Here is a 115,343-nt window from a genome sequence, read left to right on the forward strand (position 1 = left end):
GAAAAGATTTTGATCCATCAATATTTCCTTTATAATTTATACATTCAGGCTCTGCATAATAATTCACTCCATACCCAACAGGATATTTTGAAACTGCATAAAACCATTCTACATCAAAATGTTTTACATATACCCACTGTTTATCATTGCCTAAGCAAATCATATCTTTATCTGCGTCTTCCCAATAACCATGTAAGACTAAATATGGATTTTTTTGAGTGATTGTACCTGTAAACTGAGGATTCGTAGGATTTTCATATACGTTTATGCCATATCCATCAGGATATTTTGAAACTGCAATACCAATACCCTTTGATTGCTGTATATTCTCTTTGTTAAATTGAATAGATTGATTTACTTGGTCCGAACCTATAAACCAAGAAAGCGACTTATTTCCTATTAATTGATTTAAATCACATTTCCCAATACCAGGAACATTTCCCGCATCAGTATATTGCCAAATATCACACGGATATGCTGGCTTATTTCCTCCATAACGAGGAATCCATACAAAATCAACTTCAATATTACGTGCTCCAAATGATACATACGTGTGATGCCCCACGTATAGTCCTACTTTTTTCGCACCTAAACGGCGTAATTCATCTATAAACGCTTGTGTTCCCCCTTGCATATCCATCATCGTTTGAATTTCTACGTCCACCACCCAAAACTTAGCAGATTTATCGCCACGACTCCAAAAATCTTGTGCCTCTTTCCTTGCATCAGCAATAGATATAAAACGACAAAATGCATAATTACCAAATGGAATACTGCGTTTCTTCATTTCATTCACATAATTTTGATACATAAAATCTACCGTATTCGAGCCATCTTGAACTCTAGCAATAACTAAATCTAGCCGAGATGCTGCAATATCCCAATCAATAGTTCCATTCCATTTTGAAATATCGATAATATACCCCACTACAATTCATCCCCTTTTTAATATCATATTCAAAGCTTGTCTTATTGAAAGCCCCTTATGCCTAATACTAGCTATCTATAATATAAATAAAGAAAATCTATATTTTTTTCAAAATATACGATCTTTTAATTAAGTTTCTACTAGTTTTTCATAATCTAATCACACCATTAATCTCCATATCATTATCAACTCAACTAAAAATTTCATATTATATATTAATACGCCTTTACAAACTCAACAAAAAACGCAGTATACAATACTGCGTCTTAGGAGCTGATTTCATGGAAAAAAAACCTATCGTGGTCAAAGTTCCACCCAATTCAAAACTAAAAATTACATTTTTCGGCCCTTGTAACGAGGTAATTACAAATGTTTCTATAATTAATCAACTTTCCACACCTAAGTGCCAAACTATTACGCAATATCCAAACTATAAGAAATTTGAAACTGAAGTACAATCATTATCCAGTTGTTAATCCGTTTTATTCATACTCCTTACAATTCGGTTAGCTTCGCGACTTTGGTAATAGACCAACATTACTCATTTCATGCTATTCCATTGATAATCTATTGATTTTTTACACGTTTTTATTAGTCGAGCATATATTATCGTATGGAGATTATCCACTCATAAAACCTATCTTTCTTTAGAGCGTACTTTTTATGTATGCTCTTTTTTTATTTACCTCTCATTCTGTACACATAAACCTGCTCACTTTTATATTTCACGGGCAATCAACCTACCTGCTGCTTATAAACAATTTAATCAATGTGTAATCAACAATACTCCTTTATTTATTATACATTCACTACACTGTTAAATTAGTATATTGATTCAATCATCTTTCATTAATATATTCCCCTTCTAAATTGACCATAAATGTATTAAAATTCTTTATATACTCAAGGAGGTCAAATATGTTCAAGTTGTATCCAATACTACTCATCTTAGGATTTATTTTATTTTTATATAGTGTAATCGTCTTAATATTTTTCCTTTCTATACAATAGCAATACCTACACAAACCTATGTTAAATATGTAATTTCTATATAGTAAAGAAAACGCCCGTAATTATACGGCCCTTTATGTATTTATAAAATAAGATGTCTTTTCTATTCCATAAGACGACTAGCAAATATAATGCCTAAGAACTTTCACAACCATGTTACTCGTTTCGTTGTACGCTTTTTATTACCTGCAGAATATCTAATACTCATAATAAGCTAGCACTTTTAACCTTACATCCTAGCATGTGAAATTCTCCTGAAACAAACTATATTTAACCTATTTACTTATATATTTTAGAAAAACAATAATAATCCCCCACCATTTGGTAAAGGGGATTAACTAAACCTACTGAAAAGTAATATATTCTCTTCGTTATTTTATTGGTGAAGGAAATCTTGCAGCTTCAAAATGAACCGTATTCAAACCATTAACATTTTGAACAATTACTCCAGCAACACTACTCTCAGCAAAAACTTCAACTGAATCCCCTGCTTCTAATTGAAGAATAGACGTTACTGAAACATCATTGTTAAAAAATACACCGGTCCCAAAGAAATCATTATCAATTGCTATTGCTGGATTTCCATTCACACGAATTTCTACTCTAGCTCTGTAATTTACATTAAAATCATTTGGAGAGAATGTTATATTCCCTAATACACTATATACCCCTTTAGTCTTCGGAATAAAAATAGATGTTGCTGCATTATATTCATTCGCTAAATCAAACTGTTCATTTTGAAATAATACTTTAACTGAAGTATTTTCCGGAACAGGTTGATTCATTGTATTAACAGCTCTAAATGCAGACGCCCTTACAAGCTTTTCTTTCTTATCATCACAACAATTCACTTGTACATACTTTCTATCACATTGACTATTTTTTCTAAAACAATCGTGACTTTTCTTTTTGTAATCTTTACAATACTTACAGTAATAATAAGACGTAGTAAGTCCCCCTTTAAATTTATTATTACATACTATGCAATATAGATTAGAATAGCTTGGACAAACTGTTACTATTTTCAATAGAATAAAATATCCCCACCATCTTGGTGAGGATTATTCTTTCTCTTTTGTTTACTCGACTTTATTTAATTGGAGAAGGGAATCTTGCAGCTTCAAAATGTGAGCCGTCTTCTGAAGGACTTAAAACTCCGTCTATGCTACTTTGTGCATAAACCTCAACTTGATCTCCTTCATTCAATTGAATAATCGTCGAAACACTTACTACATTTCCAAAACCTATTGGACCGAAAAAGTCATTATCTATAGCTATTGCTGCGTTTCCATTTACACGAATTTCTACACGAGCTCTATAATTTAAGCTAGGATCGTTTGGAAAGAAACCAATCGTTCCAATAATAGAGTAAACTCCTCTAGTCTTCGGAATAAAAATAGACGTTACTGGATTATACTCATTTGCTAAATCAAATTGTTCATTTTGGAACAATACCTTTACAAAAGTATTGGCAGGAACCGTTTGATTCACCGTATTTCTAGCTCTAAATGCAGATGCCCTAACAAGCTTCTCCTCGTTGTCATTACACTTACTCGTGCTCTTACAACAATCATGCTGTTTCTTTTTATACTCTTTACAATACTTACAGTAGTAATAGCAAGACATACTAGTTCCCCTTTCATGCTTATTACTACATATTATGTAAGAGGGATTCGCAATGTTTGGACGAGCTATTGTTTTAGCACTATACTTGTCGCCTATTTATATACACTTGAGAGGAAAACATATTAATAAAAACACAACCTAGATGTATCGTGCAATCCATTCAAATTTAATGGATTGCACGATACATCTATTTTACTTTCAATACAAAAAAGAGCGAATCTACATTCGCTCTTTCCCACATATTTATGGCCCAAAGCTTACCATCCAACCTAACATAAATCCAAATATAGCAAACAGTAGCATAAAAACAAATAAACTACATGCCCACAATGCATATTTTCGACTTTTGCTTTTTGTGATCATACCTACGACTGAGCACACCACTCCAATACCAACTATTTGTAGAAAACCTTTATCTATAAATGTTTCTTGAAAAAGCAATATAATATTTAAATACAATAACGCTAAAAAGGCAATAATTAATGAAAGAGTCCCCATCCACGTTTCCTGTTTATAAATACGATTCTTTCTTTTTTTTAAGAATGCCAATTCCATAACCTCGCTTCACCTACTTTCAATTTTCTAACTTTTTCGTGGCTCATCAATTTTTCAACTTCTACTTTAGGCCCAGTTACAACCATCCCGTATGTTTTTACCCCATTTTTTTCAAGGAAAGAAATACGCTTTGACAACTCTAATACTTTTGCTCTAGATAGCTTCACTGCTAAATTTTCATGCTTCTGTAATGACTTTAACACCTCAATAAATTGTTCCTCATGAGGTGAATCACTCACAAAAGCACCACTTGGTCTTGAAATCATATCTGCCGGAAAGCCAATCGGAGCAACATACATACCCTCGTCATTCGTTTGCTTCTCCTCTAACCCTGTATTAACGGCATACCAGACGATATCAATAGTGGGAAACATATTCGTTACCTCTTGTACACTCAACAATTCTCTAAAAGATATAAATGCTTCTACAACAGATTCTTGCGGAAGACCCTTTAATACCTGCGCTTCTTCACTACTATTATAGGATGCATTATAATTATTAGGATGAGACAATACCTCATTATCTATATATGGGACTTCTGGAATTTTTTCATCTGTTGTATATTCACGGCTAACTTTCGTTGCTCTACTAAATACATAATCTGTTTTCTCTTCTCCTATTCGAATATCTTTCTTCCCTACCCTTTTATACAAATCAAAATGCAATTGTAAACTAAGCGGTAACAATGTTTGCTCCATGTCCCTATCTTTCAAAAATACATTTGGTTCTGTTACACTTAATGTTTGATTTACTACATTCCGTATCTCCATTGCGTTTGTTGGTGCCAATGTATAATATAAGAGTGTTGATATATATAAAATAGGTTGAATAAGTAATAAAAAAGTAAATACAATTAAAACATTCGTAATACGCGCTCTTTTTTTACCTATTTTCAACACTTGCTCTTGTTTTCCATCAGGAAGTGAAGCCGGTCTTTGATGAAGAGCTTCTTGTAACAATTCTTTATAATCATCTTGTTCAGAATGAGGTTTATCATTTTTCATTTTGACTCTTTTCCTCCTTTAACAATTCTTTTAATCTCTTTCTCCCACGAAATATGTGACTTTTATACGTATTTAACTTTAAATCTAGTACAGAAGCACCCTCTTCGTACGTTAATTGATGTACGTCACATAATAAAATAGCTTGTGCCTCTACCACCGGTAAATTATGAATAATCTGAATTAACTTTTCATAACTATTTTTTGCGACTACATACTCTTCTGTAGATTCCCCCGCTTGTATCGTCTCTAATTCCTCAGTTCCTACAAAAGTTACTTTATTTTCTTTCCTAACAAAATCAATAAAAGTATGATATGCCACTTTAAAAAGCCATGATTTTACCTTTTGATTTTCATAGTCTTCTAAATAAAGATACGCTCGATAAAAAGTCTCTTGCGTCAAGTCCTCTGCTACGTGATGGCTACGAGAAAGGGAAAATAAATACCGGTACACATCGTTTATATAAACCTTATATATTTCTTCAATCTCCATCCCCCTCCTCCTCTCATATATAACACGAATAAACAAATTAAAAAGTTGCATTATTTTTCCTATTTTTTTTATTAATAAAAAAATAACATTTACACATTTCAATAACTATTTACAATTATAAACAAAATACTAGATATTATATTTGTCATAATAAGATAATTCTCACTTTTTCTTTAATCGGTATCTTCTCATCAAAAAAAAACACTTGTAGTATGTACGGAGATTATCTCATCGGTTAATTACAAATTGTAGGTGAGGACTATTTGGCGCTTACATATACCCCTCTCCATTTGCGGGTAATAAGGCTCCCAAAAAAATTTCGGAACATGCAAGAAAGGTAGGTAGGAGCCGGATCGTCCGTATATGTCCAATTGGTGAGGACTAATAATCAGTTTGGGATACCTGCCCCCTACTGATTAAACTTTCAATTTATAGATTAAATACAGTTCCATATGGGATAGTAAGAAAAGAACTTCCATACGGTGTGATTTGATGCACTGGGTAAAAATACTCCATGGATGAATAATACGGCTGGATCCCTTGTTGCTGCATTTGTTGTTGCATTTGTTGTTGCATTTGTAACGCTTGTTGAACAGCTTGAACTGTACTTTGTGCTCCGCTAAACGTTATTGATGTACCATACGCTGGGCGAATATCTGCTTGAGAAGCAAAATATGAATAAAACATTTTCCCCACCCACTTCCATATCATTAAATAAATCTGTTAAGCTACTTTACATTCGCTTTATCCCCAAGAGAAATGATAAATATATTCTCCCGTTACACTTTGATTAATCCCATTAATTCTAGCAAACCGCATTAAGTCCGCTCCTTGAAGAAAATACATCGCAAGCATTACTGGCACTTGTGACCACATAAACTGATAAAGCTCCTCGGCTCTCAAGTTTGTCGAAACAATTAAATCATTTACAGGTCCTTGATTCCATACAGAAGTTCTAACTGAAATAAACGGAAGATCCTTTCCATTTACCACTATTCTTGCCATACTTTGAGTTATGTCCACATCAATTCCCTCCATCATTACAAAAATCGGACCTGTGTATTTACTCCTATGGTTATAAATATTCTTGACTTTCATAAATGACTAATGCAAACCTCTATTTTTCGCTTCTATTCAAATGAATTTATTTATTACAGTAAAAAACAAATGAAATTTTAGTATTACTCTCCCTCAACTTCCGTATCATTTAAATATTCCATACCCTTGTTCACTTTAAAAATCTGATATGCAAAATTACATATCTTATTATCTCAATATCACTTTATTAACTACAATTTGATAGAAATTCATTTGAATCACCTGACAAATCAACATTTGTAATTTAATTCCTTATTTAAAATTCTACCTTATTACCCTTAAATACTATATCAGAATAATTATATCGGAATTTCTTGTTGTATACACATCTATCTTTTTCATGTAATATATACGAGAATAGTAAGGTAAGAGTTACTCTTTGCCATTTTAGGAAAGGTCCTGTTGGAAACAACAGGACCTTTTTTTATATAATCTCATTCCCTTTTATTTCCATAATATTATTTATCAAAAACACTATGCCCACGTAACAAATATCTGTAAATCCATGAATATGCATACGCTTTATAAAAAAATATACAAGCACGTTATTCGTCATTTTAACGATAGCGCGCTTCACTCATCTACTTTATTTGGTTTCTTTGATTTTTCATTCTCTTCTTTTTGGTCTTTTCCCACTGCTTTTAAAAACCCTTCCAATGTTTTTTTCGTATTATTATCATTTACTGGGTGTAGATCCATTGCTGTTACCTCCTCTTAGAAAGTATTCCATGAATACCAAGCTCAAGAAATACAATAGCCATTGTGTATGAACATCGGTTTTTCTAGCATCTAGTTCACCTCCTTAAAAATGCAGGATTTCCCTTTCCAATATTGAATTAGTAACATTTGGAAAGGAGGTGTAACATGGCGGAAATTAAAGTGGGACTTACACAATTTTTAGACTTCACACTGAAAAGTAGTGCAGCTAAAACAAATTTTGTAAAGAATTTAAAATCTCAACCTGAATATCACCCGGTTTTTGATTACTGGAAACAATTACGAGAAACTGTTATTAAATTTCATAAAAACGAACTACCTTTTGATTGTTTTGAAACATTAGTACAAACTGTTGATCAGAAGAAAAAGCAAAACTACATTGATGTTATAAAGCAGTACAAAAAATTTATTAAAAACAAAGAAGTCTCTTGGTTTGATCCAGGTAAATCACATTGGTTATCAGATAATTTAATCGTCCGCTCATCACCTGAACTCGGTTTGCTCATTAATGATGAGCCGCATCTTATTAAACTATTTTTCAAAGGAAAAAAAGAGCGAATTGATAAATATAACATCAATTCAACACTGACATTATTAAATGAATCAACATTTTCAAATAAATATAACGATGTGAATTATACTGTCCTTAACATCCAAAAGAACAAAATGTATACAAATAACACTATTAATAATGATCATTTAATAGCTCTTGAATCAGAAGCCCACCAGCTTTCTTATTTATGGAATAAGGTGTAAAAGGGTATAGGTATCTCTTTCAATACCTTGTTCATGCGTAATTCGGGCACAATTTTCACAAATCCAATTCGTTTCTTTTAATTGAAGCTCACCTTCTTGTTTCTCACAAACAATGTGAAGTGAACCCGAATAGTGGTACATGAAAAAAACACCTCCTAAATTCGCATACTAAGTATGCAAATTCAATGGAGGTGTTTTTTCGTATGACGACAAGAGTTCATTACCCAGAAGAAACAAAGTGGAAAGTAATTGAAATGAAGAAAGATGGTTATTCAAATCGTACAATTATGGAGAAACTCGGAATTAAAAATGTTTCCCAAATTAAGACATGGATGAAATGGTATCGTACAGATCAAACATATCGTTTTCAACAACCTGTAGGAAAACAATATTCTTATGGAAAAGGACCAAAAGAGCTCAGTGAATTAGAACAACTACGTCTAGAAAATAAGCATTTAAAAACAAAATTACTTGTATGGGGAAAGTATCTGGAAATCGAAAGAGGCTGAAACCAGAAACTGTAGTTACTTTATGGAAAAATGTAAAAACAAAAATAACGATAAAAGAATTGTGTAACGTATTAGAATTACCCCGTTCCACATTTTATCGCTGGTTACAACGAACGGAAGATCGGAAAGATGATATAGAAGAGAAAGTAAAGGACATCCGTCTTAGGCATAAATTTCGGTATGGATATCGAAGAGTGACCGCTACTCTTCAAAAAATGGGACTGTGTGTCAATCATAAAAAAGTATTACGAATCATGAGACAAAATCACATTCTTTCAAAAGTACGTCGAAAGAAAAAGAAATATATCAATGGTGCGGAACCAATGGTAGCCCCTCATCGATTGGAGCGTGAATTCGATGCATCCAGACCAAATGAAAAGTGGTTTACAGATGTGACGTACCTCTTATTTGGAGAGCGTACCTTGTATTTATCAACGATCATGGATGCCTTTAATCGTGAAATTATTAGTTGTGTCCTCAGCGAATCACAAACACTGACATTAGCGATGAAGACATTGAAACAAGCAATGAGAGGGCGAAGAGTAAAAGATGTCCTTCTTCACTCGGATCAAGGAAGTATTTATACAGCAAAAGAATTTCAAGCGTATGCCAAAGAAAACGGCATTATCACCAGCATGTCCCGGAGAGGAAATTGCCATGATAATGCCGTCATGGAAAGCTTCTTTGGTCATTTGAAAAGTGAAGCTTTCTATTCACAAGAGATAACAAAAGTATCCAACACAACTGTGCGAAAGATTGTGCTAGAATACATTCATTACTACAATTGTGTGCGAATTCAAGAAAAATTAAACCACCTATCCCCTAAAGAATTTAGGGAACAAGTGGTTTAGGTGTTTTGATTGGTGTCCCGTTTTCGGGGTTCACTTCATAACAAACGACGTGCTCTATTCTAAGAGTACGTCGTTTTCGGTTTGAATACCGAGTTTAAGTTGGATGAATTAGTGAATATAAATTAAAAAAAGCCGCCCAATAGGACGGCTCTTATTTATGTTAATCAAACTATTCTTTTATTTAAATGAACCCCAACTACTTACACGTTTTCCGTTTGAAGTTTCACCAGTTGCAATGTAACCATATCCGTTTGAACGTGGTTGACGTATCCATACATAACCGTCTTTTTCATAACCGAATGCATCATACTTTACTTCATCTCCTGCATTAAGTGTAGCGATAATTGGAGCATCAGTTAATGGTGCGGTACGAAGTTTAATAGATGTATTTAACTTAAATACACCGTCTTGTTTTGTAAACCAACTAGAATCATATTGACTATTTGCAATTGTTTCATCTACTCCAGTAAACCATGAAAGTGGTTTATTACCTATTAATTGATTTAAATCACATTTGCCGATACCTGGCACATTACCTGTCTCCGTGTATTGCCAAATATCACAAGGATATGCTGGTTTATTGCCGCCATATCGCGGAATCCATACAAAATCAGCTTGTATATTACGCGCTCCAAACGAATCATACGTATGATGCCCTACATATAACCCTATCTTTTTAGCTCCTAGTCGGCGTAGTTCATCGATAAACGCCTGTGTCCCACCTTGCATATCACTCATTGTTTGCACTTCAACATCAGCTACCCAAAACTTAGCTGATTTGTCACCACGAGCCCAAAAGTCTTGTGCTTCTTTTTTGGCATCGTTGATAGACACAAAACGACAAAATGCATAATTTCCAAAAGGAATATTCCTTGATTTCATCGCTTGTACATATCCATTATACAAAGGGTCTACATAATTCGAACCATCTTGCACACGTGCAATTACTAAATCTAATTGCGGTCCTGCTACATCCCAATTAATGTCTCCATTCCACTTGGAAATATCTACAATATAACCCATTATTCAACAACTCCTTTTTTATTATCATATTCAGAGCTTGTTTTTTTGCTCTTACTACCTAAAACTTCTACTGCGTTTGTTAACGCTGAAGGTAACGGGATTCCCATACGCCCTGCATTTTCTAAAAGTGAAAGCAACTCATTTCCGATAAAGAAAAAGATTGTCGCTTCACGAATAGCACTATTACTTCCAAGTATTGTATCTAACTGAGTCGCGACTCCAACCAAAAGAAAAAGCACCACCTTTTTGGCGATGCCTTTAAAACCAACTTTACTTTTTAGTTCTCCGTTGTATCCTGCTGCTATCATGCCAGTTAAATAATCAATAACTGCCATCGTCACTAAGATTTTCAATGTTGCATTCCATCCTCCTAAAAAATACCAGCAGAATCCACCAAATGCAGCTATAAACGTTTTCGTTAATACATCAATACGATCCATTCTTTCACTCCTTTATGCAAAATAAAAAGCCCACTATTGTGCGCTATCGGTAATTAGATCTGCTCTTCCGTTTTCAGTTAAGTATTTATAGATTCTTTCTTTGTACGCCTTCATTTTTACAATGATAAACGCATAAGTAAAAACTTCATCGATTACTCGTTGTGCCATGTACTCAGCCATTTTGCGTCAGCTCCTTTTTATTGAATACTAATGATGATTAACTCATCTACAGCTTTTTGAATCAGCTATTGCTGCTCCACATAATCAAAATTTGTAATTTCCTTGTATTGCTCTGGTGTAATCTTCTTAGCTTGAACAAATACACCTACATCTTCGTTTGAATAAAAGCGCTTATAATATCTCTTAGCTAGTGCGTAAAAATCTAATTGAGCCATTTATAAAACGCCACCTTTAATTAAATTTAAAACAAGCGCAGATTGTTCTTCTTGCATCAATTCAAGAGTCATTTCTTTTTTTATAGAAGAAAGTACCAATCCCGCATTCTCTTCTTCTAATGTTTCTTGTTTATCCTTCATTTCAGTAATAAGGGCGTTGAGTTTTTCAATTTCACTTGGTTTATGCGGTTGCGGCTTATTCATTTCTTCTAATTCTTCTTCCGTGATCGTTTCAATCCACTTTTCTCCATCCCATACAGGTTTCCAATTTGGCTGCGGTAATGGTATTTCTGTGGCGTTTTCTGGAATGTTTTTGTAAACAGGAATCCATTCAATCATATTCCCGTCATTATCTGTTTTAGTGTCATATGAAGGGAATATAATCACATTTTCTAAATATCTTCCTGTTTGTTTGTCGTACACATAAAATGTTCTCATATTTTTAATCACCGCCTTTAAACAATGTAAGTAAGGGCAAATCTATATAATGATACTGCAGCTTCACTACCTTTACCGGTATATCCTGCGCCACCACCTGGTCCTACTTCACTATTCTTTTGAGTGTAATTCCATCCACCTGGATCTTTAACATATGTATTTTTCATGGCTCCTTTCCTCCTTCTCAATTGGAATCTACAATTATTTTAGCTTATATGTTCTACACCTGTAAATTAACTATTTTGGTATTTTGTAGGATTATACACTTTCATTTTCAAATGAAATATATTAATATACGTATAAATAGTTATAAGGGGCATATTGAATGAATCAAATTGACTTTAGTTCTATACAATCACCTGTCAATCAATTAGTTTTGCAAGCAGCTGTTATGTTTCTTGCCATGGGCGTTACTTTTGGAATAGTTTACAAAATACTGTTAAAAATCCATGCCCCAGAACAGTTAGCTAGTGTGATTGCGACGGTGTGTACTTTGGTAGTTGCCTGTAAAACGATTTCAATTCTGTTTACATGAGTACAACAAAAAAGAGCCATTTGGCTCTTTTTCAATTATACAGTTATTTAAATGCAATTAAGAGAACGTCTTTAAGTTTTTCATCAAACTCCAAATCAAGATCTTCATACATCGCCTTAAATAATTCTATTAATAATTCATTAGCATTCCCATTACATTTAACATTAACATAATCATGAAAAACTACCAATTTTACTAAAACACCTGGACTATCACTAAAAACTATCAATAATGAATTCAGTGCTTTCATAAATTCCAGATAGTTTTCACCAGTCTTATCACCAGTTACGAGCCAAATCCGATGTTCCATCAATTTTTTTAAAACGTCCTTTTTTTCTTCCCAAATTCTATTAGTGAAAAAACTTTTTCTTTCGTTTTTAATTGTTTTTCTTACTCCTAAATAAGTAAGCCCACCGCTAATGAAACCACCTAAAACTCCTCCCCAGAATCCGAGCCAATTTGTGTCTATAGATATCCATTCAAAATTCATAAACTCACTACACTCTATTTTAATTATTATATTATACGTTTAAATGAAATTCTATCAAACCTTTATTTTATCTCAAACAAATTACGTTCCTCCCTTTGTTTTTCACATATGAATCACAATAATTTTCGAACAAAATAAAAAATTACTGACAATCAAATCCTATAACTGAATTTGTTCATATATGGTAAAATGTATCCATCGCTGATATGTCCAACTATGTAATTTTCATAGCAGCAAAATTACAACTAGACTTACACAACATGAATCAAGATGAGATGAAGGAGTGTATACAGTGAAAGGGCATATTATAAAAAGAGGAAGTAAGTACAGTTTCGTTTTAGATATCGGCCCAGATCCAGAGCCAGGTGGAAGAAGACAGAGATGTTTTTCTGGGTATAAAACAAAAAAAGAAGCACAAGCCGACAAAAATGAGAGTACGCGAATTTTTCCTTCAATATCTTGAAGCTAGGAAGATAAACCTTCGAGAAACCACGTACTATAACTATCGAAAACATATTAACAATCATATTATACCAAAACTCGGAAACATTCCAATGCAAAAATTAAAAGGTGTGGATCTTGAAAAGTTCTATGGTGATTTATCCGAAACTATGAAACCTGTCACAGTTCGTAGCATTCATCAAATCGTACGAACTGCATTATCTTACGCTGTACGCCATGAAATTGTAAAAAAGAATGTTGCTGATGTCATTAGCCCTCCTACTGCTGGTGCCGATACGAGAACGGTAAATACTTGGACTGAAGAAGAAGTTCTTCTTTTTTTAGAGAATGCAAAAGAAAGTCGTTATTATATTGCATACCTTCTTGCAATTACATGCGGAATGCGTAAAGGTGAAATCTTAGGGCTCCAATGGAAGGATATTGATTTTGAGAGAAGAACTTTATCGGTTAATCGGTCCCTCTCTCATATCACCAAAGAATTTCATGAACCTAAGACATCTTCAGGAAAAAGATTAATTGTTCTGCCTGAAATTACTTTGCAGGCTCTTCAAGAACACCTACTGAAGATAAATGAAGAAAAAGCACGGTATGGAGATGGATATAATAATTATGATTTAGTTTGTTCAACATATAATGGTAACCCCTGCAATTTCAGAAGTTTGACACAGCTCTGGAAAAAGCTTATAAAGAAATGTGGGGTTCCTGATATTCGTTTCCACGATCTACGGCATACCCATGCGACATTAATGTTGAAACAGGGTATTCACCCGAAAATCGTAAGTGAACGATTAGGACATAAAAAAGTAGGTATCACATTGGACACCTACTCACACGTCGTACCAGGCCTACAAGAAAAAGCAGTCGAAGATTTTGCAAACAACCTATTTCAAAAACACTAATGTTTGCAAAATGTTTGCAATCGCGGATTTTGCATAAAAATACTAGCTTATCCGTGTGACATTGAGAGGAGACAAAAACATGAAAGAAATCAAATCTGAACAGGAATTCAAAGACATCATCGCAAGTGAGGAGCCAGTAGTTGTTAAGTTCTTTACTACATGGTGCCCAGATTGTGTGCGTATGGACAACTTTATCGGAGATGTAATGGAAGAGTTCAATAAGTTTGAATGGTATTCTATTAACAAAGATGAATTCCCAAGTATCGCTGAAGAGTATCAAGTAATGGGTATTCCAAGTTTACTTGTATATCAAAATGGTGAGAAACTAGGCCACTTACATAGTGCTAACGCAAAAACTGAAGAGCAAGTTACTGAGTTTTTAGAAGCATACTAAGATGAAGACCCTCTAAAATATATTTTCTAGAGGGTTTTTATTTTGCCCAATCACCTTTGAGCGGTGTAGTATACGTACGGATTCATCATAATACATCTATCCTTTTCCCTATCCCCTCGATCCAAATCGCGTTCACACCCTAACTTTGCACTTTACAACATATTTTTCCTTAACGAAACTTTGTTATCCCCTTCTTAAAAACCTAAAAAACGTCAACAATGTTTGTATAGACCCACACGAGTTTCGTTTGGTACTCTATTTATAGAAAGAAATTCCTTGTAGAAAGGTGAGTGATCAAAATGGATACTCTTTCTCATAAAGAAGCTGATAAAGGTGCTATTGTCAGCATTATGGCCTACATATTTTTATCCTCTATGAAAATTATCATCAGTTATATTACCCTCTCTAGCGCATTACGTGCTGACGGTTTAAATAACTTAACGGATATCGGTGCTTCTTTAGCGATATTAATTGGTCTAAAAATCTCTCGTAAACCTCGTGACCCAGATCATCCTTATGGGCATTCACGAGCAGAACAAATTGCATCACTTGTTGCTTCTTTTATTATGGCAACGGTCGGTTTAGAAGTTGTTATTAGCGCCATTCAATCTTTTTTTAATCCGAAACAAGCAGCGCCTAATGTACTTGCTGCATGGGTAGCCTTATTTTCTGCTGTCGTTATGTACTTTGTATATTTGTATACGAAAAAGATTGCAGCACGAACAAAAAGTAAATCATTAGAAGCCGCTGCAAAGGATAATTTATCAGATGCTCTCGTAAGTATCGGTACAGTAGTAGGTATTGTCGGTTCGCAGTTCCAAATGCCTATTTTAGATCCTATTGCCGCTTTAATTGTCGGCCTTATTATTTGTAAAACTGCATGGGAGATTTTCGTAGAAGCTTCTCATATGTTAACGGATGGAATCGATCCAGATAAGATGGAAGAGTACGCTGGTGCTATTGAACATATTGGTGGCGTGGAAAACATCGTAGACATTCGCGCGCGTATGTACGGGAATCAAACGTACGTTGATATTACAATCGAGGTAGATGCTCGTATGGAGGTTGGTGAAAGTCATTGTATTACTGACAACATCGAGGCAATGCTTCGGAAAAAGTTTGGCATTTACCATGCACACATTCATGTTGAACCAATGGAAAAAGAACCTATTATGACATAGGTTCTTTTTTAATGAACGCTTTATGAAATATAACACATAAAACGAGCCAGCTACCGCCAGCTGCCCATCCTGCTAATATGTCAGATGGATAGTGAACGCCAAGATATATTCGGCTAACTGAAATAGATAATACAACAAAGCTCGCTATAAAAATAATCAACAATTTTTTATGCAATGTAATACGTTCTTCAGTAATTGTGACGTATGCAATAAATCCTAAAAAAGCAGTAGCATTCATCGTATGACCGCTCGGAAAACTATATCCAGTTGCAGTAACAAGCTGCGTTACATCAGGTCTTGCTCGTTCGTACCATAGTTTAAGCATACTGTTTAAATAACGAGATCCATAATAATTAATTGTTAGAAGTAATGCACTAAGCAACTTTTTTCTAACGAGAAAATACATTACAAGAATGATGAGTAACGGAAAATATATTCTTTTGGAACCGATAAAAGACACCCAAGTAAAGTAAGCTGTCAAGTAATCGTTTCGAAAGCTTTGAATAAAATGCGCGACTATATTGTCAAATTTCTCAATACAAGCGGTATGATACGAAAGTGATAATACGACAAAACAAATGAGTAGCGTAAAACTTAACAAGTATAAATGTCGATATCGTTTCACATACATAACCTCACTATACAAAAAAATGGAGCGGTTGTTTTAGTTTTCCTCTCCATTTCTTTTTTATGCATAGTTTATTTAAAAATATAATTGTTAATTTTTTCTTGCATTGTTGGAATATCTTCATTCGTTACTGTAAAGCGAATCACTTTCTCGTCAAGATCAAGCGCTTCTGCAAATAAACCTGCTAATCCGCGAGATTTTCTGTCTACTTCCATAATAATCTCTAGGCGATCGTAAACGCTTGGTAAGATTAATAATTCTAGTTCATCTAATTTCCCATAATACTCTCCGGAAACAGGAACAAACTCAAATTCTTGTGCAAACGGAACTTGCTTACGTAATCGATATGGTAATTCTTCACATTCTATATGACGCGCTTTAAAACCTAATTGATTTACACTCTCTAACACACTATTTAATAGTGCATTGGGCAACACTTGAATGTAATCACGATCACTTGGATCTATACTTCGTTTAATATCAAGACCTGTATGCACCCAAACTGTTTTCATTCCAAGTGTAAGCGGGGTTTCAACTGGCATTATAAATGAAAATGGAATTTCTTTTTTTTCATTCGGCTCAACAGAAAAAGGTTCTGTTAAACGAACTCGCTCTAAATCATATGTTGCTGTTACTTTTTTATCATCCACTTCTCGTACATACGACGTCGATAATGTTAAGTAAATGCTTTCAATTTGTTGGCTAACTGAACCACCAGTTATATGAACCTTCCCTAGTATCTCTTCTCCAACAATATACTCATCTTTTTCAAGAACTGTATCTACTTTTGCATTACCAATACCAACACTTGCTAAAAACTTTTGAAACACGGAACCTCCATCCTTTCTAAAGCAAAAGCTATATCTTTTTTTAAATCTTGTACATTCTCATAGTACGGCGTTTTTATTTGTAACATTCGCATAAGCATTTCACGGTTATAATTTTCCAAAGTTAATTCGTCATACCATGGTTTTTCATGTTTTTCATTAGATTCATAGCCTGCATATAATAAAAATAACGAGAAATGACCAAGCGCATAAAAATCGCTACGAAAGTGAACTTCTCGCATCAAAGCTTGTTCACCTTCATAAGCTGTAGCTCGTTCATCACCCTCACCCTTCAATTTAGCTAATCCAAAATCAATAATACTAATTTGGTTTTCTTTCATTAATATGTTTGGAATGCGTAAATCTCGGTGAATTATACCTTTATTATGAAACACCGATACAATTTCTAATATTTCATATAAAATTTTTAAAACTTCACGTTCTGTATATACATGCCCATCTAAGAAAATATAATCTTCGAAATTTTTACCAGGCATATATTCCATCACGAAAAAGCTTTTTTTCTCCCATACGAAATGATCATATAAACTAGGAATTGCGTGATGATTTAATGTTTGTAAAATCATTTTCTCTTGTTCAAATGATTTTCTACCAGACTCATATCTTTGTTTACTCTGTCTTAATTGTTTTAAGACTTTATTTCTATTTATTTGTAAATCATTAACGACATATGTAACCCCATAACTGCCCATTCCAATTATTGATTCAATTTTATAACGTTCTGCAACGATTGTATTTTTTCGCAGTGGTCTATCAAATAAAGCTAGTATACGACGCCATTTCATCAGCTACTTGAAAAGAAGCTACGACTTTTACGTTTTCTTTTATAATGCTGATGCCCATAACCAGATGAACGTCGTTTATAATCGCTACTTGAATAAGAGCGACCTCTATGGCGATAATCACTACTAGAATACGAACGATTTTTTTTCCTACCTAATAAAGAATCAATAATTTTTTTGAACATCCCTTCACCTCTTGAGTAAAATTTTCTTTTAATTATACCAATAATTTCCGACTATATTTGTGACAAGTTTGTAAAGAGTAAAAAACGACGAGTTAAGCCCGCCGTTACTTTCACTCATCCTCTTCATCAAAAACTTCATCAATCATACATTTTTCTAATAAATACTCAAATGTAATATCTGCGAGATCTTCAATTTCTTCTCGTTTTGGGACGTACCCTCTTTCAATTAGTTGCTCATAAAAAAACTCCGCAATCTCTTCCGTATCAATTACGACCTCAATTTCCTTCATGAGCATCACTCCTTTATTTCTGTTTTATGAAAAAATCTCAAAATTATGTATATGAGATTAGAAAAATAGTTTTTCTTTTTTTATAGGTCATATCCTTTGGACGAGATGCATACGATGGTAGTACAAGCTATCAAAAAGGGGGATTTAATTATGGAATACCAATATGAGGTAGAACAAGAAGTAGGGCAAACAAAAGAAGAGTTCATGCATGAAGATCAATGGGCAGACTCTCTTATTAAATGGCTTTTTATTTTTTTAATAATTGTAGGCATACCTTATACTGCATATGTTGTTGTTCAATTCATTCTCTCTTTCTAGTTAACTATTTTTTCTCTGTCAATTTAACTAAATAATTATGAACAACATCCATAACAATTTTATATTCTTCATCTTTAAATGTATCGAATAACAATTGATAATCGTTATAAATATCAAGTAATCCATCAATGATCTCTTGACGATTTGTCTTAACACTCACTTTTTTTGAGTTGTTAATTGACTTTAATTTTCCTAAATCTAATTTATTCATACCAGCTTTATCTTGTTTCATTTTCTTCAAAATTGCATTTGCCGTTTGAGCATTGGCAAGTAACGTTAAATCTGATTCATCCGCTTCTAACCATTCACCATCCGTAATTCGTGACAATTCGTATATAGTATCTTCCCATGCGTCATTTTTATATCTCCATACTTCTGTACGAAAACCAACAATTCGAAACACATCTTTATCGTATCCTGTTACTTGCACGAGATCACCAAATGTGAAATTATAATTTAATTCAATCCACTCAGTTTCACCTTTTTTCATATCTTGCTCTGAAACGTGCTGCAACGTTTGCTCTACGTAAAACCCATCGTGATTATTGACTTCGTAAACGTAAACTCCATCTAAAACCTTCATATTTGTGATTTTACCAACGGTTCCATATAGCGTAATCACGACTATGTCCCCTACGTTATATTTAGGTTGCTTTTTTCTCGCCATCTATATCTCTCCTTTTTTTGACGTCGTGATTTTGATAACAGTATATGCAACCTACATAAAAACGCTTATCACAGAAGCGTATATTCATAAATTTTTTCAATAAAAAATATCACCGTATAAAAAAATTATTTACAACGTAAAAAAAGCTAGCAAATAGACTAGCTTCACGTCAAAAATTTCATATAGTTCTTATCTCTCTTGTATGTATAAATCCCAAGCTTCATCAAATATAGACATACTTTCTAGCAATCCACTTAACTCTAAGTATGAACTAATTTCATCATAATCTTCAGATTGCTTTGGAAAGCTTAAATCATCATACATTGCTTCTGCTAAATTCGATACTTCATTACTAAATAAAGCTGCACGATGCTTCATCATATAGTGGTAAAATGTCTTTTTCAAAAATATTCCCTGCCTTTCTAACTTGGATACATTATACAAGGCAAAAAAGAAAAAAACCAGCATAAAAGCTGGTTAAAAGTCGAAATAATTTCTTTTTAATAGACGTGGTCTTCCCATTAATTCTTCATATGTTAGTTGTTTTGGTAAATCTTTCGTATAAATTAGAAACAATTGATCTTCTATTTCTTTCACTGTTTGATCTGCTTGATAGTCCATACCACATGAGGAACAAGAAATGCATGGTGTCTCTTGGATTTCAATGGCTTTCGTACCATCTGGTAATTCCCAATATACAGTATTCAAGCTTTCTTTCGCTTCTGTACTGTCACACCACATACAATTCATACTGCATCACCCTCATTTTTTTTGTCGTTTTCTTCTAATTTAGCCATTTGCGATTGATACTTTTTATCTTTAAGTTGATCACGCTTATCACGTTTATCTTTTAGTGATGCATGAGTGTCATTATCTTCATAGTCTTTACGACGGCTCATACGCTGTAAGTCGTCTGGAACAAGGTTAAATTTCTTATCACTCATAAGACCTGCGATACCAACATCTGAACGTTTTTCTTCGTAGTTTGGATAGATTTCTTTAAAGTACCCTTCTGCTCTTCCTGGGATATAACTCTCTGGCTCTGGATACGTTGTAATAACACCTTCAAAGTTACGAAGCACAACTTTATCTGCACTTTGCGAAATTAAATAGTTTGGTTGAAGCGCAATTTTCCCGCCGCCTCCTGGTGCATCTACAACGAATGTTGGAACCGCATAACCAGATGTATGACCGCGTAAACCTTCAATAATTTCAAGACCTTTAGATACTGGTGCACGGAAATGACCAATACCTTCAGATAAGTCACATTGATAAATATAGTATGGACGTACACGGATTTTTACTAAGTCATGCATAAGTTTTTTCATAATTGGAACGCTGTCGTTAATACCAGCTAAAATTACTGCTTGGTTTCCAACTGGAACACCAGCATTCGCTAGCATTTCACATGCTTTTTTCGATTCCTCTGTAATTTCAATAGAAGTATTGAAATGTGTATTTAACCATACTGGATGGTATTTTTTAATAATATTACATAAGTTTTCTGTAATACGCTGCGGGAATACTACCGGCGCTCTCGTTCCGATACGAATAATCTCGACATGCGGAATCTCTCGTAAATTTTTTAATACATATTCTAAAATTTTATCGTTAATAAGAAGACCGTCACCACCAGAAATTAATACATCTCGTACTTGTGGTGTATCACGAATGTAACCAATTGCATCATCTAATTGTTTCTTAGGCACACCCATTCCAATTTGTCCACTAAAACGACGGCGTGTACAATAACGACAATACATAGAACATTGATTCGTTACTAAGAACAATACGCGGTCTGGATAACGATGTGTTAGCCCTGGAACTGGTGAATCTTCATCTTCATGAAGCGGATCTTCTAAATCATATTTTGTTTTATATAACTCTTCCGAGATCGGTACAGATTGCATCCGAATCGGACAGCGTGGGTCATCAGGATTCATTAGCCAAGCATAGTACGGTGTAATATTTAACGGGATCGTTTTTGTTGAAATTTTAACACCTTCTTCTTCTTCAGGTATTAAATTGATCACTTTCTTTAAGTCATCCAAAGTTTTGATCGTATTCGTTAATTGCCAAACCCAGTCATTCCATTGCTCTTCAGTAACATCCTTCCACAACTCGATATCCTTCCAGTGACGATTTGGTTTGTATACATCATGTAACATTGCTATTCCCCCTTTTTATACGCTCATCCTTTATATAAGCAATAGTTATGCCAACTTTACATTATTGATAAGTAAATGTACGGTGAACGCTATTACATAAACGAAAAAATATTTGTAAGCACTGTATAAAATCCATACATACTATCATATTCATTACTTTTTATATATGTAAACGCTCTTTTATTGGTGCAAACACACAAAAACCGCCAATTATTCGGCGGTTTTGTCGTACTTACTCAATTTATATTGAAGCGTTTGGCGAGGGATACCTAACATTTTTGCAGCTTGTAATATATTCCCTTCCGTTTCAATTAACGCTTGATCTATTAATTCCTTTTCCGTTTGATGAAGTGCTTCTCTAAGTGGCAATATACTCTTATTCTTTGGCAGATTCTCTTTCCGAAATGTACGCGGTAAACAATTGGCTGTTAGTGTATCCCCTTCTGCAATAATGACAGCATGTTCAATTGTATGTTTTAGCTCACGAACATTGCCAGGCCATTGATAAGCTTGTAGTCTTTCTTTCGCTTCCTTATCCATTTGAAGTACACCTTTTTTATAACTTTTATTATATTCGTTCAAAAAATAAGACGCTAATAATAAGACATCCTCAGTTCTTTCACGTAGCGGCGGAATATATAATGAAAAGACATTTAATCGATAATATAAATCAGTACGAATTTTATTCTCTCTTAAACATATTTCTGGTGGCTGATTCATTGCAGTAATAACGCGAACATCTACTTTTCTCGTCTTATTATCACCAATTCGACGAATAACACCATCTTCTAATACACGTAACATTTTCGCTTGTAAATCGAGAGGCATTGAATTCAGTTCGTCTAAAAACAATGTCCCACCATCTACAAGTTCAAATAATCCCGCTCGTTCAATTGCCCCAGTATAGCTACCTTTCGTCGTTCCGAACAATAAACTTTCTAATAGCGACTCTGGCAAAGCTGCGCAGTTTTGTGCAATAAATGGCTTGTTCTTCCGTTTAGAAGCTTCATGAATCGCTTGTACAAATAACTCTTTCCCTGTTCCTGTTTCCCCATATATTAAAACATTTGCATCAGTTGGCGCTACTTTTTGTGCTAATTCTTTCGTCTGTTTAAATCGAGCATCATCCGTCACTATCGTCTCAAATGCAACATGCTTTTTAATTGCTTTTTTTCTAGATGACCGCTTTATTTTTGACTGCAAATCTACAATTGTATCCGTAAGTTTTTGAACTGTGGAATAATCCTTTGCAATTTCAACAGCCCCAGCAATATTTCCATCTATAAAAATAGGTAACGTCGTATTTACTGTACAAATGTCTTCCCCATTTAAATTTTGATAATGCTGAACTTGATGAACGATTGGTTTTTTTGTATCTAACACTTTCATTAACGTACTCGTTTCCCTAGATAAAGAAGGAAACGCTTCTAACAAATGTTTTCCTAACACTTTTTCAATTTTTGACCCATCGTGTTTTGCAGCTACAGTATTATAGAAAATTGTAATACCATTTTCATTTACTGCATGTATAGCCTCATCAATACTGCCCAAAATCGCTTCAATGACTTCTTGTGTCGAAACTGCTAGCAATGTCATCCCCCCTTTTGCCGAAAATTCAGCAATCACATGCCTAATTTCCGGCATACCTATATGCGATTATAAGCATGACGATTCCGTTCCATTTTTTATACCGTACTATTTAGACAAATCTTTCACCCATATATTCATATCTTCCAGCTTATCGAAAATGTAGCAATTGTTCGCCAGTCTTCCTGTATACGTATAACCTAACTGATGAAAGGCCGCATTCATTCCGAAAGAAAGCGATCGAGCAATTGTATAGGAGCAGAAAATCGATTTTTCTTGCAGTTCTTCTTCTAACTTAATTAGTAAACTTTTCATAAACCCATGCTTACGATATTCGGGTAAAGTAGCACAATTCGTTAATTCTGCATTTCCTTCTTTTATATTCATTTCTGCAGATGCTGTACTAATTATTTTCCCCTCGAATTCGTACACATAGTATATTGTATCTTCTTCCTTCATCGTTTGTTTTACATAACTCGCTTCGTTTAAAGGAGTCGGATAAACTTCAAATACTTTTCCAAAGACAGCCGCTAATTCTTCCGCATCCTCTTCTGTCGCTTTTCTTAATAAAAATTTCTCTGGTACTATTTTTTCCTTTACTTCTTTTGCTTTAACACCGCTTAAAATGGTATCTTCCTCAGCCCAATGAATACTATTTCGTCTTTCATCATTAATAAATTTCACGAAGAAGTATGCATCGTGACCTTGAAAATAATGCGGTATTGTTGCTTCCAATAAAAAACCGAAAGAGAGCCATGTAGAAACATGCTCTCCCTTTCCTTTAATAATACATTTAGTGAAAGAATGCTTCTCTGCTAATTCGTCAATTGTTTGGATAATCCTCTCAATATTTCCTGTGTAGTGGTCTACTCGAATACGTTTATTAAAATAGTCTAAAACGCCTTCTACTGTATAGCCATTCGTCTGTTCTCTAAAAGATTCATAGTATCTCATTTTTTCACCTCACACCAATCTAGTAATGTACATGCAATAATTTTTGCGGCAGCTATCATTTTATCAACTTCTATATATTCGTTTGGATAATGTGCTACTTTCGTCTCTCCTGGACCAAATACTATCGTTGGTACACCTGAGATTTGTGTAAATAAACCTCCATCAGTCCCCCACGGAGATGCTTCAATAATCGGTTCATTCCCTTCGATTTCAACAAAGTTATGCTCTAGTGTCGTAATTAACTCATGATTTTCTTCTAGTTCACCAGGAACCCATCTCGCTCCAAACCATTCTACTTCTACAGGATTTTCAACAAACCAATTGTCCACATTATTTAATTCAGCGATCCAATTCTCGAACTCTTCTTTTGCTGCCTCTATAGTCTCATTCGGCGCAATACCACATCTTCCTTCTAAATTTAATGAATCAGGAACAGAACTTGGCCAACTCCCACCTTCAATTTTCCCAATATTAATTGGAATTGGAATGGGGATTCCTTTAAATAACGGGTCTGTAATTCGGTCATTTCTCTTCACTTCCAATTTTCTCAAATGATCTACAACAAACATACTTTTTTCAATTGCACTTACTCCTTCATAACGCGTTCCACCGTGTGCTGCTTTGCCTTTCACATGTAGACGAAACCACATGGACCCTTGTTGTTTCGGGAAAAACTTCATATTTGTTGGTTCTGGAATAATGACACCATCTGCTTTATATCCTCGTAATATAGTCGCTAATGTTCCTGCCCCGCCACTTTCTTCTTCAATTACACTTTGGAAATAAATATCTCCTTTTAATTCAATACCAGATTCAATAATAGCTTCCATCGCAAGCATCAGTGCGACATTGCCGCCTTTCATATCCGTTGTTCCACGACCATATATACGATTCCCTATTTGCTCACCACTATAAGGGTGATGGTCCCACTGATTCACATCTCCTTCTGGTACGACATCAATATGTCCATTTAATATCATAGATTTCCCGTCGCCACTTCCTTTTAAAGTTGCCACTATGTTCGGGCTATCTGAAAAACTTGTACGCGGTGATACAAAATAAGGATGATCTTTCATTTTAGAAAATGAAGGTTCCCAAATATCAAGATCTAAACCTAGCTCACGTAATTTTTCAATCACAATTGCCTGCGCACCACTTTCATCACCAGATACGCTTTTTTCTTGAATTAATCGTTTTAAAAATTTTACGCTTTCCTCTTCATGACTCTCGATATAATCACAAATTTTCTTTTTTAATTGCTCCATATATTACATCTCCCCTCATTCGATTACTAGTAAGTTAGAGCCAATTTTGAAATCAGCTTCTGTATGTTGTTTTATATCTTCCACTGTGTATGGACTCATTAATTCTTGTAAAACGAGTCCACCCTGCGTCACTTCCATAACTGCCATATCCGTAATAATTAAATCTACACATTTCTTTGAAGTTAATGGTAATGTACACTCCGAAACAATCTTTGCATTTCCGTATTTATCGACATGATTCATCACAACAACGACCCGCTTCGCTTTTTGTGCCAAATCCATCGCTCCCCCAATACCTGGAACGCGTTTTCCTGGTACAATCCAGTTCGCTAAATCACCATTCTCACTTACTTGTAATGAACCAAGAATCGTTATGTCTAATAAACCTTTTCGAATCATCCCAAACGCTGTGCAACTATCAAAATAACTCGCTCCTGTAATTAGAGAAGTCGGTAAACCTGCTGCGTTACATAAATTTTCGTCTTCATTCCCTTTTCTTGGCGTAGGTCCCATACCTACAATTCCATTTTCCGCATGAAACATAACGTTTATATCGTCAGGAAGATGATTCGGTACAAGCGATGGTATACCAATACCTAAATTTACAATCATACCATTTTGTATTTCTTTCGCCGCGCGCCTAGCAATCTTATCTCTCACTTCTACGCCCATACCCATTTCCAATTCACTCCTTCCGACGGTACGATATAATTTACAAATACTCCTGGGACAACAATTTCTTCTGGATCTAAACTTCCAAGTGGAACTATTTCTTCTGCTTCTACAATCGTTATATCCCCTGCCATAGCTACGTGAGGATTCATATTACGAGCACTTTTATCAAACACAAGATTACCAAACGGATCCGCTTTTTTCGCATATACAATTGCAACCTCAGCAGTTAATGCTGTTTCAACTAAATATGTCTTGTCATTCATTTCAACTGTACGTTTTCCCTCTTCTACAATCGTATCAACACCTACATCAACTAATACACCTCCAAGTCCTACACCACCAGCGCGAATACGCTCTGCTAATGTTCCTTGAGGAGAAAACTCAATTTGTAACCTTCCTTCGTTTAGCTGTCTTCCTGCATTTGGATTTGAACCAATATGTGAAGTAATTAATGATTTTACTCTTTCATTCGTAACAAGACGACCGATTCCTACATCAGGAAATCCCGTGTCATTTCCTATTAAATTTAAATTTGTAACTCCTTTTTCTAAAATCGCCTGTATTAAAGATGGAGGGGATCCAATCCCCCCAAATCCTCCAAACATTAATGTCATATCATCGTGGAACAAAGAAATTACTTCCTCTATCTCTTTTAATTTATCGAATGTATTCGTAATAGTTGTCATGCGATACTATGCCCTCCTTTTTGCATCATTTCTTCTACACTTTTTGCAAAAATTGAAAGTAATTCATCTAACTCGGAATATGTAGTTGTCATCGGCGGTGCTACAAGCAGTGCACTATCTTCTTTTCCTGCTTGCCCTGAAACAGCTTGGTATAAAAGAAGACCATTTTTAGCTGCAACCGAAATAAGTTCCGACGCTTTTGTAAACGGTTGCAATTCTACTCCAATCAGCAACCCTTTTCCGCGCACATCAGCAATGATTGTCGATTGTTGCTGAACTTTCTGTAGTCCTTTTATTAAATACTCTCCCTTTTCTGCTGTTTTTTCAGGTAGATTATGTTTCTCCATATATTCAATAACAGCTAGAGCTGTTGCTGCAGATAATGGATTTGCACTTAACGTATGCCCACTCATTACAGAACGCGATCCACGTAAAATTGGCTCCATAACACGGTCACTTACAATCGTCGCTGCCATCGGTGTATATCCAGCTCCTAAACCTTTACCAAGAGTCATAATATCCGGTTCTACACCCCAATGCTCCATCGCAAACCATGCGCCAGTACGACCAAGCCCTGTCATTACTTCATCAGCAATAAATAAAATATCGTAATGACTGCAAATATCTTTAATGACTTTATAATATTCTTTCGGCGGAACGACTGCGCCTCCAGCTGCTCCGATAATCGGTTCAGCGATAAAAGCTGCGATATGTTCTGCACCAATTCTTTCAATTGATCTTTCTAGTTCAGTCGCACAAGCAAGCTGACAAGTTGGATATACCTTTTGCACCGGACATCTAAAACAATATGGAGCTGGAATAGTTGGATAATCTTCTAAAATTGACACGAAACGTTGTCTGCGCAGTGGATGCCCAGACATTGATAAGGCTCCCATCGTAATACCGTGATAACTCATCCATCGTGACAAAATTTTATGCTTCCCTTGAATACCTCGCTCTTGAAAATGCTGGATTGCAATTTTCATAGCTGTTTCATTTGCTTCCGTACCACTATTCACAAAAAAGCTCCAGTTCAAATCTCCTACACTTAAATCGCTTAATTTCTTCGCTAATTTTTCAGCTGGTTCACTCGTAAACTGTGATCTATAAACGAAAGCAATCTCCTCTGCTTGCTTTTTTATAACATCTGCAATCTCCTTTACGCCATGCCCAATACCTGCCGTAATTGCCCCTGACGAGCCATCAAAATATTTATTTCCGTTTTGATCATACAAATACACACCTTTTCCATGTGAAATCATTGGATACGGCTGACCAACAAGTGGTTTAATTAAGTAATCGCGCATAGCGCTCCCCCATTTCTCCAATTTGTATATATATATGAAGAAAATTGACGTTTCTTTCATAAAAAAGAACCCTCTGCGAAAGCAGTGATTTTATCAAAAAACTATTATAAAATATACAAATGAGTGCTAAATATTAATTTCAAAAACAGAAAATTCAGAACTTAAAACGAAGACCAACCCTTATCTATACGCTCCAATAACCCTCCTTTATATAAAATAAACGCTTCACTACATATTTTCTTAAAATAATATCAGCTTCCCTAAATTGCCGACATTGTGTAAACTTCGACGAAACTCCCTTTAAACTCCTTCCTATTCTCCTACTTTATATTGCATATTTTCAAACAAATATCGACAATTAATCCTACTAAATGCATAGCAATTATTTTTATAGAAACCTATATTTCACATACATTCTCCTCCGTTTTATACAATAAAAAAAGAACCGATTAACCACATTAATCAGTTCGGCACGACGCTCTTTTATCGGTTAATATTGCCACTTGCTAACGTAAATAGAAAAAATAATGTTACAAATTCAAAATTCATCCTACATCGTAAAGCACAAAATCGTCCATAACTCCATTCACAATTCCTTTTTGGATATCCCCATCCCAATATTTTATTCCTTTCCTTATGTTTAAACTACCTTTCCTTTATAATTTATGTAGGACAATTATCACTTTGTATGTGTATTTGCCCATTATTAAAAAAATCCCTAGTTTCCTAAGGATTTTTGGACATGTTTTCGATGTGTTACTTCATACGCTCTTAAGATTTTTTATTTCGAAATATACATTGTAATCGGTATATCATCATCCAACATAGATGATATATTGCTGTATACTCTAGAAAATTATAAGGCTCTTTCGCCTAAAAAACACTTATCCATAAGCAATACTCTTTATTAATTTTCAACTTTTCTCCTTCAAAAAACAATTTTTTCGCATAACCTCTTTCTTGTTAAGCATATAGTTTTAATGATGACAAAGGAGGAATATTCATGTCTCAATCTGAAATCGAAAAATATGGACAAGAAGCTGCACGTTACGAACAGCTCGCTCGTTACTATCAATTTAAAAATCCGAAAAAATATGTAGAACTATATATGAAATATTACGATGCGCTTACGAAACTTGTACAGGCGTATGAAAAAAGAGATTCACAAGAAGCTGCTTTACCGTCACACATACGTTTTTTTCACTCTGCTTCCAATACACCTGCGGTTGACATTTTAGTAAACGGGCAAAAGGTTATTAAAAATATTTCATTTAAACAATTTAGTCCCTATTTAACATTAGTGCAAGGTAAATACCGTATAGATATTGTCCCTGTTGGAAATGAAACTCCCATCTTTTCAGCTTTAGTACCAATAATGGGGAATCACACTTATACTTTTGCCGCAATAAATAGTGACAATCATCTACAATTACAACCTATGCTTGATAATACACATTTACCAGCTGGTCAAGCAAAAATACGCTTTGCACATTTTTCTCCAGATACCCCTGTTGTAAATGTAGATTTAAAAGGTGGAGATCATTTATTTGAAAATGTACTCTTTAAACAAATAACAGATTTTTTGGAAGTTAGTCCTGGTACAGCAGATATTGAAGTTTCACTCGCCGATAATCCCAGCGTCTTACTAACTATACCGAATTTCAAAGTCGAACCGAACATCATATATACAATTTCACTTTTAGGTTATTCAACTAAAAATCCTAAATTAGAAGCCGTTATACTTACGAATTAAAACAGTCTACACCATTCATTTGGTGTAGACTGTTTATTTTTGAAATACAATTTGAAATTCTGTCCATTCGTTATCTGAACGGCACATGATGGACCCATTATGTTTTTCTACAATTTGTTTACATACAAATAATCCAATACCAGTTCCTAACTTTTTAGTAGTTACAAATGGTTCGAAAATCATTTCTACACTTTCAGCTGGAATCATTGGCCCATTATTTTTTATCACAATTCGAATCGATTGATCTTCTTCAAATACATCAATGATAATTTTCCGCTCTTCTTTCATTGATTCTAGAGCGTCAATTGAGTTCATTAATATATTTAAAAATACTTGTCTCACTTCACTCCGATAGCCAACAAGTGGAATTGGATACGGTAAATTCTTTTCAATCGAAACATTTGCATTGACCAAACTCGGATATAAGAACTGTATAATATCTTGAAACAAATCATTAAGCCAAAATTGTTCTGATTTATTCCACATTTCTTTTTTCGATACGAGTAAAAATTGCGAAATACGAAAATTTAATTGGTCTAATTCATGCGAAATAATATCTAAATAAGATAAACTTGGATGATCTGCCTTTAATAATTTAACAAACCCCATAATTGAAGTGAGTGGGTTACGGAATTCATGTACAAAACTTGCTGACATTTGCCCTAAAATCGTCAGCCTTTCTTTATGTGTTTCATTAATATATTGCTGTTTTTCCTCTAAATTTTTTGATATAATTTCCGAGTATTTTAAAACAGTATAATAAATTAATTTATCAAAACAAGTATGTATTTGGGCCATAATCGGTTTCAATTCACGTGCGCTAACATCTAATTCACACATCGCTTCGAAAAGTTCATTTCTTCCCACATTTGCATTATAAACAAAGTCTCCAATATTCGCATCTGCCCCTGCACGTTCAATAGCAATTTTCTCGCATAATGGCTGAAGATAATCTATATCTTTTTCTTCCATAGTAAGTTCGATAATTAACTCTAATAAATCCTCTCCATTTTGAACTGCTTCTAGTTTAAATGGATCTTTATCGGAAATTATCATTTTGTTTTTCCAGTTCTCAACGAATTGGTGCCTGTTGTTTTTCAAGTGCGAACAAAATACTTCTTTAATATCCTTATCGATTGGAAAAACCCCCATTCCCTCCATTTCCATGCGACGAACACCCTTTATATTTTGAATATTAACACAAAAAATGCGATTCGTTAATAGATTATTGTCACATTTTGTTAATATGTGTTGATAAAATTTTTAATGTCCTTATTAATTGTTTAGATTGATACATTCCATTTTCCTTCCTTTCATTCAAAGTTTTTTACATTCGATGCGACTTTTTTTGCATCCTGCTTCATTCTTTCGTACAATAGAAAATGAAAGGTGTGAAAAATATGGTAAATAAAAATGTGGAAGATTATCTCCAAGAAGGCATTTACGGCCAAAAGCAGAACAAACCAGAAGAACGTAATATGTATTTAACTACGTTACGTGAGCGTGTAGAAATCGCTTTAACTATCGGTCAAGTAATGCAAAGTAATGTATATTCTGAAGTAGCTAGTAGCATGCGCTCTTCTCAATCATTACAAATATTCCTAAATGGTGGCATTGCTTACCCACATTTATCAAAATACATTAAATTAGCAAATGAAAAAAATGTTCCTTTTACAATTGTTCAAAATAAAGGCATAGAAACACCAATCGGTTTAGTATTATCTCATAGCACTGCTGTTGACAAAGAACAAATTTATGTAGAAGATGCTATTTTCAAACAAGAAATGAAGTAAAAGGTACACTTGGTTAAATTAAATCGTTCCGAGAAACGTAAAACAAACAATAAAAAAACGAGTATGGAATCGTAAACATTTCCAGCTCGTTTTTTATTAGGATATTTAAGCTCGCTCTACTTTATTTTTTAATACACACTAATTTCATTTCTGTCATTTCTTCTATTGCATATTTAATTCCTTCACGCCCCGTACCACTTTCCTTAACACCACCGTAAGGCATATGATCTACCCTAAACGTTGGAATATCATTAATCATGACACCACCAACCTCTAGCTCATCAATTGCACGCATTGCTTTAAACAAATTATTTGTAAACACACCTGCTTGTAGACCATAACGTGAATGATTTACTTGCTCAATTGCCTCATCAAATTCTTTAAATGTATTTACTGTCATGAGTGGACCAAATACTTCTTGGCACTGAACAGATACATACTCTGGAACATTTGTTAATACAGTTGGTTCAAAAATCCTTGCATCACGTTTCTTACCACCGTATAAAACAGTAGCACCTTCCTTAATAGCTTCTTGCACCCACATTTCTATTCGCTCTACATCTTTTTTCGAAATTAAAGCCGATACGTCCGTTTCTTCCAGCAATGGATCACCAACAATAACTGTTTCCATCGCTATCTTTAGCTTTGAAAGAAATTCATCCATTCTCTTTTCATGTACAAAAACACGTTGTACCGAAATACAAACTTGTCCATTGTTTACATATGCTCCCCATTTTACACGTTCAATTACTTCATCTGTTAATTCTACATCTTCATCAATAATAACAGCAGCATTTGATCCCAGTTCCAACGTAACTCGCTTTAACCCAGCCTTTGCCTTAATTCCAATTCCAACTTTCGGACTTCCCGTAAAAGTAATGGAAGCAACATCATCATTTGTAACTATCGCCTCACCTACAGTTGAACCGGGACCAGAAATAATATTTAAAGCTCCTTTTGGCAATCCTGCCTCTTCAAATAATTCAACTAATGCGTAAGACGATAATGGTGTTTGATCAGCTGGTTTTAACACAACTGTATTTCCGGCAGCAATTGCAGGGCCGACTTTATGTGCCACTAAATTTAATGGGAAATTAAATGGTGTAATAGCTCCTATAACCCCTATCGGTTTTCGTATTGTGTATGCAATACGCCCATCTGCACCAGGTGCTGCATCAAGTGGCAGTGTCTCGCCGTATATACGCTTCGCTTCTTCCGCTGCAAATTTGTATGTCTGAACGGTACGATCTACTTCTCCCCTCGCAGCACGAATTGGTTTTGCAGCCTCTTTTGCAATAATCTCTGCAAATTCTTCTCTTCTTTCATCCATTTTTTGTGCAACCTTCTCTAAAATAGTCGCACGATCATATGCAGATAATGTATTCATTTTTTTCATTGCATTTTTTGCAGCAGTAACAGCCTCTTGTACATCTTCTTCCGTTCCTTGTGCAATTTCCGCTAACGTTTCTTCAGAATATGGTGCGTATAATGGTTTATAAGTGTTTACAGACTTCCAATCTCCATTTATATATAAATGCTTTTTCATAACTCTTCCCCTTCCAAATATATGTATACAAAAACATTTCACCTAGTGAAAGGTCTGGCTTATGCCATTGTATCATAGCCCTTATTCTGCCAAAAATATTATGCTCAAAAAAACCCTGCCATATAGCAGAGTCTACGAACTAATTTGTTCTTGAAATGAAATTTGTTTTTCATCTTCTAAAATAACAATTGATTCTACAGTTTTTGTAACTTCTAATCTCTTTATATAGTGTCCATCTAATTCTTTTACACAAAACTTATAATTTTCAATTTCAATGAAATCCTCTTCAGCAATTTCTATATTCTTCGTTAAAATCCAACCACCGATTGTATCAACACCATTATCATCAATTGTTAAACCTAATAACGTATTCACTTCACTAACAAGTACTTTTCCCTCTAGTATTGTTTTCGTTTCACTAACTTGTTGAATTTCTGGCTGTTCATCCGTATCAAACTCATCTTGAATATCTCCCACTATTTCTTCTAAAATGTCTTCAACTGTAACAAGTCCAGACGTACCACCATATTCATCTATCAATATAGCAATATGCGTTCTTTCTTTTTGCATTTTTAAAAATAAGTCGTGTATTGGGATAGAGTCGATAACTAAAATGATTGGCCTAATATATTGCTCTACTTTCTTATTACTTACTGCATTATGCTGCACAAAATCTGTGAAAATATCTTTAAAGTTTACAAAGCCTATTACGTGATCTTTGTCCCCATCTACAACTGGATATCTCGTATATTTTTCCCGAGACATTTTTTGCAAAGCTTCTTCAGCAGGCATTTCTTTACTTATAATATGCATCTCAGTTCGGGGTACCATTATTTCTTTCGCTATACGATCATCAAATTCAAAAATTTTATTTACATATTTATATTCAGATTGATTAATCTCTCCATTTTTGTAACTTTCTGAAACTAACAACCGTAATTCTTCTTCTGAATGAACCTCATCGTGCCCTTTCGGTGGTTTCAGCCCTAACAACTTCGTAATAATTCGGGCTGATCCATTTAATAGCCAAATAAATGGAAACGCCATACGATAAAAGAAAATTAACGGTTTAGCAACAAACAAACTCACTTGTTCAGCTTTTTGAATCGCGAATGTTTTTGGGGCCAATTCCCCTACTACAACATGTAAAAATGTAATAAACAAAAACACTAAAATTACAGCAAAAATGTCTGCTAGTTGAGTAGAAATGTTCAAATTTACAAAAAGCGTGTCAAACATTTGCTTTAACGCCGGTTTACCAAACCACCCAATCCCCAGAGCTGTAACTGTTATTCCTAGCTGACAAGCAGATAAATATTCGTCTAAGTTTGTAATGACTGTTTTGACAGATGTTGCGCGATTATTTCCTTCTGCAATTAAATAGTCAATTCGTGAACTTCGCACTTTAACAATTGCAAATTCTGCTGCGACGAAAAATGCCGTTAAGGCAATTAAAACAATCACTATACTTATACTATATATGTCCAAATACTTCTCCTTACTTACATTGTAAGCAAGGAAGCCACCTCCTACTTAATTTTATTCAAGTGAAGTAAGCATTCTAATACTCTAACAAAATTCTACATTAGCAACCACCTTTTTATATATTATATGCATACATAAAAAAGATATTTATCATTATGATAATCTAATTCATTTCCCTTAGTCAAATAGTTCTAAATCTTAAGATAAAACATTTTATATAAACGATATATTCTTCACAGGTTCATTTCGTGAAAAAACACTTTCTTTGCCGATTCCACACTTCTTTTGTCACACTAGAAGGGAACTTCCTTCATAGATCGAAATCATTCAACAGGATATATATAGGAGGGATTATTTTGGAATATAAAACACCATTTATCGCAAAAAAATTAGGTGTTAGCCCAAAGGCTGTTGTCCGGATTGCACAACAATTAAATCTTACGATAGAAAAAAATAAATATGGTCACTTTATTTTCACACAAGAAGATTTAGATCAAATGTTAGAATTCCATCTTTCACAAATAGAGCAGTCTCAAAACTCTCACCCTACTCAAAAAACATCATCAAATGATGTTGAAGAATTAAAAACTCAAGTAAATACAATTGTTCAAGACAAATCATCACATGAATTTGAGCAATTAGCAGCTCAATTAAACACTATTACGCGAAGGCTAGATCGAATGGAAGAACAAATGCAAGATAAGGCAAATGATGTTGTTACGTACCAACTTTTACAACATCGCCGTGAAATGGAAGAAATGTTAGAGCGAATTCAAAAGCTAGAAGCTTCCCTGAAGAAAGAAGAACCAATATATATTACTCCCGATTCAAAACCAACATATGAACGAGAAAAGAAGCCGAAGCGCCGCAAAATGATTTTTAGTATATTTGGATTATAATTTTTAGACCCTTATTAAAATAATAAGGGTCTTTTTTCATGAAGAATGACTTCATATTAAAATAGTATTCTCTTTATTATACATATTCATTTCGCTTTATTTTGTTAACATAATATTCTTACTGTATTCTGCGATTAATGCCTGTGCATGAGCATTCCCTTGAATCACATCTCGAAATTCTTTTAAAGAATACAAATGCGTAGCCCCTTTTCGGGCATGAATTCGCACTGGTACACCTTGTAAAGTATCATGAAACTGAAATGGCTTATCTACCGGTTCAATTGGGAAACCGAGTGTTAATAAATACATATACATTCTTTTTGTCACTGCTGCAATATACCATTCTGCTTTCGTTTCTAATGCATGCATAAATAAAATAGCTGTTAGTCTTTTGAAGTGTCCTCTCCCACGAGACGTTTTCGCAATACTCAACTTGCCTATTTCATACACATTTTTCAAATCTTTCACTAGATCATTTTTAGAAAACGGATAGAAAAACTCAGAATTCGATTGCTCTGGTTCCGTATACTTAATACATTCTACTGTACCAATATGATGTTCATCTTCTATTAATAAAAATCGTGATGGATTTAAATTACGTTCTACGAACATTAAGTTTCTTTCTTCACAAAAATCTCCCCATAGTTGCTCGAACCAAAAATGTTCTTCTTTTGTTTGAACACGCTGGAACATATTTACCCGCCTTTCCCATCGCCGCTCTGTTTTTGATAACGCTTTCACTATCTATCATATAAGAACAAATCTTCGTATGCAACTAAAAATATTTATGACTTATTATATTCTGCAAAACGAATTAAATTCCATCTTAATCGTCTTTTATCCCTCATGTACCGTTCTTCTAACAATATATTTATATTACTTACAAATTCAAATCGTATAAAGCTGTCTTCCATACAGCATATATTTCTTCTTAATCTAAAAAAATCCTTTATAAAAAAGGATTTTTTTACTTCTTCATGCTTTTTAACCACTTCTCAAAAATTTGTACCATTCCATGTTTTCCGGCTAATTTCTCTTCCCCTTGTTTCGTTTTATATGGATATAATTGCAAGAACACACCACATCCAGACTCAATTTTTTTACTATGCATATGACTTCCTGGATATACACAAATAACTTCATAAATGGCCCTTCGATAATAGACTCTCTTTCCATCCTGTTCTTCTACATATTTTATAGACCAGTACTTATACATTTGCTCAGTTGCCTTCGTATTTCCAACGTGCTGAAAAATGTTGTACATTGGGCTATACTTCACTTCAATAATAATAGAAGATTGATATACGTATTTTCCTTCTTCCTTTACATAACAGTCTAAGCGAATGTCTGGCTTCTTCGTATCTTCTCCATTATAAAAATTACTCCCTTTACTTAATGCAATAAGGGGATGAGTTTCAATTAAATCATTAAATGCGACATGTACTCTAATATCATCTCGGTGTAAAACTACTGTCGTTCCATCCTGTAATCCATCTACATAAAAATGTTCTTGAATTTGTTCACGAATGGAATTTCTAGCCTCAAAACCAATTTGCTCTAACATGGAAATAACGATAAAAAAAGCGTAATATTCATACACTAAAAATGTTGGTTTATAAACAAATAATAAAGATGGAGATTGTTCTGTATATTGTGGAAGTACATCTAAATGCTGTAGTAGTTGTTGATGTGGTATCGGTAAATTATGTGAGTACATGTTACCTGTTTCGGAAACTTCTCTCCAAAATGGAGAATGCATTAAAGTTTGAAAGTATTGTACACTTTCATGTACAAAGTGCGCTAATATTTTATATTCTTGTATCTTCATAGAGCTTTTTCGCAAATCCGCCTCTTTTAGTAAATGAATATTTTTATATTTTTGTTTCTCTCTATCGGTCACTGATCCATTACGCTCAATTGTTTGTATAATCGTTTTTACAGCTTGAAATTCTTCTGATTTCTTCCTTTTTGCTCTTTCTAATATTTCAATTGTTTGACGCAAAAAACTTTCAGCTTCAAGTAAATAGAAATAAAATTGCATCGCTTTAAATTTAAGAAATGCATTTTCCTTACTATTTTTTTGTTCTATAAACTTACGATTATAATATTTTGCATACGGTTTTCTTTCCGCCACTATGGCTCCTTTTCTCGTTGCTTTCCGCTCTTTTTCTTCCCATTTATATTCATGTATAAATTTTGAACTCGATTCTATTTTCTTAAAAATTTGCTTTATCTTTTTCATTTTTTGCGGCAACTTTCTAAGTAACACTAAATAAGAAGAATCTTCAATATCACTAAGTGCAGAGAAAGTCTTTTTATAATAACCTCTATCTAAAATCAACTCATTCAAAATTGACTTTACATAGTTTTGAATCATTTCAAATTGATCATCAAAAAAATTTTTGGGAACGATTTGAAATGCGCCATAATATGTTCTATCTTCTATATTCACTTCAAAATGATATAATCCACAACGCCATGGATAAAAGAATTCCGTTTTTCCATGTTCATATATTAATACCTTTTGTTTTTTTTCATTTATTTCATATTTTGACTCTTTTATATTTTTCTGTCCCTCATATACTTTATTCCATATAAAAGTAATATTCATTGGACTTTCATAATGGTAATGCAATCTAATTGGTTTTAATTCTTGTACTTTATAAATACATTGAACTAATGCTGTAGTAGATGTACAAAGACGATTTAATAAAATATATTCCCCCTTCGCCTCAGTTCCAATGATTAACTTTAATACAAAAGGGAGTGTTTCTTTCGTATCAACGATTTCTGTTTCATATCGCCCTTCATTTTGCATAGCCATACAGCTCCAGTTCTCTACGCTTTTCTCTTATATATGCTAAAGAGTGTTCAAATGTAGATACTCTGCTTGCAAGTGGCGATTGCAAAAGAGGTAGTAATGTCGCCCCCCTTTTTACGTCTTCAGAAAGTAAAGACCCAACCATCATTTCAGTACCTCTTATTTTCGTCAATACACGTTGCTTGATTTGTAAATCAAATCCCTCTTCTCTACTGATCATATAGGAATGATTATTTTGGAACGGTATATTTTGCAAGTAAGTAGCGATTGCGTTTGCACATCGAAATGAAATTCCCTTTGACATATCATGTGATGACAATACAACATGTAACTTATCTAATAGTTCTAACTCTTCTTCAGAAAACACCTCAATCATCGCTTTATTCCTGACCCAGCTTATACGAAATTCTCCTGCAGTTACTTTCAAAGGTGGTTGTAATACAATTTTCTCTTGTTCCATACACATCTCACAAAACGGAATCTTTTGTAACGTTATTAAATTCGTCCGATCTAATAATCGATCTGAGAGTTCTTTCGTTGTTTCATCAAAATTTACTGTACCTACAAATATAATATTTTCACCAATTTCAATCGTTGATGGAATTGGATTTTCTTTTTCTTGTACACCTTCATACAAATTTAGAATACGGTTTTGTTTTTCAAGTTGAAGAACAGATAGAAATGGAGTAAACCAATGCTCAATATGTGACATATTCATTTCATCAAAAACGATTATATATAGTTGATTTTGATTTTCTTTTGCCTTCATTAACGCCCTAACTAATTTTGTTTCACTTTCAATAAAAGTACCATTTGGGTGAAGGTAACCAAGTAAATCATGTGGTTCTTGATACGATGGTGAAATCGGAATCCAAACCAATTCTTCCCCATACTGTAATCCAAGTGCTTCTGCATAAGCTTGCACAAATCGAGATTTCCCAGCGCCTGGTATACCACCTAGAATCGTCAACATATTTGTTTTCGCACTTATATGGAAATTATAAATGTCCGTTTCATCCAAATATAGCCCTTTATTACGTACAAAACTTTTTACATACTGTAAAAAGACGGATTCACGCTCATCCCATTCCCATTCATCCTTGTGCACTTTTATTTCCTCTACTTCTACATGCTTACCTTCTTCAGTCATTCGTTTTTTTAATTGCTCATACATGTGATTGCTTACAAAATACAATTGATCTTCTACCGTTATTTCCACATACTTCATCCAGTCATTTAAGTCTATATACTTACATTCCCGCTGCTGTTCAAAATATGCGATTGAACTAATTGATGATGACTTTAAAGATATATTTCCATATAACCTTCCATCGTGCCACAATAATTCGGGAGGCTCAAAGTCTTTCGGATATTTTGGCATTAGAAATGACAAATAGCCATTTCCAAGTTTTCTTTCTAAAGACTCTCCTTTTTTGTATTCGGAAACTTTAGGTACTGGAATCATTTTATAGCCATTGGCCATTTCTTGTGGTTCTTCTGCACAAATTAACTCCACATATATATGTCCTCTTTCATAATAGAGACGAAACATAACCAATTGCTTTTCTAATTTTCTTTTCTTTAATTCCGAAAAGACTTTTTCATTCTTTTTATTGCTACATAAACCTTCAAATACGTATGGTTCATTTTTTAATTGCTCTTGTAACGTGAATGGTATTGGCGATAGGCATTGTACAAAGAAGTTCTCTCCATTCTTCTCTCTCTCTGCTTTTGTAAACTTTCCGATAAACCTCATATAGTACATTCTTTTTATAAAACTTGGCTGAAGAGCTTTATGTAATCTCACCTTCGTCACCTTCTTTTTTTCATACTATTCTTAGTGTATGAAAGAAACGAAAAACTAGAAACAAAAAACCTGACGTTATCCGCCAGGTTCAAAATTAAAACGTATATTAATGAGATGGAAATGCTTTTTTCTCTTGTAAAATGGCATTATGAGCAATTTTCATTTTAGCAAGTACATATCGTAATCGATCTTCAGCGTTTTCATCTGTATTTTGCTGTAATTCCGCCAAATTCTCTACAGCACTCGCTAAATTTTCAATCACTCCTCGTAGTTCAGGATGATGATTAAAAAAGGATTCTTGCACTAATACTTTCCTTACTTCACTCGCTAAATCAACAATTCTGGTTAACTGTTCTTTTTCTTCCATTTTCATCCCTCCTGAATATCTTATGTATTAAATATTCTCTAGACAAAGAAAAAAGCCCTTTTTTTAAAAGGACTTTTACATTTTTATATTTCCAGTTAATAACATATAAAGTGATGTGATAGCTGCGATAACAATTGCCCACATTACATATCTCTCAATACCTTTAAAACAACGATTTCCTTTTTCTTTTCTTGCATACATGTAAACAATAATCCCAATTCCATACACGATTGAAACAAGTAATAAATTTTTCAAACCTGCTGCATATAGAAGCCATACAGAATAAGTAGAAGCAATTAAAGCTAACGAGCCGTTTTTTACTTTTGCATCTTTTAGTTCGTTTGTAATAACTAATTTAAATTGGAATAACGCTGATAATAAATATGGTACTAAAATTGATGTTGAAGCAATAAAATACATAATTTGATATGTTGATTCTGAAAACAGAACGATTATAAATATAATTTGGGCAACGCCATTTGAAATCCATAATGCCATATGTGGCGTTTGTTTTTTATTTGTTTTCGTAAAGACTTTCGGAAACACGCCATCTTTTCCTGCTACGTGGGAAATTTCAGAAACAAGTAAAAACCAGCCTATTAATGTACCTACAAGTGAAGCAACTAACCCAATGTTAATCGCAACGGCGCCCCATGTCCCAACAACATGTTCTAATACATGTCCCATTGACGGGGTTTCTAACACGGAAAGCTCTCCTCTTGTCATCGCTCCCATAGACAAGACAGAAATTAAAATATAAATAGACATTACTAAAATAAGTCCAAGTACTGTCGCTTTACCAACATCTCGGCTATTTTTCGCTCTACCAGATAATACAACCGCTCCTTCAACCCCAATGAAAACCCAAAGAGTTACAAGCATTGTATTTTTCACCTGACCAAGTATAGAGGAAACTGATATAGTTCCTTCTCCCCAAAAATCATGTGTAAATGTATCCCAGCGAAACGCTGTTACCATTACAACAATAAATAATACGATTGGAACTAATTTCCCTATCGTTGCAATAACATTCATAATAGATGCTTCACGAATTCCAAATAAAATTAGAAAATGAAGTGTCCATAATAAAAGTGATGCTCCTACGATAGACGCAACATTATTTCCACCTTTAAAAATGGGGAAGAAATAACCTAATGTACTAAATAGTAACATGATTGTTGCAACGTTTCCTAAAATTCCCGCTAGCCAATATCCCCAAGCACTGTTAAATCCGATATATTCTCCGAAACCAGCACGTGCATAACTATAAATTCCGCCCTCAAGCTCCGGTTTTTGTCTTGCTAACGTTTGATATACGAGCGCGAGTGGAATCATTCCCATCGCTGTAATACACCAACCAATTATTATAGAGCCGCTATTCGCTCCTACTGCTAAATCATGCGGTAAACTAAAAACACCGCCACCAACCATCGTTCCGACTACTAATGCAATTAATGGAAAAAAACCTAACTTCTTTTCTATTTGTACCACCCCATCTGTCATTCTAGGTGTTATGTTCGTTCAACTATTAAAGTCACCTTTTTCTCTAATAGACGTTTCTCTTATATTTTTTCAGGAAAACATTACTTATTCTAAAAGAAAATGAAGAAAAATGGAATACTTTTTTGAAAAAATGTATAAGTATGCACAAAAAAACCGTTCATTTTGTAATGAACGGTCATTTCATACATATAAATTTGTATATTTCTTGTAAAATTAACGAAGTAAATTCTCTTTTTGTAAAAATTGTTTCGCAACTTCTTCACTACTTTTCCCATTCACATTTACTTCATAATTCATTTTTCTCATTTCTTCATCTGTAATCTTCCCAGATAATGTATTTAATACTTTTTCAAGTTCAGGATATTTCTGTAACGTCTCTTTTCTTAATAATGGTGCACCTTGGTACGGTGGGAATAATCCTTTATCATCTTGTAGCACTTTCAGTCCATACTGCTCAAGTTCACTATCAGTTGAATATGCATCGATTACGTTAACATCCCCTGATTGAATTGCACTATAACGTAGTTTCGGTTCCATCGTTTTCACATTTAAAAACTTATAGTTATATAATTTTTGCATTCCTTTATAACCGTCTTCACGATCAACAAATTCTAATGTGAATCCTACTTTAGCATCCTGTGCCATTTTTCCTAAATCAGAAATTGTATTTATATTATTTTGATCTGCTATTTTTTTCGGCATAGCTAGTGCATATGTATTGTTATACTCCATCGGCTTCAACATAACCATATTATATTTCTTTTCCATTCCAATGCGAGCCTGCTCATATACTTCATCCCGATTTGTGCTTTTTGGCTCTTCTTTCACGAAAGTAGATAAAGCTGTTCCCGAAAACTCAGGGTATATATCTACTTCTCCTGATTTCAATGCTTCAAATACAAATGCTGTTTTTCCAAGACCTGGTTTTAATTCTACGTGTAAATCGGTATCCTGTTCAATAAGCTGCTTATACATTTGAATTAAAATTTCAGGTTCTGATCCAAGTTTTCCGGCAATAACAATATCTTTCTTTTGTGTGTTCCAAAGAAAGGGAGAAGCAATCATTATACAAGTAATACATATCGTCAATATAATACGCTTAGAAGAGCGTTTTGGACTCTCAAGCACTCGAAGTACTACATCAAAGAATAAAGCGAGTAACGCGGCTGGTACGGCCCCTAAAATGATAAGCGCATGATCATTTCGATCGATACCAAGTAATATGAGTTTTCCGAGCCCACCAGCACCTATAAGAGCTGCTAATGTAGCTGTTCCAACAATTAATACCATCGCCGTACGAATACCGGCCATAATAATTGGTAATGCAAGAGGAAGCTCTACCTTCCACAGTCTTCTCCAGCTATTCATCCCCATAGCTCTCGCTGCTTCGATTAAAGATTCATCTAACTCCCTTATTCCTGTATATGTGTTTCGTAAAATAGGTAATAGTGCATACACAACTAATGCAATAATGGCTGGGAGCTTTCCAATTCCTACTAACGGAATTAAAAGTCCGAGTAATGCAAGTGATGGCACTGTCTGCATAACCGCAGAAGTTCCTATTATAAATTCAGCCATTCGTTGTTTTCTCGTTAATAAAATGCCAAGTGGCACCGCAATAATTACTGCAAAAAATAGTGAAATAAGCGATATTTGTAAATGCTCACTTAATGCAGTTAGTAATTCTATTTTTCGCTCTTGGAACGTTTGTATAAAATCAGTCACTGTTTAGCCTCTTTCCTTCATTTGTTCAACAATGTAATTAACAATATGACGACTTGTTAAAGCTCCAACATATTGACCATTTTCTTCAACTGGAACGACTTCGTCAGCTCGTACACGAACTAATGCTTCTTGTAAAGAAGAATGCAATGATAATGCATCCCCTTCTACCCGTATACTTTCATCAAGTGGCAATACATCTTCTATACTTTTCCCCTCATACCAAGGTTGTCCACGATTTCCAATGAACTCTTCTACAAACTCATTTTTCGGATTATGTATAATACCTTCTGGTGTATCTAATTGAACTACTTTTCCTTCTTTCATAATACAAATACGATCTCCAAGTGATAATGCTTCTTGCATATCATGTGTTACGAATACAATTGTTTTTTGAATCTTTTTTTGCAATTGTACGATATCCTTCTGAAGCTGTTCCCTACTTAATGGATCTAACGCACTAAACGGTTCATCCATAAGAACGATTTTCGGGTTTGCGGCTAATGCCCTTACGACACCAACGCGCTGCTTTTGCCCTCCTGACAATTCATCAGGCATGCGATCGCGATATACGTCTGGATCTAGCCCGACCATCTGTAGCAACTCATCGACACGAGCTTTTATTTTTTCTTTGCTCCATTTTCTCATTTCAGGAACAACTGCAATATTTTCTGCAATTGTCATATGCGGAAACAAAGCGATTTGCTGCAATACGTATCCTATATTCCAACGCAATTCATTAATATTATATTGTTGAATATCTTTTCCATCGATTAAAATAGATCCTTCAGTCGTTTCAATTAAACGGTTAATCATTTTCATTGTCGTTGTTTTCCCGCAACCACTCGGACCAATGAGAACAAAAAATTCTCCCTTTTTAATTTCTAAATGCAATGAATCCACTGCTTTCATGCCATCTTCATACGCTTTTGACACATGATTAAATTGAATCACAAATACAACTCCTTTAATGTTGTTTCCTTTATTTTGATGGAATACGGCATTCATTTCAAATGATACGCTTTATAATTAAAAAAGAGCTCAAATTTGAGCTCTAACGGTCGAACAATATCGTTTTCATTATTGCAACATATTCACGTACATACATTTTTTTCTTAGAGCGCATTGGTGTTTCAGCAGCTAGTGCCTCCATCTTCATACCTAAACGCTTTGCAATTATTTTGGTCCTATACAAATGATACGTATTACTTACAACTACCGCATGTTTCACATCATATAAATCCATACTAAACTTTAAATTCTCATACGTATTTGTAGATTGATCTTCCATTAAAATACGATTCTCATCTATACCATGTACCATTAAATAGTTTCTCATACTATGAGCTTCCGGTATATCTTCATCTTCTCCTTGACCACCTGAAACAATTACTTTCACTTCAGGATGGGAATATAAATATTCCAACGCTACATCCAAACGGTTTTGAAGAGATAAAGACGGTCTATCTCCAAATAACTTTGCGCCTAATATAAGAACGTACGGAGAGTGATTACTCAATTTTTCACGAGCAACATTCTTCATTCGAAACGTCATATAAAGGATGTATAGTAGAGGTAATAATAAGATTATAAGTAATATCCATTTGTTCATATATACGTTTGCACTCCCTTTCTTTTTATTATATGAACACTCCCCCACTTAGCAAAGCTTGAAGTGGGGGTTTCTAACGTTTCAACCTAACGGACGATTAACGTCAGGGGAGTTAACACATTAGCGAGCTGTTTCACGCCTAACCCCTCTATCCCATTTGTCCATGCATTTGGGATTACTTTTCGTAAAATGTTAGCCGCAGCATTTACATCTGCATTAATTAAAGTTTTATTTGCTGAACGATATATGCCGCGCTCTATTCGTTTTCCTGAAAAAGTTGTATTTTGGTCATTATCTCCAAACGTTGGAATGAAGTCGTTATCCAGAAAACTTGCTTTCGATGTATATGATTCTTCAGTTACAACAACTTGAATGCCTACAGCATTTGCTTTGTATGTAATCATTTGAATCAGTAAATTATGCGGGATATGACAAAACGATTGGTTATTTCTTTTTCCCATATTCGTTTCTTGTTTCCAACTTTTGTTTTGACCAATAACGATTTTACAAACTTCTTCTTCTTGAGCTAGTTTCACGATATGGTGACTAACTTTATGGAAGACGTCTTTTATTTTCAAGTAACGTTTTTGATGAAGTTTTTCTATCCTTTTAGAAGTAAAAGGTCCTTCATTAGTTTGTTTTCCATTTCTAAGAATGCTTGTAAAATGAATCTTCATTTTATTGTAATATTGATTTATGCTTTTGACATGTTTGCCCTTAACAAGGACAGGTTTCATACCTGTGTTTGTTACGATGGTTGCAAGGTTATCAATCCCTAAATCAATACTCATATAACGAGCATTCTCTTCAATAATTTGTTGTTCAGAAGGAACATCAATCACCAATTCCACTACATATTCATTGTATTTTGGAATCACACGAACTTGTTTCAGTTTACCTTCAGTGAAACCTAGTTTCCCAATATTTAATTGTAATTTCGTCTTTGGAAACTTTAAAAATCTACCGTTTTTAATGATGCAATCTTGGTTTGTATACAGAATCTCTTTTTCAGAAGAACGAATATACTTTGGGATCCTAGGCATTCCAGCATATTTGTTTGGATTCTTTTTATAGTCTTTTAAACTAGCAAAAAAAGATTTCCAATTTTGGAACACCCCTTTCATGATTGACTGGCTACATTGCGTAGGCAAAGCTCGATAATCATTTTGAATCATAGCCTTAAATAGTGCATCTAGAAAGTTGTAATCTACATAAGGGTTTTCAAAATTAGGTTCTGAAAACAAATTACATGTAATCTCTTTCTGTTCTTCTTTAGGCTTTAATTTCTCTCTTTCCAATTTCTTCTGATAGACAAGAAGTTGTGTGTCATTCATCTTACCAATATTTTTATGAATATTATCCAGAACTTCTTTTTGCAAAGGCTGCAACTCTTTTTCTTGTGTTAATCCAGTGTACACCTGGCGTATATAAAAGTTTGTGGTGTTGTACATATTCTTAGCGTTATGACAACATTCTTGAAAATAAGAATACATACGATGCCCTTTTTTAATCCAGATTTGAAGAGTTTTATAGTTTGATGGATTTTCCTTTGTCATTTTATTCACCTCCTTGTTAAGGATATTATAGTAAAAACAGAACGTATGTTTCTGGTTTTTCTTGAAAATAAAATATTTCTTTCGAGAGGACCCCCATCTTCACTTACGTTTAGAGGTGGGAGTTCTCTCGAAAGGCATGATAGAAAAAGCTTGGAAGGCAGAAGTTTTTTTAAACAATTGATTTATTAGAAACGTTCGTCCCTACTTTACGTTGTGAATATACATAATAAAGAGCAATTCCTAATGATAGAATCAATATACAGCTAAGTACGTAAAACGGGAGCATTACCCCAGCTTTAGATACACCAGCTGTAAACAGCATTAATAATACAATTCGTATTCCTGTACCGATTAATCGAAATAAGCTGTCTACACGTCCCATTACTTCGTTTGGAATTTCCTCCATCATTAATACATTTCTCGCCACTCTTGTACCCGCATTTCCAATTGCATGAAAAATTGCAAGTCCATATAACAACATTACGGAAGGTTCAATAATCATTACGGTAATTGAAATTACATATAGGAACATCGTCATGACGATTGAAATTTCTATTTTGATATATTTCATCATAATTGGAATACTTATTCCCGCAAGAACCGCTCCCACACCATACATCATACCTTCTATCGCGTATACAGAGGCACTGGCTTTTAATATATCTGAAATATATACCGGGATTAAATAATTTGCCATCATAACACCGATAAACGGCATATAAGTCGCAAGTAAAAACCAAAATAACCTAGGACGCTTTTGCATAAAGTGAATCCCTTCGAATAATTGCTTCTTAAATGTTACTTTCCTTTTCACTTCCTTTTTCTTTACGTACGGTATACATAAGAAAAGGATGAAAGCTCCGGCAAAAGTTAACATATCTACTAACAAGATCCATTTTAAAGAAATGATTTCAATTAGGAAGCTAGCAGCCGCTCCTGAAATAACTTGAGTTAACTGTCCTTGTATTTCCATTGTTCCACTTAAATTTTTATAATGTTCTGCTTGAAATATCTCTTGGTTAAACGCAAATATTGTAGGATAAAATAATAAATAGTAAAATGACCCTGCTATATATATAAGAATATAGTGAATAGAATGATAAGGTTGCCCAGTAAATCCCCATATAGCCATCATCCCTATAACAACTATCCCAATACCTTCATTACATAATAATAAAGATTTTCTTGAAAAACGATCAATACTCTGCCCGATAAACGGTGTTAATAAAAACATAATAAGAGTTGCGATGATGGAGACATAACCAAACGTTGTCTCTCCTCCACTCTCTTTAATTAACAACCACGGAATCGTTATCATAACAATACCGGAACCAATAGCTGATAAACTATTGGCCCCTAGAATGAAATACAAGCGTGAATCTTTATACAGAGATGGCATATCACTCAACTCCTAGTTGTTTTTTCACCTCTTTATATACGCTCATATATGCTTTTAATTCTTTAACTAAATCATGAATTAATGGTTTTGCATCTTCTCCCAGTTCACCGTCTTGTACATGAAGCCCATCAAGTACAACTTGTTTTGGGATGGCATTTGCGTATACCCCTCTAGCAACAGTTCGCATACTATTTAATGCGTTAATTCCTCCTTTACCGCCCCCTGCAACAGCCAGTAATGCGACAGGTTTATGGATGAACTCACCACTACTTAAGTAATCTAACGAGTTTTTCAGCGCTCCGCTCATCGCATTATGATATTCTGGTGTACATAGTACTACACCGTCTGCAGTTTTCACTAATGCCTTTAATTTTTTTACCGCTTCTAATTCACGCTGTGATTCTTCCCCGTTATATAAAGGCAGTTCCTCTACTGATAAATCGTATAACTCCCCTTCAAATTGATCAGCAATATATTTTGCCACCACACGAGTTCTACCGAATTTTCTTGGCGTACCGTTAATAACGACTAGTTTCATAATTATTTCTCTCCTTTGTTTTTCAGTTATACTTATATATTATCAGAAATTTCTATACAAAACACAATATAAAGAGGGAACTAGCTTGATAAAATAGTATGATAGACGAAAAAAAGAACTCATACGAAAGTATGAGTTCTTCACAATTACTTTTCCTCCTCTTTATGACACAGTATGCCAATGTTTCCTTTCGCTTCAAAATAGTTATACGCTTTTTCTGCTAATTTAATACGCTCTTCTGGTAAAGCTACATATTTCATAATACTTTCTATTATTTTTTCATACGGAGTAAACACTATTCCCGGCCACTCTATCTCGTCCTCGGGATTACTATTTTCAGAGATAATAAATTTCTTATTTGCCACTGCATAAGAAACTCGAGGCGTTTCGAGAATACCCGATAAGTAAAAATGAATATTTAATATAATTTTAGACCTAGCAATTAACTCATTTCTAACTATTCCCCACGCATTATTTTTAAAAACAATATTTAAATTCGGGGCAACTACTTTTAATTGATCTAAAATAGCTTGTCGCCTTGGGTTAAGAGCACCTATAAACAGTATATCAATGTCTTCAGTTAACTCTTCATCAAATGCATCTTTTTTTATTTCTAGAGTTGGGGCATAGTTCATTTCCACATGTTTTATTCCTTTTCCTACTCCTTTTTGTTTTAACCATTCTATATTTTGTTTACTATAATCCCAAATTTCCTTATCTTTTAATAACATTAAATAAAGAGGATGCGCATAAGGACTTCCTTCATATAGCTGTTCTAAATTATAAATAATTGCATTTTTCGGGAGTAGATTCGGATTATGCGCATATGTATGCGCTCCAAAAACAATTGTATTTTTCACATTTTCTAGTATTGTTTCTGATATGATTGCTGTATTTCCCTCCTGCTCCAATCGCCATTTCAAAGCTCGCGCGACATCTATGAAACTACCATACGTCTTTGGGCATATAAAAAGACAATAATCATATTCTTTATTCAAATAAGCTTCCATTAGTCTTAAATTATTTTTATATAAATCCACATCCGGATATTTAATTAAAAGCTCACTTGCATGTTTTTTTGCTACTTTATACATTCCAGCATAATAAGCAGCGATGCACCTTCTTAATTCGATTTTTTGCCGATGCTCTTCTGCTACGTCCATGTCTATAAGAAGATTTGCGATACAATACGCTTTTAAATGATCACGATCATAATAATAATCTAGTAGTGGCATCAATTCTTCATACGTATTTCCATGCACTGATTCCCCTAGTTCTAGCGCCCATCGTATTAATTCCATGATTACTCCACTACTCCTTTAACCGAAAATGTATTTAATAAAATTTCGCATTACTTTCTACCATATTTGCTATATGCAACGGTAGCTCTTCTTTTTTCGATTCCAAATATTTTTGTGATACTGCACCTAAATGTTTTTTATGCGGTATATAAAAAGCGCTTATAGAAATCTCATAGTCAAATAAGTAATCATACACATGATAATCTACAAATAGCAGATCATTTTTCGGAAAAGGAATTTCCTTCCCTTGCAACGCATACATCAAAGCAATATTATTTTGAGATTTTAATCGATACATTCTTGCAAGTTGGTATAATGGCTCAGCCCGAGTTGGTCTATATTCCCACGCTTTTTGAAAATAAAGAATAGCTAATGCTGTATATTGCTCTTCCTGCGTCTTAGCATTTTCTTTTTCATCCGCTCCTGTTACTTCATATTGTTTATTTGCTGAGCGGTTTGCTAATTGTTCATAACAAAATCCTATTCGCAATAACGAATAGAACACCTCTTCAACCCATCCCCCTGCTTCCACTCGTTTTTTATACCATTTAATCGAATCTTCAAATTGACTTAAATGAAAATAAGTTTGGGCTAAGTAAAATAAATATCTTATATGCAAATCTGGCGTTGTTTCTGGATCACTCAATCCTTGTAACAACAACCGCTCATCTCTCTCAAATTTATCAGCTTTACTACCACCATCCCCAGGATCATTAACGACAAGCGTCTCTAACCTAGCTACCCTCGTATTGTAATTCGCACCAACTTTGGAACGATCTATATCCCAATACTCATGAGTAACACCGACAGATTTCCATGGTAAAGAAGCTTTCAAAAGGCGTGTAAGCCAATACTTAATATGAATATCATATTGCATTGTAAGATAGTGGTCTTCCGTTAAACTAGTCTTATCAAACTCGGGATCAACTTCTAATATCATATCTGCATCTAATATTAATAAATAATCTGCTTCTGGATATGTTTTTTGTGCTAATGAAACTGCTAAACTTCTGTTATAGCCAAAATTTTGAAATGATTCATGATGAACTGTTCCAGGGATTTCATTTTCTTCACACCAATTTCCAATAATTTCAGGGGTATTATCAGTTGATCCCGTATCACAAATAGAAACAAAATCTACAATTGATTTTGTAGCATTTAAACATCTTTCCATAATTCTAGACTCGTTTTTAACAATCATACAAAGACATAACTTTTTTTCTTCCCCTGCATTCTTCACTTGCTCATTTCCCATTTAACCACCTCATATTTTATTAACACGCTCTTTTCATATGTAACACCACTTCATAGCTACACTGATGACATAATCATCCTTTTACTATTTATGAAAATTTCATTTTATTTATTCTTATTTTTATGTTGGGACATCTTTCATGCTTCCCTTTATATTTGATACATCCAGTACAAATAAACAATGATTGATATTTTTAAATTAGAAATTTCTTAAACTATAAAAAAAGAAACTTGCGCCTATGCACAAGTTTCTTTTTAAAAACAACCTTATTTTTTCACAACTTCATGTCCACCGAACTGATTACGAAGAGCTGAAACTACTTTTCCGTGGAATGTATCATCTTCTTGAGAACGGTAGCGCATAAATAATGACATTGCGATTACCGGTGCTGCCGCTTGAAGTTCAAGTGCCGTTTCCACAGTCCATTTCCCTTCTCCTGAAGAGTTCATCACACCTTTAATGCCATCCAGTTTAGGATCATCTGCAAATGCCTTTTCAGTTAAGTCCATTAACCAACCGCGGATAACTGATCCGTTTGCCCATACTTTAGCAACATCTTCATAATTGAAATCAAAATCACTTTTATCTAACACTTCAAATCCTTCAGCGATTGCTTGCATCATACCGTATTCAATACCGTTATGAACCATTTTTAAGAAATGACCACTTCCGACGCGGCCTGCATAAGAATACCCATTCTCTACTGCTAAATCTTTAAATAAAGGTTCTAATTGATCGTAAATTTCTTTTTCTCCACCAACCATTAAGCAAGCTCCGTATCTAGCTCCTTCTACACCACCTGATGTACCAATATCAACGTAATGTAAACCAAAGCTTTTCGCTTCTTCCGCACGGCGTAACGTATCTTTATAGAATGAATTTCCGCCTTCAATAACGATATCGCCTTCCTCTAATAATGGATATACATCTTTTAATACTGACTCAACAACTTCTCCCGCAGGTACCATTACCCAAATTGTACGAGGGGCTTCTAATTCAGCAATCATTTCTTTTAATGTATGACGTGCAGTAATTCCTAAAGCCCCAGCCTTTTCAACAAGCTCTTTATTTACGTCATATACAACAACTTCATGTTTGTCTTCATATAAATGTTCCGCCAATGGGAATCCCATTTTTCCTAATCCAATTAAACCTAGTTTCATATTAATCAATCTCCCATTCTATACAAATATATTTAATAACGAAATGAGTCCAAGTGCTACAACAGATAATATTGTCTCCATTGCAGTCCATGTTAATAATGTTTCTTTCACAGTCATTCCGAAATATTCTTTAATCATCCAAAATCCAGAATCATTTACATGTGATAAAATTAATGACCCTGCACCTGTTGCAAGTGCTAGTAGTTCAACATTTACACCTGGTATACTTGCTGCAATCGGCGCAACAATTCCAGCTGCTGTCATCATAGAAACCGTTGCCGATCCAGTTGCGATTCGGATAAGTGCCGCAATTCCCCAGCCTAATAATATCGGTGAAATATGAGATTCTTTCGCCATTTCTGCGATTGTCGTTCCAATTCCAGAATCTAATAATACTTTATTAAATGCGCCGCCTGCACCAATAACTAACAGTATGTTCGCAATAGGCCCAAGGCAATCGTTTGTAAATTGTAATACTTTATCCTTTGAGAAACCTTTTGCATAACCAAGACTAAAGAAAGAGTATATCGTTGCAATTAATAACGCGACGATTGGATCTCCAATAAAGTGCAATACTTGTGCAAGTTGACTTGTTTTGTTTAGTGCTACTTCCGCAATTGATGCACCTAGCATTAGAAATACTGGAAGTAAAATTGTGAACAATGTATTTCCGAAACTAGGAAGCTCCTTCTTCTTATCTCTCTCAATAAATTGCTCCGCTATATCTAATGGTACTTCTTTATGTATACGAGCACCAATCCATTTCCCGTAAAGCGGACCTGAAATGATTGCAGTTGGAAGTCCGACGATTAAAGCATATAAAATTGTCTTCCCTACATCTGCTTTAAAAATACCTACTGCTGCCATCGCTGCTGGATGTGGCGGAACGAGTCCGTGTACAACAGATAAACCTGCTACTAGTGGTATACCAATTGTAATAAGTGATACCCCTGTTTCTAACGCAATTGTAAATACTAATGGAATTAACAGTACAAATCCAACTTGGAAAAACACTGGAATCCCTACTAAAAATGCAACGAACATCATTGCCCAGTGAACACGTTTCTTCCCAAAACGATTAATTAATGTGTTAGCAATTCGTTCAGCACCGCCAGATTCGGCCATCATTTTTCCAAGCATCGTTCCTAATGCTAATACTATCGCTAAAAACCCTAACGTATTACCAAGCCCTAGTTTAATAGAATCGATAATCCCTGGATCTTTTTGGGAAGTTCCAATCAATGGCATTCCCATTGCAAGTCCTACACCAATTGCTGTTAAAATTAACGCGACAAACGGATGCCATTTTACTACTGTAATAAGTAAAAGTAGTATGACAACTGCCGCTAGTACGATTCCAACTACCATTTCTCCCAATCCCCCTATTGTTTACGTTGGAAAGCAGCTATACAATCAAATTCTTCTTTCAAGCGATTGTAAAGTCGTTCATACATATAAAACATTTCTAAATATATAGCCGTATTTTCTTTATTCGGTACATGATGATGAACAATATCAATCCAATCCTTTACCTCTTCAAGAGAATCAATTTTTCCTACAGCATATAAAGCAACTGCCGCTGCCCCAAGCGCAGATGCTTCATGACTTTCAGGAACAAGCAATTCTTTTCCCATCATATCGGATAACATTTGTCTCCAAAATGCAGATTTCGCAAAACCTCCTGAAACGCGTATTTCAGTAAGTGGCCCTGTACAATCCCTGATTGCGAGTGCAACAGAATATACGCTCATACAAACACCTTCCATGACTGCACGTATAAAATGTTCTCGTTTATGCTGAAGGTTTATTCCAAAGAATGTACCACGAGCATTTGCATTCCAGTAAGGTGCACGTTCTCCAGATAGAAACGGTAAAAATAGCAATCCACCCGCTCCAGCTGGTACACTTTCCGCATACTTAATTAATAAATCATACGGATCAATGCCAAGCTTCCTTGCAACTTCTTGTTCCGGGCTACCAAATTCATCACGTAACCATCTCAGTAATATTCCGCCGTTATTCGTTGGTCCGCCGATCACCCAGTGCTCGTCTGTTAATGCATAACAAAACGTTCTTCCTTTTTCATCTGTATTAACACTTGATGAAATTGTTCGAACCGCACCACTTGTACCAATTGTAATTGCAGCTGAGCCAGGCGATATTGCCCCAACGCCTACATTCGCAAGAACACCATCACTTGCACCAATAACAACCGGCGTATCTTCACGAATGCCCATCTTTTGTGCTAATTCAGGTTTCATACCCGATAAAATATATGTAGTTGGCACAGGTTTTGATAATTGTTCTGGTGACATATGTAACAACGTTAAAACATCTTCATCCCAGTTTAATGTTTCTAAATTAAATAACCCAGTAGCAGATGCTATTGAATAATCCACTACGTAACGTGAAAACAATTGATAAATAACATACTCTTTAATGGAAATAAATTTATAAGCGCTCGCATATAATTCTGGCTCTTCCTCTTTCATCCACAATAATTTAGAAAGCGGCGACATCGGATGAATTGGTGTGCCTGTTCGTCTATAAATGTCATGCCCATTCATATGTTGTAATAACTTTTCCGATTGTTTCGTACTTCTATTATCTGCCCAAATGATAGAACGCGTTAATGGTGCACCGTTTTTATCTACTGCAATTAATGCGTGCATTGCTGTACTAATACCGATTGAAGAAATATCCTCTGGTAACACGTTACCTTTCTTTATGGCAACGCTTACAGTTTTATATACAGCGGCACATATTACATCAGGATCTTGCTCAGCCCATCCGACGTTCGGTTGAATAATTGGATAATCAACTGCATGTGATGCAACGACTTTTCCTTTTTCTGTGAACACAACCGTTTTTGTACTTGTGGTACCGATATCAATCCCGATTACTCTCCCCCTTGTTTCCATGCGAATCTTCCCTTCGTTTCTAGCAAAATACGATTTAGTAAACCGTTTACATGAATTAGTATATAAAATATTTTTTCATTAATCAAGTTTTAAAAAGAAAATTTTTTTCATAACAAAAAATATATCCCCTTCATTCCATTTCACTTACATACTAAATTTAGATTTTCCGCGCGGTAAAGTTGCGTTATATTCGTTACGTTACGCTACACACTCTCTTTTTCTTTCATTAACAACACATACATACATAGTCCTTCCTTACGTTCTACTCATTTGCATGAAAAAGGAGTTGAGAAGCAATATTCATTTTTAAGGGGCACTTTACATAACCATAAAGCTAAGAAAAACAATTAGTGCCCCTTATTTTTTATACAAGTCCGAAAAATAAGGGCTATTTTTAAAAGCTTATTAAGTAAGCAATGGTTAATTAATTAGGCCAGTATTTTTATTCTTCACTAATAAAGGGATCAATTATCTTTTTTTCATGTGAAGATAACACGATATTTGTTGATGGCGTACCATATTGCATCGAATCATCAATAAACTTTTCTAAACTTTCTACAGAATACGTTGCTAATTTGACAATATAGCTAATTTCCCCTGCTACTCTGTAACACTCAATTACATCTGGATGATTATAGCAAAAGTTAGATAATGATTTACAATTCGTTGATTTAAACAATATAAGTGCCGAAATTGGACGATTAATTTTTTTTAGAGAAACATGTGCATGGTAACCTTCAATAATTTGTTGCTCCTCTAACTTCCTTACTCGCTCAATTACTGACGGAGAAGATAAATGAACTGCTTCAGCTAAATCCTTCATTGAAATTTTTGCATTTGACTGTAATAACCCCACGATTTTTTTATCAATTTGATCCATAAACTAACCAACCTTTTTTTATAAAATAGAATAACCTAAATCCTTTATATAATAAAGACAAACAACCAAAAATCCTTATTTAACTTATTCATCAGCTTTTTATATTTATATAAAATAAGGATATCAGGAGGCGATTTACGATATGAAAAAGATTTTATTATTATTAGCTGACGGATTTGAAGCAGTAGAAGCTAGTGTATTTACTGACGTACTAGGTTGGAATAAGTGGGAAGGTGATGGATCGACCGAGGTCATAACAGTTGGTCTTCGGGATAAATTAACCTGTACTTGGAATTTTACTGTCATACCCGAAAAAACGATTGATAATATTCAATTGAATGAGTTTGATGCACTAGCTATTCCAGGAGGGTTTGAAGAAGCTGGCTTTTATCGGGATGCATACAGTAAAGAATTCTTACATGTTATTCAACATTTTCATACCAAACAGAAGCCTATTGCAAGTATTTGTGTTGCATCATTAGCGCTTGGTAAAAGTGGAATTCTTATAGATAAAAAAGCTACCACATACAGTCATCCAACGAGTAAACGAAAAGAGCAGTTAAAGAATTTCGGTGCAAAAGTACAAAATGATTTAATTGTTCAAGATGGAAATATTATTACATCTTCAAATCCAGGTACAGCTTTTGATGTTGCATTTTTATTACTTGAAAAATTAACATCTAAACAGAACGCTAAACATGTAAAGAATCTTATGGGGTTTTAAACATTAAACTTCAACAAAGAGATAATTCTAGAGCTTGTTAGAATTATCTCTTTGTTGAACCACAGGTGCCCTCCTAGGAATTCATTGATCCCTAGGAGTTTTTTTAATTTCCTACAAGTAGCCTAAAAGAAGAAACCATCTCGTCTAAAATTAACTTTGCATAAGCTTAGCTTTATCGCGATGAAGTCGCGTAACATAGCCGCTACCTCTCCAAATAAGAATTCTGTACATTTTGCTCTATTAATTGTTTTTGGTTGACTCATCCTATTACCTTAATAAACTTAGAGCGCGGATCCTACTATCACTTTATTAACTTGTAAATATATGTTCCATACTATACAATCTAATAGAATTTTTATTTTTCAGAAAAATAAAACAATATTTTAGACTTTATTGTATAATGTTGTAAAAAGATGTCGGAGGGATTTAATGTTACATAAAATATCTCAATTCACAATTAAGCTTTCATCCATTCTTTTATCACTGTTACTATTATTAAATTTACCTTATTTATTTATCACTCAACAAGGATTCACCTTTCAACCAATTTATTTTTTTAACCAGATCGTTACTATGTTAAAACAGGTTTTCTCACCTGAATCATTGTTAGTTATAGGATCAGACCCAAAGTTTGGTCATTTAAAAACAACACCATTATTTCCAACTGTTTTAGAACCTTACCTATATTCGTTTATTGTATTATTTGTGGCCTTTTTGCTTGCGCTCTTTATCTCATCTAGCATGGCATTTTTTTATTTTTTAGCAAAAGATTATATAAAAAAATGGATAAACCGAATTGTGTTCGTATTAGAAGCTGTCCCTGATATGATGATGATGATTTGTTTGCAAATATTTTTCATTTGGGTACTTAAGAAATTTGGGGAAGCTCCTTTCACCATTATTTCTTTTAATGAAAATCGCGCTTATTTACTCCCTATTTTATCTTTAGCGGTCTTACCTACATTACAAATGTTTCGGATGATGGTGTTATACATCCAAGAAGAACATGGAAAACATTACGTAGAGGTTGCATATGGAAAAGGTCTTTCATCAAGTTATATACTATGCATTCATTTATTCAAAAATATATCTATCCACTTCTTCTACCATTTAAAAACGATTTTTGTTTTCTTACTTTCTAACTTATTCATTTTAGAATTTGTTTTTAATATGCAAGGTATTATTCAATTTTTATTTAAGAAGGCGTTTATTTCACCTCCCGCTGCATTTATTATACTTGTCATGATTATTTTACCGTTTTATACCATTTTTCAAATAATCTCTCTCATGATGAATAGATGGAAAAAACAATTGAAAGGAGTAGCTTTATGAAATCTATTTGGAAATCAAAACGCTTTTTAATCGGCTTTACTTATTTATTCATACTTGTTTCAGCTAGTTTTATTTATAGTTGGTTCTTTAAAGATAACATCCCAAAACCTCCTCAGTTACTTTACAATGACAATAACGAATTACTTGGAAAGGCCCCCTTTCCACCATCGTTAATACCTCCTTTTGGATCTGATCGTTTTGGAGAGTCTGTTTTCTTACAAATTATAGAAGGAGCAAAATTCACTATCTTATTAGCTGTGGCAATTAGCTTCTTTCGAATTTTATTCGGAACATGTATAGGAATCCTCTTAAGTTTATATGCTCCAAAATTCAAGAGGTTTTTCCAGTCATGCTCAGAAGTTTTTTATTACATTCCTACTTTATTTATCGCATTTATACTCATCACACCCGTTAATATTGTAATCGTATCAAATGCTGATGGATTAGATGCAAATATTTCATTTGCGTTTTATCAAGTACTCGTACTTATTTTCGTCGCTCTGCCTACACTTTCTTTATATATATCCTCAGAGGTTGATGAATTTATGAAACAAGATTACATTTTAAGTTCCCAATTGCTAGGGGCTAGCCGTTTTCATATTATCAAAAAACACTTACGAGTCTTATTACTTGACCGCTTATTTGTGTTATTTATGGAACATATCGTTCAAACTCTCATACTCGTTATCCATTTAGCGTTGCTTGATATTGTAATTGGTGGGATACAAATGCGTGAACTCTATGACGGAGTACTCAAACCTGTTTCTCTATCTAATGATTGGGCAGGCCTTATTGGATTAAATCGTTATGAAATGAATATTTCATGGTGGATTATTTTGTATACTCTCGTTTCATTCTTTATTACGATTCTATTTATAAAGCTTATGACAATCGGGATTCAAGATGCACTGAAAGCAAGAGATTCGCAAGTTGTAGCAATTCAAACCGTTCCAAATCATAAAAAATTTGTTAAAAGTAAAGATTCTTTTTCGTTTGTAGATAAAGTGAACCTTTAATCCTTTCTCGTTAGTCGACATTGATAGTAGTGGAATGCAAAGAAGATGATTCCTGTTGAATGCAGGGATCATCTTCTTTCTGCCGTCTAACTTTTTTACATGTCTTTAGCTAGACTCATGCTTTTTATATTTAAAATGAATTATTTGCAATCACACACAATTATGCTGTTTAAAATCGATTACCATACGCCCTTGAATTCTACCTTGTTCCATTTCTTCGAATACATTTTGTACTTTATCTAGAGAACAAGTTTGAACAACCGGCACTACTTTTCCTTCTGCACCGAACATGAATGCCTCTTCTAAGTCTTTACGAGTACCGACTAGAGAACCAACTACTTCAATTCCATCTAGTACAAGTCGCGGAATGTTTAAATCCATAGTTTCTACTGGTAAACCTACTGCAACGACTTTACCACAAGCACGTACTGCATCAACTGCTGAATTGAACGCTACTTTAGAAACGGCTGTTACTACAGCAGCATAAGCACCACCAAACTCATCTTGAACAATCTTATCAGCAGGACCTTGAGAAATTGGATTGATAGTCATATCCGCACCAACCTCTTTTGCTAATGCTAATTTATCGTCATTAATATCTACTGCAATTACCTTTGCACCAAATACGTTTTTAGCATATTGGATAGCTAGGTTACCTAATCCACCACACCCATAGATGACGATAGGTTGACCAGGTTTAATGTCTGATACTTTTATTGCTTTATATGTAGTTACGCCCGCACATGTGATTGATGATGCTTGAGCAGGATCTAATCCTTCTGGTACTTTCACAGCATAATCAGCTGTAACAATACATTGTTCTGCCATACCACCATCTACTGAATAACCAGCATTCTTAACTTCACGGCAAAATGTTTCTCTACCAGTTATGCAATATTCACAACGTCCACAAGATTGGAACATCCATGCAATACTTACACGATCACCTATTTTTAGTGAAGTTACATCATCAGCAAGTTTCGTAACAATCCCTACACCCTCATGACCAAGAATACGGCCATCTGTGTTTCCAAAATCATGATTTGCAACGTGTAAATCAGTATGACAAACCCCACAATACTCTACATCTACTAGCGCTTCACCTGAGTGTAACGGACGTAATTCCTTTTCAATAACTTCAATGTTTGCTTTACTATTTTTATTAACTACTACTGCTTTCATATGTGATCTCCCCTTTAGTGTTTTAGAATTTTAATGAGTTCATCTCACAACTTCTACTTGCACTGTTTCGGCCAATTATTGCACCAAATTTAAATGTTCAATCATCATTACACGTTCATCATAACATGTAATTTTAAAAGCTTATTGTTAAATATTGAACAATATTTGAATTATTAACCAAATGTTTTCTTACTATATTTGAAGGAAAACTGAAATTTCACCCATATATAAGTTTATTAGAGTTCAATATGCGGAGTATAAGGCTCAATTAATAAAGTTTTTTTAACACAGGAAATTATAATTTTCGCAATAGATTAGATTATAACGAGTACACATAGAGTATGTATCATCAGACTATTAAACAATATAAAAAGCCCTTCAACTGAAGGACTTTTTATATTCGTTTCATCGAAATTGTTTCACGTATACTTTGCAAATTTTGCAACGTTTCTTCTTGGCGTTGTAACGATAACCCAACGTACAAAGTATCTAACAAACTTAACTGTGCTAATCTTGATGAACTTGCTTCTGTACGGAATTCTGTCTCACGTGTTGAGGTATACAAAGTAATATCAGCAAGTTGACTTAATGCTGATTTCTGATAGCTCGTAATTGCAATAATGTGAGCTCCCCTTGCTTTTGCTACTTCTAACGCTTCTAGTAACCCTTTATTGCTACCAGAATGTGAAATTGCAATTACCACTGCTTCTTTAGTGAGTAAACCCGCACCCATAATTTGAAAATGTGAATCTGTATGAGCAATACAAGAAATACCCGTTCTCATAAATTTATGATATGCATCCATCGCAATAATACCAGAACCACCATTTCCATAAAACTCAATACGACTTGCATCTTGCAATACCTTTACAGCTTGCTCTAGCGCTGTATCATTTAACAAATGCAATGTATCTTGCAGTCCTGTAATATGCGAATGAAAAACTTTTTTAGCAACAGTTACCATACTATCTTCTGCCGATACTTCTTCATGAATATTTTGCATAGGAGTATGTACAATTTCACGAGCTAATGTAATCTTTAAATCTTGAAACCCTTGAAAACCGAGGTGCTTACATAAGCGGAATATCGTAGCTTCAGAACTATTCGTAACTTCAGCTAATTCTGTAATAGATTTATGTACAACATCTTGTGGATGTTTCAATATATGTTCGGCAATACTTCGCAATTTCGGTGATAAACCGTTTAACGAAGCTTGAATTTTTCCAATCCCACTTCTTGTACCTGGCATAGCATATCTTCCCCTTCCATCGTAGTTTTATTGTACCTAATTATAGAAAGAAGAAAAACCTTTATTTAGCACTACTATAAATTGAAACTTTAATCAGTGAGAGTATTGTACATCTACCACTAATTATAAGCCCGCAAATAGCGGAATAAATTTTAAATATTCCTATGTATTCTGTCGTAACATGGTACATAATTATTCATACTTATTATTTCCCCCGTGTTTCACCGCATATAATGCAGCTTGCGTACGATCATCTACTTCCAATTTAGCTAAAACATTTGAAACGTGTGTTTTCACAGTCTGTTCTGTAATATGAAGCTCTGCTGCAATTTCTTTATTACTTCGCCCTTTCGCAATTTCATGAAGTACTTCTTGCTCTCTTTTCGTTAACATGGAAAAAGGGTTCTCTTTTTCTTTCTTGACTGCTGATCGTCCGAATAGTGCTGGTGTTACTTTCGGATGAAAATTCGCATTTCCTTCATGTACTGCAATGATAGAAGCAACAAGTTGCTCTGGTTGTACTTCTTTTAATTGATAACCATCTGCTCCAGCTTCCAGTGCTGGTAAAACATAATCTTGCTCTGAAAAACTGCTTAATATAAGTATCTTTATTGTTTTATCATATTGCTTTATCCGTTTTGTTGCTTCTATACCATCCATCTTCGGCATTGATAGATCCATTAATACTACATCTGGTCTTTCCGTTTGAATGAATGTTAATGCCTCTTCACCATTTTCTGCTTCCCCAACTATTTCAAATTCTTCTCTCGTTTTTAAAAAGAATACAAGTCCTCTTCGAACGATATGATGATCCTCAACTAGTAGTAATTTAATCTTCAATCTTCTTCTCCCCTTTAAACCGGCAATTGAATTTCAATTTTTGTACCCTTTTTCAGCTCAGTTTTTATTTGAAATGATCCCCTCATTAACTGAATACGTTCCTTCATACTTTTTAAACCGAGCGCTGACTCTCTTACGTGATCTTGTATAAATCCTATTCCGTTATCCTCTATGTAAAAATACAACTGGTTATTTTCTATTTTTAAAAGAACATTTACCTTTTCACATGAAGCATGTTTTTTACAATTATGTATTGCTTCTTGACTAATACGCCATAAAACTTCTTCTATTTCATCTTCAATTGAAACCATACCATCAATTCGAACTTCCACGTGGATCCCTAACAACTTTCCGTAATTTTTAATTGCTTCTGCTAAACCTTTCTCTAATCCTTCCGGTCTTAATTGCCAAATTAAAAGTGTCATTTCTTGTAATGCTTCCTGTGATAATTCTCCAATATAGCTCAACATCTCTTGCAAGTCTCTATCTTGCGTCATATTTAAAGTACCTTTTGCTGTTAGCATAATAGAAAATAACAATTGTTTTACTGAATCATGTAAATCACGTGCAAGTCGATTTCTTTCAGCTACCACTACGTATTTACGTTCTTTCTCTACTAACTGAATACGTTGTATTGTCGTTCCTATTTGAAATGCAATCGATTCTAATAATGCCAATTCTTCCTCTGAAAAGTGTTTTTTTTGAGGTGAGGCTACATTTAATAGACCAAACTTCTCCGATCCAGACCTAAGTGGAATCGTCGCATGATGCGTAACATCTTCTGTCTCTCCCCAATTACACTCAATCGCATCCTCTATTCGCTTACATTCAATAATATTTGTCGCTTTTTCCAATCTGCCATTCACAAAACGCTCTACACACCAGCAGTCCCCTTCACACATCGGCTTCTTCTCTTTCCATGTAAGAGCCGGTGGTAAGTTTTCATCTACAAGCATACGGTGCTTTCCACTTTCATCGATAAAGAATATCCACCCTGTTTGTAAATTCATAACTTGTAACAATGTATGTAACACTTTTTCTAACATGACTTGTAAGTCTGTTGCTTCATTTAATAATTCTGCAATTGCTTTTAATGCTTCTAAACGATGCATCTCTTTTTCTTCAAAGTTCATTTTCATCACCATCTACCATTATAACATTAAGAAATTTCTAAATTCTACAAATAAGAAAGAACTGAATTCCTTCAGTTCTTTCTTTAAATTAATCATTTTATTATTGTTTTTCTATTCAATGTTGGAAGCTAGATTTTTGTTAACAAACTATTCTATTTTAGCTGTCCGATAAAGATTGTCCACCATGGTTATGCTGTAAACTTTCAGTAGTAACGACCATATTTGCTGCTGGCATTTGCACTTGATTCTTATGGAACATAGACATTAATTCAAACCTTACTTGTCTAGAAGTTTCAAAATAATCTTCTGGCTTTATTAAACCTGTAATACAAAATTCATATCCAACATATTTAAGGTTCGGGTTTAAATCTGTGACACCAACATATTTAAACGGCTCAACAGCTTCATCCTCTACTTTATAAAGACTCGAAGCCAATCTTTCATTACAATTAACACAAACTTTTTCTAACAATTCCTTAACTCTTGTAGGATCTTCCTGATAACTTACCGTAATCCGTTCAATTACGCGCATCCATCCTTTATTAAAATTTTGTATCGTCCTAATCTCTCCGTGTGGTATCGTAAGAAGTTTTCCTGACCATTCACGAATTTGCATAAAACGAATACTAATTTCCTCAATTGTTCCTGAATTTGTTCCGTTAAAAGTAACAAAATCGCCAACACGAAACTCTTTGTCCGCTAATCTCGCAAAGCCTAATATAACATCTTTTAACATCTGTTGTGCAGCAAAACCAATAACAACTCCCGCTATCCCTGCACCTGCAATGATACTTTTTATATCTACAAATTGGCTAATTAAATATATGATTAGACTGATGATAATGATATATCTAAAAATAGATCGAATCACACTTTGAATCGTTTGCTCTACCTCTTCATCAAAAAAGCTTGATTTCCTAAAAAACCAATCAATAATACGGTTGATTACAAAAGAGATAATGATTAAAACTAATGCAAATAGTAAAAATCTTAAAAGTAAAAACTCACGTACATAATTAAAAAATTCTTCAGTATACGTTAATAAACTCATCCATCCACACCCTTAACTAATGAAAATTTCATGAAAAACTAATTTATTGTCATACCTTTTGATTTCCTTAAAACTTGTTACACTTTCTTCTATAAATATACCCTTTTTCATTATCTAAAGGGAGATTACATTAGAATTTTTTTATAACCGACTTTATTTTATGACTGCGCTACATATCTCGAAAAAGGAAAATATTAACACAATACCGAATAGTTCATTTGTAAATATTTTGACTCGCGGGGGGTTAACTAACAATGGGCTATATCGAAGAACTAAGAGAAGTTATTGGATCAAGACCACTCAATTTATCTGGCGTTGCTGTAGCTGTCCTCAATGAAAAAGGACAAATATTACTACAACAGAGACGAAGTGGTATTTGGGCTGTCCCTGGTGGATTCGTTGAACTTGGCGAATCAACGGAAGAAGCCGGAAAACGGGAAGTGCTTGAAGAAACAGGGATTGAAATAGGCTCTTTACAGTTAATAAGCGTATTTTCCGGAAAAGAATTTTTTGTAAAATTACCGAACGGAGATGAATTTTACCCTATAATAATCGCATATCTTTGCAAAGATATTACAGGTGGTACGTTAAAAGCTGATGGATTAGAATCATTACATGTACAATTTTTTGACTTAAATGGGTTACCAGAAAAAATTAGTCCGTTCATAAAAAAACTAATCGAGCGAAACCTCGTATCCATTTAAACGAAAAAAGAGACCTTTTTTAAAGGCCTCTTTTTTTCACTTCACTTCTGCATGTAAGCATGACTTAAAATGTCCAAGGGCAAATTCATGTCCTTGCTCATTAAAAGATGCAACCGCCTTTTCAAAAACAACAATTTTAAATCCTTTATTATAAGCGTCTACTGCTGTGTGAAGAACACAAATATCAGTACAAACACCTACAAGATGAACTTCTTCTATTCCTCTTTCTCTTAACTTCATCTCTAAGTTTGTTCCTGCAAATGCACTATATCGTGTTTTGTCCATATAATATACATTCTCTGCATTTTTATATGTTTCATACACATCTTGTAATTCACCAAACAAATCTCTTCCATTTGTACCAGCTATATTATGAGGCGGGAATAACTTTGATTCTGGATGATATACATCATTTTCATCGTGTTTATCGATCGCAAAGACAACATAATCTCCATTTTCAATATATTCTTTCGTTATATGGACAATTTCCTTCTCAATTTCTTGTCCTGGTTTCCCGCATGTTAAAGCACCTTTTTCAGCTACAAAATCATATGTATAATCAATATTAATAAGAGCTCGTTTCATAACCACTATCTCCCCTTCTCCTGTTTCACAGTAAACAATAGAAAATTTGTTATTACGACATCGTATGTACTATTCGACATTTCAAATGAAATACCTACATTTTTCATGTAAAACTTACCTTAACCTGAGTTTATCATATGATAGATAAACAATGGTAAAACAAATAGCTCCTATTAACAAATCATGAATTTGTTAATTGAGGGTAATTTGAGTCACCTCTTGGACCATAAACCAAGTGACTAACATCGTTAAAATAATTAAGACGATACGAATACACCGATTCACATCTCCAGCCTCTTTCTCTATCATAGTAGAAACAAGTGATTTCTTCTTACTTAATCGTATTAGAAAAAGAAACAAGTTATTCACTGTTACATCCTCTAGTATAAACAAAAAAGCACACTACTTTTTGAGTAATGTACTTTTTATTCTTCTTATGACGCTGGTTTTGTTTCGAATGTTGCTTGATTTAAACTAATAACCTTTCCTTTTGGATCATTGTTTTCATACTGAACTGCAGTAATCGTATGACTACCTGTCTCAAGTGTCTTTTCTTTTAATTGTACTGTTGTCTGTGTTGTACTAGTGACTTGATGTTTATCTGCATATACTTGATCTACAAATATAAATGTTTCTTTATCATTTTGAAAATTAGAAAGCTCTAATTCAACATGTTGAATTAAAGTATCCTTTTTGATGAATACAGTTGGTATATTGCCGTTTTCAGAAGTACCATCTGGTGTAATAACTTTTACTTTTCCTTCACCAACTGGTACTGCACCTTCAGGGAATACTACTATATTCTCATTACTTGCATTTACAACTCGTTCTTCCTGCTTTGATTGCGCATCCTCTTTTTCTTGTGGAGCACCGCAACCGGCTAATAACAATACAGACAATCCAGTGATTATGAATTTTTTCAAAATTCATCCCCCCTGTCATTTCATTATAATTTATTATACAAAAATAACTTTTAAATTTTAAAACTATTTTCAACACTTTCATGAACAAATAAAATCTTGCCCACGATTAATGTATCATACTTTCCTTAATAGAACATTAATTTTTTTTATGAAATAAATAGTAATTCCCTCTTATCTATCATTTTAGCCCAACAAATTAATTACATACCTGTCCAAAATAAAAAGACATTGTTCATTCAATGTCTTTTTATTTTAAGCTTTAAAAAACAAATGTTGTAATCTCATCTACTTCTTTTCTTGGAAGTTTCTTCGGCTTATCTTTCGGAAAACCGAGTGAAATAACCATATTTATTTGTTTTTCAGACTCAATTTGTAAATATTGTCGTAGTTCATCTTGAGCTAACAATACCGGTCCTGTCATTGGACAAGTACCCAGCCCTTTCGCATGTGCAGCCAACATTAAGTTTTGTGCCGCTAAACAGCTACTCTTAATTCCTTCTTCTTCCCAAACTGAATCTGGAACAAAAGCAATTGGATCAAATATCTTTTCGCGAAATTTTGATTCATATGGTGTTGCCAAACACACGATTAATACAGGTGCCTCTGAGAAAGCTGTTGCATATGGTCCAAATGAACGGGTAAGTAGTTTCCCTGCTTTCTCTTCTCCGTTTTCTGCCGCTTTTGCCGCAAGTTTATGTAATGCATCCCAAGTCATTTGCTCAATTTCTTTAATTTTCTCTCGGTTCATAATGACCAAGAACTCCCAAGTTTGTGAGTTCGTATCACTCGGTGCATAACGAGCACAATCAATAATTTCTTTTATGTCACTAATGGATACTTCTTGTTCTGTGAACTTCCTAACACTTCGTCTACCGTGAATTACTTCTTTAAAATCTTCATAATTCATACATTAAATCCCCTTTTTACAACGTTTTCAAATCTTGTCCTATGTTTGAATTATATCATGAAAAAAAGCTGGAGGAATACCAGCTTTTTTCTTCAATATTAGTTCGTAACTTTAAACAAACGAATACTTTCTTCATATGCAACTTGGAGTTTCTTTGTAATTGGTCCTCTTTCGCCGGTTCTAAACTGTTCATCACCTATTTGAACGACTGGGAATATTTCAAGTGGTGTCGCTGTAAAGAAGCACTCATCAGCCTCATATACTTCTTGTAGTGAAAATTCTCGTTCTTCTACTTCAATATGTAACTCTTTCGCTAATGTAATAACGAAGTGACGTGTAATGCCATGTAGAATGAAGTTGTCAGCCGGATGTGTAATCAATTTATTATTCTTCACCATAAAGAAATTTGAATGACACCCTTCAGTTACAATTCCATCTCGTACTAATATCGCTTCTTGATAGCCTTGTTCGTTTATTTTATTTTTAATCATAATATTAGGTAGCAGATTTAAAGATTTTATATGACAGAACTTCCACCGTATATCCTCTTCTACCGTAACTTTTATTCCCAGTTCCATAGCAGCAATTGGTCTTGGAAACGAAACAATATTTGCAAAATATGTTGGTTGCATATTTGACTCATATACATGATTACGTGCTTGAGCACCTCTTGATATTTGCAAATATACATTCCCATCTTCTTGAAATTGATTTTTTTCAATCATTTCATGCAACTCTTCCACTAACTCCTTCTTAGTAAAAGATGGAATTAGTTTTATTTCTTCCATAGAATTAAAGAATCGTTCCAAATGTAGATCTAATAAATGTGGCTTCCCATCATATAGTCTGAATACCTCGTATATACCATCACCAAATTGAAAGCCTCTCTCCTCTAATGGAATCATCGGCTGTTCTTCCTTCGTATTTACAATTCTTCCGTTAAACAAAATCCAATCTTTATGAGTAGCTTTCATTCATTCCCACTCCTTTATTCCATAATTGGTTTAATTGTACAACTTATCCACGCTCAAAAGAAGGAATTTTCTGTATTTTCACAAATAAAAAAGTACATCACCCATTTAAGGTGATGTACTCGACCATTCATTTACTTTAAAAAATATTTTTCAATATCATCTAACATAAGGTTTGCAGCTACAATACCACCTGCTGTATTCCAAATCACTTCATCTACTTCGAATACTTTATTATCTTTAGAAGCCTGTAACTGCTTAAAGAGCGGATCTTCTGTCCATTCTTTCGCTAACGTGTTTCCTTCATTATTCTTATCCGCATCTTTATCAGATGTGAAATAGAATAAGTAGTCCCCGTCCATATTTGGAATTTGTTCTTTTGTAATTCCTTTTATCGTAAATTCATCTTTATCTTGTAGTGGTGGTCGTTTAAATCCAATATCATTTAATACAACGCCTGAGAATGAATTTTTTTGATAAATACGAACATCACCTGGGACGAAGCGAATAATTGAAACTTTAGAGTTAATTTTATCACCTAATTGTTCTTTTATTCCTGCAATACGCTTTTTATAATCATTAAGTGCATTTTGCCCTTCTTTTTCTTTATTTACAGCTTTTGTATAAAGCGTAAAGTTTTCTTTCCAATCACCGCGCAATGTTTCAGCATATACTGTTGGCGCGATTTCTTTTAACTGCTCGTATATTTTTTCGTGACGCATTTTATTTCCAATAATTAAATCCGGCTGAAGCTTCATTACTGCCTCTAAATTAATGTCACGCTCAGTTCCTACTACTTTCGTATCTTTTAACTCATCCGCTAAATGAGGATACCATTCATCCCCAGCTCGTGGTTTTGTCGTTCCAACTGGCGTTACTCCAACAGTTAAAAGTGCCTCAGCACCCTCATTCGTTAAAACAACAACTCTTTTTGGTGTACCATTTACTGTCGTTTCGCCCATTGCATGCTTTATACTATATGAATCTTTTGCCTTTACTGATGTATCTTTATCTTTCTTCTCTTCTTCTTTACCGCAACCTGCAATTATGACCATTAATAACATAATGCAAAGTATAAAAATATTTTTAGTGCGTGTCATAAATCCTCCTAGTTGAAAATGATTTTCATTAACATTTAAAGATTAATGTATATCTCATGCATTGTCAATAGATATATCAGAAAACTTTTTCAATATATATAATTTCGACCTCATTTTTATTCAAAATATTTTTGTACTTATTTGCTATTCACTTTTTAACCGTAACATGTGAAACATAAACGGACATAAGAAAGTAATTGTAATTCCAGTCAATGCATAACGTACATAATACATATCAGGTATTACTTTTTTTAGTATGAGCTGTATCATTAACATGAAACTAAGGCCTAAAACTGTTTTTACTACTTGTATTTTAAAATTATTACTTTCACTTATTTTAATAAAGTGATTCTCTAACATGATACCAATCGTAGAACCTGTCAAAACTCCAAGTAATTTTAAATTATCTATTTGGTCAGTCATAAAATACATAGTAAGTGAAACTGCCAATACAATTCGTTGTAACAATATAAATTTCCTATCACTTAATTCCCCTGTTACTTTCGTATATAAATAAACAACTATGACACTAATTAAAATTGCACCTATTATATCACTGAGCCAATGTACACGTAAATATAGACGAGAAGTAGCAACTAATATTATAAAAATAATTCCAATGATCCAAATGATTCTCTTTTTACATAACATCATAAAAGAGCCCCAAAATGTTGTCGCTAACTGGACGTGTGTACTTGGAAAAGAATAACCTGCAGCTGATTTTTCATATAAAGCCTGAATTCCTTCGTATGTATACGGTCGCGGGATTTTCATGAATTCTTTTACCACTATCCCTATATACCCAGAGAAACAAAGCATAACAATCATATGAAATGCTTTTCTTTTAGAAACGCACCAATATAAAATCGAAATAATGACTAAATACAACGTTTCATTTGCAATACTAGATATAAATTTAAAAAGTATTGTAAGCACACTTCCCTCCACACTGGTCATCCATTCAAGAAATAAAATATCCAAATTAAACATAAAAAAAACGAAACCTCCCCAAAATTTAATCCTGCTATTTGTCAGCACTTAAGATAAACTAGTTGATTAACATTTCAAATTTATACACCTACTTACGTTACAGATTAAGAATATATAGTACCACATACTAATAATAGATAATATGTTAAATCATCTAATTATTTTTATAAATTTTAATGAAATTTTGAGCTTTATATACAAAAACATCTGTATCTTGTTATCCACTTATTTATATTCCATGTCAAATTGCACCTCGTTGTTTTTTGATATATGGAACTACTATTAAATAAATCAGCATACATATAACTTTCAAAACCATTACAATTACAAATAAAAAAACCGCCTTATGTAAGGCGGTTTCTATCATTGTGCTTTAACCAATTTAAAATAAATATATACGATTGATAGTGAATATAACGTATGCAAAATAAAAGAAATAAAAGGGCTATTCCAGTGCTACTATACAGCAAACCGAACTTTAAAAAAATATTTAAAAGCGGTGGAAAGTTCGTTATGTTTTGTAATGTAATAAGCATACAAAATAAAAGGAAAAACACAGGGGCATATTGTAATTCATACGGCTTTCTTTTCTTATTCATTCTTTTTCGAATGAACATATGGATTAGCTCTGCTACTATAAAACACCCTCCAATTAATACAAGACCAGAAGTCATCGTCATATATCCACCTGCCTTATATTTATCTCGCACAACTACTCATCGTTATATTTTCTTCACATATATTCCATCTTCTTCATTAAAACCAATGCTCTCTATGAAAGTTTTTGCTTGTTCTGTTAATTCCGTTTGTAATACCTTTATCTCTTTCACGTTTCTTTCTTTCATCATCGTTTCAAATGTAAAATACGTATTTGTCCCATAACCGTAACTTTGATAATCAAAGTGAATAATTAACTGCGATAAAATTGCACTCTCCTCTTGTACACTATAGTCTATTACACCAATATATGTATCATCAACTTTCACACAATACTGTACTTGATTCTCAGTTAAACTATGTGAGCGAAACATTTCTTTAACAACGCTTTCATTATCTACAGTTACTTTTTCAAACGTAATCATATGTTGTCCATCCTTTTACTATTATTGTATCAATAATACGTCCTATTTATGAAAAAAACCTTAAGACCATATGCGATCTTAAGGTTTTTCTAATTAAACTAAGCTATACGCACGTTTCGTTTCTTCGTGGAACTTATTCGTATCGTATTTATGCTCAACATAAATTTGATGCCATACCATAAACGCAAGTACAGTCCAAATTTTACGGCTATAATCGCCTTTATCTGCACAATGTGCTTCCAGTAAGTTTAATACATACTGTTTGTCGATTAAATGCTCTGTTTTACTCTCGTTTATAATATTGATAGCCCAATCATGCATTTCGTCTTTTAACCAGTGACGAATTGGTACTGGGAATCCAAGTTTTTTACGATCTAATACGTGATCTGGGACGATTCCGCGTGCCGCTTCACGTAAAATAGCTTTCGTAGTTCCGTTAGCAATCTTAAATTCAGTTGGAATTTTAGATGCAACATCAAATACTTCTTTATCTAAGAACGGTACACGAAGTTCTAATGAGTTTGCCATTGTCATTTTATCAGCTTTTAATAAAATGTCACCGCGTAACCATGTGAACATGTCAATGTACTGCATTTTGCTTACATCATCATAATCTTTAATCTCGTTATACAATGGTTTCGTGATATCCATATAGTTAACACTTTCATTGTAATACTTCATTAATTCAACTTTCTCTTCTTCACGGAAGATTTTCGCGTTTCCATAGTAACGCTCTTCAATTGGCGTACATCCACGTTCTAGGAAGCTCTTTCCTTTAAATCCTTCTTTAAGAGCACCACTTAATGCTTTTAGAACGCTCTTACCTGGGCTAGGAATGTAAGAGAACATTTTTAGTGAGTTTGGCTCACGATAAATGTTATAACCACCAAATAGCTCGTCTGCACCTTCACCTGAAAGAACAACTGTTACATGCTTACGTGCTTCTTTTGCAACGAAGTACAATGGTACAGCTGCTGGATCTGCTAAAGGATCATCCATATGCCAAATGATTTTTGGGAACTCATCCATAAACTCTTTCGCTGAAATGAATACGTTATGGTTTTTAACGCCTAATTTCTCAGCAGTTTCTTTTGCAACATCAACTTCACTGAAACCACGTTGTTCAAAACCAATTGAGAATGTTAAAAGATTTGGATTCATTTCTCTTGCGATAGAAGCGATAATAGATGAATCGATACCACCAGATAAGAATGAACCTACTGGTACATCACTGCGCATATGCACTTTTACTGAATCATACAACACATCACGAATTGCTTGGATATGCTCCTCTTTCGTTGCGCTTGAAGCATTGAAATAAGGTTTCCAGTAGCGATAGATTTCCATCTCTTTACCGATTTCTTTTACGAAATAATGACCAGGCTCGATTTTATTAACATCAATTGTTAATGTTTCTGGCTCTGGACCATATTGGTACGTAAAGTAATGTTGTAGCGACGTTGGATTAACGCCTTTATCTTCCATCACATGCATAATACTTTTCTTCTCAGATGCAAAGAATGTAGTATCACCTTGTTGTGCGACGTATAAAGGTTTAATACCGAAGTGGTCACGTGCACCGAAAAGTTTCTTCTCTTCACGATCCCAAATCATAAATGCAAACATACCACGAAGATAGTCTACACATTTTTCTTTCATATGTGCATACAATGCAATGATAACTTCTGTATCAGATTGTGTTGCAAACGTTGCACCTTTTTCAAGTAACATTTCACGTAATTCTACATAGTTGTAAATTTCACCATTAAAAATAATTACATATCGATCATTTTCATAAGTTAGCGGCTGATGTCCTGCCTCTAAGTCAATGATGCTTAAACGGCGGAAGCCAAATTGTACATGTTCATCACGAAAATATCCTTCGTCATCTGGACCGCGGTGGAAAATCATCGTGTTCATATTTTCAAATTGATGTTTTTCTGTTTCTGAAAACTCTCTAGGGTTTTCACATAAACATCCTACAAAACCACACATACTTCTTACCCTCTTTCAGTTTTCATTCTGTCTATATACTACTATATCAACCCTATTTATACTAGCATAATCAATTGAATATGGCGACCAAAAACTATAAAAAAATCACTCCATTTCACATTTTTAACAATTTTTTATGAAAACATGAAAACTAGGCAATCACCTTTCTCCGCTTTTGTCATATGATATTGCAAATTGATTTCTAGGAGGGAATACCATGAGTGAAGAAAAAAAAGACTCTTCTCGCCCACCGGTTCGCAATTATTTAAAACAAATTGATGATTTCTTCGAGCAAACACCACTTCGCAATGTAATCGCTGATTTAAATCATTTTTTCCAAAAAGGAAATCGTTTATTAACATTCCCCGTAGATTTATATGAAGTTGGTGAAGAACTCGTTGTTACAGCTGAACTACCAGGTATACAAAAAGAACAAATTCAAATTGAAATACAAAGTGAATACTTAAAAGTCTCTGTAAAAGAAGAGATACTTGAAGAGGTCGAGGAAGAAACGTCTCATAACTATTATCGCCGAGAACGTTCCATTTCAGAAGCATCAAGATTGATTAAATTACCGTACTCAATTAATAAAAAAGCAGCGAAAGCTTCGTATCAAAACGGCGTGTTAGAAATTCGGGCACCAAAACTTCCACAACAACATGACATTTTATCCATAGACTAATGTAAAAAAAGAAGGGTGCTGTGCACCCTTCTTTTTAATCCACTAATCTCTTCATATCACGTATAATGTCTTCGTACGGCGTATTACTAATACCACTATACTTTTTCATTACTTTTCCGTTTTGATCAATTAAATAAAATGATGTACCATGTATAACTTGACCATCCTCAGGTTTATCTACAAGTGATTGGAAATTATCTTTGGAAAACTTTGTAATATCTTCTAATGAATAACCCGTTAATAAATTCCAGTTACTAGTATCCTCTGTAAACTTTTGAATGAAAGCCTTCAAATTCTCCGGCTTATCAAGGTCTGGATCTACACTAAACGAAACAAACTGAACGTCTAATTTCTCTTCTTTGGCCATCTTTTGCAGTTTTGCCATATTGGCAGTCATTGGCGGACAAACTGTTTGGCAATTTGTGAACATAAAATCAGCAACCCAAACTTTCCCTTTTAAATCTTTTGTACCAAATGACTTTCCATCTTGATTTGTAAATTGGAAAGTTTCTAAATCCCAATTCAATGGTTTACGAAGCTTTGAACCCGATCCACTACATCCAGCAAGTACAAAGAGACAAAATACAACCATAAGACCAATTATTTTTTGATAACGCTTCATTTATAAACCTCTTTTCTCTATCCTAAATTTAAATAGGTTATGTTTATCATAACAAAAGTTAACACTACGAGAAAATTGTTTACTACATTTGTTCACGAAATCGTACGAATTTACGTATGTTACTTCTTTATTTCAAGCCAATTACTAGACAAAATTTATTTTTTTACTATTATTTCTCTAAATAGAAGTTGCAAAACTAATTTTATTGTTACTTTTGTAAACGCATCCCCCTATTTTTTTACAATTCCTTAAACATTCATCCATGTTATACACTGTATTCCTTAACAACATTTCGGTACAATACAATTACAACGATTTTAAATGAGGTGATGTTCATGACAAAACGTTATGAAAACATGGATAATGTGAGTACAAAAAAATCAATTCGTTCCTTTATACGTTGGCGAAAAGAACGAAAACAAAATAAAAAGGATTTTTCTTTTTTAGTAGAACAATCACCTGTTAAACAAAGTAAATTCCTACAAAACAACTTTGAAAAGACGTCTGTAACTTGGATTGGTCATTCCACATTCCTTATCCAAACGAATGGGCTGAATATATTAACAGATCCAGTATGGGCTACTAAATTAAAATTAGTTCCAAGACTTACTGAACCTGGTCTTTCTATACAAGAACTACCTAAAATTGATATTGTCCTCATTTCACACGGTCATTATGATCATTTAGATTTTTCATCGCTTCGCCAGCTAAATGATGATGTTTTATACCTTGTACCTATTGGACTGAAAAAACTATTTACTCGCAAAAAATTTACTCGTGTAGAAGAGTATAATTGGTGGGAAAATACGATCATTAATGATGTTTCCTTTCACTTCGTACCTGCTCAGCACTGGACGAGAAGATCCTTATTTGATATGAATACATCACATTGGGGTGGATGGATTATTAATAATGAACCAACGAAAGAAACCGTTTATTTTTGTGGTGACAGTGGCTATTTCCAAGGTTTCAAAGAAATTGGCAGACGCTTTTCAATTGATATTGCCCTTATGCCCATTGGCGCTTATGAACCAGAGTGGTTTATGAAAGCATCTCATGTTTCACCTGAAGAGGCAGTGCAAGCTTATTTAGATTTAAACGCTACACACTTTATACCGATGCATTACGGAGCTTTTGCCCTCGCCGATGAAACACCCCGCGAGGCAGTAACAAGGCTTCGAAATAATTGGAATTTACGTATGTTACCGTGGGAACAACTGCATGTACTCTTTTTAGGCCAAACCTTTACTTATAATAACGCAACAAACGGTAAGCAAGTAAATGAAAAAATTGAAACATTACACGTATAACGTAACTACTTATTTTCTATATCCAACATATACTATAGAAAATCATAAAGTAAAACTTTAATCAGTGGGTGTTTTCTATGAATGAATATTTACAGACTCGCTATATAATTAGCGGGAGTGCCTGTATAACCCTTCTTATTTCTTACTTTCTATTCACATAAAAAAAGCTACTTGAAAATTCATTTCAAGTAGCTTTTTTATTACTCTGCTAAATACATAAATCCAATTGCACCCGGACCTGTATGAGTACTAATAATAGGCGTTGTAAAGAAAATTTCTGATTGAGCAAATCCACTCACTTTTTCAACAGCCGCTTTTACATTTTCAGCTAAAGGAATTGCTTTAGCATGCGGAATTGCAACAGCTTTTACAACTTTTCCAGCTGTATCTTCCTCAAATAACTTAGCTAACGTTTTTACAATTTGACCTTGGCTACGCACTTTCGTTACAGGGTTATAAACACCATCTTCAAGGCTAGCAATTGGCTTTATATTAAGTAGCGAACCGATAAACGCTTTTCCTTTACCGATACGCCCACCCTTCACTAAATTTTCTAATGTATCTACTACTACATATAAACGAGTATTCTTTCTCACTTCATCTACACGTTTTAAAATTTCTTCTAGTGAGCGTCCTTCATTTGCCATTTTTGCAGCTTCTATTACTTGATATGCTAAAGCATGTGTAATAAATTGAGAATCAACAACTGTTACTTTTGTGTCGGTCATTGATGCAGCACTATTGGCAGTTGCCACAGTACCACTCATTCCACTTGTCATATGAATGGAAAGTACTTCACTTCCATCTTCACCTAACTTGTCATACATTTCTACAAATGTACCCATTGCCGGTTGTGATGTTTTTGGTAATTCCTCTGATTTGATCATTTCTTCAATAAATTCATCAGGTTGTAAATCAACGCGATCTAAATATGTTTGTCCATTTACAGAGATTGATAATGGTAGCACATGAATGCCATACTTTTCGATTACATCCTGCGTTAAATCTGCAGTTGAATCTGTTACAATTTTAATTTTTTGCATATTATATTCTTCCCTTTCCAATACGCTCTCCTTGTTATTATACTAGCATTCCCTGTGCTTTCAACAATTTCGAACAAATTTCACCAAATTAATTATATTTTTATACCTAAAATGAAAAAGACAGAGTTTACTAACCCTGTCCATACTTTGTATCATGCATTTTTTTCAAGGGTATTTGTTTTATATACATTTAAATAATCATTCCACTTCAAACAATTTTGCAAATATTCACGGAAAGAATACGAAAATCTTGGGTGCTTTTGTTTTTGAATTTTTGCAATAAATAATTGAAGACGAGACTGAATTAGAAACGATAATGGATGCTGTGCCTGTAGGACAGGGATTTCGAATATTTTAATACAATCCCCTGTTGAATGAGTGAAATAAAAACTTTTCGTAATCACAATATCAATCCTCTTTTTCATTGGATTTTTGAACTTCCTCTACTTTACGCTGTAACACGTTGTTTAAAGTGGAGACTTCTATGAATACAAAAGTATCCTTAGTCAATCCCTGTAGTCCTTTTGGTTAGAAGATTTATACTCTATTCATCCTCCATCCTAAATATCCGATCAGACAGGAATCCCGTTATCCGTATATTGCTTAATAATTTTAGTATAAACTTAGCAAAGCGCAAAGTTTGTCTAAATTTTGGAGATTCTATAATTTTTTTCTTCTATATATTGTATACGTTTATGTCTAAAGTATAACAAATAAATAAAAAAAGTGCCTTTATAACGAGGCACTTTTCGACTGTATTTCTTCTCTTTTCTTTTTTCGCTTACTGACAATCTTTGATAAAGCGATACTAATTTCATAAATACAAATAAGCGGTACCGCTACTAAACTATGTGATAAAAAATCCGGCGGTGATATACACGATGCAATGATAATCAATGCTACATAAGCATACCTTCTTATTTTTATTAGCAATTCCGCCGTTAACAGTCCAATACTCGTTAAAAACATGACAACTACAGGTAATTCAAAAATTACAGCAAATGGAACTGTTAAATTAAGAACAAAATGAAAATACTTTTCTGTCGTAAACATCGTATTAAACATTTCATTACCTATCGTAGTTAAAAAATGAAATAAAAACGGCATTACAACGAAATATCCAAAACATAAACCTGCAACAAATAATATAGACAATACCGGTATATACATTACTGTCATTTTTTGTTCATTTGGATGTAAACCCGGTTTTACAAATAACCAAATTTGTATAGCAGCAAAAGGAATTGTACAAACGATAGCAAATACTGTAGCAATCGAGAAAAAAATCCATAATACATCACTTGGACCGAGAACAGTTAATTTCATTGGTAAATCTTTTACTAGCCAAAAATAAATATCCTTCGTAAAAGTAAATCCGATAATTAAAAATAGGACAAAGGATAGTACTGTATATATTACTCGTTTGCGAAGCTCAACAATATGTTCTACTACGCTCATTTCCCGATCTTCCATCTCGTTCACCACACTTTATTTATCCATTTCGAGGAAAATTCATTACATTTTTTCTTTCTTTTCCTTCTCTTGAAATGCATCATCAGTCAATTCTTTCGTTGATTTTTTGAATTCTTTTAACGTTTCCCCTAAAGCCTTTCCGATTTCCGGCAATTTTTTCGGCCCAAACAAAATGAGTACAGCTACTAAAATTAAAATTAATCCTGGAAAGCCAATATTTGAAAACATTTCTCCATCCCCTTTATTAGTAGATTCCTTGTCCTACTATTGCATAATTTTATTTTGTCAAAAAAGTTTGAAAACGTCAACAAATCCATTGCCTTTTGTCAAAAAAATTCAAAAATATAATCAATTATACAAATTTCATTTTCTATTGCCCTTGTGTATGATATGGTAAGGGAAATGACATATTATTTTATGATAGTAGAAAGGATTTGCATTATGACTGAAAAAATGACACGAATGACACATTTTGTGAAAGAAGAAATTGCAAATGCAATTACACATGGTATCGGTGCCATTTTAAGCATCCCTGCCTTAATTATATTAATTATTCATGCCTCTAAGCATGGTACCGCATCTGCTGTAGTTGCATTTACGGTTTATGGTGTAAGCATGTTTTTACTGTACTTGTTTTCGACCTTGTTACATAGCATTCATCATCCAAAAGTAGAAAAATTATTTACTATACTAGATCACTCAGCCATTTATTTATTAATCGCTGGCACATATACTCCTTTTTTACTTATTACGCTTCGCGGACCATTAGGCTGGACGTTACTCGCTATTATATGGACACTAGCACTCGGAGGTATCATCTTCAAAATTTTCTTTGTACGTCGCTTTATTAAGGCATCAACATTATGTTATATCATAATGGGATGGCTCATAATCGTTGCTATTAAACCACTTTATGAAAATCTAACTGGACATGGTTTTTCACTACTTTTAGCAGGCGGAATTTTATATTCTGTAGGGGCTATATTCTTCCTTTGGGAAAAGTTACCTTTCAATCATGCCATTTGGCATCTTTTCGTTTTAGGTGGTAGTGCGATGATGTTCTTCTGCGTACTCTTTTATGTCTTACCTACAGCATAAAAAAAGGTTTCAGCTTATATTAAGCTGAAACCTTTTTTTATTACTTATGTAATTGTGATGCGATAACATCCTGTGTATGCTTCGTTAATTCTTTAATATCCATATTCGCATACTCTTCAGCTGTAATCGGCTTAGAAATTGTTACTGTTGCATGAGCGGGTTTCATACGGTTTCCATTCGCTTCAAACATTTTATATGTCCCATCTAATGTTACAGGTAAGATTGCTACACCAGATTTTACTGCAAGGTGAAAACTCCCAGCCTTAAACTCTCCAATTTCGCCACCCTTACTTCTCGTCCCTTCTGGGAAGATTACGATTGAATGCCCGTTCTTTAACAGCTCAATTCCATCTTTAATCGCTTGAAGAGATTGACGACGATCATTACGAACCATAAATACACAATTCATAAGTTCCATCCAAGTTGGTACAACTGGAAACTTCTTAATCTCTGCTTTTGAAACAAATCCAATTGGTTTATTTAAGTAACCTAGTAAAACAGGAATATCCATATTACTCTGATGATTACTTACAACTAGTACCGGCTTATCTTTTGGAACATTTTCCAGTCCCTTTACTTCAACTGTCCCACCAGCTACACGCACCATTTTCTTACCAAACCAATTTGTCGTTTTATACACAACATTATCTTTTTCTTGTGGCGACATCGTATTTACTTGTCTTTTCAGACGCCACATTCTCGGTGTAATCGCAATTACGATTAAAATTAAATAAAAGATTTTAAAAAACGTTTGAATCATACAGAACCCCCACCTATTATCATTCCGACCTTCATTATACTAGACAAACGAAGGAAAAAGAAGAAAAAATGTCCAAACAGCAAGTGCTTGGACATTTTTTAAGTATTCTATATTAGAAACGTTTTGCTAATTCACGAGCATTAGCAATTGCTGCTTCTTTAATTTCTGGTGCTTTTTCAGGGTTTGCATTCATACCTTCAACTGCAATGTATTCAGTTTCATTTACACCAATGAATCCTAATACTGTTTTTAAGTGATTGCGGCCGAAGTCTACAGCTGCGTATGCTCCTTCAGAATAAACGCCACCTGTTGCTTGAATGTGAAGTGCTTTTTTGCCTTCTAATAAGCCAACTGGGCCATTTTCAGTATACTTGAATGTTTTACCTGCGATTGCTAAGTTATCTAAGTATGCTTTTACTACTGGTGGATAGCTAAAGTTCCACATTGGAGTTACGAATACATAACGATCCGCATGCATAAATGTTTCTAAGTTTGTGTTCATTGCTGCAACTTTTTGTTGTTGAACTTCAGTTAAAGTTTCAAAGCTTTCACCTGCTGCAAATTTACCCCAAGCAGCAAATACATCCGCATCGATTGCTGGTACTGTAGTGTTGAATAAATCAATTGTTACAACTTCGTCTTGTGGATGTTCGTTTTTATAAGCTTCGATGAAAGCTTCTCCTACTGCCATTCCGAAAGAACCTTCTGCTGAATTTGGATTTGCTGTAATAAATAGTACTTTTGTCATTGTATTCTCTCCCTTTTACACATCTTATCTTTAATTTGAGATTTATAATTCGAAAGTAAATAACTTACCTTATGTAAGTATAATACAAAAAGTTATGTTCAATGTCAATAAAAAATAGCTACTTTTTTTTCGTAAGTTAATAAACACTATCTGTTCAATATGTTTCTGGTGAAACAAAAAACTACCTCCACATTCCATGGAGATAGTCTTCATCATTTTCTATTTTTGAAACACATGTTTCACTTTTTCAGCTGGAATATTACTTCCGCCTCTACCTTTTACATCTTCAATCATCATTGTAATGACCATATCTGGTGAATTTAAATCAAATGCAGCGAACCAGCCTAGTTCTTTTCCTTCGGCCTCTTTTGATACTTTTAATTCCGCTGTACCTGTTTTTCCAGCAAGATTCATTCCATCAATTTTAGCAATTTTCCCAGTACCATCTGGATCATTAATTACTTTCGTCATGGCAGTTCTTAATATATCCTGATTGCCTTTTGAAATGACATTCTCTTTCCAAACTTTTGGTTGCTTATCTGTCTTAATAATATACGGAGAAGGTATGTTTCCATCATTAACAATTGGCGCGTACGTTAATGCTAGATGGAGCGGTGTCATTAAGACTTGTCCTTGTCCATAACCTGTGTCTGCCATTTGAATATCATTTTTAATACCATCATTGGCGATTTTAGAAGCTGGGAATCCATATTCAATTGGTAATTTCTCATCGAATCCGAATTTTTTCGCTTCACTCATAAATTTATCTTTTCCGATTTTCAAAGCTTCTTGTGCGAAATAAATATTATCCGAGTATTTCATCGCCTTATCCAAATCAATCGGATTTGCATCTTTCACACGTGTTACATAATAATTACCCCAAGAAGAATCTTTTGTCCATTTTAATCCTTCAATTTTCAACTCTTCTTTTGGATCAATCGTTTTCGTTTCAAGACCAATTGCAGCTGTAATAGGCTTAAATACAGATCCTGGAACTGATAATTGTGTAAATCGATTCGTCATCGGTTTTTTCGGATCATTATTCCATGCTTCGCGTTGTGCCTTCGATGTCCCTCGTGCAATTATATTAGGATCATATGCTGGACTACTTACTAGTGCAATTGTTTCTCCACTTTTCGGATTAATTGCTGCACTTGAACCAGCTTCGCCCTTCATTTCATTATACGTTTTTTCTTGAACAGCACTATCAATAGTTAAAGTTACATTTTCTCCATCAACAGCATCTGTTTTTGCTAAATTTTTAATTTCTTTTCCTTGCGCATCTTCTACAAAGACACGGCCACCTTTTTTACCGCGTAGCTTTTCCTCTAATACTTGCTCTAAACCGGCTTTACCAACTGGATCATCAGCTTGATAGCCTTTCTTTTGTAGCGTTTTTAAATCTTCAGCATTTACCTTTCCAATATAACCAGTCAGATGAGCTGCCGCTTCCCCTAACGGATATGTACGAACATTTACAGGTTTTGTTGAAACACCTGGTAAATCAATGTACGTATTTTGCGTTGCCCCCTCAGGCAAAATTCCAATTGGTACGAGATACCCTGGTTTTACCCATTTAGCAGCTAGTTTTTGATCAATTTCTTCTACAGACATATTTAACAACTTCGCTACTGTCTCTTTCGTTTGCGGAGCAGTATCGTCTAATTTTTCTGGAACTATTCCAATTTCAGAAGCTTTCCCATTCGTTGCAAGACCTTTTCCATTACGATCGTATATTTCACCACGTTTTGGCTCTGTCGTTTGCATACGCACTTTACTATCTTTTGTCATACCTGGGAATATAAAATCAGGAGTCCAATCTATTTTCCAAGATTCTTTATCTCCATCCTTTTCTTTCACCATTTTTGCTTCATGGGCAAAATTGATTTTACCACCGACTGTATCCATACTTACTTTAAAAGGAACAGGACCTTCATCTTTTTTATCTTCTTTTACTTCTCCTGCTTCTACTTTTAAGTTTTTCACTTCAATGCCAGAATAAATTTTTTCATATTTCTCAGTGAACTCTTTCTTCGAAATATCTTTTTTTGCCTTTTCTGATAATTGATCATACATTTCTGCAAATTTTTGTTTATTCCATGCTTTTGTATATGTATCAAACGCTTCTTGTGGTTTTTCTTCTTTACCGCATCCAACTAACATGAATGTTAAGCAAAGAAAAAGAATCCCCCATATCTTTCTCAATCAATTCTCCTCCTCTTTCTATATGAATACTTTTGAAAATTTTAGCATTTTTACATGCTAGATTTCATTATAGCACTATTGAATATCATCTATAAACTTATATTAATGAATACAAATAAAAAGATTGATGTGAATTTCACATCAATCCTTATTATTATTGTTGTTTCTCATATACATGATAATAGTACGTATACGGATTCTTTTCATCCGTTAAACCTTTTTCAACAAAAACTTCTTTCCAATTTGTCATATCCATTTCTGGAAAGAATGTATCACCTTCAAATGCGTAGTGGATTTTTGTTATATATAACTTGTCTACGTAAGGTAAAAAGAGATCATAAATTTGCGCTCCACCAAAAATAAAAATCTCCTCTTCATTTTTGCATAGTTCAAACACTTCTTCTACAGAATGTGCTACTTCACAACCTTCAACATGATACCCTTCATTACGAGTTACAATAATATTACGTCTTCCAGGCAGTGGTCTACCAATCGCTTCGTAGTTCTTTCTGCCCATAATAAGTGAATGGCCCATCGTTGTTTTCTTTACATACTGCAATTCACTTGGTAAACGCCAAGGTAAATTATTATCTTTGCCAATTACTCTATTCTCGTCCATTGCGACCATAAATGAAACAATCATTTTTTCATCTCCTCTACAATTATACTGCAACCGGTGCTTTAATTGCTGGGTGTGGATCATATCCTTCAATCGTTAAATCTTCCATTTCAAAATCGAATACAGATTTCACATCTGGATTTAATGTAAGTTTCGGGAATGGACGTGGTTCACGTGCCAATTGCTTTTCTACTTGTTCAAAATGATTCGTATAAATGTGTGCATCTCCAATTGTATGAACAAATTCTCCCACTTCAAGACTACATTCATGTGCAATTAAATGTGTTAGCAGTGAATAACTTGCAATGTTAAATGGAATTCCAAGGAATATGTCACCACTTCTTTGATATAGCTGACAAGAAAGTTTGCCATCTGCTACATAAAATTGGAATAGCGTATGACAAGGCGGTAATGCCATACTTGGTACATCTTCAGGATTCCAAGCAGAAACAATAAGGCGACGGGAGTCTGGCGTTTTTTTAATCATTTCAATTACATCTTTTAATTGATCAAGCGTCTCACCAGCTGTCGTTTTCCAGGCACGCCACTGCTTTCCGTATACATCTCCTAAATAACCATATTTATTCGAGAAATTGTCATCTTCTAAAACGTTCTTTTTAAACAATTCCATTTGCTCATCGTACTGCACTTTAAATTCCTCATCTTGTTGTGAACGAAGACCAAAATCAGTCATGTCAGGACCAGTATACTCATCGCTTTCTACCCAGCTCTTAAATGCCCATTCATTCCAAATATTATTATTATGCTGCAATAAATAACGAATATTTGTATCACCTTTCATAAACCAAAGCAGTTCACTTGCTACAAGGCGAAACGGCACTCTCTTTGTCGTTAATAAAGGAAAACCTTTACTTAGATCAAAACGCATTTGATATCCAAATACAGATACAGTGCCTGTCCCTGTACGATCTTCTTTCTTCGTACCATGCTCCATTACATGGCGGCATAAATTTAAGTATTCATTTTCAGCATGTTTCATATGTAGAAAAACCTTCTTTCAAATCTCTAGTCTATATGGATTTTATCATAAATTTAATGCTAACAGATTGAACAAACTAAATTTATAAAAAAACATTTCTATACTTAACAAAATTCTACTTCTGTATGTTCTTACAAAATCTAAATTCATATGCGCCTGAACCTAATTTCATTTCAGGCATATCACTTGCCTTCCAATCATCTTCCACTATTCGTAATGTGGCTGATGTATTTGTTGGCACATCAACGTTTAATACTGCTTGTCCATGTTCTACACGCCAATCAATTTTAATTTCTCCATATGCTGTTTCACGCTTTATACAAACCCAGTCTAAATTAGAATTAAAATGAGGCTGAATATAAAAATGTTTATATGCAGGTTTTGTCTCATCCATTTCTAATCCAATAATATATCGGTATATCCATTCAACAATAGAGCCATATGCGTAATGATTATAAGAATTCATGCTATCATTCCAAAGTGTTCCATCCTCTTTCACGCCATCCCAATGTTCCCAAATCGTTGTGGCACCTTTTTTCACTTGGTATAACCATGATGGATAATCTTCATAAAATAGAAGCTTACAAGCAAGGTCATGCCGGTTAAACTTGCTTAATATTAAATTCAAATACGGTGTTCCTATAAAACCTGTTGTTAAATGATTTTTATTTTCTTTTAGTAGCTCAATTAAGCGATTAAATACTTTCTCATTCACATCATCTTTCACTAGTTCAAAAAGAAGTACTAATATGTGGGCTGTTTGTGTATTTGAAATTAACCTACCATTTGGTGTAACGAATTCATTTTGAAATGCTTGAACAATATTCCTATGTAACTCTGCATATAATTTAGCATCTGTATTTTCACCTAAAATCTCAGCAATCCTTCGTAAAAGCGATGTAGAATAGGCATAATAAGCTGTCGCAATAAAATGCTTGTCTGTTCCGCCTTCATATACATCTGGTTTCGTATCTAATGCGAACCAATCCCCTAAATGATAGCCTGTATCCCATAAATACTCGTTCTCACCTTGTGAACGTATGTAATCTATATACTTCTTCATACTTTCATATTGTTCTTTTAAAATCGATACATCTCCGTAATGTAAATAATGAACCCACGGACATATAATTGCTGCATCGCCCCAACCACCGGAAGTATCCAGATTAAAATCCGCTCTTTTTCCAAACGCATCTGGTATAACTAAAGGCACAGCTCCGTTTTTATTTTGGTCAAGCGATAAATCTTGAAGCCATTTTTTAAAGAACAATTGGACATTCATAATTTGCGTAGCTGTCCCAATGAACATTTGTGCATCTCCTGTCCATCCGAGTCGATCGTCTCGCTGCGGACAATCTGTTGGCACATCAAAAAAATTCCCTCTTTGAGACCATTCCACATTATGATGAAGTTGATTGATTAATGGATTGGACGTTTCGAATTCAGTCGTTTTTTCCATATCTGTATGTAATACAATCCCTTCAAAATCTGCTATTTGAGGCGGCTGGGTTAATCCACTTATTTTCACATACCTAAAGCCTTGATATGTAAAATGAGGCTCAAACGTTTCCTCTTCCTCTCCTTTTGCTATATACACTATTTTTTGTTTTGCCTTTCGGAGATTTCCAGCGTAAAAACTACCGTCTTTATCCAATATTTCAGCGTGATGCAATTCTATCTTTTGACCACTATAAACATGACGGACTATAAATTGAGCCCAACCTACCATATTTTGCCCCATATCAATAAGCCATTCGTGATTCGGTAGTTTTGAAATAGAAATTGGTTTTATAATTTTCATTTTACGAATTGATTTATTTTCTTGCGCAACAACTATTTGTTTAGAATGCTCAAGTACTTCAACATTTTCTAGCTCTTGCACACTTTCTTCTAGTCTAGCATCGTATACTTCACCTTCATAAATTTCTGAGTACAAAATTGGGCTTGAAGTTACCTTCCATGTTTCATCCGTTACAATTTTTTCTTTCGTTCCATCTTCATACGTTATATGTAATTGAGCAATTATTGCTCGTCTTCTCCCGTAATAATTACGTACATGATGCACGGTAATCGGCCCTTTATACCAGCCGTTACCTACCAGAGTAGAAATATCATTTTGCCCTATCTTTAATACATGTGTTATATCATACGTTTGATACAATACTCTCTTATCATAACTTGTCCATCCAGGAGTAAAATAACAATCTCCAATACGCTCTCTATTAATAGAAGCCTCATATATTCCTAAACTAGTGATATATAAGCGTGCTTTTTTAACTGCTTTTTTAATAGAAAAACTTTTATTAAAAGACATAACTTGCGTTCGTTCTTTTTTCGCAGTAATCCAGTTTCCGCTCCAATTATCTTGCCCTTGTAACCCCGTCTCCCAAAATCCTACTTTAGACCAAGATGATTCTTCTCCGTAATTATCCCATACCTTTACCCGGTAAAAATAACGTGTCTCTTCTCTGTATGAAAATGAATTGATTGGTATATGTAAACTTTGATCTGTTTCTACTTTTTGCGAATCAAACATTAAAATTTCAAAATCTCTATCTTTCGCAACCTGCAGTTGATAAGCAAATTGTTTTACATTTCGGTTACTCGACTCAAGCTGCCAACTCATTTTCACAACTTTTGAATCTATACCTATCGGATTTTTTTTATTATCACAAAGCACTCTCTTTATTGTTAGCACACTTCTTCACCATCTTTTCTAAATATTAATTTAAATTAATTGTAATAAAAATAAAATTCTAAATAAATAATAATTTTATTCATTCTTACAAAATTATTAACTTTCCATAATTAAAAAGGTTTTCATTTTCTATTACCGAAAGTATAGTGCGGTAGAACAAAATTTATATTTGGAGGTTAGAAGTATGTCTAAAATTGAAACTCCTGTTATGTCTTCTTTGCAAACAACGGTTGAAAAAATGATGAAGGATTTAAATGTTCCTGGCGCTGCTGTAGCTGTTATAAAAGACGGTGAAGTTATTATTTCAGAAGGTTTCGGCTATCGAAATATAGAAACAAAAGAAGCTGTTACACCGAGTACTCGGTTCGCAATTGGTTCCTCAACGAAAGCTTTTGGGACACTTTCATTAAGCTTGTTGGCACAGCAAACAAAGTTTAATTGGGATACTCCTGTCCAGACTTATATACCTAACTTCTCTTTATCTGAACTACTTGCTAGCTCACAAGTTACAGGACGAGACTTAGCTTCCCATCGCACTGGGGTTAGTCGTCATGAGGCTCTTTGGTACAGCTCTTCCTTATCTCGAAAAGATCTCGTTGAAAAAATAAAACATTTACAACTTGATGCACCGTTCCGCACAGCATTTCTTTATAACAACTTAATGTATGCAACAATTAGCTACATTGTAGAAAACATTACGAATCAAACGTGGGAGCAATACGCTACAGAACATATTTTAGAACCTTTAAATATGAGACATACAAATTTCTCTGTTACAGATTCACAAACTACAGATGATTATGCTTTACCTTACGTTGAAAATGAAGATGAAATAAAAGAAGTTCCATTCCGCAATATTGATACGGTTGGCGCTGCTGGGTGTATTAATTCTACAATTGAAGATATGGCAAATTGGGTCCTTCTTCACTTAAACGAAGGGAAATTTGGAGATCATGAATTAATCTCCTCTGAATTATTACAACAAATGTATACACCACATAATTCCATTCCAGATCAACCAGTTTTATCACTTCCTGAATCTCCATTAAATAGTTACGGCCTTGGTTGGTTTATTAGCGCTTATCGTGGTAATAAGGTAATTCATCATGGCGGTAATATTGATGGGTTTTCAGCACTTGTTTCATTCATACCAACAGAAAACATAGGCCTTGTCATTTTAACGAATGCTGGAGGCACACTACTTCCTACTTATCTCGCTAATCAAATTTATGACGAACTACTTGAATTAGAATCCATTAATTGGCATAAACGTGCTGTAGCAGATACTGAAAAAATGAAGGAAATGATGAAAGAAGCAACTGAATCCATTCCTAAACAAATTGAAGGGACTACACCTTCTCACAAATTAGAGGATTATACCGGTACTTTCGAGCATCCTGCATATGGAACATTACAAGTATACAAACGAGATGATTCGTTATATGTACAATTTATGGAGATGGATATTCAATTAGCGCATCATCATTTCGACATCTTCTCTGCAAAAGTTGATTTATTCCAAATGAAAATGAGTTTATTATTCGTTTATGAAATGAATATAAGTGGTGAATTCCCATCCCTTCAGTTACATGTACCAGCTATGTTAAGTACGCAGCCGCTTGCATTTAAGAAAATTAAATAAATATTTTAATAGAGGGATGATAACACATCCCTCTATTCCTCTTTTCTCTATGCAAAAAAGGATAATACGTAAAGGGTACAGAATTCTATTATTTAACTAATTAAATTATCTGGAGGAAAAGCTGTGTACACAGAAATTTTCAAAGAAGTTGTTTCGATTACTCATCACGATTATTCCGGTTGTATTGATAAAAAAGGATGGGACGATCCTACTACTTATTTACAGACAATCGAGAAATTAGAGAAACACGGAGAACTGACACCAGTTCATTTCACTGAAATTGTACGTGATTACTTACTAGACTTTAAAGATAATCATATGTTTTTCAAAATGTACTCTAACAATCAACCACTTAACAGTGTTGGCTTCCAAGTGAAAAGATACGAAGATCGCCTATATATTACATCCACTTCACACGAAGTAAGAGTGAAAAAAGGACAGTCTATACTAGCATTAGATAATATGAAAATTCCTGAGCTATTAATAAAATATAAGAAGTATTTAAATGAAGCTACATATGAACGCGAAAAATGGGATTATGTTTTATTAAAATCGTCAAATTGTACACTTATAGATGAAGATGGATTGACTCAAACAATTACTTTACAAAAGTATAAACAAAATGAATACACGCCTATTCATTCATTTAAACAGCATAATAAAGATACACTTTTAATTACTTTGACAGATTTCGCAAACACTGAAGCTATTAATAAATTATTAGACTCACACAAAAATGAGCTAAATTCTTTTCCCAATTTAATTATTGATGTGCGTTTGAATCGTGGTGGAAGTGATGATGCATTTTTTAAATTACTTCCTTACATATTCAAAGACAAAGAGATTTCCCTTTTCGATTCTTCAGATACAATGCAATTAAATCATACGGAACGAAACTTTCATTTACGTATGAAAGACATCGAAATGGAAGATTATGATTCTTTAGACGAACTTTCCAAAATATTCACAGATATATTTATTCAAGATTTAAAAAAGAATTATAAAAAAGGGTTCGTTACATTTGATCCTTCTGAATTACCAAAAGAACTTCAATCATTAACAATACACGGTAGAAAATCACCTACTAGAGTAGTGATATTAACAGATGTTACATGCGGAAGTTCTGGTGATTCTTTTGTAGAAGTTGCAAAAAAATCATCGAAAGTAAAAGTAATAGGTCGTCCTACTGCTGGTTTAAATGATTATTCTAATTTAGCGGTAATGAAATGGGCTGATACATTCGCTCTTTATTACCCTACTTCACGGCTTTCTATTATAGATAAAGGCGAAGGAATGTCCGGAATTGGTATACAACCACATATACATATCCCATGGACTCCGGAACATATACAAGAAGATATAGATGTAAAGTTAGCATTACAACTGCTTCAAAACGAAGAATGGTAAAAAATAAAGGTAGATGTGAATCACACCTACCTTTTCTATTTCATATCAATCTTTTCTGGTTGAAACCAAATTGGCTTTAATAACTCAAAGTTTTTATGATCCTCTAAAACGATAGTAAGGCGTTCTAACGTATCATCTAACATATGTGGTGCTGCTCGTAATGACCAGACAACTGATGAGAAAACCGTCATGCCAACATATACCGCATATAAATTCCAGAACTCCTCTGGTATTTTCCCATTAAAGTAGCCTTCTATTTGTCCGATTGAATACGGAATACTAATGTCTCTTGCAAATAGTGCAATCTTTACGAAATCATGAAGTGGGTCGCCCCAGTCATAGCCATTAAAATCAACAACACCTACATATTTCCCATCTCGCACAATTATATTTTCTAAATGAAAATCATCGTGTTGAAATCGATTTGGGCGGTTCTTTAAATATTTTTCATTTTCATCTATAAACTTTATGATTTTATCATCATTTTTTATTTTTATTCCACATGTTTTATATGCCTCTACATATTTTTGGTGTTTTTTCATTGCTCTTTCATACCATGGAAGAATATCCTTAGAAGCTTCATATGTATGCATTTTTGCTAAATCTTTTCCTGCCTCTATACCAATTTCATATTGTTCTTTTGGTGAATACGTAGGCAATAGTTTCTTCGCATCTTCCCCTTCTATATATGAGAAAATACTATATACACCTTCTTCTTCCAATACACCTATTTCAATCGGCCTTTGTGCCTGTACGTTACGTTTTACCATTTCATTTAAAATTTGAAATTCTATTTTCCTTCTTTCATACTCTTGTATATCGCCAATCCGTAACAAATATTTTTCATTATCAATTGTCGTAACTATATATTTCTTATCAGGAGAGAAACCTTTAGAAATTTCTTCAATATTAACTGCATCTTTTACTATCTGTATATTGTTTTGCCATGCTGTAATTGTTTTCATGTATATTCCCCTTACATTTCTACATTTTGTGTATACGCTACTTCTATAATAAATCCATTCGGATCGTAAAAATCAATTGTATAATACCCTTCCGAATAATGATTCATTTCAATTGGACCACGTATTATCTTTATTTTCGTACTAGAAAGAAACTCTGCTACCTCATCAACTACTTCTCTATGAATAGCTTGGTAACAAATATGTCTAGGGCCTAACGTCCTTACGATTTCCTCATCTACTTCTTTAAAATATATTTCACTTTCTCCCGTACTATATGATACTTCATTTAGCTTTCTCCATCCAATTATGGAAAACAACATATCGTAAAAAGAAATAGATTCATCTAAACTCGCTACCCAAAATTCAATATGATGAATACCTGCTCGAAGTGTATTCATATTAAGAATACGCCCCTTGTACTATTTGCACAATTTCCATTGGTGTATTGACCATATAATCTGGTGCATCTTTTTTCACTGTTTCAATAACATCATACCCCCAAGATACCCAAATTACGTTCACCCCTGCCTTTTTACACGCTACTACGTCTCGCTGTTCGTCACCGACGTATAACATATCTTTCTCTGTTATTTTTTTCGATCTTAAAAATCTTTTTATCATTTTATCTTTACCGAACAAATTTTTAGAACAATATACCTCTTGTATATTTTCTATATCATTATTGTGTAAAAATGCCCGAATGTGCTCTTCTGAGTTAGAAGATATAACGGCAATTCCGTATCCTTTTTTATGTAGTTCATCTAATACATCCTTCATCCCATGAAACAAAATAAGATCTTTTATAGCAGGTTGATACAATTTATAAAACTCAAGTGCTAATATCGGTAGTTTATACAGTGGTACATCGAGTTGTTTACATCGCTCTGGCATCGTTAATTTACGTAAATACTCAATTTCTTCTTCCCTTACCGTTTTATATCCGTGCTTTTCAGCAAGTTGATTATAAATTGGTACAAATATATTTTGTGAATCTACTAATGTGCCATCAAAGTCAAAAACAATATACTTTTGCATTCCCATACTCCCTTTGCTTCTTTTTCTAAACCTATCTTATTCAACACCGTAGTTGTCTTACCCTTCTATATACATAAAAAAGAACAAGATTTTCTCTTGTTCTTTTTAAGAAAGCCACTTTGGCGGTATATTCGTATTCCAATAAATATTCCCTAATTCATGGTGTCCTGAGTACCCATCATCAAAACGGTGATAGTGGAAATTAAAATAATAACCATCTTGCGGTGGATGATCTCTTCTTACATGAAATCGCAATAAGTCATTTCCTGATTTCGTGTCATACACATGAAAAATCTTTTCATTATTTCCGCCAGCTGGTCTTTGAGAAATCGCTAATGATTGCAATGACTCCTCTGGCACATCACTTGCAAGCTCAGCAATTGCCTCTTCAATTTTCGGTAATATTACATCTTTAAACTCATCTTCAATTACTGGACCAATTTTAGTGCCAAACTTTTGCATCGACTGCTTCTCTGCTTCTTGCATTGCGTACGTAATAAAAGTATCAGTGGTTAACCTGTCATTCGTTTCTTCATATGTATAGGACGTACTCTCCAAATTTTGTTGCCCAGCTGTGCTCGTAGGCTTGTCCGCAGCTTTGGCATTATCAAGCAATATGGAAGGAGGCGTCACTAAACCAAATGTAAATACGGTAATTAATGCGACTAAGGTTTTTCTAAACCAATTTGGCATGTATGTTCCCTCCCCTTTCACTCATTATGTTTTATATAACGGTTGTTCCTTCTATTATACAAAATGATTGTAATTTTTGCACTTTACAATTTTGTTAACGTTCACATATTTTTCACTTGAATATGAAATTGTAAGATTTCATACAATATAAGTACAACAACAATGAGGAGGCAATCCGATGACTTTAGACGTCATGTATTCCGCCGCAAGCATACTCGTTTTAGTATATTTTCTTTATCAATGTGTGACAGATTAGAAAAAGAGCCGTTTAGCGGCTCTTTTTCTATGGTAAAAATACAATCCAACCAATCCATATTATAAAAATACCCCCGGTAATTACAGCTGGTAATAAATAAAAATGAGAAAGGATAACTATTCCATACAAAAGTAGTACTGGAAGTAATAAATAGCGATCTGCCTTCCATCTTAACAATAGTAATTTTCCTTCATCACAATATAAATGAAGAAACATTTTTTTCGTAAATTCATTCCAATAATCGCGCGCATAACGAGAAATTGCAACTAAAGTAAATGCAAGAATAATAGCTGCAATCCACCTCGGACTCATAATAATACTGACAGTGCTTATACATACAATTTGAATATAGAATATTCGTGCACTACTTGTACGGAAAAATTCTTTTAAAAAGGATTCAACAATACGAGATTCCTTTTTCTTCCCTAAAAACTTTTTAGAACGCGGAAACATCCACGGTTTTTTATTCGAACTACTCGGTTTAGCTGTATGACCACCAACTTGCATAATCCCACTTGTCCAGCGCATACTTTCTTCTTTCTCTTTCTCAACTTCTTTAAAAAAGCAATTTTTATAATTCAATTTTTCTTTTATCAATACGATAATTAGTAAAACTGCTAGACCGATACTTAGTATAGAATAAAATGGATTTTTATAAATAAGAAGCAGACTCACTCCAAAAAAGGTTAAACTTATAGAAAACATTACATTTTTTATAATCCATAGTAGCCATCGTTTCCCCACACGTACATGAATAAATCTCGTTAATAATGACAACAGAAATCGAAATACAGTAAAAAACAGCCAAAATAATACGACTTGTATTTTCGTCACTCCGATACTTTTCATCAATACTGGTAACATAGCAACTACTACTATTACATTCGTTATCGCTATTCGAATAAACGTATATGTCATGCCATACTGGATTAACTTTTGCATGTGAGCGGGATACGAAATTAAAAATAAACTATCCGCTTGCTCAAAAAATGAGCGAACTCCTCTTCCATATGTCATCACATAAAATGCGAGTAGACCTAATCCGAAATAAATAGTCTCTCCCATCGATAATTCTTCCGTCCATAGTGAACGATAATAAATCCCCATAAATATAAATGCTGGAATAAGAATATATAGCGCAACTGTCCAATCCGTTATAGAACGTATGGACTTCCATTTGCGGCCCAGTTCATGGCGCAATCTTTTATAAAATTGTTGTTTAATCATGTTGTTCACGCCTTACAATTCCATCAAAACAGTCTAATAATGAACTCCCTGGCATTTCTGCTAACGTTTGGATTGCTTCTAAATGTCCATCTGCAACTAATGTACCTTGTGAAATGAGTAAAAATCTCTCACAAATTCTTTCAGCTGTGTCTAATACGTGCGTACAAAGTAATATACCCGCGCCACGTTCTTTTTCTTTATATAAATAACTTAAAAATTCTTTCGTAGCTACTGGATCTAAACCGATAAAAGGTTCATCAATGATATAAAAATCTGGTTCAGTTAAAAATGCCAAAATGAGCATCGATTTTTGTTTCATACCTTTTGAAAACTTTGATAAATACTCATGCTTATGTTTATCCATTCGAAACATATGCAATAACTCTTCTGCTTTTCTTTCCCAGCTTCCTACTTCGTTCTCGCGAGCAGCCATTAATAGTTCGATATGTTCCCAAAGCGTCAAATAATCATAATATGTCGGGTGTTCCGGCACGTATGCATAAGGATTTTTCTTTTCACCAAATGATATTTCACCATTCATATTTACAAGTAAACCGAGCATCGTTTTAATCGTCGTACTCTTCCCAGCACCATTCGCACCAATAAGTGCAACTAATTCGCCTTGCTCAATCGAAAAGGCAATATCATGAATTGTTTTTTCACCTATTTCATATCCAGCAGAACGGATATTTACTTCTAACATACATTCCCCTTCTTTCCATTTCCAATACAAACTAGGAAAAGAATAACATATAACTATCTATATATCATTATAAAATATTTATTTTCATAGCAGGAATAAATATTTTTTAACAGAATACTTAATGTTTGATTACATTTAATTGGAGTGGATAATATGTCTTTTCAAATTCGTGAAGCTACGATAGACGATATAGATGCACTTTGCTCTTTAACAACAGAACTAAAAGGTTCCTCTATTTCATATGAAGATATGAACAACCGATTACAATTCGTACAAATGAGTCCTTTTGATTTTCTATATGTTTATGAAGAAGAGGACACTATATTTGGATTACTTGGGTTTCGTATACGTGAAAATTTAGAAGATGTAACTCGGTACGGGGAAATTTCAATTATTAGCGTTGATTCTACAATACGACGGAAAGGCATTGGGCAAGTATTAATGGATTACGCAGAGCAATTAGCAAAGAAACATAATTGTATCGGCACATGGCTAGTCAGTGGAACAAAAAGATTAGAAGCACATCCTTTTTACAAAAAATTAGGATATGAAGTGAATGGATATCGATTTGTGAAACACTTTTAAACTACTTATAAATGGAAAGGACTATAACTATGACAAACATGGAAGCTATTTTTATTGATCGTGACGGTACAATTGGTGGTGACACTACAATACATTATCCAGGCTCTTTTACATTATTTCCTTTCACAAAAGCAGCTCTGCAAAAACTAAAAGCTCAAAATATAAAAATTTTCTCTTTCACAAATCAACCAGGTATCGCAGATGGGATAGCAACTGTAGCTGATTTTGCACAAGAATTAGAAGACTTCGGTTTTGATGATATATACGTATGTCCTCATAAACACGGTGATGGTTGTGAATGCCGTAAACCTGGTACAGGTATGCTGCTGCAAGCAGCCGAAAAATATGGGCTTGATTTAACAAAATGCGCTGTAATTGGTGATCGCTGGACTGATATTGTTGCAGGAGCAACTGTACATGCGACGACGATATTAGTTCGAACAGGCGCTGGACATGATGCTTTACATACGTACCGTCACAAATGGGCACATATTGAGCCGAACTACATTGCAGAAAACTTTGAAGATGCTACAAATTGGGTTTTAAATCAACTATAATACAAATGAAAAGAGACGTTTTCACAATGAAAACGTCTCTTTTCATTTTATATCTTTTTAAAATGTTAATTCATAATGGAAATAACGATTATCTCTCAAATAACCATTTTCAGCGTATAATCGCTGTGCTGATAAATTATCAATCTCTGTTTGTAATTTTACACCTTTTGCACCATTTTCTAATGCAAATTCTTTAGCAGCTTCTAGTAATTTTTTACCTGTTCCTGCTCCGCGCTTAGTGGCCTGTACAAACAGATCATTTAATATCCATAATTCTTTCATCGAAATGGAAGAAAATGATGGATATAATTGTGTGAATCCAATATATTCACCGTCTTCAACTGCCACGAAAATAATGGATTCTTTTCTCTCGATTCGATTTCGTAAAAATACTTTTGCTCCTTCTATATCGGAATCTTGTCTATAAAACATACGATAATTATTAAAAATTGATGCTAGTCCATCTAAATCTGCAATTGTTGCCTCATATATTCTCATTTTACTCCATTCCCCTTCCAATACTGTCTCATTATATCCGTTGCCCATTTAGGCTGTACAATTTCTTCTTTCGGCATAAACTCTTTCATTATCGGCTTTATATCCAATATAGGTGTGCCATCAATAGCATCTAACCCCTCAACAATAATTGATTTACCTTCTCTTTTGATCACTTTTACAATTGTTGCTCCTATGCGATTCGGACGATTTTTCCCGCGCTGTGCAAAAATGCCTACTTTAGGATAATCATTATTATTTCTAGGATGTCTAGCAAAATATTGAATTTGTTCATCAGTTACTTTATGAAAATAAAAAACAACTTCAATATGAGAAAAATCTTCAATCCCTTGTATACTTTCCTCTGTATACATTTCAGTTAAAGTAATACAGGATCTTACTTCTCCCCACTCATCATCTTTTATTTCCTTTCTTTCATTATGTACAAATGCGATTGGTTGAACTGAAAACATACGCATTCCCCCTCGATTGTAACCACTTACATTATAAAATATTTTCTGAATGTTTTCCACAAGCTTGACTAGGTTACATAATATAATTATAATCTATTTTGTAAAGCGAAATTAACTGCTTCAACTGCATGTATATAAGTTGTGTCGAATATCGGAACTGATATGTCTCCCTGCTTTATTAATAATCCTATTTCTGTACAACCTAATATAATTCCTTGGGCCCCTTCTTGTACTAGCTCTTCTATAACTCTTTTATAATACTCTCTAGATTGAGATGTTATCTTTCCTAAACATAATTCTGTATATATTACTTCGTTTATCTTTTCTCTATCCTTTTCTGATGGAACCATTACTTTTATACGATTCTCTTCTATGCGTAATTTATAAAAGTCTTGCTCCATTGTATATTTAGTTCCAAGTAAACCAACCTTTTGAATATCTTTCCTTTTAATTTCTTTCGCAGTTGCATCAGCGATATGTAAGACTGGAATATGAATATTCTCCTTTATTTTCTCAACTACTTTATGCATTGTATTTGTGCAAATAATTATAAAATCTGCTCCTCCCATCTGTAACGAATATGCCGCATTTCCTAATATTTTTCCTGCTCCATTCCAATCTCCGTTAGACTGGAATCGTTCAATCTCTTCAAAGTCCACACTATTAATCATACATTTTGCTGAATGTAATCCTCCCAATCTCTCTTTTATTTCTTCATTTATGATTCGATAATATTCAGAAGTTGATTCCCAACTCATACCACCAATTAAACCTATTGTTTTCATTACACAACACCCACCTTATACTATTTTTTAAAACTAATCACAACATTTTATTATGTATATTATACACAATAAAACAAGACTTTACGTTTATACTATAAAGTCTTGTTTTAACTATTTCCAAGGAAATTTTATAAGAATATTCTGAAATTATTTTTCTGATGTTTTTATAAAATCTTCATATTGATAATGAAAACATTCTCGATACAACTGTTTAATTTCATCATATGATGGCACACGTGGATTATTTGCTGGACTTCCACTTTCAATTGCATCTGATGCCATTTTAGAAATAGCTGTTTCAAATTCAACTTCACCAATTCCGTATTCTTTTAAATTTGGAATACGAAGATCAAAACAAAGTTTTTTTATTTCCCTCAGCGTGTAGTCGGCTACTTCTTCATCACAATAGGAATACAAATCTTTATTTAAACAACGTCCAATATCCGCTAGTCTTTTTACTGCACTAACTTTTGTATATTGTAAAACTGTAGGTAATAGTATTGCATTCGATATACCATGTGGTACATGAAATAACGCTCCTACCGGCCTTGACATTCCATGAACTAACGTAACAGATGCATTGGAAAATGCGATTCCAGCTTGTAAGGAAGCAATCATCATCGCTTCTCTTGCCTCCATATTCTCTCCATCCTCATATGCAATACGTAAATATTTCATAATACTTTCAATAGCGGAAAGTGCAAGTACATCGGTAAGTGATTGTGAAACTTTAGAAATATATGCTTCAACTGCATGACATAATGCATCTATCCCTGTTGCTGCTGTAATATGAGATGGTACCGAACGCGTTAAAATCGGGTCAATAATCGCTACTTGTGGGATAAAACTCGGATGTTTCATCATCATTTTTACATCGGTTCCTTTATTCGTAATTACTGCTACACTTGTTACTTCCGATCCAGTACCAGAAGTTGTTGGGATTGCAATTAGTGGTAGCGGATCGTTGTCTATTTCCATATCTTTTTGGACATAATCTTCCACTTCTCCACCATTTGTATATAACACCGCAACTGCTTTCGCTGCATCAATACAACTTCCACCACCAATACCAATAATAAAATCACACTTTCCTTCTTTACAAAGTGTTAACGCTTCTAACACGTGTATATTTGTAGGCTCAGCATTTACTTTATTATATGTACTAACAGTAATACCTTTCGTATTTAATTGTTGTATACACCTCTTAACATATCCTAAATTCTCCATAATTGTATCCGTAACTATAAACGCTCTTTTCCCCAACTTCTTAGATTGTTCCCCCAGCTTTTCAAGCGAATTTCTTCCATATAATACGGACTTCGGCATACGAAATTCAGCAACTTCTTGCAAGTACTCCACCCCTTCTTACCCTAGTTAATGTTTTAGTTTATAAAATATCGACTTAATAAATTCCTGTTACAGTGTAGAATGCAATTACTAAAAATACGGCAACCGTTTTCAAAACTGTAATGGCAAAAATATCTTTATATGACTGTTTATGTGTTAAACCTGTTACTGTAAGAATAGTAATAATAGCTCCGTTATGTGGTAATGTATCCATTCCTCCCGATGCCATTGACACGATACGGTGCATTACTTCTAATGGAATATCAAATTGATTGGCCGCTGCAATAAACTTATCTCCCATCGCACTTAAAACAATCCCCATTCCTCCTGATGCAGAGCCTGTAATACCGGCTAAAATATTCGTCGTTACTGCTCCATTCACTAAAGGATTTGTGAATGTGGCAGAAATACCATCTCTCATAATCGCGAATCCTGGAAGTGCTGCGATGACACCACCGAATCCAAACTCAGCTCCTGTATTCATTGTTGCAAGTAGCGCTCCACCAATACTTGTATTCAATCCAGCTTGAAATCCTGTTACTACTCGTTTCCAATATAATAATAACGTTGTTACAATACCTATAATAAGTGCCAATTCTACTGACCAAATTCCAACTACTGCACTTAATTCTACTTTGCCAAATGCTTTCATACCAATTGCAGAAAAATCAAAACCATTCGGATACCACTTCGGTATCATAATAGTAAACACCTTATTCATTACACCTACTAAAATAAGTGGTATAAAAGCAATCACTTGCTGAACTCTTGTAATTTCAATACTTTTAAGTAACGGCATATCTTTTTGTTCTACTTGCAAAGAAGCTGCCATTTCAGTATCCCCATCGTTAAAACCAAGATACCCTTCTCCTGCTGCTTTCGCCTTCTTACGTCTACTCTCTAAATATAGTAAACCTAACGTAAGTACAAAAATTGCACCTACAATACCAAGTATCGGCGCAGCATAAATGTCCGTTTTAAAAAATGTTGTAGGTATTACGTTTTGAATTTGTGGTGATCCAGGTAGCGCATCCATTGTAAACGTGACTGCTCCAAGTACAATCGTTCCAGGGATTAAACGCTTCGGAATATTCGCTTGTCGAAACAGCTTAGCTGCGAACGGATAAACAGCAAACACTACTACATACACACTAACACCGCTATACGTTAAGATAGCACCCATTAATACAATCGCTAATATCGTACGTTTTTCACCAACTAACTCTATAATTGTCTTTGCAATCGAGTCTGCAATTCCTGACATTTCAACTACTTTCCCAAATATTGCCCCAAGTAAAAATACAGGGAAATATAGTTTAATAAAACCTACCATTTTCTCCATAAAGATATTCGAAAAGAAAGGTAATACAAAACTAGGCTCTGTCAAAAATACCGCAAATAATGCAAATATCGGTGCAAATAAAATAACAGAAAACCCTCTATATGCTACAAACATTAGTAAACTAAGTGCTAATAATATAATAACTAACTCCAATTATATCCCCCTTTTAGACTGAAAATTCGAACTTTTATAGATGAACTTCTACTAATCTTTTGATTCTGACACCCCTCCTCCTATTCATACAAATTTTTCATGCTAAAAATGTCTAATTATAAGTATTCGATTACATATGAAAAATCCCTTTAAACATAAACGATTTCATCGTCATACGTTATAAAGGGATTTTCAGTCTCTATATTTACTTCTTTATCAAACTACTGTCTACACAAAAATGATGTAGTTCTTTTACATCATTTACTATATGAGTCGCACCAACTTCAGTCAATTCTGTTTTACTACCATAACCGTATAAAACACCAATTGAAGCAATCTCATTATGATTCGCACCGATTATATCGTGCTTTCTATCTCCAATCATAACAATGTCTTCTTTATTAAGTTCTTCATTTGTTTGTAAAAGATGAAAAATAATTTCTTCTTTTTTTATTCTCGTACCATCTAAATTACTTCCAATGATACCTTCGAAATACTTCGTTAGTTGAAAATGTTCTATAACTTGTTCAGCAAATATAGTAGGTTTTGAAGTTGCAATAAATAAACGATTTCCGGTATCTTTTAATTGTTTTAAGAGATTTGGAATACCCTCACAATCCACGCTGCTTTAAATACTCTCTGAATTGAACTACTCACCACTTAACGTCCTTACGGACTGTTTGAAGTGGGAGATTCCTAAGTACAGAAGCCTAGTGGCTTCTAATTCATTAGGCTATCCCCGTAGTTCCTACGGTTAGAAGCCTTAAAGCTTCATTTTTAAGATTGATACTTGCGTTAATATCTCTGTCGTGATGACTATCGCACTCAGGACAATCCCATTCACGAAGATTTAGATTCTTAACGTCTTTATTTTGATACCCACAACAAGAACATAATTGACTTGAAGCAAATGTTTTGGATACCGGAATGACTTGTTTCCCATACCATTTTGCCTTGTATTCTAGCAACGTTCTAAATTGCGACCAAGATACTTCACTAATCGCTTTTGCTAACTTATGATTTTTTAACATATTCGATACTTGCAAATCTTCTATACCGATAACATCGTGGCTTTTGATGATTTCAGTTGAGATTTTGTCCAAGTAATCTTTTCTAGCATTAGCTATGTATTCATGAATTCTAGCTACCCTTACTCGTTGTTTATTCCAGCGAGAAGATCCTTTTATTCTTCTAGAAAGAACACGTTGTGCTTTTGTCAACTTCTCTTCCAATGAGCGAAAAAATTTAGGATTTTTATAGGTTGTTCCATCTGACAAAATGGCGAAATCTTTTAATCCTACATCCATTCCAATATAAGAATGTGTTTTCGGAAGTTCTTGCACTTCTGTTTCAACTAACAATGACACAAAGTATCTGCCAGAAGGGTTCCGTCTAACCGTAGCATTTAAAATACGTCCCTTTACTTCACGACTTTTGGCAAATCGAACAAGACCTAGTTTCGGCAATTTCATTTTGTTTCCCACAACAGCAATGTTTTCATTTGTTTGTTTTGTCGCATAAGATTGTACGTTGTTCTTTTTAGATTTGAAACGCGGGGCACTGTTTTGTTTTTTAAAAAAGCGTGTGTAAGCATCCGCAAGGTTGCGAACAGACGATTGAATAGCAATACTATCCACTTCTTTTAGCCAAACAAACTCTTTCTTCATGGCAGGAAGTTTGGCAGAGCATATACCATATGCCAAACCTTTTCCTGTTTCTTTGTATGCATTATCCCATAAAGATAGGAAGTGATTGAATACAAAACGAGAACAACCAATCGTTTTATTGATCAGGATCGCTTGTGCTTTATTTGGATAGATACGAAAATTATACGCTTTATTGATCATCCTTCGTTTCACCTCCATTTTGATATATGTCTATTATACACCAAACATACATTCGATCGATAGTGAAGTGATTATGACAAATTGTCCGGTAACACTTTACATATGTCGAACAATTCATCTCCCACCTACTCGCTGGGCTACGTCCTTCACGCTCCTTGAGGAAGGAGTCTTCTTGGCTAAATTGATAAAAAACAGCTCGTTCTACTTCTCCTTCATTCATATTGTATCTTTCTACGAATGATTGCTGGATGGGTGGACCAATAAATGAATCTAACTCGCTTACATGCAATTCTTCAATTCCAATCTTTTTTAATGCATACAATTCCTTCTTTCAGATTCGTCAATGTTCCATCTAAATCAAATAGAAATGTTGTATACAAATTTAATCCCCCGCTCCTTTTTACTTTCCATATTATATGGAAGACTTTTTCATGCCCATCTTTTACTATACTATCATTATTTATCTTTTCGAAAAATTATTTCTTCTATGTCATATACTTTCAGTTACAAAGTGTAATACATATGATAAAGTAAAAAAGTTACAATTATTTTAATAGAATCGGATGAATTAGTCCTCTATAACAATAGTAGGTGGGATAACAAATGACTATACAAACAGAGCAAGATATAATTCGCTTAATAGAAAACGACGAATGGATGATGAACGTATTACAATTAGCAAAATCACTAGAGCTACCAGATTGGTGGATTTGCGCCGGATTTGTTCGCTCTAAAATTTGGGATACTTTACATGACTACGAAATACGAACGGCTACACCAGATATTGATGTCATTTATTTTGATCAATTACATACAGATGAGGTATATGAGCAATCACTAGAGAAAGCACTGGTAAATATGGATGCTTCTATACCTTGGTCGGTAAAAAATCAAGCTCGTATGCATGTAGTGAATAATATGCCACCGTATTCTTCTTCTGTTGATGCTATTTCTAAATTTCCTGAAACAGCAACTGCTTTAGGAGTTACACTTGATGAATTAAACAACGTCATATTAACGGCCCCATGCGGTATTGAAGATGTACTTTCCTTACAAGTGAGGCCAACAGCTCATTTTCTTGAAACAAAAGAGCGATTACATATGTACAACACTAGAGTTAATAAAAAGAAATGGCAAAACATATGGCCTAACATTGCAATCACTTATCCTAAAATCTAAAAAAGGAGCTTCTCATTATACGAAGCTCCCTTTCTATTTTATTTCAAAAACTGAATGACTATTTCCGCAAATCGATCTGCTTCTTCATAATGCGGTGTATGACCACTCTCTTCGAATACAATACAATCCCCATTTTGAGCATCTTTATTAAATATTTCAATTTGTTTTTCACACGTTACTGCATCGTATTTTCCTACAATTAATAACATTGGATTTTGTACATCTTTTATTTTTCGTAATAAGGAAGTATGAACTGCTCCTTCTATTTTTAATCTATCAAAATGAATTTTGGAGCGATTTGAAAATACTTCCCACTCTTCATCACTATGCAAACTCTCGTCTGTCACATCTTCCTTATAATTGTAAATCTCCATTCTATTTTCTTCTAATTCATTGCTTAGTCTTATATAAGCTTCTAGCAACTCTTCTGAAGTAGCATTGCTAGATGAATAAGCGATAGACTCTTCTGCTACTTCTTCTTTTCCATACTTTTTTAATAAATGCCCTGTCTTTTGTAACAAAGCTCTACTTGTTAATGCGAAATCGAAAGTTGGTCCTTCAAATATTATTTTCTCTATTGAGCTTGGATATATCGATGCATATAACAATGCTACATATCCACCGAAAGAATGTCCAATTATAGACCACTTCTCAATTTGTAATACTTTTTTTAGTTCCTCACAATCTTCAATTAAATCTTTTAATCCAAAAGCTTCGTCCTCAGTAATTTCTTCTGAGCGACAAACACCTCTTTGATCTATCATTATTACATATAAAGAATCTTTTAAACGTTCCGCTTGATGAAATGAAAAATCATAGCAACTTTCTCCTGGTCCACCATGCAAGTATAGGACTGGTTTATTTTTAGGATTTCCATGCGTTTCAACGTATAGTTTTTTCCCCCTAATATTCATATATTTTCCTACTTCTATCAAATTCGCTTTTATGACCATCACCTTCTTTTTTTACTGAATATTATAACATTTAATTTTAAATAATCCCTATTACATTTAAAAAGACGATGATTATTGCAAGTGGTGCTATAAATCGAAGTAAAAACGCCCAACAAATAAATACTTTCTTTCCATAATTTCCACCTACAAAAAACTCTGCTTCTAGTACCTTCTTTTCCATTTTGAATGAAACAAAAATACTAATAAATAGTGCACCAAGTGGCATTAGTATATTACTAGATAAGAAGTCTACTGCATCAAAAATATTCTTTCCGAAAATCGTAATATCACTCCATACTCCAAATGATAACGCGGATGGTATACCTACTAAGAAAATGCCGAAACCGATTATCCATGATAATTTCGTTCTTTTTTCTTGTTCACCATTTGCTAATGCTGAAACAACTGTCTCTAGTAGAGAAAATGCCGATGTTAATGTTGCAAATGTAAATAGTGCAAGAAATACTGTTAAGAACAACCCGCCGAATGGAATTTGACTAAATACAGATGGTAATACGATAAATAATAATCCAGGTCCTTCTGTCGGCTCCATTCCTAATGAAAATACGGCCGGAAAGATAGCAAGACCTGCAAATAATGAAACAAATAAATTCAATCCAACAATTGTAACTGCTGATTTTGGTAAACTTTCTTTTTTATTTAAATACGAGCTATAGGTAACCATAATCGAAATCCCGATACTAATCGCAAAAAATGATTGTCCCATCGCGAATAAAATACTTTCTGAAGTAACCTTTGAAAAATCTGGTTGTAAGAAAAACTTCACACCTTGTATTGCATTATCAAGTGTTAATGAACGAATAATAAGAGCAACAAATAAAACAAACAATGCTGGCAACATATATTTACTTGCTTTTTCAATTCCATTTTGTACACCCTTTGATACAACCCAAATCGTAATGAACATAAAAGCGAAATGTCCCATAATCGCCCAAGCGGGATTTCCAATTGTTTCAGTAAATAACGCTCCATAATTTTGTCCCGGAGTAATAAGTTGTCCCGTTACTCCTCTGAATAAATAAATTAACACCCATCCACCTACAACACTATAAAACGAAAGTAGTATAAAACATGTTCCAACGCCAAGGCGTCCAATCCAGTGCCATCCTGTATTAGGTGCGATACTTTTAAATGCGCCAACTGCTTGTTTCTGTGTACTGCGCCCAATCATAAATTCAGCTATAAGTAGTGGTAATCCAATTAATACAGTAAATAATATAAAGATTAAAAAGAATGCCCCTCCCCCACTCTTCCCAGCGATATAAGGAAACTTCCATATTGCGCCAAGTCCAATTGCTGATCCTGCTGCAGCCATTATAAAACCTAATTTCGAAGTCCATTGCTCCGTCTGTTTCATCTTATTTTCCTCCTATTTAAATTATTTTATATAAATAATTAAATTTTATAAACCAATCCGAATAAACCCTCCATTTCTATTTCCATAAAATAAAAAAATGGCTCAACGTCTCTATATAAAGAGACGCTAAGCCATTTACTTAACGCGGTACCACCCTTATTGATTCCATTATGAATCCACCTTAGTAGTAATCGTTTGATTACAAACCTAATATCGAAGGTTAACCGTTAAGATTTACTAAGAATGTGATTCCGTTCCACCTTACTGCTCCTAGGCGAGTTCAGGATGTCATTTGACTATGTCACACCAACCCATAGCTCTCTGTACAAATATACGACCTTACTACTCCTATTCAACACATTTTAATATTTAGAATATATTTTCTTTTGAAATTAATATGAAGTATATCGGTTATATTTATAACTGTCAAGGGCTATATTAAAATTTGATGAGAAAATGCGTAATTTTCTTCCCCTATTATTAAGGGATAAGTCTTGTACAGTCCCTTGGAAAAGCACTCGCCTCTCGTACATTTATTAATTCTAATAGTTTGTATACAACTCTCTCTAATCCAATTCCAAAGCCACCGTGCGAGGGACAACCATATCGGAATGTATTTAAATAAGATTGAAACGTATCTGGATGTAATCCTTTTTCTTTAAAAGAAGTTAGTAACATTTCGTAATCATGAATTCGCTGCGCCCCTGAAGTTATTTCTAATCCTTTATATAGTAAGTCGAACGAATCAGTAATAGATGGATTCTCTTTATTTGGCATCGTATACATCGGCCTAGCTTCTTTCGGATAATGTGTAATGAAAACAAACTCACTCCTATATGTTTCCTTCACATATTTCCCTAGTAGCTTTTCACCTTCTGTATCTAAATCCCCAATTGGCGATTCTTTCCGGTATTTATTTTTCAAAATTTCTTGCGCTTGTAACAATGTAATTTTAGGTATTTCTGTAATAACAGGTACTTCTATTTGTAATAGTTGTAGTTCTTTTTCACAGTTTTTTGCTACTTGTTGAAACATATATCGTAAAACATCCGTTTCTAATTGCATCACTTCATAAAAATCATGAATAAATCCAAGTTCTACGTCTAACGATATATATTCATTCAAATGACGGGAAGAATTATGATGTTCCGCTCTGTAAACAGGTGCAACTTCAAAAACACGTTCTAACCCTCCAGCTACCATCATCTGTTTATAAAACTGTGGCGATTGTGCTAAATAAGCTTCTTTTTGAAAGTATGGAAGCTTAAAAACATTCGCTCCTCCTTCTGCCCCTTGTGAAACAATTTTCGGAGTAAATATACGTGTGAAATCGTTCTCTATAAGAAATTCACTAAAGCTCTGAACAAGTGTAGATTTCACTTTAAATATCGCCGCAGTTCTCTCATGTCTTAATGATAATACCCGCTCATTCAGTAGTTGATCTAAGCCAACTTGCAATTTCTTTTTATTTATTTCAAACGGAAGTGGTTCTGCGCGATTTAATATTTTCACGTCGTGAGCGAGCACTTCAACTCCTAATTCTGTTTTCGAAGTCTCTACTATCTGGCCTACTACTTGAACGACACTTTCCACATCTACCTTATATCCAGCTAACTCATTTTCTAGTACACATTGCATAACTCCTGATCGATCCCTTATTAATAAAAAACTAATATTACCTAGATGACGAATTTTTTTTACCCATCCTTGAAGTAATACAATCTTGCCGCCTTGCTCCGTACATTCTTTTGTGAGTGAACGCTTCATTACATTTCCCTCCAGTAATTTTATATTTATTTACGTTATTGTTATTGTCATCGTCATCATCCACGGTCACTCACCTCCTTTCAAAGAATACAAAAATCCGCCCCTATAAATAGGGACGGATTGTTCCGCGGTACCACCCAAATTGTCATAATGACCATCTTAGCCCTGATAACGGTAGGTACCGTTTGCTTTTACTAATTATCACGTTCAAAGCAACACTCACAGGTGTCTTTCCATCATGCGGTATCGCAATCTTCTCAGCAACCGATTGCTCTCTGTAGACCTTTGCATCATGTACTTTTCCTGATCCTCACTTTTTATATTTACAGAGTATTCTATCTCTTTGTTTTATAAAACGCAAGCCTTTTTAAATATATTTTGATCTTTCATATCCAATTTTGTACAATCTCCTCTAAAGCCATTCCACGTGAGCCTTTCAATAATATGATATCCTTTTTCGTTATAACTTTTGATACTTCCTCTGCTATCTTGGCTTTACTATTAAATGACTGTACTTTTCCTATATCATATTTCTTTCTCGCTTCTTCCGCTACAATTTCAGCTAACTCTCCATAAGTGAATACATATTGAATGCTCTCTTGATTTAACATTTTACCAATTTCTCTATGATATGTTTCAGCATTCTTCCCTAACTCCAACATATCCCCAATTACTATCATTTTTGTCTTATAGGCATTTAATGTCTGTAACGTTTCAATTGCGGCCTTCATTGAAGAGGGACTGGCATTCCATGCATCGTTAATAATTGTAAAACCTGTTTTAGCAGTTAAAAATTGAAAGCGCATATGAGTAATATTTACTTGTCGCAATGCTTTCTGTATTTTTTCTGTGGGGACATTATAAAATTGACCTACGGCGATTCCGACAATCGCATTTAAAATATTATGTTTTCCATGCAAGGGAACATCGTACTGTATTTTTGAATCATTTAATTTAAAATGAACACCATATTCATCTAATTGCACGTTTGTTGGAAACAAATCATTTGTATACTTTTCACCAAATGCCTTACAAGTTATACTCGATAAATTCTTATTTTTCAACAGCAATGGCTCATCACCATTATACAAACATAATCCTTCATCTTTTAATCCATCAATAATTTCTAATTTAGCCTTCGCAATTTCTTCTTTTGATCCAAGCGTCTCTAAGTGAGAATGACCAATCATTGTAATGATCACTACATCTGGCTGTGCTATTATTGATAAGTTTCGAATTTGTCCTTTTTCACTCATCCCCATTTCAAGAATTAAAAACTCTGTATCTCGTTTCATTTCTAAAATAGTTAATGGTAAACCGATTTGACTATTAAAGTTTCCCTTTGTTTTATGCACACGATGAGTTGTACTTACAATCGTGCTTATTATATCTTTTACCGTTGTCTTGCCATTACTACCTGTAATTCCAATTACTTTTACATTTAGCTCTTTCCGATAAAATTGTGCCAATTGTTGCAAAGCAAATAAAGTATCATCTACAAATATAATTGGCATCCCTTTTGGCGGAGTGCTGTAAGACTTTTTCCATAAGGAAGCGACAGCTCCATTATCGAATGCCTCTTTTACATAATCATGTCCATCTTTCACCCTAATGATTGGAACAAATACACTTCCTTCTTTAATGCTTTTGGAATCTATGCAGACACCATGTATCTCTATGTGATGAAATGATTCTTGTAACCCTTCACCGCCTACTACCTCTTCAAGTTTTTTCAAATTCATTTGAATCAAATTATCACCTTTTTCCATTTTATTACATAATTTCCGTTTCATTTACGCATATTGATAAAGTGAAACTTTAATCAGTGGGGATTTTGTTCCTCCCCACTGATTATCAGCCCTCACCAATCGGGCTTTTACGGTAAGCCCGCCCCCCCACCTAACTTCTTTGCTTTCCCTGAATTTTGAGGTGGAGGGTCTTACTGCCCGGCAAATAGCGGGATAAAAATTTTATAGCGAGGTGTTTATATGAAAAAAGCGATTAGTTTCTTTCTTCTTTTGTTATGCCTAATTGCAGTGAATGAAACATACGCCTATTCACCAAAATCTTTACCAATCTCCCAAAACTCTGATCAATGGAAAGTGAATATTGATGAACCGAAGAACATAGATAAAAATATGCTTCAAGCTAAAGAAGATGAATTTAAAACATATCAATTTTCAGTAAAAAATGTTGGTAACAGTGAAGTATATAACGTACAAGTCGAAGTATTCCGCAACGAGCCAAAAACGAAAACGAAATATGAACTTTTCTCACGAAAGGAAAGTCGCTTAGCAAGTGGAAAAACTGGATTTGAACATACTAATTTTCCAGTTGCCACAAAAGCAGATGAAGTTGATGTAATCATTACTTGGCAAGAACACCCTTTCCGCTCCATGAGAAACGGTCAAAAAGTTGAGTCTAGAAAATTTAAAGAGCATTTTGTTTTTAAAGACGATAAAAACAACTAGAATACGGATGAATTTACATTAGCATTCCTATAGCTTACTTTACTAGTACCAGTGCTTAAGCAAATTAAAAAGTCGTGGCTTATAAACGCCACGACTTTTTATATTAATTCGTACTAATTCCTCTTGCTGCCCAAATACGATCGATATCAGCAGCATGTTGTCCGCCATATAAAAGAGCATCCGCTTGCTTAATCGCTTTTGCTCCATCACTGAATTTAGAGTTTGGTGTTAATGACCAGTGTGATTGTAAAATAATTTTCGTTGCTACATCACGTCCAAAAGCTTGTGCCATCTCATATTGACCTTGTGCCCAAATTTCCCCATCATCATGTACCTCATTTGTAACATCTTTCGGATACACTTTATTCGTATCTAATCGGCGCAAGCACGTCGGATCTGAACTAGAATAAGCAGTCGCATCCCATTCTCCAACACATGCTTTTCCGTAGCCTGTTGTCGATACTGCATCTTCATACGTAGCACCTAAGAAGTCACCAAATCCTTCTCCCATCGCTCCGCCTTCTGCAGAACTACCAAAGCCAGGTACTTGGTTATCTTGAATGGAATGCCCGTATTCATGTGCGATAATACCAGCATCTTCTGCATCATCTACTCCGCCAGTACCAAAAGTTAAAGCTTTCGTTGTCGGAGAATAAAATGAGTTATCCGCCGTCGTTCCATTCACATTCACTTTAATAGAGCGATTATTAATATTTTTAAATCCTAACCCTTGAATGTAACGCTGTAATGTATCGATATGATAATACGACATAACATCTTCAAAGCTATCATTTGCACGTGTATAGTTAAATTGTAAATTTGTAGATTTTGTTTTTGCTTTTGAAGAAATCGTCACATACTCTCCAATTAAAAATCCTGTCCCATCTAAACCTTTTAACGTAACAGTCTTCAATTGATTCGTTAACGCTGTTGAATCCGCATCGTTATTATCTTTTAAGCCTACTTTACTACCGCTAGATACGACTGGATTAGGTAAAAATACTTTTCCTGTCCCTTCAGCTTTTCGGTTTATATCAACCTTTTTAATTAACTTCCCATTTTCCGCATCAATAAATGTTTCCCATGCACCAAATGGATTATTAGAATGGACTACCACTTTATATACTGGACGAGCAATTCCCTCTTCCACAATATATCCGAATTCTTTCTCTGTAGGAGCCCATAAGTTTTGCTCACTTGCTTCTCCAACATACGCCATTGATTTTTGTATTGCATCTTTTTCACTAATTTTTGTCGTTACTTCCTTCACACCTTTGACGGATTGATAATCAGAAACAGCAAGTACGCCCTTTCCCTCTCCGTTAAGAGTAACTGTAATTTGTTTTGAAAATACAGGTGTACCATTAACAACTTGCTGGAACCTAACATATGAAGCTACTGACGTTTCTGTTGTAGAAATATATTGCAAGTCTGAAAGGTCTGTTTTTAATCCATACTGCGCAGCATTTTCTTTTAAATATTCAGTTGCTTTTTTCTGCGGCGAATAAGCTTCTAGCTTTACTTGCTGCTGTTTTTCCAATGCCGAAACCGTAGAAATCGTCCCCATTACTAACGGTACAGTCATTGCCATTGCCACCATTTTTTTATTAAACATAGAACCACTCCCCCTAATAAAGTAGCTCAACCTTATCCCATTACCACTAGGCAATCATTCCCCACAAAATGGGGGGATAAAAATTGAATCTACGAGTAATTCTCTATAAACAATTCTATTACCTTTCCATTTAGGTTGAGTGAAATTTTCTCAATATTTATGTATAAAATGAGAAAAATACTGTAGAAATATATTTCTACAGTATTTTCTTTAGTGTGCTATGAAGAAAGACATTTACTAGAGGACCTATCGAACGGATTATGAGAAAGTTAGCCGGATAAATTTCCATCATACAAAAAGGAAGTTGGAATGATTCCAACTTCCTTTTTTCTTTAATGAGCCGCGCTTAATTTAATTCGAACTTTCGCTTCACCTAAAGATAGTTCATCGTCTTCATTCGTTAAGTGATCAAATGTAAATTGCTTAACGAGTAAATTTTCTTCCAATAAATCTTTATGGTTCGTTAATGTTCGTTGTAGCTCTTCCTCTGTATCAAGAATAACATCTACTCGTAAATTAACCGGTAAATTTAACTGCTTACGATATTCTTGAACCGCTCGAATAAATTCACGCGCCACTCCTTCTTGTAACAACTCTTCTGTTACATTCGTATCTAACATAACTGTATATTGTCCGTTAGTCGTATTAGAGAACCCTGATTTCGCAACTTTCTCTACTACTACATCTTCAGCCGTTACAACTACTTCTTCTCCTGGTGCAGTTTCGTAAACTGCTCTTTCTGTAGATACAAAGTGTTGTACTTCTTCTTTTGATAATTGTTTTAACCATCCATTTATTGCATTCACATTTTTACCAAACTTCGGCCCAGCTGTTTTAAAGTTCAACTTTAATTGATAGGACGTGTATTTCGTTTCATCGAGTTCAACATGAAACGCTTTGACATTTAGCTCATCCATGACGATATCACGATAAGATTCCCAATCCATATCATTTTCATTATGCGCTAGTAATACAAGTTCCGCTAACGGCTGTTTTACTTTTAAAGAATGTTGATTACGGTTACTTCTTCCTAGTTCAACAACTTGTAAAACAGCATCCATTTCCGCTTCTAGTTTCGGCTGAAGTAGTGATTCATTTACAACTGGATAATCCTCTAAATGAACGCTACTTCCAGTTAAATTCAAATGAATATCCTCAGCGACAAACGGTGTAAATGGTGCAATTAACTTACTAATTGTCACAAGTACTTCATGTAGTGTCTCATAAGCAGCTGCTTTTTCAGCATTCATACCAGATTCCCAGAAACGATTACGTGATCGTCTTACGTACCAGTTACTTACTTCATCTACAAGCGCCGCGATTTCACGAGCTGCATTCGTAAATTGATAATCATCAAGTGCTATTCTCACTTTTTTCGTTGTGCTATGCAATCTTGATAATACCCATTCATCCAATTTCGTCCGCTTTACATCATACGTTTCTTTCGGATTATACCCATCTAAATTTGCATATAAAACGTAGAAGCTATACACATTGACTAATGTATCTACAAACTTAGATTTTGCTTCCAGTACTGTTTTTTCAGAAAAACGTTTCGCATTCCACGGTGCACTGTCAACGAGTAGCGCCCATCTTAAAGCATCTGCACCAAACTGATTTACTAAATCAACTGGATCTAGTGCATTCCCCTTACTTTTAGACATTTTCTGTCCTTCTTCGTCTAATACATGTCCTAGTGATAACACTCGTTTATAAGGCACTTTTCCTGTATATAGTGCTGATACTGCTAATAAACTATAAAACCATCCACGTGTTTGATCAATGCCTTCTGCAATAACATCCGCTGGGAACTGTTCTTCAAATAACTCTTTATTTTCAAATGGATAATGATATTGCGCAAATGGCATAGAACCACTATCAAACCAAACATCAATTACTTCTGGTGTACGATTCATTGTACTTCCGCATTTTTCACAGCAAAC

At 34.1% G+C, this 115,343-nt stretch carries 120 protein-coding genes, 5 pseudogenes and 2 other annotated features (2 of these 127 cut by a window edge); of the genes and pseudogenes, 26 read left to right on the forward strand and 99 right to left on the reverse strand.

The annotated features are described in order from the left end of the window. Positions 1-928, reverse strand: partial view of a glycoside hydrolase family 25 protein gene (locus AC1Q8N_RS04845; RefSeq protein WP_098049336.1) — the 5' portion only. The gene continues 86 nt to the left of window position 1, outside the view; the window shows 928 of its 1,014 coding nt (coding positions 1-928); its start codon is at positions 926-928; the stop codon falls past the left edge of the window. 281 nt (positions 929-1,209) lie between these two features. Between AC1Q8N_RS04845 and AC1Q8N_RS04850 the strand changes: the two genes are divergently transcribed. Beyond that, positions 1,210-1,404 (forward strand): hypothetical protein, encoded by a 195-nt coding sequence (locus AC1Q8N_RS04850; RefSeq protein WP_048546634.1) that lies wholly within the window; start codon positions 1,210-1,212, stop codon positions 1,402-1,404. A gap of 906 nt (positions 1,405-2,310) precedes the next feature. Here AC1Q8N_RS04850 and AC1Q8N_RS04855 read toward each other — a convergent pair. From AC1Q8N_RS04855 to AC1Q8N_RS04890, 8 genes are all read right to left on the reverse strand, one after another. Beyond that, positions 2,311-2,922, reverse strand: a complete 612-nt coding sequence (locus AC1Q8N_RS04855; protein WP_048546818.1) for a hypothetical protein — start codon at positions 2,920-2,922, stop codon at positions 2,311-2,313. A 106-nt stretch (positions 2,923-3,028) separates the two neighbouring features. Then, a complete protein-coding gene (locus AC1Q8N_RS04860) occupies positions 3,029-3,565 on the reverse strand; it encodes a C1q-like domain-containing protein (RefSeq protein ID WP_001278094.1) in 537 nt (178 codons plus the stop codon). Between the two features lie 243 nt (positions 3,566-3,808). Next, on the reverse strand, positions 3,809-4,120 hold the full coding sequence (locus AC1Q8N_RS04865; protein ID WP_048546632.1) for a hypothetical protein: 312 nt from the start codon (positions 4,118-4,120) through the stop codon (positions 3,809-3,811). Next, entirely contained in the window at positions 4,102-5,124 is a 1,023-nt protein-coding gene (locus AC1Q8N_RS04870) for an anti-sigma factor (protein WP_048546630.1), read from the reverse strand. The genes AC1Q8N_RS04865 and AC1Q8N_RS04870 overlap by 19 nt, the downstream gene beginning before the upstream one ends. Then, entirely contained in the window at positions 5,114-5,614 is a 501-nt protein-coding gene (locus tag AC1Q8N_RS04875) for a sigma-70 family RNA polymerase sigma factor (protein ID WP_048546627.1), read from the reverse strand. Before AC1Q8N_RS04875 ends, AC1Q8N_RS04870 begins: the two co-directional genes overlap by 11 nt. A gap of 429 nt (positions 5,615-6,043) precedes the next feature. After that, on the reverse strand, positions 6,044-6,301 hold the full coding sequence (locus tag AC1Q8N_RS04880; RefSeq protein ID WP_048546625.1) for a DUF3947 family protein: 258 nt from the start codon (positions 6,299-6,301) through the stop codon (positions 6,044-6,046). A 57-nt stretch (positions 6,302-6,358) separates the two neighbouring features. Beyond that, positions 6,359-6,712: a hypothetical protein gene (locus tag AC1Q8N_RS04885; protein ID WP_048546623.1), complete on the reverse strand. Its 354-nt coding sequence runs from the start codon at positions 6,710-6,712 to the stop codon at positions 6,359-6,361. Positions 6,713-7,285: 573 nt separating this feature from the next. Then, positions 7,286-7,411: a hypothetical protein gene (locus tag AC1Q8N_RS04890; protein WP_255256222.1), complete on the reverse strand. Its 126-nt coding sequence runs from the start codon at positions 7,409-7,411 to the stop codon at positions 7,286-7,288. Positions 7,412-7,576: 165 nt separating this feature from the next. On the opposite strand from AC1Q8N_RS04890, the gene AC1Q8N_RS04895 reads away from it, so the two are divergent. Continuing rightward, positions 7,577-8,185 (forward strand): hypothetical protein, encoded by a 609-nt coding sequence (locus AC1Q8N_RS04895; protein WP_098049334.1) that lies wholly within the window; start codon positions 7,577-7,579, stop codon positions 8,183-8,185. On the opposite strand, the gene AC1Q8N_RS04900 is transcribed toward AC1Q8N_RS04895, so the two are convergent. Next, positions 8,168-8,326 (reverse strand): hypothetical protein, encoded by a 159-nt coding sequence (locus AC1Q8N_RS04900; protein WP_165775594.1) that lies wholly within the window; start codon positions 8,324-8,326, stop codon positions 8,168-8,170. The genes AC1Q8N_RS04895 and AC1Q8N_RS04900 overlap by 18 nt on opposite strands. Positions 8,327-8,388: 62 nt before the next feature. On the opposite strand from AC1Q8N_RS04900, the gene AC1Q8N_RS04905 reads away from it, so the two are divergent. Further along, positions 8,389-9,545, forward strand: a protein-coding gene (locus tag AC1Q8N_RS04905; RefSeq protein ID WP_404519067.1) for an IS3 family transposase whose coding sequence is annotated in 2 segments (ribosomal slippage) — positions 8,389-8,641 and positions 8,641-9,545 — 1,158 coding nt in all. Because the reading frame shifts where the segments join, the coding sequence is not laid out codon by codon here. A gap of 177 nt (positions 9,546-9,722) precedes the next feature. Here AC1Q8N_RS04905 and AC1Q8N_RS04910 read toward each other — a convergent pair. The 7 genes and pseudogenes from AC1Q8N_RS04910 to AC1Q8N_RS04940 all read right to left on the reverse strand — a co-directional run bounded on the left by AC1Q8N_RS04910 (position 9,723) and on the right by AC1Q8N_RS04940 (position 12,008). Then, entirely contained in the window at positions 9,723-9,995 is a 273-nt protein-coding gene (locus tag AC1Q8N_RS04910; protein WP_239661033.1) for an SH3 domain-containing protein, read from the reverse strand. Beyond that, positions 9,972-10,568 (reverse strand): annotated as a pseudogene (locus AC1Q8N_RS04915) (glycoside hydrolase family 25 protein); the annotation flags it as partial. The pseudogene AC1Q8N_RS04915 and the gene AC1Q8N_RS04910, both read right to left, overlap by 24 nt. After that, positions 10,568-11,008, reverse strand: coding sequence for a phage holin family protein (locus AC1Q8N_RS04920; protein ID WP_493521101.1), 441 nt, complete (start codon positions 11,006-11,008; stop codon positions 10,568-10,570). The gene AC1Q8N_RS04920 and the pseudogene AC1Q8N_RS04915, both read right to left, overlap by 1 nt. A gap of 33 nt (positions 11,009-11,041) precedes the next feature. After that, positions 11,042-11,188, reverse strand: a complete 147-nt coding sequence (locus AC1Q8N_RS04925; RefSeq protein WP_165775593.1) for a hypothetical protein — start codon at positions 11,186-11,188, stop codon at positions 11,042-11,044. Between the two features lie 65 nt (positions 11,189-11,253). Then, on the reverse strand, positions 11,254-11,403 hold the full coding sequence (locus AC1Q8N_RS04930) for an XkdX family protein (RefSeq protein ID WP_088110227.1): 150 nt from the start codon (positions 11,401-11,403) through the stop codon (positions 11,254-11,256). Then, the gene (locus AC1Q8N_RS04935; RefSeq protein ID WP_048546613.1) at positions 11,404-11,841 is read right to left on the reverse strand and encodes a YomQ N-terminal domain-containing protein; all 438 of its coding nucleotides are present in this window, start codon (positions 11,839-11,841) and stop codon (positions 11,404-11,406) included. Between the two features lie 17 nt (positions 11,842-11,858). Then, positions 11,859-12,008 (reverse strand): hypothetical protein, encoded by a 150-nt coding sequence (locus AC1Q8N_RS04940; RefSeq protein ID WP_165775592.1) that lies wholly within the window; start codon positions 12,006-12,008, stop codon positions 11,859-11,861. Positions 12,009-12,166: 158 nt separating this feature from the next. Between AC1Q8N_RS04940 and AC1Q8N_RS04945 the strand changes: the two genes are divergently transcribed. Beyond that, complete coding sequence (locus AC1Q8N_RS04945) at positions 12,167-12,376, forward strand: hypothetical protein (protein ID WP_493521102.1); 210 nt, start codon at positions 12,167-12,169, stop codon at positions 12,374-12,376. 43 nt (positions 12,377-12,419) lie between these two features. Here AC1Q8N_RS04945 and AC1Q8N_RS04950 read toward each other — a convergent pair whose 3' ends face one another. Further along, positions 12,420-12,866, reverse strand: coding sequence for a hypothetical protein (locus AC1Q8N_RS04950; RefSeq protein WP_098076309.1), 447 nt, complete (start codon positions 12,864-12,866; stop codon positions 12,420-12,422). A gap of 292 nt (positions 12,867-13,158) precedes the next feature. Between AC1Q8N_RS04950 and AC1Q8N_RS04955 the strand changes: the two genes are divergently transcribed. The 5 genes and pseudogenes from AC1Q8N_RS04955 (at position 13,159) to AC1Q8N_RS04975 (ending at position 15,802) form a co-directional block, all read left to right on the forward strand. After that, positions 13,159-13,329, forward strand: coding sequence for an Arm DNA-binding domain-containing protein (locus tag AC1Q8N_RS04955; protein ID WP_493521103.1), 171 nt, complete (start codon positions 13,159-13,161; stop codon positions 13,327-13,329). Beyond that, positions 13,295-13,408, forward strand: a pseudogene (locus AC1Q8N_RS04960) (tyrosine-type recombinase/integrase); the annotation flags it as partial. The gene AC1Q8N_RS04955 and the pseudogene AC1Q8N_RS04960, both read left to right, overlap by 35 nt. Positions 13,409-13,678: 270 nt before the next feature. Continuing rightward, positions 13,679-14,227, forward strand: coding sequence for a site-specific integrase (locus AC1Q8N_RS04965; RefSeq protein WP_493521141.1), 549 nt, complete (start codon positions 13,679-13,681; stop codon positions 14,225-14,227). 79 nt (positions 14,228-14,306) lie between these two features. Next, positions 14,307-14,621 carry a thioredoxin family protein gene (locus tag AC1Q8N_RS04970; RefSeq protein ID WP_000658777.1) on the forward strand — a complete coding sequence of 105 codons (315 nt, stop codon included), beginning with the start codon at positions 14,307-14,309 and terminating at the stop codon, positions 14,619-14,621. 299 nt (positions 14,622-14,920) lie between these two features. Further along, complete coding sequence (locus tag AC1Q8N_RS04975; protein ID WP_048546607.1) at positions 14,921-15,802, forward strand: cation diffusion facilitator family transporter; 882 nt, start codon at positions 14,921-14,923, stop codon at positions 15,800-15,802. On the opposite strand, the gene AC1Q8N_RS04980 is transcribed toward AC1Q8N_RS04975, so the two are convergent. The 5 genes from AC1Q8N_RS04980 to AC1Q8N_RS05000 form a co-directional block, all read right to left on the reverse strand. Then, positions 15,792-16,427 (reverse strand): phosphatase PAP2 family protein, encoded by a 636-nt coding sequence (locus AC1Q8N_RS04980; RefSeq protein ID WP_000833364.1) that lies wholly within the window; start codon positions 16,425-16,427, stop codon positions 15,792-15,794. The two genes, AC1Q8N_RS04975 and AC1Q8N_RS04980, sit on opposite strands and share 11 nt — an antisense overlap. Before the next feature lie 74 nt (positions 16,428-16,501). Further along, positions 16,502-17,260 carry a sporulation protein gene (locus AC1Q8N_RS04985; RefSeq protein ID WP_048546606.1) on the reverse strand — a complete coding sequence of 253 codons (759 nt, stop codon included), beginning with the start codon at positions 17,258-17,260 and terminating at the stop codon, positions 16,502-16,504. Continuing rightward, positions 17,242-18,063 carry a serine/threonine protein kinase gene (locus tag AC1Q8N_RS04990; RefSeq protein ID WP_048546604.1) on the reverse strand — a complete coding sequence of 274 codons (822 nt, stop codon included), beginning with the start codon at positions 18,061-18,063 and terminating at the stop codon, positions 17,242-17,244. The genes AC1Q8N_RS04985 and AC1Q8N_RS04990 overlap by 19 nt, the downstream gene beginning before the upstream one ends. Beyond that, entirely contained in the window at positions 18,063-18,245 is a 183-nt protein-coding gene (locus tag AC1Q8N_RS04995; protein WP_000473373.1) for a hypothetical protein, read from the reverse strand. Before AC1Q8N_RS04995 ends, AC1Q8N_RS04990 begins: the two co-directional genes overlap by 1 nt. 110 nt (positions 18,246-18,355) lie before the next feature. Beyond that, positions 18,356-18,535 carry a YozD family protein gene (locus tag AC1Q8N_RS05000; RefSeq protein ID WP_000658451.1) on the reverse strand — a complete coding sequence of 60 codons (180 nt, stop codon included), beginning with the start codon at positions 18,533-18,535 and terminating at the stop codon, positions 18,356-18,358. A gap of 150 nt (positions 18,536-18,685) precedes the next feature. Here AC1Q8N_RS05000 and AC1Q8N_RS05005 point away from each other — a divergent pair, with 150 nt between their 5' ends. Further along, a complete protein-coding gene (locus tag AC1Q8N_RS05005; protein ID WP_000456535.1) occupies positions 18,686-18,853 on the forward strand; it encodes a DUF3930 family protein in 168 nt (55 codons plus the stop codon). Positions 18,854-18,857: 4 nt separating this feature from the next. On the opposite strand, the gene yodN is transcribed toward AC1Q8N_RS05005, so the two are convergent. From yodN to AC1Q8N_RS05055, 10 genes are all read right to left on the reverse strand, one after another. Next, entirely contained in the window at positions 18,858-19,520 is a 663-nt protein-coding gene (gene yodN, locus AC1Q8N_RS05010; protein ID WP_000101496.1) for a germination protein YodN, read from the reverse strand. Between the two features lie 189 nt (positions 19,521-19,709). After that, a complete protein-coding gene (locus AC1Q8N_RS05015; protein WP_000750728.1) occupies positions 19,710-19,925 on the reverse strand; it encodes a YozE family protein in 216 nt (71 codons plus the stop codon). A gap of 72 nt (positions 19,926-19,997) precedes the next feature. Continuing rightward, entirely contained in the window at positions 19,998-20,270 is a 273-nt protein-coding gene (locus AC1Q8N_RS05020; protein ID WP_000995761.1) for a YokU family protein, read from the reverse strand. Continuing rightward, positions 20,267-21,688 carry a lysine 2,3-aminomutase gene (gene kamA / locus AC1Q8N_RS05025; protein ID WP_000902134.1) on the reverse strand — a complete coding sequence of 474 codons (1,422 nt, stop codon included), beginning with the start codon at positions 21,686-21,688 and terminating at the stop codon, positions 20,267-20,269. The genes AC1Q8N_RS05020 and kamA overlap by 4 nt, the downstream gene beginning before the upstream one ends. A gap of 210 nt (positions 21,689-21,898) precedes the next feature. Continuing rightward, a complete protein-coding gene (gene rocR / locus AC1Q8N_RS05030) occupies positions 21,899-23,284 on the reverse strand; it encodes an arginine utilization transcriptional regulator RocR (protein ID WP_098076311.1) in 1,386 nt (461 codons plus the stop codon). Positions 23,285-23,383: 99 nt separating this feature from the next. Beyond that, positions 23,384-24,229, reverse strand: a complete 846-nt coding sequence (ablB, locus tag AC1Q8N_RS05035; protein WP_493521104.1) for a putative beta-lysine N-acetyltransferase — start codon at positions 24,227-24,229, stop codon at positions 23,384-23,386. Continuing rightward, on the reverse strand, positions 24,226-25,494 hold the full coding sequence (locus AC1Q8N_RS05040; RefSeq protein ID WP_075311881.1) for a peptidase: 1,269 nt from the start codon (positions 25,492-25,494) through the stop codon (positions 24,226-24,228). Before AC1Q8N_RS05040 ends, ablB begins: the two co-directional genes overlap by 4 nt. A 15-nt stretch (positions 25,495-25,509) precedes the next feature. Beyond that, positions 25,510-26,172 (reverse strand): CoA transferase subunit B, encoded by a 663-nt coding sequence (locus tag AC1Q8N_RS05045; RefSeq protein ID WP_000525267.1) that lies wholly within the window; start codon positions 26,170-26,172, stop codon positions 25,510-25,512. Next, entirely contained in the window at positions 26,157-26,855 is a 699-nt protein-coding gene (gene atoD, locus AC1Q8N_RS05050; RefSeq protein WP_046959335.1) for an acetate CoA-transferase subunit alpha, read from the reverse strand. Before atoD ends, AC1Q8N_RS05045 begins: the two co-directional genes overlap by 16 nt. Further along, positions 26,852-28,162, reverse strand: coding sequence for an aspartate aminotransferase family protein (locus tag AC1Q8N_RS05055; protein ID WP_001205889.1), 1,311 nt, complete (start codon positions 28,160-28,162; stop codon positions 26,852-26,854). The genes atoD and AC1Q8N_RS05055 overlap by 4 nt, the downstream gene beginning before the upstream one ends. Positions 28,163-29,165: 1,003 nt before the next feature. On the opposite strand from AC1Q8N_RS05055, the gene AC1Q8N_RS05060 reads away from it, so the two are divergent. Next, entirely contained in the window at positions 29,166-29,915 is a 750-nt protein-coding gene (locus AC1Q8N_RS05060; protein ID WP_098642971.1) for a DUF4397 domain-containing protein, read from the forward strand. A gap of 33 nt (positions 29,916-29,948) precedes the next feature. Here the strand turns inward: AC1Q8N_RS05060 and AC1Q8N_RS05065 are convergent, their stop codons facing one another. Then, positions 29,949-31,082 (reverse strand): BA2291 family sporulation histidine kinase, encoded by a 1,134-nt coding sequence (locus tag AC1Q8N_RS05065; protein ID WP_000425101.1) that lies wholly within the window; start codon positions 31,080-31,082, stop codon positions 29,949-29,951. Between the two features lie 233 nt (positions 31,083-31,315). Here AC1Q8N_RS05065 and AC1Q8N_RS05070 point away from each other — a divergent pair, with 233 nt between their 5' ends. Next, on the forward strand, positions 31,316-31,708 hold the full coding sequence (locus AC1Q8N_RS05070; RefSeq protein ID WP_000247570.1) for a YueI family protein: 393 nt from the start codon (positions 31,316-31,318) through the stop codon (positions 31,706-31,708). Between the two features lie 121 nt (positions 31,709-31,829). Here the strand turns inward: AC1Q8N_RS05070 and AC1Q8N_RS05075 are convergent, their stop codons facing one another. Further along, positions 31,830-33,254 (reverse strand): aldehyde dehydrogenase family protein, encoded by a 1,425-nt coding sequence (locus tag AC1Q8N_RS05075; RefSeq protein WP_048546594.1) that lies wholly within the window; start codon positions 33,252-33,254, stop codon positions 31,830-31,832. Positions 33,255-33,386: 132 nt separating this feature from the next. Further along, the gene (locus AC1Q8N_RS05080) at positions 33,387-34,742 is read right to left on the reverse strand and encodes a hemolysin family protein (protein ID WP_098049325.1); all 1,356 of its coding nucleotides are present in this window, start codon (positions 34,740-34,742) and stop codon (positions 33,387-33,389) included. Positions 34,743-35,095: 353 nt separating this feature from the next. On the opposite strand from AC1Q8N_RS05080, the gene racA reads away from it, so the two are divergent. Continuing rightward, complete coding sequence (gene racA / locus AC1Q8N_RS05085; RefSeq protein WP_000456016.1) at positions 35,096-35,638, forward strand: chromosome-anchoring protein RacA; 543 nt, start codon at positions 35,096-35,098, stop codon at positions 35,636-35,638. 96 nt (positions 35,639-35,734) lie between these two features. Here the strand turns inward: racA and AC1Q8N_RS05090 are convergent, their stop codons facing one another. The 17 genes from AC1Q8N_RS05090 to AC1Q8N_RS05170 form a co-directional block, all read right to left on the reverse strand. After that, on the reverse strand, positions 35,735-36,331 hold the full coding sequence (locus AC1Q8N_RS05090) for a hypothetical protein (protein ID WP_000487799.1): 597 nt from the start codon (positions 36,329-36,331) through the stop codon (positions 35,735-35,737). A gap of 274 nt (positions 36,332-36,605) precedes the next feature. Next, entirely contained in the window at positions 36,606-38,456 is a 1,851-nt protein-coding gene (locus tag AC1Q8N_RS05095; RefSeq protein WP_098079524.1) for a hypothetical protein, read from the reverse strand. Beyond that, a complete protein-coding gene (locus AC1Q8N_RS05100) occupies positions 38,446-40,266 on the reverse strand; it encodes a DUF8727 domain-containing protein (protein WP_142330317.1) in 1,821 nt (606 codons plus the stop codon). Before AC1Q8N_RS05100 ends, AC1Q8N_RS05095 begins: the two co-directional genes overlap by 11 nt. Positions 40,267-40,372: 106 nt before the next feature. Continuing rightward, on the reverse strand, positions 40,373-40,633 hold the full coding sequence (locus AC1Q8N_RS05105) for a hypothetical protein (RefSeq protein ID WP_000391452.1): 261 nt from the start codon (positions 40,631-40,633) through the stop codon (positions 40,373-40,375). A gap of 75 nt (positions 40,634-40,708) precedes the next feature. Continuing rightward, on the reverse strand, positions 40,709-42,136 hold the full coding sequence (locus AC1Q8N_RS05110; RefSeq protein WP_000129474.1) for a basic amino acid/polyamine antiporter: 1,428 nt from the start codon (positions 42,134-42,136) through the stop codon (positions 40,709-40,711). Between the two features lie 213 nt (positions 42,137-42,349). After that, on the reverse strand, positions 42,350-43,861 hold the full coding sequence (locus AC1Q8N_RS05115; RefSeq protein WP_098076320.1) for an ABC transporter permease/substrate-binding protein: 1,512 nt from the start codon (positions 43,859-43,861) through the stop codon (positions 42,350-42,352). A 3-nt stretch (positions 43,862-43,864) separates the two neighbouring features. Beyond that, positions 43,865-44,812, reverse strand: coding sequence for an ABC transporter ATP-binding protein (locus AC1Q8N_RS05120; protein WP_048546583.1), 948 nt, complete (start codon positions 44,810-44,812; stop codon positions 43,865-43,867). 100 nt (positions 44,813-44,912) lie between these two features. After that, positions 44,913-45,470, reverse strand: coding sequence for a YdcF family protein (locus AC1Q8N_RS05125; protein WP_098076322.1), 558 nt, complete (start codon positions 45,468-45,470; stop codon positions 44,913-44,915). A gap of 86 nt (positions 45,471-45,556) precedes the next feature. Then, complete coding sequence (locus AC1Q8N_RS05130; RefSeq protein ID WP_404519060.1) at positions 45,557-47,026, reverse strand: RNA-guided endonuclease InsQ/TnpB family protein; 1,470 nt, start codon at positions 47,024-47,026, stop codon at positions 45,557-45,559. A gap of 169 nt (positions 47,027-47,195) precedes the next feature. Beyond that, positions 47,196-48,425, reverse strand: coding sequence for an MFS transporter (locus tag AC1Q8N_RS05135; protein ID WP_048541242.1), 1,230 nt, complete (start codon positions 48,423-48,425; stop codon positions 47,196-47,198). Between the two features lies 1 nt (position 48,426). Continuing rightward, a complete protein-coding gene (locus AC1Q8N_RS05140) occupies positions 48,427-48,963 on the reverse strand; it encodes an NADPH-dependent FMN reductase (protein ID WP_048541240.1) in 537 nt (178 codons plus the stop codon). A gap of 146 nt (positions 48,964-49,109) precedes the next feature. Next, positions 49,110-50,264, reverse strand: coding sequence for a CgeB family protein (locus tag AC1Q8N_RS05145; RefSeq protein ID WP_404519057.1), 1,155 nt, complete (start codon positions 50,262-50,264; stop codon positions 49,110-49,112). Positions 50,265-50,298: 34 nt separating this feature from the next. Continuing rightward, positions 50,299-51,519 carry a tetratricopeptide repeat-containing glycosyltransferase gene (locus tag AC1Q8N_RS05150; protein ID WP_404519056.1) on the reverse strand — a complete coding sequence of 407 codons (1,221 nt, stop codon included), beginning with the start codon at positions 51,517-51,519 and terminating at the stop codon, positions 50,299-50,301. A 266-nt stretch (positions 51,520-51,785) separates the two neighbouring features. Then, entirely contained in the window at positions 51,786-52,682 is an 897-nt protein-coding gene (gnd, locus tag AC1Q8N_RS05155) for a phosphogluconate dehydrogenase (NAD(+)-dependent, decarboxylating) (RefSeq protein ID WP_000765992.1), read from the reverse strand. An 18-nt stretch (positions 52,683-52,700) separates the two neighbouring features. Then, positions 52,701-54,050 (reverse strand): GntP family permease, encoded by a 1,350-nt coding sequence (locus AC1Q8N_RS05160; protein ID WP_493521105.1) that lies wholly within the window; start codon positions 54,048-54,050, stop codon positions 52,701-52,703. 14 nt (positions 54,051-54,064) lie between these two features. Next, a complete protein-coding gene (gntK, locus tag AC1Q8N_RS05165; protein ID WP_048541227.1) occupies positions 54,065-55,603 on the reverse strand; it encodes a gluconokinase in 1,539 nt (512 codons plus the stop codon). Between the two features lie 442 nt (positions 55,604-56,045). After that, complete coding sequence (locus AC1Q8N_RS05170) at positions 56,046-56,483, reverse strand: Lrp/AsnC family transcriptional regulator (RefSeq protein ID WP_000372087.1); 438 nt, start codon at positions 56,481-56,483, stop codon at positions 56,046-56,048. A gap of 142 nt (positions 56,484-56,625) precedes the next feature. Between AC1Q8N_RS05170 and AC1Q8N_RS05175 the strand changes: the two genes are divergently transcribed. The 3 genes from AC1Q8N_RS05175 (at position 56,626) to AC1Q8N_RS05185 (ending at position 59,555) form a co-directional block, all read left to right on the forward strand. Then, complete coding sequence (locus AC1Q8N_RS05175; RefSeq protein ID WP_048541225.1) at positions 56,626-57,207, forward strand: DJ-1/PfpI family protein; 582 nt, start codon at positions 56,626-56,628, stop codon at positions 57,205-57,207. Between the two features lie 429 nt (positions 57,208-57,636). Continuing rightward, entirely contained in the window at positions 57,637-58,539 is a 903-nt protein-coding gene (locus AC1Q8N_RS05180; protein WP_098642977.1) for an ABC transporter permease subunit, read from the forward strand. Next, entirely contained in the window at positions 58,536-59,555 is a 1,020-nt protein-coding gene (locus AC1Q8N_RS05185) for an ABC transporter permease (RefSeq protein ID WP_048541223.1), read from the forward strand. The genes AC1Q8N_RS05180 and AC1Q8N_RS05185 overlap by 4 nt, the downstream gene beginning before the upstream one ends. A gap of 150 nt (positions 59,556-59,705) precedes the next feature. Here AC1Q8N_RS05185 and adhP read toward each other — a convergent pair whose 3' ends face one another. From adhP to AC1Q8N_RS05210, 5 genes are all read right to left on the reverse strand, one after another. Further along, positions 59,706-60,737, reverse strand: a complete 1,032-nt coding sequence (gene adhP / locus AC1Q8N_RS05190; RefSeq protein ID WP_098048466.1) for an alcohol dehydrogenase AdhP — start codon at positions 60,735-60,737, stop codon at positions 59,706-59,708. 394 nt (positions 60,738-61,131) lie between these two features. Further along, positions 61,132-61,986, reverse strand: a complete 855-nt coding sequence (locus AC1Q8N_RS05195) for a MurR/RpiR family transcriptional regulator (protein ID WP_001119633.1) — start codon at positions 61,984-61,986, stop codon at positions 61,132-61,134. 192 nt (positions 61,987-62,178) lie between these two features. After that, positions 62,179-62,826: a response regulator gene (locus tag AC1Q8N_RS05200; RefSeq protein WP_493521106.1), complete on the reverse strand. Its 648-nt coding sequence runs from the start codon at positions 62,824-62,826 to the stop codon at positions 62,179-62,181. A gap of 14 nt (positions 62,827-62,840) precedes the next feature. Further along, a complete protein-coding gene (locus tag AC1Q8N_RS05205; protein WP_048541218.1) occupies positions 62,841-63,959 on the reverse strand; it encodes a GAF domain-containing sensor histidine kinase in 1,119 nt (372 codons plus the stop codon). Positions 63,960-64,116: 157 nt separating this feature from the next. Continuing rightward, the gene (locus tag AC1Q8N_RS05210; protein WP_098048468.1) at positions 64,117-65,010 is read right to left on the reverse strand and encodes a mechanosensitive ion channel family protein; all 894 of its coding nucleotides are present in this window, start codon (positions 65,008-65,010) and stop codon (positions 64,117-64,119) included. A 254-nt stretch (positions 65,011-65,264) separates the two neighbouring features. Here AC1Q8N_RS05210 and AC1Q8N_RS05215 point away from each other — a divergent pair, with 254 nt between their 5' ends. Continuing rightward, positions 65,265-65,714 carry an NUDIX hydrolase gene (locus tag AC1Q8N_RS05215; RefSeq protein WP_098122433.1) on the forward strand — a complete coding sequence of 150 codons (450 nt, stop codon included), beginning with the start codon at positions 65,265-65,267 and terminating at the stop codon, positions 65,712-65,714. Positions 65,715-65,750: 36 nt separating this feature from the next. On the opposite strand, the gene AC1Q8N_RS05220 is transcribed toward AC1Q8N_RS05215, so the two are convergent. From AC1Q8N_RS05220 to asnB, 10 genes and pseudogenes are all read right to left on the reverse strand, one after another. Further along, positions 65,751-66,299 carry a cysteine hydrolase family protein gene (locus AC1Q8N_RS05220; RefSeq protein WP_048541253.1) on the reverse strand — a complete coding sequence of 183 codons (549 nt, stop codon included), beginning with the start codon at positions 66,297-66,299 and terminating at the stop codon, positions 65,751-65,753. 114 nt (positions 66,300-66,413) lie between these two features. Beyond that, a pseudogene (locus AC1Q8N_RS05225) lies at positions 66,414-66,668 on the reverse strand (hypothetical protein). A 65-nt stretch (positions 66,669-66,733) separates the two neighbouring features. Then, the gene (locus AC1Q8N_RS05230) at positions 66,734-67,222 is read right to left on the reverse strand and encodes a putative periplasmic lipoprotein (protein WP_048541213.1); all 489 of its coding nucleotides are present in this window, start codon (positions 67,220-67,222) and stop codon (positions 66,734-66,736) included. Positions 67,223-67,481: 259 nt separating this feature from the next. Continuing rightward, entirely contained in the window at positions 67,482-68,129 is a 648-nt protein-coding gene (locus AC1Q8N_RS05235; RefSeq protein WP_046955687.1) for a nitroreductase family protein, read from the reverse strand. A 98-nt stretch (positions 68,130-68,227) separates the two neighbouring features. Beyond that, positions 68,228-69,103, reverse strand: a complete 876-nt coding sequence (gene dat / locus AC1Q8N_RS05240; RefSeq protein WP_098131823.1) for a D-amino-acid transaminase — start codon at positions 69,101-69,103, stop codon at positions 68,228-68,230. A 131-nt stretch (positions 69,104-69,234) separates the two neighbouring features. After that, positions 69,235-70,200 carry an ABC transporter substrate-binding protein gene (locus AC1Q8N_RS05245; RefSeq protein ID WP_404519049.1) on the reverse strand — a complete coding sequence of 322 codons (966 nt, stop codon included), beginning with the start codon at positions 70,198-70,200 and terminating at the stop codon, positions 69,235-69,237. 144 nt (positions 70,201-70,344) lie between these two features. After that, a complete protein-coding gene (locus AC1Q8N_RS05250; RefSeq protein ID WP_098848021.1) occupies positions 70,345-71,190 on the reverse strand; it encodes a phosphatase PAP2 family protein in 846 nt (281 codons plus the stop codon). A gap of 344 nt (positions 71,191-71,534) precedes the next feature. Then, positions 71,535-71,864, reverse strand: coding sequence for a hypothetical protein (locus AC1Q8N_RS05255; protein WP_046955685.1), 330 nt, complete (start codon positions 71,862-71,864; stop codon positions 71,535-71,537). A 48-nt stretch (positions 71,865-71,912) separates the two neighbouring features. Further along, a complete protein-coding gene (locus tag AC1Q8N_RS05260) occupies positions 71,913-72,272 on the reverse strand; it encodes a GNAT family N-acetyltransferase (protein ID WP_493521107.1) in 360 nt (119 codons plus the stop codon). A 93-nt stretch (positions 72,273-72,365) separates the two neighbouring features. Further along, the gene (asnB, locus tag AC1Q8N_RS05265; RefSeq protein ID WP_048541206.1) at positions 72,366-74,267 is read right to left on the reverse strand and encodes an asparagine synthase (glutamine-hydrolyzing); all 1,902 of its coding nucleotides are present in this window, start codon (positions 74,265-74,267) and stop codon (positions 72,366-72,368) included. Between the two features lie 217 nt (positions 74,268-74,484). On the opposite strand from asnB, the gene AC1Q8N_RS05270 reads away from it, so the two are divergent. Next, on the forward strand, positions 74,485-74,949 hold the full coding sequence (locus AC1Q8N_RS05270; RefSeq protein WP_001288088.1) for an Hsp20/alpha crystallin family protein: 465 nt from the start codon (positions 74,485-74,487) through the stop codon (positions 74,947-74,949). A gap of 34 nt (positions 74,950-74,983) precedes the next feature. On the opposite strand, the gene AC1Q8N_RS05275 is transcribed toward AC1Q8N_RS05270, so the two are convergent. Further along, positions 74,984-75,571: an SCO family protein gene (locus tag AC1Q8N_RS05275; protein ID WP_046959312.1), complete on the reverse strand. Its 588-nt coding sequence runs from the start codon at positions 75,569-75,571 to the stop codon at positions 74,984-74,986. 335 nt (positions 75,572-75,906) lie between these two features. Between AC1Q8N_RS05275 and AC1Q8N_RS05280 the strand changes: the two genes are divergently transcribed. Then, positions 75,907-76,881: an MBL fold metallo-hydrolase gene (locus tag AC1Q8N_RS05280; protein ID WP_000167208.1), complete on the forward strand. Its 975-nt coding sequence runs from the start codon at positions 75,907-75,909 to the stop codon at positions 76,879-76,881. 200 nt (positions 76,882-77,081) lie between these two features. On the opposite strand, the gene AC1Q8N_RS05285 is transcribed toward AC1Q8N_RS05280, so the two are convergent. The 4 genes from AC1Q8N_RS05285 to AC1Q8N_RS05300 form a co-directional block, all read right to left on the reverse strand. Beyond that, entirely contained in the window at positions 77,082-77,924 is an 843-nt protein-coding gene (locus AC1Q8N_RS05285) for a DegV family protein (RefSeq protein WP_033657798.1), read from the reverse strand. A gap of 152 nt (positions 77,925-78,076) precedes the next feature. Further along, positions 78,077-78,328 (reverse strand): DUF2535 family protein, encoded by a 252-nt coding sequence (locus AC1Q8N_RS05290; RefSeq protein ID WP_000629012.1) that lies wholly within the window; start codon positions 78,326-78,328, stop codon positions 78,077-78,079. 328 nt (positions 78,329-78,656) lie between these two features. After that, complete coding sequence (gene tatC / locus AC1Q8N_RS05295; protein WP_048541204.1) at positions 78,657-79,397, reverse strand: twin-arginine translocase subunit TatC; 741 nt, start codon at positions 79,395-79,397, stop codon at positions 78,657-78,659. 42 nt (positions 79,398-79,439) lie between these two features. Continuing rightward, entirely contained in the window at positions 79,440-79,625 is a 186-nt protein-coding gene (locus tag AC1Q8N_RS05300; RefSeq protein ID WP_000492443.1) for a twin-arginine translocase TatA/TatE family subunit, read from the reverse strand. 213 nt (positions 79,626-79,838) lie between these two features. Here AC1Q8N_RS05300 and trhA point away from each other — a divergent pair, with 213 nt between their 5' ends. Next, entirely contained in the window at positions 79,839-80,495 is a 657-nt protein-coding gene (gene trhA / locus AC1Q8N_RS05305; protein WP_000136880.1) for a PAQR family membrane homeostasis protein TrhA, read from the forward strand. Positions 80,496-80,535: 40 nt separating this feature from the next. Here trhA and AC1Q8N_RS05310 read toward each other — a convergent pair whose 3' ends face one another. The 6 genes from AC1Q8N_RS05310 to AC1Q8N_RS05335 all read right to left on the reverse strand — a co-directional run bounded on the left by AC1Q8N_RS05310 (position 80,536) and on the right by AC1Q8N_RS05335 (position 88,525). Further along, positions 80,536-81,255 carry a lysophospholipid acyltransferase family protein gene (locus AC1Q8N_RS05310; protein WP_048541203.1) on the reverse strand — a complete coding sequence of 240 codons (720 nt, stop codon included), beginning with the start codon at positions 81,253-81,255 and terminating at the stop codon, positions 80,536-80,538. Between the two features lie 112 nt (positions 81,256-81,367). Continuing rightward, a complete protein-coding gene (locus tag AC1Q8N_RS05315) occupies positions 81,368-82,003 on the reverse strand; it encodes an FMN-dependent NADH-azoreductase (protein ID WP_098076344.1) in 636 nt (211 codons plus the stop codon). A 219-nt stretch (positions 82,004-82,222) separates the two neighbouring features. Next, positions 82,223-84,208 (reverse strand): penicillin-binding protein 3, encoded by a 1,986-nt coding sequence (gene pbpC, locus AC1Q8N_RS05320; protein WP_098076346.1) that lies wholly within the window; start codon positions 84,206-84,208, stop codon positions 82,223-82,225. A 154-nt stretch (positions 84,209-84,362) separates the two neighbouring features. After that, positions 84,363-84,851, reverse strand: coding sequence for a dihydrofolate reductase (locus tag AC1Q8N_RS05325; RefSeq protein WP_000637215.1), 489 nt, complete (start codon positions 84,849-84,851; stop codon positions 84,363-84,365). Between the two features lie 19 nt (positions 84,852-84,870). Further along, positions 84,871-85,827, reverse strand: a complete 957-nt coding sequence (locus tag AC1Q8N_RS05330; RefSeq protein WP_048541197.1) for a thymidylate synthase — start codon at positions 85,825-85,827, stop codon at positions 84,871-84,873. A gap of 115 nt (positions 85,828-85,942) precedes the next feature. Next, on the reverse strand, positions 85,943-88,525 hold the full coding sequence (locus AC1Q8N_RS05335; protein WP_493521108.1) for a family 78 glycoside hydrolase catalytic domain: 2,583 nt from the start codon (positions 88,523-88,525) through the stop codon (positions 85,943-85,945). A 184-nt stretch (positions 88,526-88,709) separates the two neighbouring features. On the opposite strand from AC1Q8N_RS05335, the gene AC1Q8N_RS05340 reads away from it, so the two are divergent. Next, positions 88,710-90,167 carry a serine hydrolase gene (locus tag AC1Q8N_RS05340; RefSeq protein WP_098122430.1) on the forward strand — a complete coding sequence of 486 codons (1,458 nt, stop codon included), beginning with the start codon at positions 88,710-88,712 and terminating at the stop codon, positions 90,165-90,167. A 123-nt stretch (positions 90,168-90,290) separates the two neighbouring features. Then, positions 90,291-91,574 carry a S41 family peptidase gene (locus AC1Q8N_RS05345; RefSeq protein WP_048541183.1) on the forward strand — a complete coding sequence of 428 codons (1,284 nt, stop codon included), beginning with the start codon at positions 90,291-90,293 and terminating at the stop codon, positions 91,572-91,574. Positions 91,575-91,609: 35 nt separating this feature from the next. On the opposite strand, the gene AC1Q8N_RS05350 is transcribed toward AC1Q8N_RS05345, so the two are convergent. The 6 genes from AC1Q8N_RS05350 to AC1Q8N_RS05375 form a co-directional block, all read right to left on the reverse strand. Beyond that, the gene (locus tag AC1Q8N_RS05350) at positions 91,610-92,539 is read right to left on the reverse strand and encodes an aminoglycoside phosphotransferase family protein (RefSeq protein WP_048541181.1); all 930 of its coding nucleotides are present in this window, start codon (positions 92,537-92,539) and stop codon (positions 91,610-91,612) included. Between the two features lie 11 nt (positions 92,540-92,550). Beyond that, a complete protein-coding gene (locus tag AC1Q8N_RS05355) occupies positions 92,551-92,937 on the reverse strand; it encodes a VOC family protein (RefSeq protein ID WP_048541179.1) in 387 nt (128 codons plus the stop codon). Between the two features lies 1 nt (position 92,938). Then, positions 92,939-93,574 (reverse strand): HAD family hydrolase, encoded by a 636-nt coding sequence (locus AC1Q8N_RS05360; RefSeq protein WP_048541177.1) that lies wholly within the window; start codon positions 93,572-93,574, stop codon positions 92,939-92,941. Positions 93,575-93,679: 105 nt separating this feature from the next. Next, on the reverse strand, positions 93,680-94,267 hold the full coding sequence (locus AC1Q8N_RS05365; protein ID WP_001134418.1) for a YpjP family protein: 588 nt from the start codon (positions 94,265-94,267) through the stop codon (positions 93,680-93,682). Between the two features lie 283 nt (positions 94,268-94,550). After that, positions 94,551-95,750, reverse strand: coding sequence for an ABC transporter permease (locus tag AC1Q8N_RS05370; RefSeq protein ID WP_493521109.1), 1,200 nt, complete (start codon positions 95,748-95,750; stop codon positions 94,551-94,553). Further along, positions 95,743-96,453 (reverse strand): ABC transporter ATP-binding protein, encoded by a 711-nt coding sequence (locus tag AC1Q8N_RS05375; protein WP_098848010.1) that lies wholly within the window; start codon positions 96,451-96,453, stop codon positions 95,743-95,745. Before AC1Q8N_RS05375 ends, AC1Q8N_RS05370 begins: the two co-directional genes overlap by 8 nt. Positions 96,454-96,606: 153 nt before the next feature. Here AC1Q8N_RS05375 and AC1Q8N_RS05380 point away from each other — a divergent pair, with 153 nt between their 5' ends. Together AC1Q8N_RS05380 and AC1Q8N_RS05385 are read left to right on the forward strand one after the other, a co-directional pair. After that, positions 96,607-97,038: a GNAT family N-acetyltransferase gene (locus AC1Q8N_RS05380; protein WP_048540878.1), complete on the forward strand. Its 432-nt coding sequence runs from the start codon at positions 96,607-96,609 to the stop codon at positions 97,036-97,038. Positions 97,039-97,067: 29 nt separating this feature from the next. Beyond that, positions 97,068-97,595 carry an HAD-IIIA family hydrolase gene (locus AC1Q8N_RS05385; RefSeq protein ID WP_098137221.1) on the forward strand — a complete coding sequence of 176 codons (528 nt, stop codon included), beginning with the start codon at positions 97,068-97,070 and terminating at the stop codon, positions 97,593-97,595. Between the two features lie 57 nt (positions 97,596-97,652). Here AC1Q8N_RS05385 and AC1Q8N_RS05390 read toward each other — a convergent pair whose 3' ends face one another. The 8 genes and pseudogenes from AC1Q8N_RS05390 to AC1Q8N_RS05425 form a co-directional block, all read right to left on the reverse strand. Then, positions 97,653-98,093: a GNAT family N-acetyltransferase gene (locus AC1Q8N_RS05390; RefSeq protein ID WP_097844607.1), complete on the reverse strand. Its 441-nt coding sequence runs from the start codon at positions 98,091-98,093 to the stop codon at positions 97,653-97,655. Beyond that, a complete protein-coding gene (locus AC1Q8N_RS05395) occupies positions 98,090-98,563 on the reverse strand; it encodes an SAM-dependent methyltransferase (RefSeq protein WP_048540885.1) in 474 nt (157 codons plus the stop codon). The genes AC1Q8N_RS05390 and AC1Q8N_RS05395 overlap by 4 nt, the downstream gene beginning before the upstream one ends. A gap of 86 nt (positions 98,564-98,649) precedes the next feature. Next, complete coding sequence (locus tag AC1Q8N_RS05400) at positions 98,650-99,348, reverse strand: aspartate/glutamate racemase family protein (protein WP_048540887.1); 699 nt, start codon at positions 99,346-99,348, stop codon at positions 98,650-98,652. A 147-nt stretch (positions 99,349-99,495) separates the two neighbouring features. After that, the gene (gene eutG / locus AC1Q8N_RS05405; RefSeq protein ID WP_142313678.1) at positions 99,496-100,698 is read right to left on the reverse strand and encodes an alcohol dehydrogenase EutG; all 1,203 of its coding nucleotides are present in this window, start codon (positions 100,696-100,698) and stop codon (positions 99,496-99,498) included. Positions 100,699-100,750: 52 nt separating this feature from the next. Continuing rightward, positions 100,751-102,190, reverse strand: coding sequence for a GntP family permease (locus AC1Q8N_RS05410; protein WP_048540890.1), 1,440 nt, complete (start codon positions 102,188-102,190; stop codon positions 100,751-100,753). Positions 102,191-102,395: 205 nt separating this feature from the next. Beyond that, positions 102,396-102,843: pseudogene (locus AC1Q8N_RS05415) on the reverse strand (HAD-IA family hydrolase); the annotation flags it as partial. 75 nt (positions 102,844-102,918) lie between these two features. Then, the gene (gene tnpB / locus AC1Q8N_RS05420) at positions 102,919-104,037 is read right to left on the reverse strand and encodes an IS200/IS605 family element RNA-guided endonuclease TnpB (RefSeq protein WP_493521110.1); all 1,119 of its coding nucleotides are present in this window, start codon (positions 104,035-104,037) and stop codon (positions 102,919-102,921) included. 184 nt (positions 104,038-104,221) lie between these two features. Next, a pseudogene (locus tag AC1Q8N_RS05425) lies at positions 104,222-104,417 on the reverse strand (HAD family hydrolase); the annotation flags it as partial. A 223-nt stretch (positions 104,418-104,640) separates the two neighbouring features. Here AC1Q8N_RS05425 and AC1Q8N_RS05430 point away from each other — a divergent pair. Continuing rightward, positions 104,641-105,216 (forward strand): nucleotidyltransferase family protein, encoded by a 576-nt coding sequence (locus AC1Q8N_RS05430; protein ID WP_098642981.1) that lies wholly within the window; start codon positions 104,641-104,643, stop codon positions 105,214-105,216. A gap of 38 nt (positions 105,217-105,254) precedes the next feature. Here AC1Q8N_RS05430 and AC1Q8N_RS05435 read toward each other — a convergent pair whose 3' ends face one another. From AC1Q8N_RS05435 to AC1Q8N_RS05450, 4 genes are all read right to left on the reverse strand, one after another. Then, positions 105,255-106,169: an alpha/beta fold hydrolase gene (locus AC1Q8N_RS05435; RefSeq protein WP_098642982.1), complete on the reverse strand. Its 915-nt coding sequence runs from the start codon at positions 106,167-106,169 to the stop codon at positions 105,255-105,257. Between the two features lie 37 nt (positions 106,170-106,206). Continuing rightward, positions 106,207-107,547: a sodium-dependent transporter gene (locus AC1Q8N_RS05440; RefSeq protein WP_098076367.1), complete on the reverse strand. Its 1,341-nt coding sequence runs from the start codon at positions 107,545-107,547 to the stop codon at positions 106,207-106,209. A gap of 116 nt (positions 107,548-107,663) precedes the next feature. After that, positions 107,664-107,912: a binding site (T-box leader), on the reverse strand. 115 nt (positions 107,913-108,027) lie between these two features. Continuing rightward, positions 108,028-109,314, reverse strand: a complete 1,287-nt coding sequence (aspS, locus tag AC1Q8N_RS05445; RefSeq protein ID WP_098642983.1) for an aspartate--tRNA(Asn) ligase — start codon at positions 109,312-109,314, stop codon at positions 108,028-108,030. Between the two features lie 108 nt (positions 109,315-109,422). Continuing rightward, positions 109,423-109,634, reverse strand: a binding site (T-box leader). Positions 109,635-109,700: 66 nt separating this feature from the next. Then, the gene (locus AC1Q8N_RS05450) at positions 109,701-111,083 is read right to left on the reverse strand and encodes a UDP-N-acetylmuramoyl-tripeptide--D-alanyl-D-alanine ligase (protein ID WP_142330319.1); all 1,383 of its coding nucleotides are present in this window, start codon (positions 111,081-111,083) and stop codon (positions 109,701-109,703) included. Positions 111,084-111,302: 219 nt separating this feature from the next. Between AC1Q8N_RS05450 and AC1Q8N_RS05455 the strand changes: the two genes are divergently transcribed. Then, positions 111,303-111,785: a YozF family protein gene (locus AC1Q8N_RS05455; protein ID WP_048540912.1), complete on the forward strand. Its 483-nt coding sequence runs from the start codon at positions 111,303-111,305 to the stop codon at positions 111,783-111,785. A gap of 103 nt (positions 111,786-111,888) precedes the next feature. Here the strand turns inward: AC1Q8N_RS05455 and AC1Q8N_RS05460 are convergent, their stop codons facing one another. Both AC1Q8N_RS05460 and ileS read right to left on the reverse strand, forming a co-directional pair. Then, complete coding sequence (locus AC1Q8N_RS05460; RefSeq protein WP_098076371.1) at positions 111,889-113,400, reverse strand: M36 family metallopeptidase; 1,512 nt, start codon at positions 113,398-113,400, stop codon at positions 111,889-111,891. A 332-nt stretch (positions 113,401-113,732) separates the two neighbouring features. Next, positions 113,733-115,343, reverse strand: partial view of an isoleucine--tRNA ligase gene (gene ileS / locus AC1Q8N_RS05465; protein WP_431096190.1) — the 3' portion only. The gene runs 1,491 nt beyond the window's last position; only the last 1,611 of its 3,102 coding nucleotides appear in the window; its start codon lies off the right edge, out of view; its stop codon occupies positions 113,733-113,735.

This window comes from Bacillus sp. GW823-FHT06B01 (assembly GCF_058952315.1).

Coding starts and splice junctions, on each gene's coding strand:
- atoD (WP_046959335.1), bottom strand. CDS start 26,855: ATGACAACTATTACGAATACATTCGATAAATTAAAAGAGATAGAGGAA.
- asnB (WP_048541206.1), bottom strand. CDS start 74,267: ATGTGTGGTTTTGTAGGATGTTTATGTGAAAACCCTAGAGAGTTTTCA.
- AC1Q8N_RS05040 (WP_075311881.1), bottom strand. CDS start 25,494: ATGGAGCAATTAAAAAAGAAAATTTGTGATTATATCGAGAGTCATGAA.
- AC1Q8N_RS05210 (WP_098048468.1), bottom strand. CDS start 65,010: ATGAGTTTATTAACGTATACTGAAGAATTTTTTAATTATGTACGTGAG.
- AC1Q8N_RS05300 (WP_000492443.1), bottom strand. CDS start 79,625: ATGTTTTCAAATATTGGCTTTCCAGGATTAATTTTAATTTTAGTAGCT.
- AC1Q8N_RS04870 (WP_048546630.1), bottom strand. CDS start 5,124: ATGAAAAATGATAAACCTCATTCTGAACAAGATGATTATAAAGAATTG.
- AC1Q8N_RS04995 (WP_000473373.1), bottom strand. CDS start 18,245: ATGTTCAAAAAAATTATTGATTCTTTATTAGGTAGGAAAAAAAATCGT.
- AC1Q8N_RS04865 (WP_048546632.1), bottom strand. CDS start 4,120: ATGGAATTGGCATTCTTAAAAAAAAGAAAGAATCGTATTTATAAACAG.
- AC1Q8N_RS05160 (WP_493521105.1), bottom strand. CDS start 54,050: ATGGTAGTTGGAATCGTACTAGCGGCAGTTGTCATACTACTTTTACTT.
- AC1Q8N_RS04900 (WP_165775594.1), bottom strand. CDS start 8,326: ATGTACCACTATTCGGGTTCACTTCACATTGTTTGTGAGAAACAAGAA.
- ablB (WP_493521104.1), bottom strand. CDS start 24,229: ATGAGATACTATGAATCTTTTAGAGAACAGACGAATGGCTATACAGTA.
- AC1Q8N_RS05315 (WP_098076344.1), bottom strand. CDS start 82,003: ATGACAAAAGTACTATTTATTACAGCAAATCCAAATTCAGCAGAAGGT.
- AC1Q8N_RS05360 (WP_048541177.1), bottom strand. CDS start 93,574: ATGCAAAAGTATATTGTTTTTGACTTTGATGGCACATTAGTAGATTCA.
- AC1Q8N_RS05125 (WP_098076322.1), bottom strand. CDS start 45,470: ATGAACAAATGGATATTACTTATAATCTTATTATTACCTCTACTATAC.
- AC1Q8N_RS05185 (WP_048541223.1), top strand. CDS start 58,536: ATGAAATCTATTTGGAAATCAAAACGCTTTTTAATCGGCTTTACTTAT.
- AC1Q8N_RS05055 (WP_001205889.1), bottom strand. CDS start 28,162: ATGCGCGATTACTTAATTAAACCACTTGTTGGTCAGCCGTATCCAATG.
- AC1Q8N_RS05260 (WP_493521107.1), bottom strand. CDS start 72,272: ATGATTACGTTTGAAAAAGTAACTGTAGATAATGAAAGCGTTGTTAAA.
- AC1Q8N_RS05435 (WP_098642982.1), bottom strand. CDS start 106,169: ATGGTCATAAAAGCGAATTTGATAGAAGTAGGAAAATATATGAATATT.
- AC1Q8N_RS05325 (WP_000637215.1), bottom strand. CDS start 84,851: ATGATTGTTTCATTTATGGTCGCAATGGACGAGAATAGAGTAATTGGC.
- AC1Q8N_RS05250 (WP_098848021.1), bottom strand. CDS start 71,190: ATGTTTAATTTGGATATTTTATTTCTTGAATGGATGACCAGTGTGGAG.
- AC1Q8N_RS04950 (WP_098076309.1), bottom strand. CDS start 12,866: ATGAATTTTGAATGGATATCTATAGACACAAATTGGCTCGGATTCTGG.
- AC1Q8N_RS05395 (WP_048540885.1), bottom strand. CDS start 98,563: ATGTTTTCAGTTCAACCAATCGCATTTGTACATAATGAAAGAAAGGAA.
- AC1Q8N_RS04945 (WP_493521102.1), top strand. CDS start 12,167: ATGAATCAAATTGACTTTAGTTCTATACAATCACCTGTCAATCAATTA.
- AC1Q8N_RS04920 (WP_493521101.1), bottom strand. CDS start 11,008: ATGGATCGTATTGATGTATTAACGAAAACGTTTATAGCTGCATTTGGT.
- rocR (WP_098076311.1), bottom strand. CDS start 23,284: ATGACATTGCTAGCAGTTTCGACACAAGAAGTCATTGAAGCGATTTTG.
- AC1Q8N_RS05245 (WP_404519049.1), bottom strand. CDS start 70,200: ATGACACGCACTAAAAATATTTTTATACTTTGCATTATGTTATTAATG.
- AC1Q8N_RS05450 (WP_142330319.1), bottom strand. CDS start 111,083: ATGGAAAAAGGTGATAATTTGATTCAAATGAATTTGAAAAAACTTGAA.
- AC1Q8N_RS05135 (WP_048541242.1), bottom strand. CDS start 48,425: ATGCCATCTCTGTATAAAGATTCACGCTTGTATTTCATTCTAGGGGCC.
- AC1Q8N_RS05045 (WP_000525267.1), bottom strand. CDS start 26,172: ATGGGTATGGGCGTAGAAGTGAGAGATAAGATTGCTAGGCGCGCGGCG.
- AC1Q8N_RS04895 (WP_098049334.1), top strand. CDS start 7,577: ATGGCGGAAATTAAAGTGGGACTTACACAATTTTTAGACTTCACACTG.
- AC1Q8N_RS05385 (WP_098137221.1), top strand. CDS start 97,068: ATGACAAACATGGAAGCTATTTTTATTGATCGTGACGGTACAATTGGT.
- AC1Q8N_RS05355 (WP_048541179.1), bottom strand. CDS start 92,937: ATGAATACACTTCGAGCAGGTATTCATCATATTGAATTTTGGGTAGCG.
- AC1Q8N_RS04890 (WP_255256222.1), bottom strand. CDS start 7,411: ATGGATCTACACCCAGTAAATGATAATAATACGAAAAAAACATTGGAA.
- trhA (WP_000136880.1), top strand. CDS start 79,839: ATGACTGAAAAAATGACACGAATGACACATTTTGTGAAAGAAGAAATT.
- AC1Q8N_RS05175 (WP_048541225.1), top strand. CDS start 56,626: ATGAAAAAGATTTTATTATTATTAGCTGACGGATTTGAAGCAGTAGAA.
- AC1Q8N_RS04880 (WP_048546625.1), bottom strand. CDS start 6,301: ATGTTTTATTCATATTTTGCTTCTCAAGCAGATATTCGCCCAGCGTAT.
- AC1Q8N_RS05205 (WP_048541218.1), bottom strand. CDS start 63,959: ATGAACTTTGAAGAAAAAGAGATGCATCGTTTAGAAGCATTAAAAGCA.
- AC1Q8N_RS05235 (WP_046955687.1), bottom strand. CDS start 68,129: ATGAATTATGAAGATTTTAAAGAAGTAATTCACGGTAGACGAAGTGTT.
- AC1Q8N_RS05095 (WP_098079524.1), bottom strand. CDS start 38,456: ATGCAAAATGAAGGGCGATATGAAACAGAAATCGTTGATACGAAAGAA.
- AC1Q8N_RS05070 (WP_000247570.1), top strand. CDS start 31,316: ATGGTAAATAAAAATGTGGAAGATTATCTCCAAGAAGGCATTTACGGC.
- AC1Q8N_RS05105 (WP_000391452.1), bottom strand. CDS start 40,633: ATGGAAGAAAAAGAACAGTTAACCAGAATTGTTGATTTAGCGAGTGAA.
- AC1Q8N_RS05370 (WP_493521109.1), bottom strand. CDS start 95,750: ATGATTAAACAACAATTTTATAAAAGATTGCGCCATGAACTGGGCCGC.
- tatC (WP_048541204.1), bottom strand. CDS start 79,397: ATGGAAGATCGGGAAATGAGCGTAGTAGAACATATTGTTGAGCTTCGC.
- AC1Q8N_RS05000 (WP_000658451.1), bottom strand. CDS start 18,535: ATGAAGGAAATTGAGGTCGTAATTGATACGGAAGAGATTGCGGAGTTT.
- AC1Q8N_RS05170 (WP_000372087.1), bottom strand. CDS start 56,483: ATGGATCAAATTGATAAAAAAATCGTGGGGTTATTACAGTCAAATGCA.
- gnd (WP_000765992.1), bottom strand. CDS start 52,682: ATGAAACTAGGTTTAATTGGATTAGGAAAAATGGGATTCCCATTGGCG.
- AC1Q8N_RS05145 (WP_404519057.1), bottom strand. CDS start 50,264: ATGGAATTAATACGATGGGCGCTAGAACTAGGGGAATCAGTGCATGGA.
- AC1Q8N_RS05440 (WP_098076367.1), bottom strand. CDS start 107,547: ATGAAACAGACGGAGCAATGGACTTCGAAATTAGGTTTTATAATGGCT.
- tnpB (WP_493521110.1), bottom strand. CDS start 104,037: ATGATCAATAAAGCGTATAATTTTCGTATCTATCCAAATAAAGCACAA.
- AC1Q8N_RS05220 (WP_048541253.1), bottom strand. CDS start 66,299: ATGAAACGAGCTCTTATTAATATTGATTATACATATGATTTTGTAGCT.
- AC1Q8N_RS05310 (WP_048541203.1), bottom strand. CDS start 81,255: ATGATTCAAACGTTTTTTAAAATCTTTTATTTAATTTTAATCGTAATT.
- AC1Q8N_RS04875 (WP_048546627.1), bottom strand. CDS start 5,614: ATGGAGATTGAAGAAATATATAAGGTTTATATAAACGATGTGTACCGG.
- AC1Q8N_RS05275 (WP_046959312.1), bottom strand. CDS start 75,571: ATGAAGCGTTATCAAAAAATAATTGGTCTTATGGTTGTATTTTGTCTC.
- AC1Q8N_RS05390 (WP_097844607.1), bottom strand. CDS start 98,093: ATGAGAATATATGAGGCAACAATTGCAGATTTAGATGGACTAGCATCA.
- AC1Q8N_RS05455 (WP_048540912.1), top strand. CDS start 111,303: ATGAAAAAAGCGATTAGTTTCTTTCTTCTTTTGTTATGCCTAATTGCA.
- yodN (WP_000101496.1), bottom strand. CDS start 19,520: ATGGCGAGAAAAAAGCAACCTAAATATAACGTAGGGGACATAGTCGTG.
- AC1Q8N_RS05375 (WP_098848010.1), bottom strand. CDS start 96,453: ATGTTAGAAGTAAATATCCGTTCTGCTGGATATGAAATAGGTGAAAAA.
- AC1Q8N_RS05180 (WP_098642977.1), top strand. CDS start 57,637: ATGTTACATAAAATATCTCAATTCACAATTAAGCTTTCATCCATTCTT.
- AC1Q8N_RS05195 (WP_001119633.1), bottom strand. CDS start 61,986: ATGCCAGGTACAAGAAGTGGGATTGGAAAAATTCAAGCTTCGTTAAAC.
- AC1Q8N_RS05005 (WP_000456535.1), top strand. CDS start 18,686: ATGGAATACCAATATGAGGTAGAACAAGAAGTAGGGCAAACAAAAGAA.
- AC1Q8N_RS04940 (WP_165775592.1), bottom strand. CDS start 12,008: ATGAAAAATACATATGTTAAAGATCCAGGTGGATGGAATTACACTCAA.
- AC1Q8N_RS05075 (WP_048546594.1), bottom strand. CDS start 33,254: ATGAAAAAGCATTTATATATAAATGGAGATTGGAAGTCTGTAAACACT.
- AC1Q8N_RS05090 (WP_000487799.1), bottom strand. CDS start 36,331: ATGTTCCAGCGTGTTCAAACAAAAGAAGAACATTTTTGGTTCGAGCAA.
- AC1Q8N_RS05400 (WP_048540887.1), bottom strand. CDS start 99,348: ATGAAAACAATAGGTTTAATTGGTGGTATGAGTTGGGAATCAACTTCT.
- AC1Q8N_RS05020 (WP_000995761.1), bottom strand. CDS start 20,270: ATGAATTGTATGTGGTGTGACAGTACAGAAGCGAAAGAAAGCTTGAAT.
- aspS (WP_098642983.1), bottom strand. CDS start 109,314: ATGAAGCGTTCACTCACAAAAGAATGTACGGAGCAAGGCGGCAAGATT.
- AC1Q8N_RS05285 (WP_033657798.1), bottom strand. CDS start 77,924: ATGCAAAAAATTAAAATTGTAACAGATTCAACTGCAGATTTAACGCAG.
- AC1Q8N_RS05150 (WP_404519056.1), bottom strand. CDS start 51,519: ATGGGAAATGAGCAAGTGAAGAATGCAGGGGAAGAAAAAAAGTTATGT.
- dat (WP_098131823.1), bottom strand. CDS start 69,103: ATGAAAGCTACTCATAAAGATTGGATTTTGTTTAACGGAAGAATTGTA.
- AC1Q8N_RS04975 (WP_048546607.1), top strand. CDS start 14,921: ATGGATACTCTTTCTCATAAAGAAGCTGATAAAGGTGCTATTGTCAGC.
- AC1Q8N_RS05270 (WP_001288088.1), top strand. CDS start 74,485: ATGAGTGAAGAAAAAAAAGACTCTTCTCGCCCACCGGTTCGCAATTAT.
- AC1Q8N_RS05110 (WP_000129474.1), bottom strand. CDS start 42,136: ATGACAGATGGGGTGGTACAAATAGAAAAGAAGTTAGGTTTTTTTCCA.
- adhP (WP_098048466.1), bottom strand. CDS start 60,737: ATGAAAGCAGTAGTAGTTAATAAAAATAGTAAAGCAAACATTGAAGTT.
- AC1Q8N_RS05255 (WP_046955685.1), bottom strand. CDS start 71,864: ATGACTTCTGGTCTTGTATTAATTGGAGGGTGTTTTATAGTAGCAGAG.
- AC1Q8N_RS04925 (WP_165775593.1), bottom strand. CDS start 11,188: ATGGCTGAGTACATGGCACAACGAGTAATCGATGAAGTTTTTACTTAT.
- gntK (WP_048541227.1), bottom strand. CDS start 55,603: ATGGAAACAAGGGGGAGAGTAATCGGGATTGATATCGGTACCACAAGT.
- AC1Q8N_RS05280 (WP_000167208.1), top strand. CDS start 75,907: ATGACAAAACGTTATGAAAACATGGATAATGTGAGTACAAAAAAATCA.
- AC1Q8N_RS05460 (WP_098076371.1), bottom strand. CDS start 113,400: ATGTTTAATAAAAAAATGGTGGCAATGGCAATGACTGTACCGTTAGTA.
- AC1Q8N_RS05060 (WP_098642971.1), top strand. CDS start 29,166: ATGTCTCAATCTGAAATCGAAAAATATGGACAAGAAGCTGCACGTTAC.
- AC1Q8N_RS05380 (WP_048540878.1), top strand. CDS start 96,607: ATGTCTTTTCAAATTCGTGAAGCTACGATAGACGATATAGATGCACTT.
- AC1Q8N_RS05340 (WP_098122430.1), top strand. CDS start 88,710: ATGTCTAAAATTGAAACTCCTGTTATGTCTTCTTTGCAAACAACGGTT.
- AC1Q8N_RS04860 (WP_001278094.1), bottom strand. CDS start 3,565: ATGTCTTGCTATTACTACTGTAAGTATTGTAAAGAGTATAAAAAGAAA.
- AC1Q8N_RS05330 (WP_048541197.1), bottom strand. CDS start 85,827: ATGAAACATGCTGAAAATGAATACTTAAATTTATGCCGCCATGTAATG.
- AC1Q8N_RS05430 (WP_098642981.1), top strand. CDS start 104,641: ATGACTATACAAACAGAGCAAGATATAATTCGCTTAATAGAAAACGAC.
- AC1Q8N_RS04930 (WP_088110227.1), bottom strand. CDS start 11,403: ATGGCTCAATTAGATTTTTACGCACTAGCTAAGAGATATTATAAGCGC.
- AC1Q8N_RS05215 (WP_098122433.1), top strand. CDS start 65,265: ATGGGCTATATCGAAGAACTAAGAGAAGTTATTGGATCAAGACCACTC.
- AC1Q8N_RS05350 (WP_048541181.1), bottom strand. CDS start 92,539: ATGAAAACAATTACAGCATGGCAAAACAATATACAGATAGTAAAAGAT.
- AC1Q8N_RS05065 (WP_000425101.1), bottom strand. CDS start 31,082: ATGGAAATGGAGGGAATGGGGGTTTTTCCAATCGATAAGGATATTAAA.
- AC1Q8N_RS05130 (WP_404519060.1), bottom strand. CDS start 47,026: ATGACAAAGGAAAATCCATCAAACTATAAAACTCTTCAAATCTGGATT.
- AC1Q8N_RS04850 (WP_048546634.1), top strand. CDS start 1,210: ATGGAAAAAAAACCTATCGTGGTCAAAGTTCCACCCAATTCAAAACTA.
- AC1Q8N_RS05140 (WP_048541240.1), bottom strand. CDS start 48,963: ATGAAACTAGTCGTTATTAACGGTACGCCAAGAAAATTCGGTAGAACT.
- AC1Q8N_RS04885 (WP_048546623.1), bottom strand. CDS start 6,712: ATGAAAGTCAAGAATATTTATAACCATAGGAGTAAATACACAGGTCCG.
- AC1Q8N_RS05365 (WP_001134418.1), bottom strand. CDS start 94,267: ATGCCAAATTGGTTTAGAAAAACCTTAGTCGCATTAATTACCGTATTT.
- AC1Q8N_RS04990 (WP_048546604.1), bottom strand. CDS start 18,063: ATGAAATGGCGTCGTATACTAGCTTTATTTGATAGACCACTGCGAAAA.
- AC1Q8N_RS04935 (WP_048546613.1), bottom strand. CDS start 11,841: ATGAGAACATTTTATGTGTACGACAAACAAACAGGAAGATATTTAGAA.
- kamA (WP_000902134.1), bottom strand. CDS start 21,688: ATGTTACATGATGTATACAAACCAAATCGTCACTGGAAGGATATCGAG.
- AC1Q8N_RS04970 (WP_000658777.1), top strand. CDS start 14,307: ATGAAAGAAATCAAATCTGAACAGGAATTCAAAGACATCATCGCAAGT.